Source organism: Ruegeria sp. CL5 (assembly GCF_056536485.1).
Map to the genome: position 1 here is coordinate 56776 of NZ_JBQFPS010000013.1, position 81176 is coordinate 137951.

The 81176-nt window shown below is 58.1% G+C and carries 104 protein-coding genes (1 of these 104 running past the window's edge); 56 read left to right on the plus strand and 48 right to left on the minus strand.

The genetic code is table 11. The features are described from left to right. From ACR0IU_RS18980 to ACR0IU_RS18995, 4 genes are all read left to right on the plus strand, one after another. A protein-coding gene (locus ACR0IU_RS18980; protein WP_480717331.1) for an AEC family transporter crosses the window boundary here: on the plus strand, positions 1–648 show its 3' portion. 240 nt of this gene lie to the left of the window's left edge; 648 of the gene's 888 nt are visible here — the last part of the coding sequence; the start codon falls outside the window, past its left edge; the stop codon is at positions 646–648. Positions 649–777: 129 nt separating this feature from the next. After that, a complete protein-coding gene (locus ACR0IU_RS18985; protein WP_480717332.1) occupies positions 778–2364 on the plus strand; it encodes an MFS transporter in 1587 nt (528 codons plus the stop codon). A 158-nt stretch (positions 2365–2522) separates the two neighbouring features. Then, on the plus strand, positions 2523–3650 hold the full coding sequence (locus tag ACR0IU_RS18990; protein ID WP_480717333.1) for a cellulase family glycosylhydrolase: 1128 nt from the start codon (positions 2523–2525) through the stop codon (positions 3648–3650). Beyond that, entirely contained in the window at positions 3568–4548 is a 981-nt protein-coding gene (locus ACR0IU_RS18995; protein ID WP_480717334.1) for a hypothetical protein, read from the plus strand. The genes ACR0IU_RS18990 and ACR0IU_RS18995 overlap by 83 nt, the downstream gene beginning before the upstream one ends. 48 nt (positions 4549–4596) lie before the next feature. Here ACR0IU_RS18995 and rpmE read toward each other — a convergent pair whose 3' ends face one another. The 3 genes from rpmE to ACR0IU_RS19010 form a co-directional block, all read right to left on the minus strand. Further along, complete coding sequence (rpmE, locus tag ACR0IU_RS19000) at positions 4597–4818, minus strand: 50S ribosomal protein L31 (RefSeq protein WP_039541571.1); 222 nt, start codon at positions 4816–4818, stop codon at positions 4597–4599. 11 nt (positions 4819–4829) lie between these two features. Next, a complete protein-coding gene (gene rplS / locus ACR0IU_RS19005) occupies positions 4830–5213 on the minus strand; it encodes a 50S ribosomal protein L19 (RefSeq protein ID WP_010437578.1) in 384 nt (127 codons plus the stop codon). A gap of 162 nt (positions 5214–5375) precedes the next feature. Next, positions 5376–5549: a hypothetical protein gene (locus tag ACR0IU_RS19010; RefSeq protein ID WP_480717335.1), complete on the minus strand. Its 174-nt coding sequence runs from the start codon at positions 5547–5549 to the stop codon at positions 5376–5378. A 45-nt stretch (positions 5550–5594) separates the two neighbouring features. Between ACR0IU_RS19010 and ACR0IU_RS19015 the strand changes: the two genes are divergently transcribed. Continuing rightward, positions 5595–6395: a glycoside hydrolase family 25 protein gene (locus ACR0IU_RS19015; protein WP_480717336.1), complete on the plus strand. Its 801-nt coding sequence runs from the start codon at positions 5595–5597 to the stop codon at positions 6393–6395. A gap of 2 nt (positions 6396–6397) precedes the next feature. Here ACR0IU_RS19015 and trmD read toward each other — a convergent pair whose 3' ends face one another. The 12 genes from trmD to ACR0IU_RS19075 all read right to left on the minus strand — a co-directional run bounded on the left by trmD (position 6398) and on the right by ACR0IU_RS19075 (position 13856). Beyond that, on the minus strand, positions 6398–7201 hold the full coding sequence (gene trmD, locus ACR0IU_RS19020; protein ID WP_480717337.1) for a tRNA (guanosine(37)-N1)-methyltransferase TrmD: 804 nt from the start codon (positions 7199–7201) through the stop codon (positions 6398–6400). Continuing rightward, positions 7198–8013 carry a hypothetical protein gene (locus tag ACR0IU_RS19025; protein ID WP_480717338.1) on the minus strand — a complete coding sequence of 272 codons (816 nt, stop codon included), beginning with the start codon at positions 8011–8013 and terminating at the stop codon, positions 7198–7200. The genes trmD and ACR0IU_RS19025 overlap by 4 nt, the downstream gene beginning before the upstream one ends. After that, positions 8013–8516: a ribosome maturation factor RimM gene (gene rimM / locus ACR0IU_RS19030; protein ID WP_480717339.1), complete on the minus strand. Its 504-nt coding sequence runs from the start codon at positions 8514–8516 to the stop codon at positions 8013–8015. The genes ACR0IU_RS19025 and rimM overlap by 1 nt, the downstream gene beginning before the upstream one ends. After that, complete coding sequence (locus ACR0IU_RS19035; protein WP_170425123.1) at positions 8509–8655, minus strand: hypothetical protein; 147 nt, start codon at positions 8653–8655, stop codon at positions 8509–8511. The genes rimM and ACR0IU_RS19035 overlap by 8 nt, the downstream gene beginning before the upstream one ends. A 2-nt stretch (positions 8656–8657) precedes the next feature. Further along, entirely contained in the window at positions 8658–9293 is a 636-nt protein-coding gene (gene bluB, locus ACR0IU_RS19040; RefSeq protein WP_480717340.1) for a 5,6-dimethylbenzimidazole synthase, read from the minus strand. Positions 9294–9305: 12 nt separating this feature from the next. After that, the gene (gene rpsP / locus ACR0IU_RS19045) at positions 9306–9695 is read right to left on the minus strand and encodes a 30S ribosomal protein S16 (RefSeq protein ID WP_171724826.1); all 390 of its coding nucleotides are present in this window, start codon (positions 9693–9695) and stop codon (positions 9306–9308) included. 42 nt (positions 9696–9737) lie between these two features. Then, the gene (locus tag ACR0IU_RS19050; RefSeq protein WP_170392662.1) at positions 9738–10034 is read right to left on the minus strand and encodes a chorismate mutase; all 297 of its coding nucleotides are present in this window, start codon (positions 10032–10034) and stop codon (positions 9738–9740) included. Further along, positions 10031–10570 carry a GNAT family N-acetyltransferase gene (locus tag ACR0IU_RS19055; protein ID WP_480717341.1) on the minus strand — a complete coding sequence of 180 codons (540 nt, stop codon included), beginning with the start codon at positions 10568–10570 and terminating at the stop codon, positions 10031–10033. Before ACR0IU_RS19055 ends, ACR0IU_RS19050 begins: the two co-directional genes overlap by 4 nt. After that, positions 10567–11118 carry a GNAT family N-acetyltransferase gene (locus ACR0IU_RS19060; protein ID WP_170475753.1) on the minus strand — a complete coding sequence of 184 codons (552 nt, stop codon included), beginning with the start codon at positions 11116–11118 and terminating at the stop codon, positions 10567–10569. Before ACR0IU_RS19060 ends, ACR0IU_RS19055 begins: the two co-directional genes overlap by 4 nt. Further along, complete coding sequence (locus ACR0IU_RS19065; RefSeq protein ID WP_480717342.1) at positions 11115–11672, minus strand: GNAT family N-acetyltransferase; 558 nt, start codon at positions 11670–11672, stop codon at positions 11115–11117. The genes ACR0IU_RS19060 and ACR0IU_RS19065 overlap by 4 nt, the downstream gene beginning before the upstream one ends. Beyond that, entirely contained in the window at positions 11669–13177 is a 1509-nt protein-coding gene (ffh, locus tag ACR0IU_RS19070; RefSeq protein WP_480717343.1) for a signal recognition particle protein, read from the minus strand. The genes ACR0IU_RS19065 and ffh overlap by 4 nt, the downstream gene beginning before the upstream one ends. A 160-nt stretch (positions 13178–13337) precedes the next feature. After that, positions 13338–13856, minus strand: coding sequence for a hypothetical protein (locus tag ACR0IU_RS19075; RefSeq protein ID WP_480717344.1), 519 nt, complete (start codon positions 13854–13856; stop codon positions 13338–13340). An 89-nt stretch (positions 13857–13945) separates the two neighbouring features. Here ACR0IU_RS19075 and ACR0IU_RS19080 point away from each other — a divergent pair, with 89 nt between their 5' ends. Beyond that, entirely contained in the window at positions 13946–14476 is a 531-nt protein-coding gene (locus tag ACR0IU_RS19080) for a prolyl-tRNA synthetase associated domain-containing protein (RefSeq protein ID WP_480717345.1), read from the plus strand. Here the strand turns inward: ACR0IU_RS19080 and ACR0IU_RS19085 are convergent, their stop codons facing one another. Continuing rightward, positions 14477–15217: an aspartate/glutamate racemase family protein gene (locus tag ACR0IU_RS19085; protein ID WP_480717346.1), complete on the minus strand. Its 741-nt coding sequence runs from the start codon at positions 15215–15217 to the stop codon at positions 14477–14479. A gap of 64 nt (positions 15218–15281) precedes the next feature. Further along, positions 15282–15863 (minus strand): NAD(P)H-dependent oxidoreductase, encoded by a 582-nt coding sequence (locus ACR0IU_RS19090; RefSeq protein WP_170542998.1) that lies wholly within the window; start codon positions 15861–15863, stop codon positions 15282–15284. A 119-nt stretch (positions 15864–15982) separates the two neighbouring features. On the opposite strand from ACR0IU_RS19090, the gene ACR0IU_RS19095 reads away from it, so the two are divergent. From ACR0IU_RS19095 to ACR0IU_RS19110, 4 genes are all read left to right on the plus strand, one after another. Next, positions 15983–16861 carry a LysR family transcriptional regulator gene (locus tag ACR0IU_RS19095; RefSeq protein ID WP_260024630.1) on the plus strand — a complete coding sequence of 293 codons (879 nt, stop codon included), beginning with the start codon at positions 15983–15985 and terminating at the stop codon, positions 16859–16861. Further along, positions 16858–17769: a DMT family transporter gene (locus tag ACR0IU_RS19100; protein ID WP_480717347.1), complete on the plus strand. Its 912-nt coding sequence runs from the start codon at positions 16858–16860 to the stop codon at positions 17767–17769. Before ACR0IU_RS19095 ends, ACR0IU_RS19100 begins: the two co-directional genes overlap by 4 nt. 69 nt (positions 17770–17838) lie before the next feature. Then, positions 17839–18117, plus strand: coding sequence for a hypothetical protein (locus ACR0IU_RS19105; protein ID WP_170475771.1), 279 nt, complete (start codon positions 17839–17841; stop codon positions 18115–18117). A gap of 84 nt (positions 18118–18201) precedes the next feature. Beyond that, the gene (locus tag ACR0IU_RS19110) at positions 18202–18615 is read left to right on the plus strand and encodes a universal stress protein (protein ID WP_480717348.1); all 414 of its coding nucleotides are present in this window, start codon (positions 18202–18204) and stop codon (positions 18613–18615) included. A 3-nt stretch (positions 18616–18618) separates the two neighbouring features. Here ACR0IU_RS19110 and ACR0IU_RS19115 read toward each other — a convergent pair whose 3' ends face one another. Continuing rightward, on the minus strand, positions 18619–18951 hold the full coding sequence (locus tag ACR0IU_RS19115; RefSeq protein WP_010437612.1) for an ArsR/SmtB family transcription factor: 333 nt from the start codon (positions 18949–18951) through the stop codon (positions 18619–18621). 81 nt (positions 18952–19032) lie between these two features. Between ACR0IU_RS19115 and ACR0IU_RS19120 the strand changes: the two genes are divergently transcribed. The 6 genes from ACR0IU_RS19120 to ACR0IU_RS19145 all read left to right on the plus strand — a co-directional run bounded on the left by ACR0IU_RS19120 (position 19033) and on the right by ACR0IU_RS19145 (position 22699). After that, positions 19033–19944: a DMT family transporter gene (locus ACR0IU_RS19120; RefSeq protein WP_480717349.1), complete on the plus strand. Its 912-nt coding sequence runs from the start codon at positions 19033–19035 to the stop codon at positions 19942–19944. Positions 19945–20128: 184 nt separating this feature from the next. After that, positions 20129–20461 (plus strand): AtpZ/AtpI family protein, encoded by a 333-nt coding sequence (locus ACR0IU_RS19125; protein ID WP_480717350.1) that lies wholly within the window; start codon positions 20129–20131, stop codon positions 20459–20461. A 2-nt stretch (positions 20462–20463) separates the two neighbouring features. After that, positions 20464–21222: a F0F1 ATP synthase subunit A gene (locus tag ACR0IU_RS19130; protein ID WP_010437618.1), complete on the plus strand. Its 759-nt coding sequence runs from the start codon at positions 20464–20466 to the stop codon at positions 21220–21222. A 48-nt stretch (positions 21223–21270) separates the two neighbouring features. Then, positions 21271–21495 carry a F0F1 ATP synthase subunit C gene (locus ACR0IU_RS19135; protein WP_005981269.1) on the plus strand — a complete coding sequence of 75 codons (225 nt, stop codon included), beginning with the start codon at positions 21271–21273 and terminating at the stop codon, positions 21493–21495. Positions 21496–21581: 86 nt separating this feature from the next. After that, complete coding sequence (locus tag ACR0IU_RS19140; protein WP_010437627.1) at positions 21582–22133, plus strand: F0F1 ATP synthase subunit B'; 552 nt, start codon at positions 21582–21584, stop codon at positions 22131–22133. Between the two features lie 5 nt (positions 22134–22138). Further along, entirely contained in the window at positions 22139–22699 is a 561-nt protein-coding gene (locus ACR0IU_RS19145) for a F0F1 ATP synthase subunit B (RefSeq protein WP_480717351.1), read from the plus strand. Between the two features lie 66 nt (positions 22700–22765). On the opposite strand, the gene ACR0IU_RS19150 is transcribed toward ACR0IU_RS19145, so the two are convergent. Together ACR0IU_RS19150 and ACR0IU_RS19155 are read right to left on the minus strand one after the other, a co-directional pair. Further along, entirely contained in the window at positions 22766–23254 is a 489-nt protein-coding gene (locus ACR0IU_RS19150; RefSeq protein ID WP_480717352.1) for a metal-dependent hydrolase, read from the minus strand. Continuing rightward, positions 23254–24024, minus strand: a complete 771-nt coding sequence (locus ACR0IU_RS19155) for an FCD domain-containing protein (protein WP_170771059.1) — start codon at positions 24022–24024, stop codon at positions 23254–23256. The genes ACR0IU_RS19150 and ACR0IU_RS19155 overlap by 1 nt, the downstream gene beginning before the upstream one ends. A 151-nt stretch (positions 24025–24175) precedes the next feature. On the opposite strand from ACR0IU_RS19155, the gene ACR0IU_RS19160 reads away from it, so the two are divergent. From ACR0IU_RS19160 to ACR0IU_RS19175, 4 genes are all read left to right on the plus strand, one after another. Next, positions 24176–25369: an aminotransferase-like domain-containing protein gene (locus ACR0IU_RS19160; protein WP_480717353.1), complete on the plus strand. Its 1194-nt coding sequence runs from the start codon at positions 24176–24178 to the stop codon at positions 25367–25369. 44 nt (positions 25370–25413) lie between these two features. Further along, on the plus strand, positions 25414–25809 hold the full coding sequence (locus tag ACR0IU_RS19165; RefSeq protein WP_170781062.1) for a hypothetical protein: 396 nt from the start codon (positions 25414–25416) through the stop codon (positions 25807–25809). Positions 25810–25950: 141 nt separating this feature from the next. After that, entirely contained in the window at positions 25951–29406 is a 3456-nt protein-coding gene (locus ACR0IU_RS19170; protein WP_480717354.1) for a chromosome segregation SMC family protein, read from the plus strand. A gap of 54 nt (positions 29407–29460) precedes the next feature. After that, complete coding sequence (locus tag ACR0IU_RS19175) at positions 29461–29811, plus strand: hypothetical protein (protein ID WP_480717355.1); 351 nt, start codon at positions 29461–29463, stop codon at positions 29809–29811. 208 nt (positions 29812–30019) lie between these two features. Here the strand turns inward: ACR0IU_RS19175 and ACR0IU_RS19180 are convergent, their stop codons facing one another. From ACR0IU_RS19180 to ACR0IU_RS19195, 4 genes are all read right to left on the minus strand, one after another. Next, the gene (locus ACR0IU_RS19180) at positions 30020–30760 is read right to left on the minus strand and encodes a class I SAM-dependent methyltransferase (RefSeq protein ID WP_480717356.1); all 741 of its coding nucleotides are present in this window, start codon (positions 30758–30760) and stop codon (positions 30020–30022) included. An 89-nt stretch (positions 30761–30849) separates the two neighbouring features. After that, complete coding sequence (locus ACR0IU_RS19185; RefSeq protein ID WP_480717357.1) at positions 30850–32013, minus strand: lytic murein transglycosylase; 1164 nt, start codon at positions 32011–32013, stop codon at positions 30850–30852. A gap of 12 nt (positions 32014–32025) precedes the next feature. Continuing rightward, positions 32026–32946, minus strand: coding sequence for an adenosylcobinamide-phosphate synthase CbiB (gene cbiB, locus ACR0IU_RS19190; RefSeq protein ID WP_480717358.1), 921 nt, complete (start codon positions 32944–32946; stop codon positions 32026–32028). Next, on the minus strand, positions 32943–33908 hold the full coding sequence (locus ACR0IU_RS19195) for a threonine-phosphate decarboxylase (protein ID WP_480717359.1): 966 nt from the start codon (positions 33906–33908) through the stop codon (positions 32943–32945). The genes cbiB and ACR0IU_RS19195 overlap by 4 nt, the downstream gene beginning before the upstream one ends. 181 nt (positions 33909–34089) lie before the next feature. Between ACR0IU_RS19195 and ACR0IU_RS19200 the strand changes: the two genes are divergently transcribed. Continuing rightward, the gene (locus ACR0IU_RS19200; protein ID WP_480717360.1) at positions 34090–34452 is read left to right on the plus strand and encodes a response regulator transcription factor; all 363 of its coding nucleotides are present in this window, start codon (positions 34090–34092) and stop codon (positions 34450–34452) included. On the opposite strand, the gene ACR0IU_RS19205 is transcribed toward ACR0IU_RS19200, so the two are convergent. Next, positions 34434–35423: a glutathione S-transferase family protein gene (locus tag ACR0IU_RS19205; protein ID WP_480717361.1), complete on the minus strand. Its 990-nt coding sequence runs from the start codon at positions 35421–35423 to the stop codon at positions 34434–34436. The genes ACR0IU_RS19200 and ACR0IU_RS19205 overlap by 19 nt on opposite strands. A 209-nt stretch (positions 35424–35632) precedes the next feature. On the opposite strand from ACR0IU_RS19205, the gene ACR0IU_RS19210 reads away from it, so the two are divergent. Next, entirely contained in the window at positions 35633–35986 is a 354-nt protein-coding gene (locus ACR0IU_RS19210) for a hypothetical protein (protein ID WP_010437652.1), read from the plus strand. 90 nt (positions 35987–36076) lie between these two features. On the opposite strand, the gene ACR0IU_RS19215 is transcribed toward ACR0IU_RS19210, so the two are convergent. Both ACR0IU_RS19215 and ACR0IU_RS19220 read right to left on the minus strand, forming a co-directional pair. Further along, positions 36077–36775 carry a fumarylacetoacetate hydrolase family protein gene (locus tag ACR0IU_RS19215; RefSeq protein WP_480717362.1) on the minus strand — a complete coding sequence of 233 codons (699 nt, stop codon included), beginning with the start codon at positions 36773–36775 and terminating at the stop codon, positions 36077–36079. Between the two features lie 29 nt (positions 36776–36804). Beyond that, complete coding sequence (locus tag ACR0IU_RS19220) at positions 36805–37977, minus strand: MalY/PatB family protein (RefSeq protein WP_480717363.1); 1173 nt, start codon at positions 37975–37977, stop codon at positions 36805–36807. Between the two features lie 94 nt (positions 37978–38071). Here ACR0IU_RS19220 and def (ACR0IU_RS19225) point away from each other — a divergent pair, with 94 nt between their 5' ends. From def (ACR0IU_RS19225) to speB, 6 genes are all read left to right on the plus strand, one after another. Then, complete coding sequence (def, locus tag ACR0IU_RS19225; protein WP_170392632.1) at positions 38072–38590, plus strand: peptide deformylase; 519 nt, start codon at positions 38072–38074, stop codon at positions 38588–38590. Then, positions 38587–39081, plus strand: a complete 495-nt coding sequence (def, locus tag ACR0IU_RS19230) for a peptide deformylase (protein ID WP_480717364.1) — start codon at positions 38587–38589, stop codon at positions 39079–39081. Before def (ACR0IU_RS19225) ends, def (ACR0IU_RS19230) begins: the two co-directional genes overlap by 4 nt. Positions 39082–39123: 42 nt before the next feature. Further along, the gene (fmt, locus tag ACR0IU_RS19235) at positions 39124–40038 is read left to right on the plus strand and encodes a methionyl-tRNA formyltransferase (protein WP_480717365.1); all 915 of its coding nucleotides are present in this window, start codon (positions 39124–39126) and stop codon (positions 40036–40038) included. 3 nt (positions 40039–40041) lie between these two features. Then, complete coding sequence (locus tag ACR0IU_RS19240; protein ID WP_039541692.1) at positions 40042–40278, plus strand: hypothetical protein; 237 nt, start codon at positions 40042–40044, stop codon at positions 40276–40278. 1 nt (position 40279) lies between these two features. Beyond that, positions 40280–40516, plus strand: a complete 237-nt coding sequence (locus ACR0IU_RS19245; protein WP_480717366.1) for a GlsB/YeaQ/YmgE family stress response membrane protein — start codon at positions 40280–40282, stop codon at positions 40514–40516. A gap of 62 nt (positions 40517–40578) precedes the next feature. Beyond that, positions 40579–41400: an agmatinase gene (gene speB, locus ACR0IU_RS19250; protein WP_480717367.1), complete on the plus strand. Its 822-nt coding sequence runs from the start codon at positions 40579–40581 to the stop codon at positions 41398–41400. Here speB and ACR0IU_RS19255 read toward each other — a convergent pair. The 6 genes from ACR0IU_RS19255 to ACR0IU_RS19280 all read right to left on the minus strand — a co-directional run bounded on the left by ACR0IU_RS19255 (position 41397) and on the right by ACR0IU_RS19280 (position 45414). Then, positions 41397–41996: a Clp protease/crotonase-like domain-containing protein gene (locus ACR0IU_RS19255; protein ID WP_170475818.1), complete on the minus strand. Its 600-nt coding sequence runs from the start codon at positions 41994–41996 to the stop codon at positions 41397–41399. The genes speB and ACR0IU_RS19255 overlap by 4 nt on opposite strands. A 24-nt stretch (positions 41997–42020) precedes the next feature. Further along, positions 42021–42644, minus strand: coding sequence for a trimeric intracellular cation channel family protein (locus tag ACR0IU_RS19260; protein ID WP_480717368.1), 624 nt, complete (start codon positions 42642–42644; stop codon positions 42021–42023). Further along, entirely contained in the window at positions 42641–43108 is a 468-nt protein-coding gene (gene rnhA, locus ACR0IU_RS19265) for a ribonuclease HI (RefSeq protein ID WP_480651981.1), read from the minus strand. Before rnhA ends, ACR0IU_RS19260 begins: the two co-directional genes overlap by 4 nt. Beyond that, positions 43101–43691 (minus strand): class I SAM-dependent methyltransferase, encoded by a 591-nt coding sequence (locus tag ACR0IU_RS19270; protein ID WP_480717369.1) that lies wholly within the window; start codon positions 43689–43691, stop codon positions 43101–43103. Before ACR0IU_RS19270 ends, rnhA begins: the two co-directional genes overlap by 8 nt. Then, a complete protein-coding gene (ispH, locus tag ACR0IU_RS19275; RefSeq protein WP_480717370.1) occupies positions 43688–44638 on the minus strand; it encodes a 4-hydroxy-3-methylbut-2-enyl diphosphate reductase in 951 nt (316 codons plus the stop codon). Before ispH ends, ACR0IU_RS19270 begins: the two co-directional genes overlap by 4 nt. A gap of 200 nt (positions 44639–44838) precedes the next feature. Further along, entirely contained in the window at positions 44839–45414 is a 576-nt protein-coding gene (locus ACR0IU_RS19280) for a LabA-like NYN domain-containing protein (RefSeq protein WP_480717371.1), read from the minus strand. Positions 45415–45539: 125 nt separating this feature from the next. On the opposite strand from ACR0IU_RS19280, the gene folK reads away from it, so the two are divergent. The 12 genes from folK to ACR0IU_RS19340 all read left to right on the plus strand — a co-directional run bounded on the left by folK (position 45540) and on the right by ACR0IU_RS19340 (position 54665). Beyond that, the gene (gene folK / locus ACR0IU_RS19285; RefSeq protein WP_480717397.1) at positions 45540–46121 is read left to right on the plus strand and encodes a 2-amino-4-hydroxy-6-hydroxymethyldihydropteridine diphosphokinase; all 582 of its coding nucleotides are present in this window, start codon (positions 45540–45542) and stop codon (positions 46119–46121) included. Between the two features lie 94 nt (positions 46122–46215). Next, complete coding sequence (gene rpoZ, locus ACR0IU_RS19290; protein WP_010437681.1) at positions 46216–46569, plus strand: DNA-directed RNA polymerase subunit omega; 354 nt, start codon at positions 46216–46218, stop codon at positions 46567–46569. Between the two features lie 26 nt (positions 46570–46595). Then, positions 46596–48728 carry a RelA/SpoT family protein gene (locus tag ACR0IU_RS19295; protein WP_480717372.1) on the plus strand — a complete coding sequence of 711 codons (2133 nt, stop codon included), beginning with the start codon at positions 46596–46598 and terminating at the stop codon, positions 48726–48728. 16 nt (positions 48729–48744) lie between these two features. Then, complete coding sequence (locus ACR0IU_RS19300) at positions 48745–49443, plus strand: DUF2062 domain-containing protein (RefSeq protein ID WP_010437684.1); 699 nt, start codon at positions 48745–48747, stop codon at positions 49441–49443. Next, the gene (locus ACR0IU_RS19305; protein WP_170543051.1) at positions 49436–50182 is read left to right on the plus strand and encodes a pyridoxine 5'-phosphate synthase; all 747 of its coding nucleotides are present in this window, start codon (positions 49436–49438) and stop codon (positions 50180–50182) included. The genes ACR0IU_RS19300 and ACR0IU_RS19305 overlap by 8 nt, the downstream gene beginning before the upstream one ends. Further along, positions 50179–50802, plus strand: coding sequence for a LysE family translocator (locus ACR0IU_RS19310; protein ID WP_170771017.1), 624 nt, complete (start codon positions 50179–50181; stop codon positions 50800–50802). The genes ACR0IU_RS19305 and ACR0IU_RS19310 overlap by 4 nt, the downstream gene beginning before the upstream one ends. 16 nt (positions 50803–50818) lie before the next feature. Beyond that, positions 50819–51145 (plus strand): Dabb family protein, encoded by a 327-nt coding sequence (locus tag ACR0IU_RS19315; RefSeq protein ID WP_480717373.1) that lies wholly within the window; start codon positions 50819–50821, stop codon positions 51143–51145. A gap of 16 nt (positions 51146–51161) precedes the next feature. Beyond that, entirely contained in the window at positions 51162–52139 is a 978-nt protein-coding gene (locus ACR0IU_RS19320; protein ID WP_480717374.1) for an NADPH:quinone reductase, read from the plus strand. Between the two features lies 1 nt (position 52140). Next, a complete protein-coding gene (gene acpS / locus ACR0IU_RS19325) occupies positions 52141–52560 on the plus strand; it encodes a holo-ACP synthase (protein ID WP_170771011.1) in 420 nt (139 codons plus the stop codon). 59 nt (positions 52561–52619) lie between these two features. After that, positions 52620–53459 (plus strand): signal peptidase I, encoded by an 840-nt coding sequence (gene lepB / locus ACR0IU_RS19330; protein ID WP_480717375.1) that lies wholly within the window; start codon positions 52620–52622, stop codon positions 53457–53459. Beyond that, positions 53456–54133, plus strand: coding sequence for a ribonuclease III (gene rnc / locus ACR0IU_RS19335; RefSeq protein WP_170771009.1), 678 nt, complete (start codon positions 53456–53458; stop codon positions 54131–54133). The genes lepB and rnc overlap by 4 nt, the downstream gene beginning before the upstream one ends. Positions 54134–54152: 19 nt before the next feature. Continuing rightward, positions 54153–54665, plus strand: a complete 513-nt coding sequence (locus ACR0IU_RS19340) for a GNAT family N-acetyltransferase (protein ID WP_480717376.1) — start codon at positions 54153–54155, stop codon at positions 54663–54665. A 2-nt stretch (positions 54666–54667) separates the two neighbouring features. On the opposite strand, the gene ACR0IU_RS19345 is transcribed toward ACR0IU_RS19340, so the two are convergent. Beyond that, the gene (locus ACR0IU_RS19345) at positions 54668–56044 is read right to left on the minus strand and encodes a multicopper oxidase family protein (protein ID WP_480717377.1); all 1377 of its coding nucleotides are present in this window, start codon (positions 56042–56044) and stop codon (positions 54668–54670) included. Positions 56045–56202: 158 nt separating this feature from the next. Here ACR0IU_RS19345 and era point away from each other — a divergent pair, with 158 nt between their 5' ends. The 3 genes from era to ACR0IU_RS19360 all read left to right on the plus strand — a co-directional run bounded on the left by era (position 56203) and on the right by ACR0IU_RS19360 (position 57872). Continuing rightward, positions 56203–57111 (plus strand): GTPase Era, encoded by a 909-nt coding sequence (era, locus tag ACR0IU_RS19350; RefSeq protein ID WP_480717378.1) that lies wholly within the window; start codon positions 56203–56205, stop codon positions 57109–57111. Beyond that, positions 57108–57437, plus strand: coding sequence for a DUF1491 family protein (locus tag ACR0IU_RS19355; protein WP_480717379.1), 330 nt, complete (start codon positions 57108–57110; stop codon positions 57435–57437). Before era ends, ACR0IU_RS19355 begins: the two co-directional genes overlap by 4 nt. Before the next feature lie 111 nt (positions 57438–57548). Continuing rightward, positions 57549–57872: a SemiSWEET transporter gene (locus tag ACR0IU_RS19360; protein ID WP_170475855.1), complete on the plus strand. Its 324-nt coding sequence runs from the start codon at positions 57549–57551 to the stop codon at positions 57870–57872. Positions 57873–57903: 31 nt separating this feature from the next. On the opposite strand, the gene ACR0IU_RS19365 is transcribed toward ACR0IU_RS19360, so the two are convergent. Further along, positions 57904–58293 carry a VOC family protein gene (locus tag ACR0IU_RS19365; RefSeq protein WP_010437704.1) on the minus strand — a complete coding sequence of 130 codons (390 nt, stop codon included), beginning with the start codon at positions 58291–58293 and terminating at the stop codon, positions 57904–57906. Positions 58294–58456: 163 nt separating this feature from the next. Here ACR0IU_RS19365 and recO point away from each other — a divergent pair, with 163 nt between their 5' ends. Further along, on the plus strand, positions 58457–59182 hold the full coding sequence (gene recO, locus ACR0IU_RS19370; RefSeq protein WP_480717380.1) for a DNA repair protein RecO: 726 nt from the start codon (positions 58457–58459) through the stop codon (positions 59180–59182). Here recO and ACR0IU_RS19375 read toward each other — a convergent pair. The 3 genes from ACR0IU_RS19375 to ACR0IU_RS19385 all read right to left on the minus strand — a co-directional run bounded on the left by ACR0IU_RS19375 (position 59166) and on the right by ACR0IU_RS19385 (position 62021). Continuing rightward, positions 59166–59555 carry an META domain-containing protein gene (locus ACR0IU_RS19375; RefSeq protein ID WP_480717381.1) on the minus strand — a complete coding sequence of 130 codons (390 nt, stop codon included), beginning with the start codon at positions 59553–59555 and terminating at the stop codon, positions 59166–59168. The two genes, recO and ACR0IU_RS19375, sit on opposite strands and share 17 nt — an antisense overlap. Before the next feature lie 12 nt (positions 59556–59567). Continuing rightward, the gene (locus ACR0IU_RS19380; protein WP_480717382.1) at positions 59568–60113 is read right to left on the minus strand and encodes a hypothetical protein; all 546 of its coding nucleotides are present in this window, start codon (positions 60111–60113) and stop codon (positions 59568–59570) included. 216 nt (positions 60114–60329) lie between these two features. After that, on the minus strand, positions 60330–62021 hold the full coding sequence (locus ACR0IU_RS19385) for an acyl-CoA dehydrogenase family protein (RefSeq protein ID WP_480717383.1): 1692 nt from the start codon (positions 62019–62021) through the stop codon (positions 60330–60332). Between the two features lie 144 nt (positions 62022–62165). Here ACR0IU_RS19385 and ACR0IU_RS19390 point away from each other — a divergent pair, with 144 nt between their 5' ends. Then, positions 62166–62930: a sulfite exporter TauE/SafE family protein gene (locus ACR0IU_RS19390; RefSeq protein ID WP_480717384.1), complete on the plus strand. Its 765-nt coding sequence runs from the start codon at positions 62166–62168 to the stop codon at positions 62928–62930. On the opposite strand, the gene ACR0IU_RS19395 is transcribed toward ACR0IU_RS19390, so the two are convergent. The 3 genes from ACR0IU_RS19395 to ACR0IU_RS19405 all read right to left on the minus strand — a co-directional run bounded on the left by ACR0IU_RS19395 (position 62927) and on the right by ACR0IU_RS19405 (position 65715). Continuing rightward, positions 62927–63469, minus strand: coding sequence for a hypothetical protein (locus tag ACR0IU_RS19395; protein WP_480717385.1), 543 nt, complete (start codon positions 63467–63469; stop codon positions 62927–62929). The two genes, ACR0IU_RS19390 and ACR0IU_RS19395, sit on opposite strands and share 4 nt — an antisense overlap. 32 nt (positions 63470–63501) lie before the next feature. Next, positions 63502–63792, minus strand: a complete 291-nt coding sequence (locus tag ACR0IU_RS19400; RefSeq protein ID WP_010437712.1) for a hypothetical protein — start codon at positions 63790–63792, stop codon at positions 63502–63504. A gap of 324 nt (positions 63793–64116) precedes the next feature. Then, the gene (locus tag ACR0IU_RS19405; protein WP_480717386.1) at positions 64117–65715 is read right to left on the minus strand and encodes a phosphoenolpyruvate carboxykinase; all 1599 of its coding nucleotides are present in this window, start codon (positions 65713–65715) and stop codon (positions 64117–64119) included. Positions 65716–66059: 344 nt separating this feature from the next. Here ACR0IU_RS19405 and ACR0IU_RS19410 point away from each other — a divergent pair, with 344 nt between their 5' ends. From ACR0IU_RS19410 to ACR0IU_RS19440, 7 genes are read left to right on the plus strand one after another with little or no spacing between them, the layout of a single operon-like run. Continuing rightward, on the plus strand, positions 66060–66764 hold the full coding sequence (locus tag ACR0IU_RS19410; protein ID WP_170475869.1) for a response regulator: 705 nt from the start codon (positions 66060–66062) through the stop codon (positions 66762–66764). A gap of 34 nt (positions 66765–66798) precedes the next feature. Next, positions 66799–68508 (plus strand): ATP-binding protein, encoded by a 1710-nt coding sequence (locus tag ACR0IU_RS19415; protein WP_480717387.1) that lies wholly within the window; start codon positions 66799–66801, stop codon positions 68506–68508. A 3-nt stretch (positions 68509–68511) separates the two neighbouring features. Next, positions 68512–68982, plus strand: a complete 471-nt coding sequence (locus tag ACR0IU_RS19420; RefSeq protein WP_480717388.1) for an HPr kinase/phosphorylase — start codon at positions 68512–68514, stop codon at positions 68980–68982. Then, positions 68979–69860, plus strand: coding sequence for an RNase adapter RapZ (gene rapZ / locus ACR0IU_RS19425; RefSeq protein WP_480717389.1), 882 nt, complete (start codon positions 68979–68981; stop codon positions 69858–69860). The genes ACR0IU_RS19420 and rapZ overlap by 4 nt, the downstream gene beginning before the upstream one ends. Then, complete coding sequence (locus ACR0IU_RS19430) at positions 69857–70249, plus strand: PTS sugar transporter subunit IIA (RefSeq protein WP_010437720.1); 393 nt, start codon at positions 69857–69859, stop codon at positions 70247–70249. The genes rapZ and ACR0IU_RS19430 overlap by 4 nt, the downstream gene beginning before the upstream one ends. 16 nt (positions 70250–70265) lie before the next feature. Beyond that, positions 70266–70535, plus strand: a complete 270-nt coding sequence (locus ACR0IU_RS19435) for an HPr family phosphocarrier protein (RefSeq protein WP_010437721.1) — start codon at positions 70266–70268, stop codon at positions 70533–70535. A gap of 42 nt (positions 70536–70577) precedes the next feature. Then, the gene (locus ACR0IU_RS19440; RefSeq protein ID WP_480717390.1) at positions 70578–71468 is read left to right on the plus strand and encodes a lysophospholipid acyltransferase family protein; all 891 of its coding nucleotides are present in this window, start codon (positions 70578–70580) and stop codon (positions 71466–71468) included. A gap of 79 nt (positions 71469–71547) precedes the next feature. On the opposite strand, the gene ACR0IU_RS19445 is transcribed toward ACR0IU_RS19440, so the two are convergent. Beyond that, positions 71548–72423 carry a 3-hydroxybutyryl-CoA dehydrogenase gene (locus tag ACR0IU_RS19445; protein WP_010437724.1) on the minus strand — a complete coding sequence of 292 codons (876 nt, stop codon included), beginning with the start codon at positions 72421–72423 and terminating at the stop codon, positions 71548–71550. 163 nt (positions 72424–72586) lie between these two features. Between ACR0IU_RS19445 and ACR0IU_RS19450 the strand changes: the two genes are divergently transcribed. Next, a complete protein-coding gene (locus ACR0IU_RS19450) occupies positions 72587–73405 on the plus strand; it encodes a DUF6473 family protein (RefSeq protein ID WP_480717391.1) in 819 nt (272 codons plus the stop codon). A 59-nt stretch (positions 73406–73464) separates the two neighbouring features. Here the strand turns inward: ACR0IU_RS19450 and ACR0IU_RS19455 are convergent, their stop codons facing one another. From ACR0IU_RS19455 to ACR0IU_RS19480, 6 genes are all read right to left on the minus strand, one after another. After that, on the minus strand, positions 73465–74394 hold the full coding sequence (locus tag ACR0IU_RS19455) for an electron transfer flavoprotein subunit alpha/FixB family protein (protein ID WP_480717392.1): 930 nt from the start codon (positions 74392–74394) through the stop codon (positions 73465–73467). Then, on the minus strand, positions 74394–75152 hold the full coding sequence (locus tag ACR0IU_RS19460) for an electron transfer flavoprotein subunit beta/FixA family protein (protein ID WP_010437730.1): 759 nt from the start codon (positions 75150–75152) through the stop codon (positions 74394–74396). Before ACR0IU_RS19460 ends, ACR0IU_RS19455 begins: the two co-directional genes overlap by 1 nt. Positions 75153–75336: 184 nt before the next feature. Then, positions 75337–75909, minus strand: coding sequence for a cob(I)yrinic acid a,c-diamide adenosyltransferase (locus ACR0IU_RS19465; RefSeq protein ID WP_170703668.1), 573 nt, complete (start codon positions 75907–75909; stop codon positions 75337–75339). A gap of 3 nt (positions 75910–75912) precedes the next feature. Beyond that, positions 75913–76113 carry a twin transmembrane helix small protein gene (locus tag ACR0IU_RS19470; protein WP_010437734.1) on the minus strand — a complete coding sequence of 67 codons (201 nt, stop codon included), beginning with the start codon at positions 76111–76113 and terminating at the stop codon, positions 75913–75915. A gap of 80 nt (positions 76114–76193) precedes the next feature. Continuing rightward, positions 76194–77021: an SDR family NAD(P)-dependent oxidoreductase gene (locus ACR0IU_RS19475; RefSeq protein WP_480717393.1), complete on the minus strand. Its 828-nt coding sequence runs from the start codon at positions 77019–77021 to the stop codon at positions 76194–76196. Between the two features lie 70 nt (positions 77022–77091). Continuing rightward, complete coding sequence (locus tag ACR0IU_RS19480) at positions 77092–77709, minus strand: SH3 domain-containing protein (protein ID WP_480717394.1); 618 nt, start codon at positions 77707–77709, stop codon at positions 77092–77094. 201 nt (positions 77710–77910) lie between these two features. Here ACR0IU_RS19480 and parC point away from each other — a divergent pair, with 201 nt between their 5' ends. The 3 genes from parC to ACR0IU_RS19495 all read left to right on the plus strand — a co-directional run. Then, entirely contained in the window at positions 77911–80259 is a 2349-nt protein-coding gene (gene parC / locus ACR0IU_RS19485) for a DNA topoisomerase IV subunit A (protein WP_480717395.1), read from the plus strand. A gap of 98 nt (positions 80260–80357) precedes the next feature. Beyond that, the gene (locus tag ACR0IU_RS19490; protein WP_480717396.1) at positions 80358–80951 is read left to right on the plus strand and encodes a hypothetical protein; all 594 of its coding nucleotides are present in this window, start codon (positions 80358–80360) and stop codon (positions 80949–80951) included. Between the two features lie 114 nt (positions 80952–81065). Beyond that, positions 81066–81176, plus strand: a 111-nt coding sequence (locus ACR0IU_RS19495; RefSeq protein WP_170611170.1) for a GTP-binding protein, incomplete at its 3' end; no start/stop codon positions are given.

An 81176-nucleotide genomic window follows, 5' to 3' on the forward strand; every position in this document is an offset into this window, starting at 1 on the left:
TTGGGGTTTGTCGCGCTCAAGCTGATGCGGTTGCCAGCGCGGGCGTTTTTAACGCCGCTTATGCACGGCAATGTCGGCAATATCGGTCTTCCCATAACCTTACTGGCGTTGGGGGATGCCGGCATGGCTTATACGATGGGATTTGTGGTTGTTGTGCTGATCAGTATTTTCACGATCGGTATGTGGATTCCGGCTGGGGAGTTCTCACCCAGAAAACTTGCCACATCTCCGATCATCTACGCGGTAGCGCTATCTCTGGTGCTGATGGCCACTGGCTATAGCCTTCCACAACCGGTCGCCAAATCCTTTGACATACTGGGTGGTCTCTCGATTCCGCTGATGCTGCTGACGTTGGGGCACACGCTTGCGACGCTGCGGATCATAAGCCTTGGGCGCGCTGTATTGCTGACTGCGTTGCACCTGGTGATGGCCATGGTGATTGCAAGCGCGCTAGTCTGGGCTTTCGACTTCACGGGGGCCGAGCGGGGGGCGGTGATCCTGTGCTGCCTGATGCCGTCTTCCGTCGCAACATATCTATTCATTGATCAACATGTACCGGAATACGGGCCCGACGTGGCCGGGTTCATTCTGGTTTCAACCCTGACCACGATTTTGGTGTTGCCGGTGGCACTGTCTTACTGGGTCTGAAGTGGGCAAAGCTCGCCTTGCGGAAAAACTATACGCACCAACGAAAAATCGTTTAATAATAGGAACAACACAGAGCTAGGCTATGCGCAATGAAGGCCAGCAGGCTATTCCTGAACGAGGAGTACACAGATGCCAGCAAGCGTAACTGATGACAATTCAGGCTCGCGTGGGGGGCGTCTGGTTCTCATAATGACGGCGCTGTGCATGATGGTAGTTGGATTCAATTCGACCGCCGTCGCGACGATCCTGCCCAACCTGAAAACCGAATTTGATCTGTCACCATCCAGCCTGCAATGGGTGATGGCAATCTATACGGTGGTGAGCGCCACACTTGTTACCATCGTTAGCCGGCTGGGTGATATTACCGGCAAGGTCGGCGTATTCTTTGCCGGGATGATTGTATTTGCCCTTGGCTCAGCCCTGGTGCTGTTTTCGCAGGATGCTGCCATGTTATTGATAGGCCGAGGGGCTCAGGGCGCAGGGGCTGCGGCGTTGTTTGGCACCTCTCTGTCATTGTTGACGGCGGCGACACCAGAAGATCAGCGGGCCAGCGTAACCGGCGCCTGGGGTGCGATCGTTGGGTTGGCGATCGGTGTGGGTCCGATCTTGGGCGGCGCGTTCGCGCATTACCTCAGTTGGCGGGGCGTGTTTGCCACCGATCTCGCGCTGCTGCTGGTTGCATTTTTGGTTGGGTTACGGGTGAGCAAGGAACATTATGTCCCTGACACGCGGCTTGCTGGTGCGAAGTTTGATCTGGCTGGTGCCGTTGCTTTGGTCCTGCTGCTCGGTCCGCTGTCCTTCGCTCTTAGCAATGGCGAAAGCCAGGGCTGGACCTCTAGTTCGACACTAATCCCGCTTTGCGTTTCAGCGATTGCGGTGATTGCGTTGATTATCACCTCGCGCCGAAGCGCAGACCCTCTGATAGAGCTGCGTTATTTCCGTCATCCCCGCTATTTCATGGCAGCGGCGGGGATGTTCATCACCGGCTTCGCGCTGTTTAGCTTCTTTGTCTATTTCAACGTGTTTGTGCAGTCGCCCGATGCATTTGGCTTATCGGCCGTCGGTGCAGGTGTGGCGATCCTGCCGTTGAGCCTCAGCATGTTCGTTGTGTCCGTGATCGCGCCGCGCTTTCTGGCACCCTATAGCTTCCAATGGCCCGTGATACTTGGCATGGGTTTCATGGCCTGTGGTTTCCTGCTGTTGACCATGACGACGAACACGACCGGCATGGGCGGGATCTGGTGGAAGCTGCTGATCATAGGGACCGGGCTTGGCATCGGGTTTTCATTGCTGCCTCGTCTCGGGCTGCGCTTGTTGCCAGAAGAGCACATGGGGCAGGGCTCGGGTGTGGTGAACGCGTTCCTCTATTTTGGTGCGACCCTTGGTGCCGTGGTCGGTGGGCTGGCCGAGGCGATCACCACCCGTCGGGGTCTGTCCGAAGTGATCGCCGCATTACCCGCTGGATCAGAGCAACGGGCCGATCTGGCTCATGCGTTGACCCATGGTAGAGCCAGTCAGGTACAGCAGCTTATCGCTGGGCTTGATCCGGATACTGGCGCGACACTGGCACGTGCTCTGCGTGATCTTCAGGATGATGCTTTTGACAGTGTGATGCTGATCGCTGCCGGTGTCGCACTGGCTGGGATGCTGCTGGCATTGCTGCTGCTCAGAGGGCCCGTTCCGCCTGTGCATAGCGCGGTGAACCTGACCCGATAGCGCACGGTTTCAAGTACGATTCTGGGTTAGGGGCTTACTTCATGCTCTGAGTTGAGCATAGCGAAAACATAACTGGTACGTCCGGAAGCACAACTTTTGTGAATAGCGGCTACCGGAACTGAGGTTATGATGTGGATGTATTGGTATTGGAAAAGTTAATGAGTCTACTTGGTATCACGAAACGGTTTCTGTATGTCCTTTTATCACTGTGTACCTTGCCCGTATGCACTTTGGCACAAGAATCCTCGGCTTCGGACAAATGGCCAATAGATAGGGTGCTGTCCTATGCACCGACTCCTGACCTGAGTTGGCTCAATCATAAACCTGCCGGGTTTCACGGAAAAATTCTAGCGCAAGACGGTGCATTGGTGTTTGAGGATGGGACGCCAGTCCGTTTTTGGGGCGTTAATCTACAGGCATATGCGTTATTTCACACCAACCTGAATTCAGTCGAACTGCATGCCCAAAGGATGGCACGGTTGGGGATTAACCTTGTCAGAATTCACCACCACGATTCTCATTGGGTGGGTCCTAACGTCTTCGGATCAGATCCCTCTGATACGCTTAACCTCGACCCAGCGTCGATGCAAAGGCTTGACGCTTGGATTGCAGCGCTCAAGAGGCAAGGAATTTACGTATGGCTTGATCTCCATGTAGGTCGAAGGTTTACGCCGCAGGACGGAATTTCCGGGTTCGATGAGATTGCTGGGGATGACGATATCGCCGATGTCAGAGGCTTTAACTACATCTCGCGCAGCATTGAGGCGCGAATGGTCGAATTCCAGAACGCCTATTTGCGTCACGAAAATTCTTTGACGGGTCTTACGTATGCCGAGGACCCGGCAGTCGTCGCTGTGATGTTGACGAACGAAAACGACCTTACACATCACTTCGGCAACGCTCTCCTCCCGAACAAGAATGTACCTATGCATAGTGAACTATTCATGGCTCTGGCAGATGAATTTGCGCGCGGCAACGGGCTTGATCCCGATGAAACCTGGCGGACATGGGAGCACGGCGACTCGAAGATTTTTCTGAACGATCTTGAACGCCGTTTTAACGAACAACTGATCCCCGCTGTTCGCGACACTGGATTTGAAGGTCTGATCTCGACAACGAGCCTTTGGGGCGGGATGACAATCGCGGGTCTGCCATCGCTGACCGTTGGGTCCATAATCGACGCGCATAGTTATGGAGCAGTTGGTGAAATTGGTTTTGACCCGCGCCAACAGAGTGGATTTTTTGGAATGGATCGCGATCGCGCAGGTCGAAGGTATGCCGCTTAGCGTTTCGGAGTGGAACATTGGGGAGTTTCCCGCAGAAGATAGGTTCATCACGCCGCTCCGTGTTGCGACGAGCGCAGCGCATCAAGGCTGGGATGCCATGATGATCTATGGCTACTCACAGCAATCTCTGAACCGATCAACTTCGCCAAACAATTGGAGTATGGCCGAAGATCCCGGGATGATATGGATGATGCCCGCCGCAGCCCTTCTGTTCCGGGAAGGCCATGTCAAGCAAGCCGAGAATACGTACGCGATTTGCTTGGATGAGGACACGTTCTTTGGCCGTCCCGTGTCTCCGGAAACATCAGTTGCCATACGGACAGTGTTTGAACAAAGCAGGTTGGTAACATGTATGCCCGAGACTCGTGCATTGCCGTGGCTCGCGGCGACCAAATTGAACCGCGACGAATACGGCCCGCTTGATCTCGACAGATCATATTTGGCAGAGGATGCCACTGTTGTTGCCGCAGATACGGGCGAGTTTCAGCGCGACTTTGGCAATGCCCGGTTCACGGTGGACACGGGAAAGAGTCAGATCGCGGCAGGCTTTTTCCATGACGAGGTAATTACGACCAGAAATGTTGTATTCGACATCACGACACCCATGGCGGCGGTGGCAGTTCAAAGTCTGGATGGCAATGACATTGCACAATCGCGTCAGATTTTGATTTCGATTTCAGGGCGAAGTGTTTCTGTCGAACCTCAATCAGCTGCCTTCCGGGTCGAACCGGTTACGGGCATTTTGCAGATTACCGCCTCCGCTGACCTCAAACTGAGGTCCGTTGATCCGGGCCGGGCCCTTCCTCCAATGGCGCATCAATATGAAAATGGCAGGCACATAGTTGACCTGACAGAACTTAATGGTGCGCGCTGGCTTTATCTTGATCTGTTGCAATAAAAAAAGACCGCCCCAAGGGGCGGTCTTTTGAATTCGAGCGGTTTGGGATTAGAAGCCCAGACCTTCGTATTTCTTCTTGAACTTCGACACGCGGCCACCAGCGTCCAACAGGCGCGACGAGCCACCGGTCCATGCCGGGTGCACGGAGGGGTCGATTTCCAAGGCCAGCTGGTCGCCTTCGGCACCCCAGGTGGATTTCATCTGAACCACGGTGCCATCGGTCATTTTGACGTCGATGAGGTGATAATCGGGATGGATGTCTTTTTTCATCTTTCCGCTCCTTACGCCTCGGCGCCAGCCTTGGGCTTGTAGTTGGTGACCTCTGCGATACGCGCGGATTTACCACGGCGCGAGCGCAGGTAGTACAGTTTGGCGCGACGAACGCGGCCACGGCGGACAACGGTGATGCTGTCGATGTTGGTCGAATGCAGCGGGAACACACGTTCCACACCTTCGCCAAACGAGATTTTGCGAACGGTGAACGAACCGGCGATGCCGTTGCCACCTTTACGTGCGATGCAGACGCCTTCGTAGTTCTGCACACGGGTACGTGACCCTTCGGTCACTTTAAAGCCGACACGGATGGTGTCACCGGCTTTGAAATCGGGGATGTCTTTCCCCAGGGCGGCAATCTGTTCCGCCTCAAGCTGTGCGATAAGGTCCATCGCAGTTACTCCTATCTGCTCGTGGTTGGTCCACGAAGTTTGGGCACGGGCTGAGAGCTCTTGGTCTTCACCGGGTCCTGCGTACAGCCCGCCAGAGGTCAGATCGAATGTTCCTTTTGGTCCGGTCCGCCCTGTCGCGCCGGGGCCGAAGAAAGCCGGGCGTCACGTCAGGATGCAAACCAAAACACCGGAGTCGCGTAATACGGCACCGGATTGCGCTGCTTTAAGGGCTTTGTGTGCAGGGATCAAGCCTAAACTGGCACGATTCACTGCGGATGCCGGTGTGTTTTCGCCATCGGTCAAATACATCGTTGCCTTGGCGGCCAGATCAGGCATTCTGGGTTCAATTATCAGAGCAGAAATTTGATACAGGACCAAAAGATGCGCAAAGCACTCCTGCTGGCCGTCATAGCGCTTGCACTCTTCTCATGTGGCCGCCGCGGCCCCCAGCCTCAGGCGGTTGAACCGCAGGCCTTTGCGGACACGACCCCGCCTTCGATCATCTATCCCGCGTTTGGTGACGCCGACCCGCATGAATGGGAGGGTCGCCACCCCGGCCATTACCCGGTGCACGGGCTTGATGTATCGCGCTGGCAGGGGCCGATTGACTGGCGCACCGCCCAGAAATCCGGTGTCAGTTTCGCGTTCATCAAGGCCACCGAGGGTGGGGATTTCTCCGATCCGATGTTTGAAGAACATCGGCGCGGTGCACAGGCTGCTGGTGTGCCTTGGGGTGCCTACCACTATTACTATTTCTGCCGCCCAGCTCATGAGCAGGCCCGTTGGTTCATCCAGAACGTGCCCAATGGGGCCGATCTGCCGCATGTGCTGGACATGGAATGGACGCCGCATTCCAAAACCTGCACCTTGCGCCCCGATGGGCGAACCGTCCGGGCCGAGGCAAAAAAATTCCTGGATATTCTGGAACGCCATTATGGGCGCCGCCCGATTGTCTATACAACGGTCGACTTTTACCGCGACACCGACATTGGCCGGCTGCCCAAGACAGAGTTCTGGCTGCGTTCGGTCGCCGGACATCCTCGCAATGTCTACCCACGCGCGATCTGGCGGTTCTGGCAGTATACCGGCACAGGTCTGGTACCGGGGGTTCAGGGCAAGGTCGACATCAACACCTTTAATGGTACGCCCGAGACTTGGGCGCTCTGGAAAGCGACCCGCTAGTCTTAGTCGTTGTCCTTGGATTTCTGATATGCGTCCCAAAGATCGGGCCGCCGTTCGCGGGTGATCTCTTCCGACATCTCATGACGCCAGTCCGCGATGCGACCGTGGTGGCCCGACATCAGAATGTCCGGGATCGGACGGCCTTTCCAGTCGGCAGGGCGGGTGTATTGCGGATGCTCCAACAGGCCGGAGGAGAAGCTTTCCTCCTCAGCCGAAGCCTGATTACCCAGAACGCCAGGGATCAGCCTCACCGTAGCGTCGATCAGGGCTTGCGCCGCGATCTCGCCTCCGGTCATGACGAAATCGCCCAAGGAAACTTCTTGCACGCCGTAATGCTCAAGCACCCGCTCATCGACGCCTTCGAACCGCCCGCACAGCAGGGTCATGCCATCGCAGCGCGCCAGATTCTGCATCATCTGCTGGTCCATCCGTCGCCCGCGTGGGCTTAGGTAGATCAGTGGCCAGTTGCCCCGGATGCCTGCCATTGTGTGTTCGATGGCATTGCCCAGCACATCGGCACGCAGGACCATGCCCGCACCGCCACCTGCAGGGGTGTCATCCACATTGCGATGCTTGCCAACCCCGAACTGGCGCAGGTCGACGGTTTCCAATTGCCACAGACCTTCCTGCAGGGCCTTGCCAGTTAGGCTTTCACCCAGCACTCCCGGAAAGGCCGAAGGGAAAAGGGTGATGATCTTGGCCTTCCACACCCCGTGCAGATCGGGGGTTGGCGTCATCAACTCGCGCGGCTTCAGCGTCGGGCGGATGGCTTTGCGGCCATGGGACTTTCCGGGTTTATCTGTCATTTCGAGCCGATCAGATTATTTTGGACGCGTTGAAACAGAGCTGCCTTTTGTTCGATCAGCGCAGCGTCGTCCAGCTCGGATCGGTTCATCTCTAACATCTGCTGCAAGATATCCTCGGGCAGGCGTGGGTTCGAGCGCGTCGGGCCCACCAGTTCGGCGGCCTTGTCCGGGGGCAAGTCAAGGAATTCGGCAAATGTATTTCCAAGCCCATAGCGCAGGCCCTGCAGGTCCTCCAGCCATTCGGTTCGGACCGAGACCGAAGGCAGGCGATCACGCACTGCTTCAGCTGCGATCTGGGGGGAGGGCACGGGTTCAAGCCGGGCACGAAACGTCTCAAAATCCTGGATCAGGCGCGAGCGCTGCAGATCATGTGCCCACAGGCTGCGCAGCCAGCTTCCACGCTGCCGCAGCGAGTAGTAGAGTGTGATATGCACATCTTCGCCCGCGAACCGGTCGCGGATCAGGCCAACAAGACAAGAGGCAAGCTCGGGCGCGGCTTCATATCCCACCGCGACATTGCGGCTGGGGCGCAGGCCCGAAAAGTTTTCTTCGCTCAAGACCAGCCCGCGTTTCTGGCCGAATTCCAGCGAATTCAGAAAGTGCCGCATCTGATCCTTGAAATCACTCATCGCGCCGGGTGTGCCATAGACAGAATAGCGTGTGGCTGCTTCGGACAGGCCGTTTTTGCGGGTCCGATAGGGCAGAACCAGCGCATGGTGCGGCCAGATCAGTGACCGGTTTTCGAACAGAAAGGACTGCGCCGCCGTTGTCCCGGTCTTGTGCAGACCCAGATGCAGCAGCACACGGCGCATTACAGCAGGCCCTCGGGCGGATCAGCAATGATGCGGCCCTTGTCCAGATCAACAGTCGGCACCGACTCCAGCGTGAACGGCAATAGAACAGTGGCCTTCAGCCCCGGCCCATGCAGTTCCAGCAGGTCCGCCGCGCCATGATTCTGAACCGACTTCACCCGGCCTAGAAGGGTGCCTCCGGTGTCATAAACCTCAAGCCCGATCAGATCGGTGTGGTAAAACTCATCATCCGGCAGCGACGGCAATTGATCACGTCGCGCATAAAGGCGCAGGCCGTTCAGCGCATCCGCTGCCTCCTTGGTCTCAACCCCACCCAGCCGGGCGGCGAAGCCGTTCTTGATTGCGCGGGTCAGAACCACCGGATAGCGGTCTTTGCCGCTTTCATCGGTCAGCGGTGAATAGCCCTCGATATCCTCGGGGACGGCGCAGAAGCTTTTCAGCCGCACCTCGCCGCGCACACCGTACGAACCCGCAATGCTGCCCACGCAGATCAGATCACTCATTTCGACCATCCGTCACACATAGCCCGTTCCGCCATTGCCCGATCACCTCGCATGCTTCGCGCTGGTTGGAGCGTTCGAAGAATACGCCCACAATAAAGGCGATCGCCAGCAGGATGGGAAGCCGTAACAATCCGAACATGTCTAGCGTACCCCGATGGGCAAAGTGTCATTGCGGTCTTCCCAGCCGACCTGCTCCAATTCAGGCGTATCCGAAAAACTTTCGGGCAGGCCTACACAGAAATAACCGATCAACCGCCAGTCCGCGGGCACATCCAGATCGCGCGCCATTTGGTCTGGGTCGAGGATCGAGACCCAACCCAGCCCCAGCCCTTCTGCCCGTAAGGCAAGCCAGAACAGGGTGATGGCAGAGACCACAGAATAGCGCCGCATCTCGGGCATAGTACCCGCGCCCAGACCTTGGCCTTTGTCGGTGGCATCGTCGCAAAACACGGCCAGCTGCACCGGGGCTTCTTTCATCCCGGTCAGTTTCAATTGGCTATACAGCTGCGCCTTTTCGCCGGAATATCCGTTCAACGCCTGTTCGTTTGCGGCTTGGAAATTCGTCAGCGCCGCGTCACGCGCGGCCTGAGTTTCGACGCGGATCACACGCCAGGGTTCGCTCAGCCCCACTGAAGGGGCCAGTCGAAACGCGTCGAGGCAGCGCGTCAGCACTGACTCGTCAATTGCATCAGTGCGGAACCGGCGCACATCACGCCGGAGCCGCATCAACAGATCGAACTGCGTGCGAAAATCGTCGGTAAAAGCCTGATCCCGCACGCGCCCGCCTGCTTATTCTTCTGCCGTAGCTTCTTCAGCCGGTGCAGCAGCAGCTTCAGCCGCCTCAGCAGCTTTGGCCGCTTTTTCTTCTGCGCGTTCCTGAGCTTTCTTGCCCGGAGTACCCTTGTTGGGGTTGTTGCGCTCGGCCTTGTCGCGTGCGCCAGCAGCTTCCAGCATGCGTGCGATACGGTCGGTGGGCTGTGCGCCCTGATCCAGCCAGTACTGGATGCGCTCCATGTTCATTTTCACGCGCTCTTCGCTGTCTTTCGGCAGCAGCGGGTTGTAGGTGCCCAGTTTCTCGATGAAACGGCCATCGCGCGGCATACGGCTGTCAGCCGCAACAATGCGATAGAAGGGACGTTTTTTCGAGCCGCCGCGGGCGAGACGAATTTTCATTGCCATGGTGGTATCTCCTTTGAATGGCGTATCCGGCGTAGGTGCCGGTTAGTTCTGATGTTTCTTGTGGTGTCGGATGACTTCCTGAATGATGAAATTCAGAAAAGCCTTGGCGAAATCGGGGTCCAGATCGGCCTCTTTCGCCAGGTCTTCTAACCGTGCGATCTGCGCTGCTTCGCGCGACGGATCGGACGGGGGAAGGTCGTGTGCGGCCTTGAGCTTGCCCACAGCCTGCGTGTGCTTGAACCGCTCACCCAGCGTGTAGACAAGGATCGCATCCAGCCGGTCAATGCTTTCGCGGTGATCCTTCAACAGTGCAGCAGCCTGTGTCACGGGGTTGTTCATTGGCCGGTCCTCTCGGTGGTCAAATCAATCTGCGGATGGCGCCAGACCTGGGCGTGCTTGCCCAAAAGCTCGGCTCTTTCAATCTCCAGAGTTGCACCCAGCCGTTCGGCCAGCGCGCGCGAGCGATCATTGGCATGGGCGATGTAGGAAATCACACCGTTCAGACCCTGATGCCGGGCGGCATAATCGCGTGCAGCCGCTGCGGCCTCAAAGCCCAGACCTTTGCCTTCGGCCTCGGCCATCAGCGTCCAGCCCAGCTCGGGTTCAGCCCAGCCGGGGACGTAGATCATACCGGCCCAGCCGACAAATGCGCCGCTGGCCTTTTCGGTCAGGTGCCACAGGCCATAACCGCGCAGCGCCCAATGACCCAATCTGTTCGAAAGAGAGCTCCAGCTTCCAAGCGCGTCCTTGGGACCACCAACCATATGGCTGCGCTCGGTCGCGAAGAATTCGGACATCGCGGGCAGATCGTCCAGATGCGGCGCGCGCAGGACCAGTCGTTCGGTCTCGACGGTGGGGATGGTAAACGTGGTCATGCGTATGCCTCCACGCCGCCATTGACCAAATCACCTGGCGAAGGATGCCGCCAGATTTCCGAAGTGCCATATTTAGGGTGCTCATAGTGATATTCGAACTGAGCACCCATCCGCTTGGCCACGGCCTTGCTGGCGGTATTGTCTAGATCGATCAGAGAGATCGCGGTTTCCCACCCCAGAACGTCATAGGCATAAGATCGGGCAGTCAAAGCGGCCTCGGTAGCAAATCCTTTGCCGGTGGCGTGGTTCAGCAGGGTCCAGCCGACCTCGGGCTCGGGCCAGCCTTCGGGGAACCACAGTCCGATACGGCCAACGTAGGTACCGGTGTCTTTTTCATCGACGCTCCAATAGCCATAGCCGCGCACGGCCCAATGGCCCAGAAGCGAGGCGAACACCCGCCACACTTCATCCCGGCGCAAAGGTCCGCCGACGAACCGCGCGGCGTCGGTGGCAAAGAACGCCGTATCCGCGTCCAGGTCAGCCTCGGACGGTGCGCGCATGATCAAGCGCTCGGTTTCGAGCGTCGGGATCGGCAGAGCGAACTTCATGCCTGCACCTCACCGTACCGCCAGACATGCTGTGTTGGACCAATGGCTCTTTCGGCAACAGTGTCGCGAGTCGCACCCAGACGCTGCGCCAATGCGTTCGAACGTGTGTTGGACTGCGAAACATAGCTTACGAACCGGCCGGTCCCCAGCAGATCGAAGCCAAAATCGCGAACAGCGCTGCACGCTTCTGTCGCGTAACCTTGCATGCGGAACGTGCTTCCGAACATATAGCCAAGCTCGGGCTCGTGGTCGTCCCATTCGAGGCCCAGAATGACGAAGCCAATCGCCTGATCGTCGTCCTTTAGCGTGACGGTGAACAGGCCATGTCCATGCAAAAGCCAGCCCGATGTGTAGTAAGAAAACTCCGTCCAGGCGTCCTGCTCGGTATCGCCAAAGCTGTCCTTGCAGATCGACGTCCATACCGGCAGGTCGTCCAGAGTGGGCGCACGCAGAACCAGCCGCCGGGTCTCAATGACCGGCAGGGCCGCGCGATACTGCGCTGCTGCCATCGCCGCCTTTCCGGACGGGGGCTGGGTGCAGCGTGCTGACGTCACTTTTTCTTTCCGAACCCGCTCAGACCCGGGGGCAGCCCCATACCGCCACCCAGGCCGAGCAGACCGCCGGGCATTTTGCCGCCCATCGCTTTAGCCGCTTGCTCCAGCGCCTTGGGGTCCATGCCTGCAGCCATTTCCTCGGGGCTGGGGCCACCTTTGCCGAACATGCCTTTCATGGCTTGTTTCAGCATCTTGCCTTTGCCCATCTTGCCCATCTTCTTCATCATGTCCGACATCTGCCGGTGCATCTTGAGCAGCTTGTTGAGGTCGCTGACCTCCATCCCCGAACCGGCGGCGATGCGTTTCTTGCGGCTTGCCTGCAGCAGTTGCGGGTTCGCGCGTTCGCGTTTGGTCATCGACTGGATCATGGCGATCTGCTGGCGCAGGATCTTGTCGTCGAGGCCCGCCTGATCCATCTGCTTGGCCATCTTGCCCATGCCCGGCATCATGCCCATCATGCCCTGCATGCCGCCCATCTGGATCATCTGTTCCAGCTGCATTTTCAGGTCGTTCATGTTGAACTGACCTTTGACCATGCGCTTCATCATGCGCTCGGTCTGTTCCATCTCCATCGTTTCCTGGGCCTTTTCGACCAGAGCAACAATGTCGCCCATGCCCAGAATACGACCTGCGATCCGGTCCGGCTCGAAGGTTTCGAGCGCGTCCATCTTCTCGCCCAGACCGACAAAGCGGATCGGCTTGCCAGTGACCGCGCGCATCGACAGAGCAGCACCGCCGCGGCCATCACCGTCCATCCGGGTCAAGACCACGCCTGAGATGCCGACCTTAGCGTCGAATTCCTCGGCTACCTCAACGGCGACCTGACCGGTCAGACCGTCAACCACCAGCAGGGTCTCGCGCGGGTCAACCGCGTTGCGGACCTGCTCGACCTCGTCCATCAGGACTTCGTCGATATGCAGACGGCCCGCGGTGTCCAACATGTAGACGTCGTAACCACCCAGCGTCGCCTGCTGTTTGGCGCGCTTGGCGATGTCGACCGGTTTCTGGCCAGGTACGATCGGCAGCGTATCGACGCCGACCTGCGTGCCCAGAACGGCCAACTGATCCATCGCCGCCGGGCGATAGACGTCGAGCGAGGCCATCAGGACCTTCTTGCCCTCTTTTTCTTTCAGGCGTTTCGCCAGTTTACCGGTCGTGGTCGTCTTACCCGAGCCTTGCAGGCCGACCATCAGGATCGGCGCGGGCGGGTTGTCGATCTTCAGCGCGCCGGGGTCTTCTTCGCCACGCAGTGTATCGACCAACGCGTCGTGCACGATCTTGACGACCTGCTGGCCGGGGGTGATCGACTTGGTTACCGCTTGACCGGTCGCTTGCTCTTGCACCTTTTTGACGAACTCACGCGCCACCGGCAGCGAAACGTCAGCCTCAAGCAGGGCAACGCGGACTTCGCGCAGGGCGGTTTTGACGTCTTCTTCGGACAGAGCGCCTTGTTTTGTCAGCCGGTCAAAGACGCCAGAGAGGCGTTCGGATAGATTTTCAAACATGCCTTCGGCCTCCTTAGCCGGTTATCTGGTGGCGTGCCCTAGATAGGACGCGTCGGTTAAATGCACAAACGCCCCCACGGGCGAAACTCGCTGGTGGGGGGCGATCCCTGAACGACTCAAGGGACCGGAAGATCAAACGCTTCCGGATGTTGGCGGCGATTTAGGCCGATTGGCTGGCAGAGTCAACCTTGCGTGCCGGAAGCCAGTCATTGACCGCATCCACCAACCGATGCGCACCGCGCCCGCTGGAATAGGCCTCAACAATGGGATGGCGTCCGGCGCTCATGCCTTCATCCAGTATCAGGACAGGGCGATAAAGGGTCGAGGTGCCATTGTCGCTACGTGAGGTCGTGCTTTCGGTTTCCGCGTGCGAAAGGTTTGAAAGAACGTGTTCCACTTGTTCGTACCCAAAGACCGACTGCCTGCGAATAGTGATGCTGTTCTTATCGCGGTCCAGAATGACCTGCACACGCCGGACGAAAGCGCAGAAGGCGCCAAACCCCAGTCCCCCGCCGAATAGTGCGAAGAAAATGCCGAACAAGATACCCTCGCCACCTTCACTGGCCATGAAGACGCCCGCGCCGACAAAGGCCAGAATGAAGAGAACCAGCGTGATGCCGATGAACCATGGGGTATTGGACAGGATCAACTGGTTTGGAGTGTTGCGAGTGACTTTCATGGCGGCACGCTAGCACCGAAAACAGCGCCTGTCGTGTCTTGTATTTACCCGTCTGTTGAGCGATGAGCGCGTCATACGAGGAGGTTTCCATGGACGCATCATCCGCATTTCAGGATACATTACCGCTCAGCTCGGATGCGCTATTGGCGCAGCTGGATGAATGGGGACTGTACTATCGTCTGCATTCCCATGTGCCGCTGCGCACGGTCGAGGATGCCAAAGGGGTCGAGGGCCAGTTCATAGTGCCGGGCGAAAACACGCTGCGGCTTAAGAACCTGTATCTGCGCGACAAGAAAAAGCGGAACTATCTGGTGACGCTGGAACAGAGCCGCGAGATCGACCTTAAGGCGCTGGGCGCGGAGTTGGGGATTGGCAACTTATCCTTCGGCTCGGCGGATCGGCTGTTTCAGAATCTGGGCATTCGCCCCGGCGCGGTCAGCCCGCTGGCGATGATAAACGGGGTTGAGAACAACGTTAAATTCTTCATGGACGAAGCCGCACAACAGGCCGATGTCATCAACATGCACCCTTTGGTCAACGACCGAACCGTTGTTTTGTCGCGCGAAGATCTGATGGCGTTCTTTGATAAGATCGGGTGCGAGGTGACCTGGCTGCCTTGATCACCCCTCAAGCGCTTCGTTCAAAGCGGCAGCGACATGGGCGGCAGACGGGTTGATGAACAAGTGGCCATCCGCCCCGAACACCGGATCGTCCAGATGATCAGGGAAGGCCAGAGGCAACTCGGTACACGCCAGCAAGATTGCCGTTCCGGGTGCGGCATGCTTGTTGCAGAACGCCAGCAGGCGCGCATGAGCAGTGTCGGATGCGCCACCGTAGAAATCACTGTCGATCATCGCCTGCATCTCGGCAACCTCGGGCTCGGGCAGGCGGGCGTTTGCGGTGATGTTTTCGGCGGCCAGTCGGTCGGCGTAGTTACGGGCCTGCATGGTGACTGTCGTGCCAAGGACCAAAGCTTTGGTCGCGCCGGTCGAGGCGGTCGCGTCGGCAGTTGCGTCAAAAATGCTGAGAATGGGCATCGAGACACCCTCGCGGATCGCATGAAGACGCGCATGGGGAGTATTTGAGGCGATGATGCCGAAATCACAGCCTGCGTTTTGCAACGTCAGCAGGGCCTCTCGGAACACCGCGTCGAAGGCGGCCCAGCTTTCCTCATCACCTGCCACGCCGCGCAAGGCGCGGGTTTTGGCTTGGGTGACGGATTCGATGGTCATGGGTGGGATGGGGAGCGGCGATCCGTGGCCGCGTTCAGCGAAATATCGACCCGCGCCTTCAGCAATCGCCCGGTAGTAGTCGACGGTTGAGGCCCAGCCAACACCGCCCAATATTCCAATCTTCTTCATGTGAAACGCCCAGTCTGCTGAATTGCCTCGGCGCAGACTGGACGGTTCAGGGGGGTCAGGTCAATCAGGCCGCCAGTTCAGTGACAGCTTTCTGCGCATTGGACAGGGTTGTTTCGGGGTCCAGTGCCATGCGATCAGCGGCGATGACCTCGACATCATGGATGCCGATGAAGCCCAGAACATGGCGCGCATAGGTGGTGGCAAAGTCAATCTCGGACCCGACAGCGGTACCACCCGAGGCTACGGCGAGGATGGCGCGTTTGCCTTCCAGCAGGCCTTTCGGGCCTTCCTCGGAATAGGCGAATGTCAGACCCGCGCGGGCCACAAGATCGATCCAGGCTTTGAATGCGGCCGGAACTGAGAAGTTGTAGATCGGTAGGCCGATGACAATGGTGTCTGCCTTTTGCAGTTCCGACACCAGCTCGTCCGACAACGACAGAACGTCCTGCTGGACAACGTCGCGCTGATCGGCGGGGGTGAAATTGGCAGCGATCCAGTCTTCGGTGATAAGGGGCAGGGGAGAGGCGAGATCGCGGCGGATAATACGCCCGGCGTTCAGGTGGCGAACCACGCGTTCGGACAGATCGCGGGTGGCTGAACCGGTGCGGCGGGCTGAGGCGTCGATGTGCAGGATGGTTTTGGTCATTTCGGAGGTCCTAAACTGTGGAATTAGCTTCTGCCGCCCCAATATGGCTGTTGCGAATGTGAACAAAACTCGGATATATCAACAAGCATTGTTAGAATTTGCACAGTGGAACAGATGCAATGGACAATTGGGATGAAGTAAGAACCGCCTATCAGGTGGCGCGCATGGGAACGGTCAGCGGCGCGGCGGATGTATTGGGCGTACACCACGCCACCGTGATCCGCCATATCGACGCGATCGAGGCACGGCTGGGCGTAAAATTGTTTCAGCGTCATGCGCGCGGCTATACCCCGACCGAAGCAGGTAAGGATCTGTTGCGCGTAGCGCAGGCGACCGAAGATCAGTTCAACCAGTTGGTTGGCCGCATGAAGGGGCGCGGAGATGATGTCTCGGGCGAACTGGTGGTGACCTCGCTGGCCTCGCTTGCGCCTTTGATCGTGCCGACCTTGAGCGAATTTCAGCAAGCCCATCCGGGTCTGATTGTGCGCTATCTGACCGGCGACCGCCTGTTTCGACTGGAATATGGCGAAGCGCATGTGGCTATTCGCGCAGGGGCCGCACCGGATCAGCCGGACAACGTGGTGCAGCCTTTCATCGCGCAAGAAGTCGGGCTGTTCGCGAGCAAAGGCTATATCGCACGACACGGTAAACCTTCGAGCGTCGAGGATTTCGCCAATCACCACTTCGTCGGCAATGACGACGAAAACAGCCGCGCGCCGTTTTCCCGCTGGCTGCGTGCCAATGCACCGGAACAGGCGATCACCTTCCGCTGCACCAACAATTTCTGTATGCGAGAGGCGGTTCTGGCCGGGGCCGGTATCGGTTTCATGGCCCGATGGGAGGCCATGCGCGACCCCGATCTGGTTGAGGTGATGGAGCCTCTGCCCGAATGGTCGGGCAAGCTGTGGTTGGTGACCCATGTGGATTTGCACCGCACAACTAAAGTCCAGGCGTTTTTGTCCTTCCTGAAAGAACAATCCAAAGGTTGGCTGCCGTGACACCACAAGCGCGCGGCCATCTTGCCATGCTGACATTTTCTGCCCTGGTTGCGGGCAGTTTTTCGCTGGGTTCAATGGCAGCGAATGAAATCGCGCCCTCGGCAATCACTGCGGCACGCTTTGCCATTGCGGCAGTGGTGATCGGCATCGCCGCCCTTGCCACAACAGGCATATCGCGCAGCGCAACACAGGCCCCCTGGCGCTATCTGGTCCTGGGCGGGTTGTTTGGGTCGTATTTCGTCTTGATGTTCTACGGCCTCAAAACCGCGCCACCGGTCAGTGCGGCTGCGGTATTTACCTTGACGCCGGTCATGTCGGCTCTGGCTGGCTGGGTGCTGCTGCGTCAGATCGCTACCGCGCGCATGGCGCTGGCCCTGACCGTTGGCGCGGTCGGCGCGCTTTGGGTAATCTTCCGGGCTGATTGGCAGGCCTTTCAAGCCTTCGAAATCGGAGGCGGAGAGATCATCTATTTCTGGGGATGCGCTGCCCACGCCGTCTATACCCCGATGGTGCGTCGCCTGAACCGGGGAGAGCCTGCGGTAGTGTTTACCTTTGGAACACTGGTGGCCGGGTGCCTTATCCTGACGCTGTGGGGCTGGTCCGATATCCGCGCGACCGATTGGGCGAACCTACCCAGGATTGTCTGGGTAACGCTGCTCTACATTTCGCTATTCGCGACGGCGGCCAGCTTTGTACTTGTTCAGTTTGCGGCGCTGTGTCTGCCTGCAGCCAAGGTCATGGCTTATACGTATCTGATTCCCAGCTGGGTCATCTTGTGGGAGATCGGGCTCGGGCGCCCTGCACCAACGGCCTTGGTATTGGTCGGAGCGGCTTTGACAGCCGTTGCGTTGCTGATGCTGCTGAAGGGAGAAGACACTTCTTCCAAACCTGTTCTGACAATGGATTGAATCTTGCCTTCTGAATCGGGTCTGGCAAGTTGGCCGGTACTAAGAGCTATTTGAGTGCGGAGTTTCGCTATGAAATCAACCCTCCTTGTTCCTGTGCTGTTTGCCTTGTCCGCTTGTGCAACCGGAGGAGCGAACGACGCCGCGCAGGCTGACCTGCAGGCAAGCTGCGAGGCTCTGGTAGGTGCTGAAACCGGGACCGGGCCAAGTGGTGTCAAAGCAATCTCGACGCAATCCGGACCGACTGGCTCGGTCACCAGTGTTTTCGTGGCAGGGGCAGAGGCGCCATGGCTTTGCCGGGCCGATGCGACCGGCGTCGTGACCGGGGTCGAATACAGCCGAGAAGGTTAGGCTAACAGCTCCCAGTGCCTTTGAGGCAGGTCAAAGTGGTTATATGCGAATTTCTCTATGCTTTTTGGCGAGGAGGAAGACGCAATGTTCAAACATATTATGGTCCCACTCGACCTGCACCTGCCACCCGAGGTCAAGAAGGCGACTGAAGTTACTGCACAATTGGCCAGTTGGCAAGCCGCCAAAGTGACCGTCGTAAGTGTCACGGGCACCCAGCTCGGGGATGCTAATCTGTCGAAAGACGCAATTGAGCAAAAGCTGAAGGACTGTGCTAGTGAGATTGCAGAACAAAGCGGCGCTCCGGTTGCTACACGCAACATACACTCGGTCGATGTCGCTGCCGAAGTCGATGGCGATCTGACCCGCGCGGCAGAAGATATTGGTGCTGATCTGATTGTGGTAGGAACTCACGCCCCAAGGATTACAGACTATATCTTTTCCAGTCATGCGGGTTATTTGGCCAAACACGCCAGCATGTCAGTTTTTGTGGTGCGTTGAAACTCAGGCCTCGTCCGAGGGCAGTTCGACCTCGAGGAACCGCTCGAACGCATCCAGATTGACCGGTTCGAACTGTCCGAAACCCTGCATCCAGACCGACGCCGCACGCAGGGCGTCAGGCTCTAGCTTGCACCACTTAACCCGCCCTCGTTTTTCCTGAGAAATCAGCCCGGCCTTGGTCAGGATCACCAAGTGTTTCGAGATCGCAGCCAATGACATGTCGAACGGTTCAGCCACGTCGGTGACGGCCATATCGTCCTCCAGCAGCATCGCAAGGATGGTGCGGCGGGTTGGGTCGCCGAGGGCCGCAAAAACAGTGTCGAGGTCGTTGGACATGGCTCATTCCTAAAGCGCAAGAACCGGTTTGACAATTTTCGCTGCAACGACAAGGTGCCAGCAAACAAAAAAGGTTTGGGAATGGCACTGAAATACTGGTTAGTGATTTGCATACTTGGCATCGGCTGGGGCATGTCATTCATGTTCAATGCCATTCTGCTGCGCGAGCTTGGGCCACTGTCGGTATCGATGGGGCGTGTGGGTTTTGGTGCGTTGGGGTGCTGGGTCTATGTGTTGGGCGCCCGTTTGCAAGTCAATCTGACCTTCGGTCGTGCAGCCGGGTTGCTGGGATTTGGCGTGCTCAGCTATGCTGCACCGTTTGCCTTTTATGCCCTGGGTCAACAGCATATTGGCGCGGGTGTCGCAGGGATCGTGAATGCCACGACGCCTGCTTTTGCGGTTGTTGTATCGCATTTCTGGCCCGGAGGAGAGCGGGCGACGCTATTGAAATCCCTGGGCGTGGTCTGTGGTTTTGCGGGTATCGTAGTATTGTCGTTGCCGGTGCTAAACTCAGGCGCAAAATCCGAGTTCTGGGCAATTCTTCTCACCTTGTGCGCCCCTGTCTGCTATGCCTTTTCGGTCAACATCGCGCGCGCCTTCCGGGAAATGCCGCCGGTTGTTCTGGTCGCGCTGGCCCTGACGGGCGCGACACTGGCAATAGCTCCGCTAGCCTTGTGGCGCGAAGGCGTGCCCCATATCACCCGGATCGAAACCTGGGCTTCGCTGGCCATGATCGGCTTTGTACTGACCTCCGCAGCCTTTATCGCATTCTACTGGCTTCTTCCCAAAGTGGGACCAACGAATATATCGACGGTCACCCTGATCGCTCCGGTCTCTGCGCTGGTGCTGGGAACATGGGTGCTGAATGAGACGCTTCGGCCCGAGCACCTGTTGGGCATGGGGGCAATTCTTGTCGGGCTTTTGCTTATCGACGGGCGGATCGTCAGGCGCAGGCAGCGGGATGCAGTTCGAAAAGATCAACCGAAAGGTTGAATATGCAGAATTCGCCCAATTCGCCCGTTTGGCCTGTTTTAACGAATGGGATGATTTGAGTGAAGGTAGATTAATATTATATAAATCAATTGGTTAACGATGCTCTGGGCGGGCGGTTAACAGCGTTGACTCTGCGCCCTCAGACCCTTAGCACCCTACCCAAGACTGTGCGAGGGAAACGCCCGTGACCGATGATGACCAAAAGCAGCGTATGGCGCAGCTGGAGGCCAAGATCGACGCGGCAAAAAAGGCCAAAGCGCCCAAGCCTCGCGCAGATGCTGAGGTGTCCGGGGGTGAGCTTGCCTGGAGGATGGTCATCGAAATGGTATCCGGTCTGGGGATCGGATTTGGCATCGGATACGGGCTTGATAGCCTGCTCGGGACGATCCCGATCTTTCTGGTGCTATTTACATTGCTGGGCCTTGTCGCGGGCGTGAAGGTTATGCTCCGCAGCGCGAAAGAGGTTCAAGAGAAACAAACGGCTGCAAATGCGGCCGAGAAGGACGAGAGGGACTGAACGTGGCGACCGAGACCACCGCAGCAGAAGGCAGCAGCCTGGTATTCCACCCGATGGACCAGTTCATCGTCAAGCCGTTGTTCGGCGACGGTGCGGTTGGCATGTTCACGGTCACCAATGTGACTCTGTGGCTGTTCTTTGCCGTATTGGCCGTGGTGGCTCTGTTGGTTCTGCCAACGTCCAAGCGCGCGATCGTCCCAAGCCGCATGCAGTCGATTGCAGAACTGGCCTATGGCTTCATCTACAAGATGCTTGAAGACATTTGCGGCAAGGAAGGCGTCAAGTTCTTCCCCTATGTCATGACCTTGTTCATGTTCATCGTAACCGCGAACTTCTTGGGCCTGATCCCGACCTCGTTCACCACCACATCGCATTTTGCAGTCACCATCCCGCTGGCTTTGGCCGTGTTCCTGACCGTGACCATTCTGGGTTTTGTCAAGAACGGTGCAGGGTTCCTGGGTCTGTTCTGGGTCTCCAGCGCGCCTTTGGCGCTGCGCCCGATCCTGGCGATCATCGAGCTGATTTCGTACTTTGTACGCCCCGTCAGCCACTCTATTCGTCTTGCTGGTAACGTCATGGCTGGCCACGCGGTTATCAAGGTTTTCGCAGGTTTCGCCGCGATTGCCGTGATCTCGCCCGTGTCGGTTCTTGCGATCACCGCAATGTATGGTCTTGAGGTCCTGGTGGCCTTCATTCAGGCCTACGTATTCACCATTCTGACCTGTGTTTATCTGAAAGATGCACTGCATCCGTCGCACTAAGGTCCGAACACCCAACATCGAAACTTCCAATTCGTAAGGAGACACATCATGGAAGGCGATCTCGCACACATCGGCGCAGGCCTGGCAGCAATCGGTTCCGGCGCAGCCGCAATCGGGGTGGGCAACGTTGCAGGCAACTTCCTGGCCGGCGCCCTGCGCAATCCTTCGGCAGCTGCATCGCAGACTGCAACCCTGTTCATCGGTATCGCGTTCGCAGAAGCCCTGGGGATCTTCGCATTCCTGGTCTCGCTGCTGCTGATGTTCGCCGTATAATCTGCGGAACCTGATCCTTACGCGCAGATGGGCCCAAGCCATAGCGGCCCATCTGTTGTAAAGACTACGTTCCGACGGAGGATATCATGGCGACAGAACCTATTGCCGAAGAAGTAGCCGGCTCGTGCGTCGACTCCTATGGCTCTGCCATCGGGATGCCGCAGCTCTGCTTCGATTGGTTCCCCAACCAGATTTTCTGGCTGGTCATTACGCTGGTCGTCATCTTTCTGGTCCTGTCCCGCGTGGCGCTGCCGCGCATCGCGGCAATCCTGGCGGAACGTCAGGGGACCATTACAAATGACCTGGCTGCGGCCGAAGATCTGAAGGCCAAGGCGGTCGAGGCCGAAGAGGCCTATAACAAGGCGCTGGCCGATGCCCGTTCTGAGGCACAGCGTATCGCAGCGGAAGCGCGTGCGGAAATCCAGTCTGGTCTGGATGATGCGATTGCCAAGGCGGACGCGGAAATCGCTGCAAAGGCGGCTGAATCGGAAAAGGCGATTGCCGAAATCCGTGCCGGTGCGCTGGAAAGCATTCAAGTGGTTGCCAAGGATACGGCGGCTGAACTGGTCACCGCACTGGGCGGCGAGGCGGATGCCAAAGCCATTAACGGTGCAGTAGACGCACAGACGAAAGGATAAGTGACATGCGTAACACTCTTGCCCTTATCCTGACCGTTGGTGCCGCCAGCCCTGCGCTGGCTGCAAGCGGCCCGTTCTTCTCGCTTGGTAACACCGACTTTGTAGTCCTGCTGGGCTTCATCGTTTTCATCGCGGTCCTGTTCTACTTCAAGGTTCCCGGCATGATCGGTGGTGCATTGGACAAACGTGCCGAAGGCATCCAGTCCGAACTGGACGAAGCACGTGCCCTGCATGAAGAAGCGCGTAGCCTGCTAGCCTCGTATGAGCGCAAGCAGCGCGAAGTGCAGACACAGGCCGACGCCATCGTCGAAGCGGCGAAGCAGGACGCGGCATTGGCCGCTGAGCAAGCCAAGGTCGATCTGGAGAAATCCATTACACGCCGTCTGGCGGCTGCACAGGATCAGATCGCATCGGCTGAGGCCTCAGCAGTCAAGGAAGTTCGCGATCAGGCCGTCACCGTTGCAGTTTCCGCAGCGAAAGCCGTTCTAGCCAAGCAAATGACCGCCACGCAGGCGAACAAGCTTATCGACGCATCCATCGCGGATGTGGGTGAAAAGCTCCACTGATCGCCCGGATCATATGAATTGAAAAACCCGAGGGCCGCGTAGCGCTCGGGTTTTTTTGTTTTGTTGCTAGGGACTGCGCTTTGATCTGCGCCAGGTCACGACAAAAACAATTAGAGCGATCACGGTAATCAGGATCTCAACCTTGAAAGTCCAATGGTTGAGAAAAGACAATATCCAATGAGAGTGCGTCGCTTGCACTACGACCAGCGGATGCGTTGCGTCGGAGAACGGCCAGAGCCACGCAACCTCACCCGTGATCGAATCCAATAACATGTGAACCAACCCGCCCGCGCCCAGGAAGGTCAGAAAGGTTCCGATTTGTAGACGCCATTGTCGGATCAGGAGACCTAAAAGCAGAATGCTCGCCCAGATGATTGGTCGGTGCGTCAGGTAGGAATGATGATGGTGCCCGCGATCATCGATAAGATAAAACCAGAATATGTCTATGTCTGGCGCCACGGCTCCGATCATCGCAGCTGTAAATGCAAGCTTGCCCAGGTTCGGTGCGGTCGTTCGGAAGATCAAGTAAGCGCCCGGTAAATGTCCTATAAACATTAGACCTCGCCGGTCTCGTGCTTCAGTCGCTGCTGCGCGATTTCTTCATTGTGCAGGGCCTTCTGCTGATCGGCCATGCAGCTTTTGACAAAATTCAGATGGTCCTCGACCGCCCGGCGCGCGCCCTTTGGGTCGCGGTCTTGTAGGGCGGCGTTGATGGCGCGGTGCTGGTCCAGAATGGCGTCGCGCGTGGTGCGCTGCTGAAACATGATCCGGCGATTGTAAAAAACACCCTGCCGCAGCAGATCGAACATCGACCGCATCATATGCAGCATCACCACATTATGGCTGGCCTCGATGATGGCCATGTGAAACTGGGCGTCCAGATGCGCCTCTTCTTCGGCAGCGTTACGCGCGTGGGCGGTTTCCATCTTGTCCAGTATGGTCTGCACCACTTTCAGATCGCTGTCAGATCCCATCCGCGCGGCGCGCTCGGCGGCCAGCCCCTCCATATCGCGCCGGAACGAGAGATAGTCGAACACCGCCTCGTCGTGATTGCCGAACAACCGGATCAAAGCGGGCGAGAAGGCCGAGCCCAGAACCTCGGCCACATAGATGCCTGACCCGGCCTTGGCGGTCAGCAATCCCTGATCCTGCAGATCAGCGATCGCCTCGCGCAGAGAGGGGCGCGACACGCCCATCCGCTCGGCCAGCTCCCTTTCCGAGGGTAGGCGCTCGCCGGGGCGCAGGATGCCGCGCAAGATCAACAACTCAATCTGGCGCACCACGGCCAGAGACAGTTTTTCGGTCTGAACTTTTTGAAAGGGCATGTGGCTAACATCTGAAATTGGTCAACTCACTTGACCATGATTGCGAGGCGCGTTCAAGCCGCTCACAGAGCTTGAAACATTGGGTCAGTATTATTGACATAAGAGGTGCATTGCCTAGTCTGCGACCTAAGGGCGGAGGAGGCCCGCAACGATGGATCAGCTCTACGCCACCCGCGCATCCCGAATGAAAGCATCCGAAATCCGCGAATTACTGAAGCTTCTGGGCGAGCCCGGTATCATTTCGTTCGCAGGCGGTATCCCTGACCCGAACCTGTTCCCGGCTGAGGCCTTTGCCGAGGCGTTCCAGAATGCGCTAAGCCCGGATCAACAGGCGCAGGCCCTGCAATACTCTGTCAGCGAGGGCTATGCGCCCCTACGCGAATGGCTGGCTGACCATATGCGCGGGATAGGTGTGGAGTGCGACATCGACAATATCCTGATCACCTCGGGCTCGCAGCAGGCACTAGACTATCTGGGTAAGCTGTTTCTATCGCCGGGCGATACCGCGCTCGTCGGCTGGCCCACTTATCTGGGCGCGCTGAATGCCTTTGACGCTTACGAGCCACGCTTTGATCAGCTCAGTGTCAACGGCAATCGTGGTGCGGCTGAGTACCGAGAAGTGCCGGATGGCAGTCCGATCAAGTTCGCCTATCTCTCCGCTGATTTCGCCAACCCGACAGGTGAGACCGTTGACCTGCGGGGCAGGGAAGCGCTGTTGGATCTGGCCGAGGAATTAGACTGCGCCGTGATCGAGGATGGGGCCTATCAGGCGCTGCGCTATGATGGCGACCCGATCCCCCCAATCATGGCGCTGGAACAGGCCCGCAAGGGATCAATCGAAAACTGCCGCACGATCTATTGTGGTAGTTTCTCGAAAACCCTGTCACCCGGTCTGCGTGTTGGCTGGGTGGTAGGTGCGAAACCTGTAATCTCGCAAATGGTGCTGCTCAAGCAGGCCGCAGACCTGCATTCCTCGACTATCAACCAGATGGCTGTGTATCAGGTGGCGCGGGATTGTTTCGAAAGCCACGTTCCGATGTTGCGCCGCACCTATGCCGCCCGCCGCGATGCGATGTTGGAGGCGTTGGCCCAGCATATGCCCGATGGTGTGGAATGGACCCGGCCCGAGGGCGGCATGTTCATATGGGTCACCTTGCCCAAAGGGGTGAACGGGGCTGACCTGCTGGCCCGGGCGCTTGAAACCGTCAAGTTGGCCTTTGTCCCGGGTCAGGCGTTCTACCCTGATGACACCGGGGCCAACACGATCCGGCTGAGCTTTTCCAATTCCGATGAGGATACGATCCGCGAAGGTATTCGCCGGTTGGGAGAGGTGCTGCGCGCCTGATCTGGGAAAGGATTCATTAACCATATTGCCGCAAGAACGGCGGTATGATCCGTCTGCTTGCCTTACTGCTGCTGGCTGCCTGTTCGGGCGGCACGCCTTATTTTCGCGAGTTGCCCGCGACGCGCATCTCGGTGAATGGCAGCGTGTTTGACGTCCGCGTCCGCAACGAACTGGCCGAAGCCGTCCGCATAAACCCGCAATACGCCCCGCGCCTTGGTCCAATCCGCGACCGGGCCGCGCTGGCGATGGCGCAGGTCTCGGGCTGTCCGCTTCTGGACGTTCTGGGCGACGCGGCCGTAACTGTGGGCGTGCTGGGCTGCGACAAGGAACTGGGGGAAAAGCTGATTTTCGGAGCGCTCCTACGCCGCCCTTATGAATGCGTCGATTATGGCTATTACGAAGACTATGGATATCAGGTCTTCGAATGTTCGCCGTATTAAGATACGCGAAACCCTGCGTAGTCTTGCCAAGATATTGTGGATAACTCGGCCAATCATCCCATATCCTGCGCAATCACGTTGACACCTCCCCCATCCGTTGCGCAGACTTCCTAACCATAGGAATCACACCAAGAGCAGCCATTGCGCTTTAGCAAACTCAAACTGACCGGCTTCAAAAGCTTCGTGGACCCGACCGATCTGATCATCGCGGACGGGTTGACCGGAGTCGTCGGTCCCAATGGCTGTGGCAAATCCAACCTTCTGGAAGCGTTGCGCTGGGTGATGGGTGAAAACCGTCCCAAATCCATGCGCGGTGGCGCGATGGAGGATGTGATCTTTGCGGGCGCTGCCACTCGGCCTGCGCGTAACTTTGCCGAGGTGGTCCTGACGATGGACAACTCGGAACGTTTGGCGCCATCCGGCTTCAACGACAGCGACCAGTTGGAGATCGTCCGCCGCATCACCCGCGATGTGGGCAGTGCCTACAAGACCAACGGCAAGGACGTGCGCGCCCGCGACGTGCAGATGCTGTTCGCCGACGCTTCGACCGGTGCGCATTCGCCTGCGCTGGTGGGGCAGAACCGCATTGCTGAGTTGATCAACGCCAAGCCCCGCGCGCGCCGCCGCATTCTGGAAGAGGCTGCGGGCATCTCAGGCCTCTATCAACGCCGCCACGAGGCCGAACTGAAACTGAAAGGCACCGAGGCCAACCTGACCCGCGTGGATGACGTGCTGGAACAATTGGGCGGGCAGTTGGCGCAACTCGCCCGTCAGGCCCGTCAGGCTGCGCGTTATCGTGAGATCGGCGAGCTGTTGCGTCAGGCCGAAGGGATGCTGCTCTATCGCCGTTGGAAAGAGGCCGACATGGCCCGTCAGGCGGCCGAGGAAAAGCTACGCGACCGGATCACCGAAGCCTCCCGCGCTGAGGCATCCGCGCGCGAATCCGCTGCCAAACGCGCTGAGATCGAGGAAACCCTGCCCCCCCTGCGCGAGGAAGAGGCCATCGCCGCCGCCGTCCTGCAACGTCAGCAAGTGCAGCGCGATCAGCTCTCGGATCAGGAAACCCGCGCGCGCCAGACGATCGAGACTCTGACCAACCGAATCCAGCAGTTGGGGAACGACATCGAACGCGAATCCGGCCTGAACCGGGATGCGGGTGAGATGATCGAACGGCTGGAATGGGAGGCCCGCGAGCTTGCCAAAGCCGCAGACGGCTATGACGAAAAGGTCGCCGATGCTGCAGAAGTTGCGCGCGAGGCCGCGTCAGTACTACAGGACCGCGAAGATCACCTGTCGCAGGAGACCGAGGATATGGCCCGCCTGGTCGCCCGCCATCAATCGGCGCAGCGTCTTGTCGAGGACAGCCGCAAAACCCTGGCCCGGTCCGAGGGCGAAGAGGAAAAAGCCCGCGCCGCCGTGGACGAAGCGCGCAATGCCCTGTCCCGCGCCAGCGAGGCCTTCGAGACGGCGCAGGAGGGCGAAGAAGAAGCTCGCGAAGCTGCTGAGGCCGCCGAAGAAGCGCTGGCTGCTGCCGACGAGCTGCGCAATGACACGCAGGCGCGTGAGGCCGAGGCGCGCGCGCAACGCTCCGAGGCCGAGGGTGAGCTGGGTGCGATCCGGGCCGAGACTACCGCTCTGGCGAAACTCGTCGAACGCGACACGGCTGAAGGTGGGCAGGTGCTGGATTTGTTGCGTGTGAAAACGGGATATGAAAAAGCGCTGGGGGCAGCACTGGCTGACGATCTGCGTGCTCCGTTGGTCGAAGGTGACGGGCCGTCAGGTTGGGTGCAGGTGGCGGGCTATGACAGCGATCAAGCCTTGCCGGACGGAGCAGAGCCTCTGGCCTTGCATGTGTCCGGTCCCGACCGGCTCAGCCGCCGGATCGCGCAGATCGGTCTGGTCGATGCTGATCAAGGCGCGCGGCTCCAGGCCTCGCTGAAGCCCGGGCAACGGCTGGTCTCGCGCTCGGGCGACCTGTGGCGCTGGGACGGGTTCCGCGCATGGGCCGAGGACGCGCCAAGCGCCGCCGCCCTGCGGCTGGAACAGCTCAACAAGCTGGAAGCGCTGAAACAGGAACTGACCCGCACCGAGGCGCAAGCCGATGGTGCACGTGCCGCGCACGAAGCCCTTTCGCAGCAACTGGCGGACGTCACCGAAGCTGATCGCCGTGCCCGCGAAGCCCGTCGATCCGCTGATCAGCGCATGGCCGAATCCGCACGTCAGCTCAGCCGAGCTGAGGCGGATCGCAATCTGGCACAGGGCAAGCTGGAAACACTAACACTGGCTGTTGACCGCCATAAGGAAGATGCAATGTCTGCCCGCGCGCAACTGCGCGAGGCTGAGGGCGCGCTGACCGGACTGGGTGACCTAGACAGCGCTCGCGCGCAGGTCGAGGACATCAAACAGACGGTCGAGGCGGCACGGATCACCATGCTGACCCACCGCTCGTCCCATGACGAGTTGCGTCGTGAAGGTGAGGCTCGGACCCGGCGTTCGCAGGAGGTCACCAAGGACCTCAGCGGTTGGCGGCACCGGTTGGAAACGGCTGAGAAGCGGATTTCCGAACTGGCCGAGCGCAAGGAAAGCTCGGAAGAGGAACTGACCGAGGCCATGGCCGCCCCCGGTGAAATCGCTGAGGCGCGGGAAGAACTGAACGAGTTGATCGAAACTGCCGAAGCCCGCCGGGCCGAGGCCGCTGATAAGCTGGCGGAAGCCGAGACAGCGCAGCGCGAGGTGGTTCTTGCCGAGCGCGAGGCCGAACGTCTGGCCTCCGAAGCGCGCGAGACCCGCGCGGCGGCAGAGGCGCGTTGTGATGCGGCCAAGGAGAGCGTGGTCGCAGCGGCGGAGCGGATTGCTGAGGATCAGCAACTGACACCAAACCAGTTGCTCAACCAACTGGACGTGAACCCCGACCAGATGCCCGCCGCCGACGCGCTTGAGGCCGAGGTCAATCGCCACAAACGCCAGCGCGACGCGATGGGCGCGGTGAACCTGCGCGCCGAAGAAGACAGCAAAGAGGTTCAGGAAGAATTCGATACGCTGAATGGCGAAAAAGGTGATCTGGAAGAGGCCATCAAAGCCCTGCGCAGCGGTATCGCCAGTCTCAACCGCGAAGGGCGCGAACGTCTGCTGACCGCATTTGAACAGGTGAACTCGAACTTCGCGATGCTGTTCAAGCACCTCTTCGGCGGCGGTGAGGCCAATCTGGTCATGGTCGAAAGCGACGATCCGCTGGATGCGGGTCTTGAGATCATGTGCCAGCCACCGGGCAAGAAACTCTCGACCCTCAGCCTGCTGTCGGGCGGGGAACAGACCCTGACGGCAACGGCGCTGATCTTTGGCGTCTTCCTCGCAAACCCGGCCCCGATCTGTGTGCTTGACGAGGTCGACGCGCCGCTGGATGACGCCAACGTCACCCGCTTCTGCGACTTGCTGGACGAAATGTGCCGTCAGACCGATACGCGCTTCCTGATCATCACCCACCACGCGGTGACCATGGCACGGATGGACCGGCTGTTCGGCGTGACGATGCAGGAACAGGGCGTCAGTCAGCTGGTCTCGGTCGATCTGAAAAAGGCCGAGCAGATGGTCGCCTGAACGATCACCGCAACGTTATGAGCCATCGCCCGCATATGAGGTTAGGCTGGCATCATGATCCGATACTTCATTCTCGCATTGCTGGCGGCCAATCCCCTCTGGGCTGCCGACTGGCCCACCAAGCCCGGCGACATCCCATTGTCGCCTCAGGAACTTGAGGCGCTGGCAGGTCGCACATTAACCTTCTACGATGACGGCCAATCCAAATTTTCGGCCGGAGGGGCCTATTCCTACACCTACGCCAGCGGAGATTCCGCCTTTGGCACGTATTCCATCGCCCAGGATGGCAGCGTCTGCATCGCCTATCGCAACGGATTCAGCCGGTGCGATCTGTATGTTCGCAGTGGGGAACGGTTGATCCTGATCGACGAGAAAGGTGACCGATATCCAGTGCGGTCAGAATAGCCCGGATACAAGGGGATTATGCGAACGTCGGCAGTGTTTTTCGTTTTGAATGACATGAGGGCGTCAGTGCTTCTAGTTTCGTCCTGTTGTTGTGGTGGTTAAGTCGGTTCGATTTCGTGGCTGCATCACGCCAATTTATTTGGAACTTAAAGAGGATATATCAGACCCATGCACATCAATAAGTTGAAAACTCAATGAGAACTCCAGTTCACCCGGGTTGATTCAACCATTCTACCGGCACATCGATCTCGGGCCGTTTGGAGTGATGGGGCACATCCAGAGGATGGGGCAAAGCAATTATTGGGCGGCGTGATTTTACCCGATCATTCCGAAGGAATGTGACTTCAATGACCCTGGGGAACTCGATTCCATCCACGATCATGGAACCTGACGCATTGTTAGTATGGAGATGTGCGCATGTAAATTTGGTGCCGATCATTTCATAAAGCGGTTTCGCTTTCTCGAAAAAACGTGGCTTGGTAATGATTGACGGAATCCGGTGCAGCTCGATCACGATGATCCGGAAACGGTCGAGCAGCACGGCGGGCAGGGCTCCAAAAACCGGGTATTCGGCTGCTTCGATATCCATCTGCAGCATCAAATCCCCGGTCTCGGGAGCATCTTGCGCCATCCAGTCCTCAAACGAAATTACGTCACCTTCGGTGCGGGCGCCGAGATGTTGTTTTGAGAACTTGGCGCCGGGGATCACTTCGGCTGGCCCTTCCACAGACGCATCCGCCATAATAGACGGGATACCCCATTTGGCCAGATCAAGCTCAAAGCTCGATTGCTGAGACACGCCGGGTGAAAAACAGGCTTCGATACCGATCAGATCATTGGGCACAAGATAGCCGCCATCGCCAAAGGCACCAATACGGATTAAAGGGTAACCCACGTCAAATGGGCGCAGAACATCGGCAAGCAGTTTACGGCGTTCGTCGATTGACATGGAGTGATCTCGGGGTTTTTGGCGTTCTTTGGCCAGCCTAGTGAAATGTCCAATTGGCCGCAAATGATAGATGATGCTGAGGGGTGAACTTATAGCTGACCAAGTAGTTCAGCCGTTGGCCATGCATCTGCGGACAATCCCAAACGCTGTTGCTCGGCCTGCACCGCTGCACGCGTCCCCGCACCAAGAATTCCGTCGATCTTGCCCACGTCATAACCCCGTGCCTGTAGCTTGGTCTGCAGTTGCTTCATCTGTGTTCCGGACAATCCAGGTGCAGGATTGCCTGCGTCATAGATCTGACCGCCTTCCAACCGAGTGCCGAAGTAGGCGGCGGTCAGGACGTAAACGAAGCTCTGGTTCCATTCGAAATAGACGTCGAAATTCGGGTAAGCCAGAAAGGCGGGCCCTTTGTGACCTTGTGGCAGGATCAGCGAGGCGGGCAAGTTAGTTAGCGTGCCGCTGCGCGCCTGCACGCCCATAGCCTGCCATTCGGACACCGGGCGGGGCTTGCCGGGGCCGGACAGCGACCAATCCATCTGCGCGGGCACGGTGACCTCCTGCAGCCATGGCTGACGCGGTTGCCAACCCAGATGTGACAGCATCTTGGCCCCGGACATCAGTGCATCTGGTGCCGAGGTTTTTAGCGAAACCTTGCCGTCTCCGTCCCCATCCACGCCGTTTTCCAGAATGTCGCGCGGCAGCATCTGCACCATGCCAATCTCGCCCGCCCATGCGCCGGTGGTGCGGGCCGGGTCGAAATTGCCTCGTTGATACAGCTCGATGGCAGCGAAGATTTGCGGCCGGAACAGCTCGGGGCGGCGGCAATCATGGGCCAGCGTCACCAGCGCGTTGCGGGTGTTAAAATCCCCTTGAAACGCGCCGTAATCGGTTTCGAACGCCCAGAACGCCAGCAGAACACCACGTGAGACACCGTATTCACGCTCGATACGGTCAAATATGGCATCGTACTTACCTGACATGGCCTTGCCCCGGTCGATCCGGTTTTGTGAAATCAGGCGGCGCGAGAAGTCGATGAACGGTTTTTGGAATACGCCCTGCGCGCGGTCGGCTTTCAGAACGGCCCCGTCCTGCTGCACGCCATTGAAAAAGCTGTTGACGGTGGATTTGTCAAAACCCTGCTGAATGGCTTCGGCTTTCAGCCCTTTGACGAAGGCATTGAACCCACCGCCGCATTGGGCAAGGGCGGGCGAGGCGAAGAGGGCGGCGGCAATAAGGCCGGAAAGGAAACGCATAAGGCTGATCCGTCAGAATATGAAGTTGAACCCAACCCACACTGACACGAGCCCAAGCGCAAGCCCCCAAACCTGCCAGAGCATGTTGGATGCGCGAAAAACCTCCGCCGCGTCGATTTCTTGCCGGGCATTCCCATTCACCCAGGTGAGATCCCGCATCTGCCCGTCATAGCTGCGCGGCCCGGCCAGCGCGATATCCAGCGCGCGCGCCATCGCGGCCTCGGGCCAGCCTGCGTTGGGTGAGATATGGCGGCGTGCGTCCTCAACCATCTCTCCCCAGCGCGACCTTTGGCCGGACAGCGCGACGATCATCACAAAGGTCAGGCGGGCCGGGATCAGGTTCAGCAGATCGTCCAGCCGCGCCGCTGCCCAGCCGAAGGCGCGGTATTTGTCGTTGCGATAACCGATCATACTGTCGGCGGTGTTGACGACCTTGTAGACCAGCAGCCCCGGCAGACCTGCGACCAAAAACCAGAAGGCTGGGGCAATTACCCCGTCGCTCAGGTTTTCGGCGGCGCTTTCGATGGCCGAGCGCGCCACCTGCGCCTCGGTCATATCTCGTGTATCGCGCGAGACGATCATGGCGACCTGCGCGCGTCCTTCGGCAAGCGTGGTCAACAGGCCTTCGCCAACTGCGCGAACATGAGTGATCAGGGATTTCTGTGCCAGAAGGATGGCGCAGATTACGATCTCGGCAATCGGACCAAGCAGTGCCAGTAATCGACCAAGGATGAGTGCCACCACAACCAGGATGAGCACCGTCGCAACCCCTTTGAGACGGCGATGCGCCCCATGGTTCAGCCGGTCGTCCAGCCAGCCAATTGCGTTGCCCATCAGTACGGCAGGGTGGCGCATTCGCGACCACAGCCAATCCGGCTCACCCAGTGTTGCGTCCAGACACATGGCGCAGACCAATAGAAACGCGGTGCTCACAGCGCTGCTTCCAGCCGGGCCCAGCCGTCTGCAGGCGGTAATCCAAGGCGCAGGTAGGTTCTGGAATAGGGGAATATACGGCTCCAGACATGCGCCCGTGCCAGCCGGTCCTGCCACGCGGCGGCATCGCCTGCGTCATAGAGGCGGAACAGGCTGGTCCCACCGATCAACCGCGCGCCTTTGGTCGTGACAAGCTGATCCAACCGGGCTGCGTCATTTGCCAGACGCTTGCAGGTTTCTTCTGCCCAATTCGTATCGCGCAGAGCTTGCGCACCGATCCGCAGCGCCGGGCCGGAAACCGCCCAGGGTCCGGTCAGGTCATTTAACCGTGCGATCAGATCGGGGTGACCGATCGCAAAACCCAGCCGCAACCCGGCCAGCCCCCAAAACTTGCCAAAACTCTTCAGCACAACGACGCCGGGCCGCGCTGCCAGATGGATCAGCGAGGCTTCGGGGGTCACGTCGCAGAAGCTTTCGTCGATCACCGTCAGCGGTGCGTCGACATCCGTCTCTTGCCAGATGCGCCCATCGGGATTGTTGGGGTGCACGATGACGCGCGCCTCGGCGGAGCCGGTCTCGTGCACCGTCCAGCCCTGTGCGGTGAACGCGGCGGCATGTTCGTTATAGGTTGGCATCGTGATCTGCACGCGGCCCGCTTTGGCCAGCGCGGGCAAGCGGGCAATCACCGCTGAAGCGCCGGGAGAGGGCAGAATCTCGGCCCCATCCGGCACGTTCCAAAACTCCCGCGCCGCGTCCGACAGGCGTTCGAACGCGCCATGATCGGGCAGTTCCATCCAGTCCGGCTGCTGCAGGCCCGAGACCAGATAAGCGTGCGGGTTGATCCCCGTTGACAGGTCGATCCAGTCCGTGCGAACGCCCCCGAACCGGGCCATCGCGCCATCCAGACCCCCGCCATGATCGCGCGCGGCCCGAGGGTTCAATCTGTCATTCTGTCCAACCATCAGCCCCAGCCGGAATCGCCTATTTCGTATGCTTCAAGCGGATTTTTGCCGCTCATACAAGCGAATCCGCCAGTTCATGGCCCTGTGCGGGCGCTGTTAACACTTTGTTAAGGAAATCGCGTGATCACGGACAACAGGGGTCGGCACCACTCACCCTTATCACGTGCCGAGGTTGTTGCAAATGAAAGTACTGATTGTTGAGAGTAACCCCGATCTAGGTCGGGTCTGGCAACGGCATCTGCAAAGGCAGGAGGCCGAGGTCACTTTGGTTGAGACGCAAGATGCTGCAATATTGGCGCTCTATGGCACAGCCTTCGATATCATCGTGTTGGATCTGGTTTTGGAAACCGGCAGCGCCTTGGCGGTTGCCGATTTTGCAAGCTATCGCAGGCCCGAGGCGCGGGTGATCTTTGTCACCAACACCACATTCTTCTCGGACGGGTCCATCTTTGCCCATAGTGCGAATGCCTGCGCCTATGTGCAAAGCTCGACCCCGCCCGAGGATCTGGCAGCAATGGTCGAGCACTACGCCGCCGGGCGCTGATCCCGTCCATGGGGTTCTAAATAATCCAGCTCTGGGTTCACCGGAATGATCCGATGCGGATTGATGCTATCGTGGCTGTAGTGATAGTGGCGCACAATGTGGTTCATGTTCACCGTCTCGGCCACGCCGGGCCACTGATACAGCTCGCGGGTAAAGGCCCAGAGGTTCGGGTAATCCACCAGCCGCCGTTTGTTGCATTTGAAATGCAGGTGATAAACCGGGTCGAACCGGATCAGCGTGGTGAACAAGCGCCAATCGGCCTCGGTCACGCGGTCACCCATCAGATAGCGGTTGCGTGACAGACGATCCTCAAGCCAATCCAGCGTGTCGAACAGAGGGTCAATGGCCGCGTCATACGCCTCTTGCGAGGTGGCGAAGCCGCATTTGTACACCCCATTATTTACATCGGAATAGATGCGCGCGTTGACCTCTTCGATCTCGTCCCGCATCGCCTCGGGCCAGTAGTCGTCGGTGTTGCCGGTGATCCCGTTGAAAGCCGAATTGAACATGCGGATTATTTCCGAGCTTTCGTTCGAGACGATGGTCTTTTCCACTTTGTCCCACAGGATCGGCACCGTCACGCGGCCTGAATAGTTGGGGTCGGCACGGGTATAGATCTGATGGGCAAAGTCATGTCCGAACAGTTTGTCTCCTGTCGCTCCATGGTCGTCTGTTTCAAAGGTCCAACCTTTATCCAGCATATCCGGATGTACCACCGAGACTGAGATGTGTTCTCGCAACCCCTTCAACTCGCGAAAGATCAGCGTGCGATGCGCCCAGGGGCAGGCGTGAGAGACATACAGATGATATCGCCCGCTCTCCGCCTCGAAACCGCCACGCCCCGAGGGACCAGGTGCCCCATCGGCGGTGATCCAGTTGCGAAACTGTGCGGCCGAACGTTTGAACGCCCCGCCAGTGGATTTGGTGTCATACCAGGTGTCATGCCAAACGCCGTCGACAAGCAGGCCCATCGTCATTCCTCCGCATTGCGTTTGAGACAAAGATAGGCTGTTGCGGCTCAGGTTCCTATTTCACCGCGCGCGCAACTGACCTGCATCCGCGCACAGTGTCATCGGGACACCTGCGCAACAGATCGTAAATCTCGGGTCCAAGTGAGACAGTTCACTGGATTTTTACACAAGCTGGTCCACAATAAAGAAAGTTCTGGGGGAAGTTTATTATGAGTACCTATGTTTCTAAGGAAATTCGCGCTGAATTGGATGCCGCCCGAATCGCTACATTGAAGAAATCCAGCCGTTTGCGGGTGGAGTTTGGCGACAATAGCTTCAAGATTCTCACATTGTGGAAGGATGGTTTCACCGTCGAGGCCGAAACCACGCCACGCCTGCGTGGGCTCGTCGATATCTATGACGGTGCCAATCACATGTATCAGTGCCTGATCATCGCAGATGAAGAAGCGGTGGGTGAGATGCGCTATGAGTTCAAGCGCAGCACTGTGGCAGCCGACAAGGCCCCGCTGGATTTCTACCGCGCGCCGGATGCTCCGATCGCGTTGCTTGAAAACCGCGACTGACACGCTCAACAATTGACCTGAGGCACCGAAGCGCCGTCGGCGCTCGGGCGGCAATGGTGCCACAAGATTCTCAGTTATCGGGCCGGACGATTAGTCGTGGGCCGTCAGGGTCAGGTGCACAGGGGACAGGCCATCGATACCGCCTTCGATTCGGTCTCCGGCGACCACGGGCCCGACCCCAGCGGGTGTGCCGGTCAGGATCAGATCGCCGGGGCGTAAATGATAGAAACCCGAGAGATGGCAGATCAGTTCATCAATCTTCCAGACCAGCTCGGACAATGTTGCGTCCTGTTTCACCTGCCCATTGACGCTGAGATAGATGCGCTTGTCATCCGATGGGCTCCAGTCATCGGCGCGGGTCAGCGGGGCGAAGACCGCGCTGTTTTCCACATCCTTTCCCAGATCCCAAGGGCGCTGTTTGTTGCGCTCTCGGATCTGCAGGTCGCGGCGCGTCATGTCCAGGGCACACCCATAGGCAAAGATCGCCGCCCGGGCCTGCGCTGCCGTGGCCTGGAAGACCGGTTTCCCGATCGCAACGGCCAGTTCCATTTCGTGATGATAATCCTCGGTACCAGCCGGATATGGCACTTGTGCCCCGGTCAGAACTGCGTTGGGCGCGGATTTGGTGAAATAGAACGGCGCCTGACGATCCACCTCATGCCCCATCTCGGCAGCGTGGGCGGCATAGTTGCGGCCCACACAGAAAATCCGCCCTATCGGATAGGTCAACTGTTCCCCCTGGACCGGGATGCTCGGGACGTCCGGAAGCGCAAAGAGTTGGTTGGGCATGATTTGCCTCCAATTGTTTTCAGACAGGGTTATTGCAAATCGCCAAAGGCGCGTTTGAGACGGGCGCAAGCCTCTTCCACCCGCGCGCGTTGCGTGGCCAGATTGAACCGCTCGAAGGTTTCTCCTCCGGTGCCGAAGCCGGGACCTGAAGATGTCGCGATCCGCGCATCTTCGCGCAGGCGGCGGACAAATTCATCATGGCTCATCCCGGTGCCAGAGAAATCAACCCAGGCCAGATAGGTCGCCTGCAGCGGCATCGACCACAGGCCCGGAACCTCGGCGATGGTTGCGTCGAACAGTTTTCTGTTGGCATCCAGATGGGCGACCTGTTCATCGACCCATTTCGCCCCTTCCGGAGAATAAGCGGCGGTGATCATCGCCACCCCCAGCGCACTTGGATCATAGTCCAGAGTGGTGATCCGGTGTCGCATCTCGGCCCGCAGCTTGGCGTCGGGAATGATCATGTTACCGGTGCGCTGGCCCGCGATATTGAATGTCTTCGACGCCGCGGTCAGAGTCACGGTCCAGGGACGCGCATCCGGGGCGGCGACATCCATCGGCACGAAGGTATTGCCCGGATAAACCAGATCGTGGTGAATCTCATCCGAAACCAGGATCAGTCCGTTACGTTCTGCAAAAGCTGCTACCGCACGCAGCTCATCCGGCGTCCAAACCCGACCCGAAGGGTTCTGCGGCGAGCACCACAACAGCAGCTTTTCCGACCCGTCCAGCCGCGACTGCGCATCATCCAGATCAAGCGCGTAGGTCTCCCCATCCCGCACCAACGGGCACTCGACCACGCTGCGGCCGGATTTGTTCACCTTATGCGCAAACTCATGGTAGACGGGCGTGAAGATCACGACGCCATCGCCCGGTTCGCTCCAGACATCCAGACACAGGGCGATCGCATTGCCCAGACCCTGCGAAGTTAGAACCCAATCGGTGTCGATCTCCCAATTGTGGCAGGTCTTCATCCACCACTGGATTGCGTTCAGATACTCCGGGTGCATCCACGAATACCCAAACGCGCCATGATCGGCGGCCTTGCGCACGGCCTCGATCACACATGGGGCGGTGGCATAGTCGGAATCAGCCGTCCACATGGCCAGCCCGTCCTCGGGCGAGACGCCATAGAGCTGCTCCATCTTGTCCCATTTTGAAGAGCTGGTGCCCCGGCGGTCGATCAGGTCGTTGAAAGTCATGTCATCTCCATCTGTCGAGGCGAAAGCTAACCACAAATCCATCAGGTGCAAGGGGGCCGTTGCGGAGGCGGGCACGATGGCCTAAATCAGCCCCATGAAACGCAATATCCTGATCCATCCCGATCCCCGACTGAAAAAGGTCTGCGCGCCGGTGGCCGACATCACCGACGACCTGCGCAAACTGGCCGATGACATGCTGGAGACGATGTATGACGCGCCCGGCATTGGCCTTGCTGCGCCGCAGATCGGTGTGCTCGACCGGCTGATCGTGGTGGACTGTGTCAAAGAAGAAGGTGAGGCCCCGCGTCCACTGGTGATGTTCAACCCCGAGGTCATCGCCTCCTCGGACGAGACCAACGTCTACGAAGAAGGCTGCCTGTCGATCCCTGAGCAATATGCCGAAGTCACGCGCCCGAAGACGGTTGATGTCACCTGGCTGGACCGCGACGGCAATCTGCAACAGGAAACCTTTGATGATCTCTGGGCGACCTGTGTTCAGCACGAGATCGACCATCTGAACGGCAAGCTGTTCATCGATTATCTCAAGCCGCTCAAACGCCAGATGATCACGCGCAAAATGCAGAAGCTCAAGCGCGAAAAGGCCCGCACATGACGGTGCGGACCTGCCTGCCATGGCCCGACAAGCGCCTGCGCACCAAGGCCGAGGACGTCCCCGAGATCACCGATGATATCCGTGCCATCTGGAACGACATGATCGACACGATGGAGGCGATGCCGGGTGTCGGTCTCGCCGCGACACAGATCGGGGTGATGCTGCGTCTGGCAGTCGTGGATGGCTCGACCCAGCGGGGCAAAGCCGTGCGGCTGGCCAATCCCGAGATTCTGCACAGCTCGGTCGAGCTGCGCGAGCATGACGAGGCCAGCCCGAACCTTCCTGGCGTGTCCGCCAAGGTGAAACGTCCCCGCGCGGTAACGGTGAAATTCATCAACGAACAGGGCCAGATCGACCGCCGCGATTTTGTGGGCATCGAGGCCACCAGCGTGCAGCATCAGATCGATCATCTGAACGGGCGGATGTATTTCGACCGGCTCAGCAAGGTCAAACGCGACATGCTGCTGCGCAAGGCGCGCAAATCCACATAGGCTGGGCTTCAGCCCGGCACCCCAACACCTTCGGAGCCGACGATGCGCATAATCTTCATGGGAACCCCCGATTTCTCGGTCCCCGTCCTAAACGCACTCGTCAATGCAGGGCACGAAATCGCCGCCGTCTATTGCCAACCGCCACGCCCCGCTGGTCGCGGTAAGAAAGACCGCCCGACTCCGGTCCATGCAAGGGCCGAGGCGCTGGGACTGGAGGTGCGCCATCCGACCTCGCTGAAAACGCCCGAAGAACAGGATAGATTTGCAGCGTTGAACGCTGATGTGGCGGTAGTCGTGGCTTATGGCCTGATCCTGCCACAGCCGATCCTTGATGCACCCACCCACGGCTGCTTGAACATCCACGCCAGCCTGCTGCCGCGCTGGCGCGGTGCCGCCCCGATCCATCGCGCGATCATGGCGGGTGACGCGCAAACCGGCATCTGCATCATGCAGATGGAGGCCGGGCTCGACACCGGGCCTGTACTGCTGCGCGAGGCCACCGACATCGGTCCCGATGAAACCACCGCGCAACTCCATGATCGCCTGTCGGATATGGGCGCAGCGCTGATCGTTGAAGCACTGAACAAGCTGCCCAGCCTGACCCCTGAACCACAGCCCGAAGAGGGCGTCACCTACGCCACCAAGATCGACAAATCCGAGGCGCGGATCGATTGGTCCGCCCCCGCCACCGAGGTTGACCGAAAAATCCGCGGCCTCTCGCCGTTCCCCGGCGCATGGACCGAGATCGAGGGAGACCGGATCAAACTGCTGGCCTCACGTCTGGCCGAAGGGCAGGGCACACCGGGCGAGGTGCTCGATAGCGACCTGACCGTGGCCTGTGGCGAGGGCGCGATCGAACTGCTGCGCTTGCAAAGGGCGGGCAAAGGCGCGCAGGATAGGGAAACCTTTCTGCGGGGCTGGCCCATCCCGGTCGGCACCCACCTGTCATCGGAGTAGACCATGTTCATGATCCTGATGGGCACCGTCGTGATCGCCGGGATCGTGGGCTATTTGTCTGAAAAGACCGGCTTTACCCATAACGGCTATCTGCAATCGATTATCATCTGCGTGGGCGGGGCATTCCTGTTCTATTTCGTCCGCATAATGTTCGGCATCAGCTTTGGCCCGCCGGGGCTGGACGCGGTGCTGTCCTCCATCGGGGCGCTGATCATCGTGCCCACGCATTGGAGAAAATGAGATGCCCATCGTCGCCCTGATCATCATAGGTGCCGCCGCAGGTTTCCTTGCCACCCGCCTGATGCGGATCGAGGCTGACATTCCAACCACCATGCTGATCGGCGTCGTCGGCGCTTTGGTGGGCGGCTTGGTCCTACGCACGCTCATCACCGTGATGGGATGGCTCTCAGGGTTTATCGGGGCCATTCTGGGGGCGCTTTTGGTGATCTGGATCTGGCAGACATACATACGGCGCTGAGCGCTTGACCCGACCGTGATCTGCGACCAATGTCCGGGCAATTCTTTGTTGAAAGGCCTCTCATGTCGCATGATCTGACCACCGGTGACGTCGCCCTGATGGGCGTGCCGCTGGACCTGCATTCCTCGTTCCTGCAAGGCCCCGCCTTTGCGCCGGGTCGCATCCGCGAGGCGCTGCATTCCGGTGCGGCCAACTTGACCGCCGAAGACGGAACCGATCTGGGCGCAACCGACCGCTTCAAAGACACCGGCGATCTGGATGTGTTCGAGATGATGGGGCAGGAGCCTATCGACAGGATCGAGGCAGACGCGGCCGCCCGGATCGAAACCGGCGCGCGGCTGCTGTCACTGGGCGGTGATCACTCGGTGGCCTATCCGCTGATCAAGGCGCATGCAGACCGGTATGAGGGGCTGAATATCCTGCATATCGACTCACATCCCGACCTCTATGACAATCAGCAGGTCGGACCATTAGGCCATGGCTGCCCCTTTGCGCGCGTGATGGAGACCGGCAAGATCAATCGCCTCGTTCAGGTCGGCATCCGCACCATGAACAAGCACCAACAGGAACAGGCCGACAAGTTCGGGGTCGAGGTGATCGACATGCGCAACTGGAGCCCCGATCTGGAGATCAGCTTTGATGGCCCGGTCTACCTGTCACTGGACCTTGACGCGCTGGACCCCGCCTTTGCCCCCGGGGTGTCGCATCACGAACCCGGCGGGCTCAGCACGCGTGAGGTGATCGACCTGATCCATCGGTTCAAAGGTCAACTGGTCGGCGCGGATATTGTCGAGTTAAACCCGCATCGCGACCCCTATGGAATGACCGCCATGGTGGCGGCGAAATTCGTCAAGGAACTCGGCGCGCGGCTGCTGACGCGCTAGCGTTCGTCGCAGATCGCGGCGGTCCCAAGTCTTGGGGCCGCGCTCGTTGTCATGTCGTACCGGTTCGCCTCGGAAGCGGTCATCCAGTGCATTTCATCCTCGGATGCGGCATCCAGTGTGAACCAGTAGAAGTCCGGGTCGACGCCGATATCTGCGAAATAATCAAGATATCGGTCATGTTCAGGATGACCTTCGGGCAATTCCGCGGCCACGTAACCTCCACCACCCCAACTGTGAACTCCCACGCAGGCGCCGGGTTCCAGCACCCGACGGTTACCGGCCAGAAACAGGTCAGTTCCGCCAGAGGCGACCAAACCGTTTGATGGTACGACCGTATTGAACCCTTCCTCGCGTACTACGCGGCTGAAGACCACATTTGAGTCATCATCGACCGAGCCTTCGATATTTTGCAGCACCAGTGTCTTGATCCCGGGGTTTTCGTCCATCACCTCTTCAAATGCGCTGAGCGTTGTGTGGTCGATCGTGCCAGACGCCACGATCTGATCCCCTTCGGTCCTGAATGTGACCGGGGTGTAGTGATCTGCACAAGCCGCCAGCAGCAGCGTTGCCGCAAGAAATGAAAGTCGGGGGGTCATAGCGTTCTCGTGTCTGTTTGTACCCTATTGCCGAGGCGGTCGGGCCTTGTAAACCGGCAACTGCCAACCGAACAGCAGCGATCCGGCCCGCAGCGACCAGCAGACCAAGGCGCATAGCCCCAATGCAGGCAGGCCGGTTAACCCAAGCTGAGCCGCCAATACCGCTGTCAGGGCACCGGCAAAGGCGCAGGAAACATAAAGCTGACCTTGTTTCAGCACCAGCGGCACCTCATTGCAGACCACATCGCGCATCAGCCCGCCGAGGCAACCGGTGGTCACACCCATCAGCACCACAATGACGCCGGCCTGTCCCAGCGACAGCGCCACACCCGTTCCTGCAGCCACCGCGATGGACAGTGCAAAACTGTCCAGCCAAATCAGCCAATTATACCGGCTTTCAACCAGATGTGCAGTGAAGAACACCAGCACTGCGGCGCCGCAGGCAATCAGGATATAGTCGGGTTGCCCGATCCAAAACACGGGATGTCGATCCAGCAGCAGGTCGCGCACCGTGCCGCCGCCCACCGCTGTCAGGCAGGCGATGAAGGCAAACCCCACCAGATCGAGCTGCGCCCGGCTGGCGACCAAGGCCCCGGTCAGCGCAAAGACCAGAACCGAGGCATAATCCAGCAGGGCAAGCCCGCTCACGCCTGCGCCTTTTTGGGCTTAAACGGTGCCATGCCCGCACGCGCCAGTTCATCCGCGCGCTCATTCTCGGGGTGGCCTGCGTGGCCCTTGACCCATTCCCAAGTCACCTGATGCCGCTCTTGCGCCTCATCCAGCCGCTGCCACAGATCAACATTCTTGACCGGCTTCTTGTTCGAGGTCTTCCAGCCGTTTCGCTTCCAACCGAAAATCCAGCCGGTGACGCCATTTTTTACATAGGCGCTGTCGGTGACGATGGTGATCACAGATGCTCGCTCTAGCGTTTCCAGCGCGCTGATCGCAGCCAACAGTTCCATCCGGTTGTTGGTGGTCTCGGCCTCTCCGCCATTCAATTCGCGCTCTTTCAGAACGTTATCACCATCCATCGCGCGTAGCAGCACGCCCCAGCCACCGGGGCCGGGATTGCCGGAACAGGCACCATCGGTATAGGCAAACAAATCAGGCATGGGCAAACACCAGAATGAACCCGTCATAGGACCCGGCGAGACCTTTGCCGATCCCCTGCACGGTGCGGTCGATGGTGAAGCCGGCCGTGGTCAGAGCCTCTTCTATCTCGGGCTGAGTATAATATGTATAATAGCGGTTAATATCGTCGCGATGCTCACCCGTTCCAAGCTTCATGCCCAGAAACAACTGACCGCTGGATTTCAGTGCCTTGTGGATTGCGCTTAGATGACGCGGGAAATCGGAACGGGACGCGTGCAGTAGCGAAAAGCTGGCATAAACGCCGTCATATTCCTCGGCCTCGGTGACGTCATCGAAAGTGCCCAGATAGGCATCAACGCCATTGTCGCGTGCGTGTTCGACAAAGGCGGGCGTGGCATCCAGCGCCCGCACCTTTAGCCCTTGGCGCATCAAAAACGCGCTGTCCGATCCGGGCCCCGAGCCCAGATCCAATACATATCCGCCCGCCTCGACCGCATCCGCAAAGGCCTGCCGGGCCTCAAGCTGTTCGGGGGGCAGGGGGATTTTCAGATAATCGGCGACCCGCGCAGTGTAGGCGTCAATCGTGCGTTTGTCCTGAGTCATGCAGGCACCCGCAGAACACGCGGCACTTTGAACTCTACGTTTTCTGTCGCGGTTTCGACTAGCTCGACCGTCACGTTATAATGGTCGCGGAAGGCTTCGATAACCTCGTTCACTAGTACTTCGGGGGCCGAGGCCCCTGCAGTAACCGCAACGCTCGCGATACCCTCCAGCGCCCGCCAATCGATTTCGGTCGCGCGTTGGACAAGCTGTGCATAGTTGCAGCCCGCACGTGAGGCGACCTCGACCAGACGACGCGAGTTTGACGAATTCGGCGCTCCGACCACCAGCAGCGCATCAGATTTCGGCGCAACCGCTTTTACCGCTTCCTGCCGGTTGGTTGTTGCATAGCAGATGTCTTCTTTATGCGGCCCAACGATTGCGGGGAACCGGGCCTCTAACGCTGAAATGATATCCTTTGTGTCATCCACCGACAGAGTGGTTTGGGTGACAAAAGCCAGTTTATCGGGATCCCGCACAGCAACCTGCGACACGTCCTCAACCGTTTCAACCAGCAGCACCTCGCCTTCAGGCAGTTGTCCCATGGTGCCGATAGTTTCGGGATGGCCTTTGTGACCGATCATGATCATCTGCAGCCCGGCATCGGCGTGGCGCTGCGCCTCGACATGCACCTTAGACACTAGCGGACAGGTGGCGTCGACATAGATCATCTCGCGCTGGGCGGCAGTGGCAGGTACGGATTTTGGTACACCGTGGGCGGAAAAGATCACCGGGCGGTCGTTTGGACATTCGTCCAGTTCTTCGACGAACACCGCGCCCTTGGCGCGCAGCCCATCTACAACGAATTTGTTATGCACGATCTCGTGACGCACATAGACCGGCGCGCCCCATTTCTGCAGAGCCATTTCAACGATCTTGATTGCCCGATCCACTCCGGCGCAAAACCCGCGTGGGGCGGCAAGATACAATATCAGTGGTGGCTTGGTCATGGGCGGTCTCCTTGCCTGAGACACCTAGGTCTTTTCATTGCCATGGTCCAGACAGCAGTACGTCATTTACCTGACATGAATCGCTGTTAGCAAAGGGATGTTTTTAGCACCTATCCCTTTAAAATTAGCGCGGCCAGGGCTTTTAGCCCTGGCCGTACATTTCATCGCCCCACATCGTGAGTGGGTAATCGGGCTTGGTGTTACTGACCGCCCGCAGCGGCGACGCTGCGCGGTTCAAGCGGCATCTCGCGCGGAGGTCTTCCGATCACGTCGCGCAGGTCCTCCAGATCGATAAAGTTGTCGGCCTGACGGCGCAGCTCGTCCGAAATCATCGGGGGCTGGCTGCGAATGGTCGAGACAACCGAAACGCGCACGCCCTGACGCTGCAGGCTGGCAATCAGCGGGCGGAAATCCCCATCGCCCGAGAACAGCACGATATGATCTACACGTGGTGCCAATTCCATGGCATCAACGGTCAACTCGATGTCCATGTTTCCTTTGACTTTCCGACGCCCCATGCTGTCGGTGTATTCTTTGGCCGGCTTGGTTACCATGGTGAAGCCGTTGTAATGCAGCCAGTCCACCAAAGGTCTAATCGGCGAATACTCGTCATTTTCCAGTAGCGCTGTGTAGTAGAAAGCTCTAAGCAGTTTGCCTCTGCGCATGAATTCTTGGCGCAGCAACTTGTAGTCGATGTCAAACCCCAGTGCTTTGGCGGCTGCATAAAGATTCGAGCCGTCGATGAACAGCGCTAGCCGTTCGTCCTTGTAAAACATAAAATGGTCCTTCCGGTATAAGCCACCGCACCGTGAGCTCCGTGAGTGAAAATGAATTGGTCAGTGCAATGGTGCCTCTAAAATAGGCCTTTTTGCCTACATCGCAAGCATTCTCTGTTCCGAATATGGGGTTCGAAGTGGACAAATCTTTGTCAAAAGCGGTCGTTGCCCTTGGCGCAAATCTCAGTCTGAGAGGTAATGGGCCCAAGGTGACACTTGAGCAATCATTGGTCGCAATGGCCGAGGCTGGCTTGGTGATTCGCGCAAAAAGTCGGTTTTTTGCCACGCCCTGCTTTCCTGCTGGGGCCGGGCCAGACTACGTTAATGCGGCGGTTTCGATTGAAACGGATCAGAGCCCGCACGAGGTTCTGGCGCTGCTGCACCGTATCGAACATGATTTCGAGCGCGCCCGCGAACAACGTTGGGGGATGCGCACGCTGGACCTTGATCTGGTCTGTTGGGGCGATTTGGTGCTACCGGATGATGTGGAGTATCACCGCTGGCTAACCCTGCCGCATGAAGTACAGGCCATATCCGCTCCGGAACACTTGATCCTGCCGCATCCACGTCTGCAGGACCGCGCATTTGTGTTGGTGCCGATGGCAGATGTTGCCCCCGATTGGCGCCATCCAGTACTGGACAGGACAGTCACACAGATGGTTGCCGCACTGCCACGCGAGGACGTGGCAGAGGTTAAGTCTCTGTGATCCTCGCATTTGCGGCATTTCCTGCTTGTCAAGGCGGGGATTCGCGCTTAGATAAACCCCTTCCTGCCACGGATTCATTTACGGAGAGCGCCCCATGGCCCGCGTTACGGTCGAAGATTGTGTAGACAAGGTCCCGAACCGGTTCGAACTGGTGATGCTTGCAGCCCACCGGGCGCGCGAGATTTCCGCCGGTGGCCCGATCACTGTTGATCGCGACAACGACAAGAACCCCGTTGTCTCGCTGCGCGAAATCGCCGATGAAACTCAAAGCGCTGATGAACTGCGCGAGCGTCTGATCGAGGCCAACCAGACCCAGATCGAGGTTGATGAGCCCGAAGAAGATCAGATGGCGCTGCTGATGGGTGCGGAATCCGACAAGCCTGCGGATGACGACATGTCGGAAGAAAAGCTCCTGCGCGCTCTGATGGAGGCTCAGGGCCAGGGGTAATTCCCAGCGACAAAGGTGCGGACCGGATGATTTCAGCAGAAGACCTGATTGCGCTGGTCCGCAATTACAACCCCAAGACAAATGCCGAGCGCATCGAAAGGGCCTACGAATTTGGCCTTCAGATGCATGAAGGACAGTTCCGCCACTCGGGCGAGCCCTATTTCTCGCACCCTGTTGCCGTTGCCGCCATCCTGACCGAACAGCGTCTGGATGATGCGACCATCATAACGGCCCTGCTGCACGACACGATCGAAGACACCAAGGCCAGCTATGGCAAGGTTTCCGAACTGTTCGGCGATGAGGTCGCCAAGCTGGTCGATGGCGTCACCAAGCTGACCAACCTACAGCTTTCCAGCCGCGAGACCAAGCAGGCCGAAAACTTCCGCAAATTGTTCATGGCCATGTCCAAGGACCTGAGGGTCATTCTGGTCAAGCTCGCCGACCGTCTGCACAATATGCGCACCATCAAGGCGATGCGCCCCGAAAAGCAGGTGCAAAAAGCGCGCGAGACGATGGATATCTACGCACCGCTTGCGGGTCGCATGGGGATGCAATGGATGCGCGAGGAACTGGAAGATCTCGCCTTTCGTGTCCTGAATCCCGAAGGCCGCCAGTCGATCATCCGCCGCTTCATCACCTTGCAGCGTGAAACCGGCGACGTGATCCACCGCATCACCGGCGACATGCGGCACGAGCTGGAAAAAGCCGGGATCGAGGCCGAAGTCTTTGGCCGTGCCAAGAAACCCTATTCGATCTGGCGCAAGATGCAGGAGAAAGACCAAGGCTTCTCGCGCCTGTCCGACATCTATGGGTTCCGTATCATTACCGGGTCTGAGGAAGACTGCTATCGCACCCTCGGCGCGATCCACCAGCGTTGGCGCGCGGTGCCGGGACGGTTCAAGGACTATATCAGCCAGCCGAAATCGAACGGTTATCGCTCGATCCACACGACTGTGTCCGGGCGCGACGGTAAACGGGTCGAGGTTCAGATCCGCACCCGCCAGATGCACGACGTTGCCGAAACCGGCGTGGCAGCGCACTGGTCCTATCGCGATGGTGTCCGGTCCGAAAACCCTTTTGCCGTGGACCCAGCAAAATGGATCGCAAACCTGACTGAACAGTTCGACAGCGAGGATGATCACGAAGACTTCCTCGAAGCGGTCAAGCTCGAAATGTATTCGGACCAGGTGTTCTGTTTCACCCCTAAGGGCGACGTGGTGAAATTGCCGCGCGGGGCAACACCGATCGATTTTGCTTATGCGATCCACACCCGTATCGGCCATGCATGTGTTGGGGCCAAGGTGGATGGAATTCGTGTGCCGCTTTGGACCCGACTCAAGAACGGACAATCGGTGGATATCATCACCGCTGATGGTCAGAGCCCACAGGTCACATGGCTTGAGATCGCCGTCACCGGTAAGGCCCGCACCTCGATCCGCCGCGCCTTGCGTGAGGTTGACCGGGAACGCTTTATCAAGCTGGGTAAAGAACTGGCTCGCGCAGGGTTTGAAAACGTCGGCCGTAAGGCCACCGACAAGGCACTGGATACGGCTGCAAAACACCTGCGGTTGAAAGACCGACACGAATTGTTGGCCCGTTTGGGCAGCGCCGAGTTGACCGCGCACGAGGTGGTCGAAGCCGTTTACCCCGAACTCACCAAGGACGATGGCGACGCCATCTCGCCCCGCCGCGCTGTGATCGGGCTTGAGCCCGGCCAGAAATTCGACCGTGCGCCTTGTTGCCAGCCATTGCCGGGTGAACGCATCGTTGGCATCACATATCGCGGCAGGGGCGTTGAGGTGCACGCCATCGACTGCGACCGTCTGACCGAGTTCGAAAATGAACCCGAGCGCTGGGTCGATCTGCACTGGCATGCGGGCACACACCCGGCTGTCTATGGAGCGACGCTTGATCTGACTATCGGTAACGATGCCGGGGTACTGGGGCGTATTTGCACATTGATCGGAGAGAAAAAGGCCAATATCTCGAACCTCGAATTTGTCGACCGAAAACCGGATTTTTACCGTCTGATGATCAACGTTGAACTGCGCGATCTTGAACAACTGCATTCGCTGATGCTTATGCTTGAGGCGGAAAGCGATGTCGCCGCGGTCGAACGGTATCGGGAAAGCAAGAAAACCGTCGTCGCGGCTGGCTAAGAAGGGGTGATCACGAGTGGTTTTCAAGCGCCGAGATCGCCGCTCGCCTGTCCAAGTCGCGTCAGAGTTTGTCTATCCGCGCGGTGGTTGGACCCGTGCCTTTCACTATGTCAAACATCGGGTGCGCCGCCTGCCTGACACCCCTGAACGCATCGCGCGTGGCATCGGGGCAGGGGTTTTTGCCTCGTTTACACCATTTTATGGTTTGCATTTTCTTGTCGCCGCTGTGCTGGCTCGATTGCTCAATGGCAACATATTGGCTGCCCTCAGCGGAACATTCTTCGGCAATCCTCTGACCTATGTGCCGATCGGGGTGGTGAGCTTGCAAACCGGGCATTTCCTGTTGGGTACCCGATATCGTGAGCACGACACGCACGGGTTGATGGGGAAGTTCGCCGATGCAATGGGTGATCTCAAAGACAATTGCATTGCGATGTTCACCGGTCGCGAAGCTGACTGGCATGGGCTCAGCCGCTTCTATGACGATGTGTTCTTTCCATACATGGTTGGCGGTGTCATTCCGGGCATTGTGGCCGGTGTTGTCTGCGGCTATCTCAGCCTGCCGCTGATCCGCACATACCAGCAGCGCCGCCGCTCCCGGATCAAAGCAAAGTTTGAACAAATCAAACGTTTGGCACAGGCAGAGGCTGACGTTTCAGTGACAAACCCACTAGGCTCGTCTTCAGGGACAATGAAGGATTCGAAAGATGTCTGACAACCGTTTGCGTCTGGGCGTGAATATCGACCACGTAGCCACCGTGCGGAATGCGCGCGGCGGGGCCTATCCCGACCCACTACGCGCCGCCCGGATCGCGGAAGAGGCCGGGGCCGATGGCATCACAGCACATCTGCGAGAAGATCGCCGCCACATCTCGGATGCCGATATCGACGGGTTGATGGACATCTTGTCGGTACCGCTGAACTTCGAGATGGCCGCGACGGACGAGATGCAGAAAATCGCCCTGCGCCATAAGCCACACGCTGTCTGCATCGTTCCAGAAAAGCGCGAGGAACGCACAACCGAAGGCGGGCTCGAAGTTGCGCGCGAAGAAAACAAGCTGGCCCATTTCATTGCGCCGCTGCGCGATGCCGGTTGCCGCGTGTCAATTTTCATCGCCGCAGATCAGCGCCAGATCGACGCCGCCCATCGCATCGGGGCCGAGGTGATCGAGCTGCACACCGGCGCCTATTGCGATTTCCATGCCGAGGGCAAACCGGACGAATCCGCGCGCGAGCTCGAAGCCCTGCGCGAAATGTCCGCCTATGCCCATTCACTAGGCCTTGAGGTCCACGCAGGCCACGGCCTGACCTATGAAACCGTGCAACCCGTCGCCGCCTTCCCCGAAGTGCGCGAGCTGAATATCGGCCACTTCCTGATCGGCGAGTCCATCTTCCGCGGCCTTACACCAGCGGTCCACGAAATGCGCCGCCTGATGGACGAGGCGCGGGCATGATCACCCCTGGTTTTGTGGCGATCTGGATTGCCTGGCTGATGGCTGGGGGCTCTCCGGGCCCTGCCACGATGGGCATCGCGGGTACTGCGATGAATGAGGGCCGCACCGCAGGTCTGACCTTTGCGCTGGGTATCTGTGCGGGTTCTGCTGCGTGGGGGATTGCCGCAGCTTTGGGGTTGTCTGCGATCATGCTGGCCAATGTCTGGGTGTTTGAGGTGATCCGCTATATCGGCGTCGCTTATCTGGGCTGGCTGGCGTTCAAGGCCCTGCGCCGCGCGCTGTCCTCGGATGAGGTTGCTTTGGGCAACCCGGTCACCGGCACTCTGTCCACCATCTTCGCCAAAGGGGCGGCGATCCACTTGACCAATCCAAAGGCGATCCTGAGCTGGGGCTCGATCTACGCCATCGTCGCGCCCAACGATGCGAGCCTTGCTATGCTGCTGGGCTATTTCGCCATGCTCTATGCAGGGTCGCTGCTGATCTTCATCGGCTACGCTTTCCTGTTCTCCTCTGCACGCATGGTCAACGCCTATCGCCGCGCCCGCCGTTGGTTTGATTTCGCCTTCGCGGGCTTCTTTGGCGTCGCCAGCTACAAGATCCTCACGGTGCGCTTGTCATGACCTCTGGGGTGCAAGGATGATCCGACATTGCGTGATGCTGCGCCTCAGGCCCGATCATGACGCGGTAGAGCTTGCCGCAGTGATGGATGGGCTGAGCGCGGTCGCAGACCGCTTGCCGGGCTGCGGTGGCTTCATCCACGGCCCAAATCGCGACTTTGAGGCAAAATCCCCGGGCTATCCCTACGGCTTCACGCTGGATTTCGCGGCTGAGGTCGACCTGCGGCGTTATGCCAGTGACGAAACTCACCAGCAACTTGGCGCACGGCTTGTCGCGCTGTGCGTGGACGGGGCCGAGGGCGTCTTGGTGTTCGATCTGGAAATGCCTGACACGGTTGACCAATAGGAGACGAGGGACTGTCATGAAAGCAATCACCTATCGCAGATTCGGTGCGGCGGCGGATGTCCTTGAGTTGGTCGAGCTGCCCACGCCTGAGCCGGGCGCAGGCGACGTTCTGGTCCGAGTCCACGCCAGCGGCATCAACCCCTCAGATGTCAAGCTGCGCAGCGGCGCGCGTCCGGGCGCGGTGATGCAATACCCGCTGGTCGTCCCCCACTCGGACGGAGCCGGCGTGATTGAGGCCGTAGGCGAAGGGGTCGATCCCGCGCGCGTCGGCGAACGTGTCTGGATCTGGAACGGCCAATGGCAACGCGCCTTGGGCACCGGGGCCGAATACATCGCGCTGCCTGCCGATCAGGCTGTGTTTCTGCCCGACACCACCAGCTTTGCCGAAGGCGCGTGTTTTGGCATCCCTGCCATGACTGCGTGGTACGCGCTCTATTGCGACGGCTCCATCACCGACAAAACCGTGCTTGTCACCGGCGGAGCTGGCACGGTCGGGCGCTACGCCTGCCAGATGGCAGCGCTGGGCGGCGCGCGCGTTATCACCACCGTCAGTTCAGATGAAAAAGCGGCCCACTCCGGCGCGGCAGAGTGGGTCAACTACCGCACGCAGGATGTGGTTGAGGCGGTGATGGACATGACCAGCGGTGCAGGCGTAGACCGCATCGTCGAGGTCGATTTCGCCGCCAACCAGCCCGCTTCCCTTTCGATGATCCGCCCCGGCGGCACCATCGCCAGTTATGCCTCTGCCTCGCAAATGAAGCCGGAACTGGATTTCTACGGCTTCATGTTCAAGAACATCCGCCTGCATATGCTGATCGTCTACCAACTCGACCCCGCCGCCCGCCGTCGTGGCGAGACGCAGCTAGGCCAGTGGCTGGACCAAGGCGCACTGTCCCATGCCGTAGTCCGCGGTGGAGGCCTCAGCGAGGCCGCAAAATCACATGCTATGGTCGAGGCCGGGCAGAAGCTGGGTACTGTGGTGTTGGAGGTTTGACATGATCCTCGGAATCGGAACCGACCTCGCCAATATCGACCGTATCCAAGGCACACTTGACCGGTTCGGCGACCGATTCCGCAACCGCGTTTTCACTGAGACCGAGCAGCGCAAGGCCGAACGCCGCGCTGACACCGCTGGAACCTATGCCAAGCGCTGGGCCGCGAAAGAGGCGTGCTCGAAAGCCTTGGGCACCGGTCTACGCATGGGCATCGCGTGGAAGGACATGGCGGTGACCAACCTGCGCACAGGCCAACCCGTCATGCATGTCACCGGCTGGGCCGCCGAGCGCCTGAAAGAACTAACCCCCGAAGGGCATGAGGCCATCATTCACGTCACCCTTACCGATGATCACCCCTGGGCGCAGGCCTTTGTGGTGATCGAGGCTCGCCCGCTTCAAGAAGCGCCCGCGCAGCCTTGACTTGCCCCCACCTGACACGCATGTAGCACCCCAACCACGCATAGACTGGAGAGAGCAGTATGGCCGAGGAAGCCAAATCCGGAAACGCCGTTTGGGAGACGATCAAAACCATCGTCTACGCCCTGCTGATCGCGGGCGTTTTCCGCACGCTTTTCTTTCAGCCGTTCTGGATTCCCTCCGGTTCGATGAAGCAGACGTTGTTGATCGGAGACTTCCTCTTCGTCAACAAGATGGCTTACGGATACTCCTACGCTTCCTGCCCCAGCCTGATCATCCCCAGCGTCGGTCTAAACATTGATGCCGAAGATATCTGTGGCTGGATGCAGGGCGATGAAAACACTCGCATTCTGGGCAGTGAACCTGAGCGGGGTGATGTCATCGTCTTCCGCCATCCCATCACTGGCCGTGACTATATCAAACGCCTGATCGGCTTGCCGGGCGACCGCATCCAAATTCGTCAGGGCCAGATCATTCTGAATGACACGCCGGTGCCTCAGCAGCCTGACGGCGTGTTCACCGAGATCGCCGAACCGCAGGGCCCGCAAGGTCTGCGCCCGCGCTGTGAAAACGGCCCCGTGGGTATCGGTGGTTTGTGCGAAAAGTCTCGCCTGATCGAAACCCTGCCGAACGGCGTCTCCTATGATGTGCTGAATATCGGTAGTCAGGGTTCGGACAACACTGGCATCTACATTGTGCCTGAAGGCCACCTTTTCTTCATGGGCGACAACCGCGACAACTCGGCTGACAGCCGCCTGCCACAATCCGCAGGCGGCGTGGGTTTTGTACCTTTCGAAAACCTGATCGGACGCGCCGACCGGATCATGTTCTCGTCCGCAGGTCGCTCGATGCTGTTCTTCTGGACATGGCGCGGTGATCGCTTCTTCAAGGCGGTCAATTGAAGCTATCGGCCGAGATAAAGGCGTTCCAGAAACGCTTGGGGTATGAGTTTTCCGACCCCGAACTGTTGGTGCGCGCGTTGACCCACGGCTCAGTGTCTTCTGCCACGCGCCCCGACAACCAAAGGCTGGAATTTCTGGGCGACCGGGTGCTGGGTCTCGTCATGGCCACAGCACTGCTTGAGGCGGACAGAAAAGCCTCCGAAGGCCAGCTGGCTCCCCGGTTCAATGCGCTCGTGCGCAAAGAGGCCTGTGCTGATGTGGCCCGCCAGATCGATCTGGGGGCAGTCCTGAAATTGGGCCGGTCCGAGATGCTCTCCGGGGGCCGTCGCAAACAGGCCCTTCTGGGCGACGCGATGGAGGCGGTCATAGCTGCCATCTATCGCGACGCAGGGTTCGAGGCCGCCCGAGACGTGATCCTCGCCCTCTGGGGCGACCGCATCCACAAGGTCGAGGCTGACGCGCGCGACGCCAAAACCTCGTTGCAGGAATGGGCGCAGGCCCGCGGTCAGAAGCCGCCAGCTTACGTCGAAGTCAAACGCACTGGCCCCGACCACGCCCCGATCTTCACCATCGCCGCGCGACTGCAGGACGGGACCGAGGCACAAGCTACCGCTGGCTCCAAACGGCAGGCAGAACAGGCAGCGGCAAAGGCTCTGTTGGAACATTTGTCTTGATCCTCTGCGCGGCCAGATCATGAAGATCAGACCCGCCCAGAAAGCGGATGCTGCCAGCCTCGCGGCCCTGTCGATTGAGGTCTGGGTCGGAACCTACCTAAAGCGCGGCGTGAATTCCTTCTTTGCCGAATTCGCACTGTCCGAGTTCACGACCGCGCGGTTCGAAGCCTTGTTGCAGGACGGCCAAGACCTTTTGATGGTCTCTGAAAACGAAGAGGGGATCGACGGATACATTCGGCTGGCGGAAGATCGCATCGCACCTGTGGACGGGCTGTCCGACCTTGAGATAGTGACGTTTTACGTCCAGCCCCGCCATCAAGGAAAAGGCGTCGGCTCAGCGCTGCTGAACATCGCGATCGACTACACCCGTGAAAAAGGGCGTCAGTCGATTTGGCTGACGACCAATTCTGAGAACACGACCGCAATCGATTTCTATCTAGCCAAAGGGTTCCAGCAGGTCGGTGTCACGGATTTCCGTATCGGGGACCAAGCCTACCCGAACCATGTACTGGCGTTGAACACTTCGCCGTAAGATCAAACCACGCGAATGAACCCGGTCAGACCGGTTTTCTGATGTTCGATCACATGGCAATGAAACGCCCAATCGCCCGGATTATCCGCGACCAGGGCGATCTCGACCACCTCATCCTTTAACAGCAACATCGTGTCCGTCATCAACGGTGGCAGCTTGCGCAGGTTCGATTTGATAGGCATGAATGTCAGACCGTGCAGATGGATCGGATGCAGGTTGGGGGATTCATTCCGCAACCGCAGAACATAGCTTTTGCCCATCTGCAAAGTGGCCAGAGGCCCCAAATCCAGCGCCGCGTCGCCCGGCCACGGCATCCGGTTAATCGACCAGAAGTTATAACCCAAAGAGCCACAAAAGCCATTATTGGGTTCTCCGCCTTCTGGCGTCCAACCAAAGACAAACTCGTGCAACTCGGCCTTGCTCAGATCGGGCCGTGCAATGGGGTTCTTAGCCAGCGGTTTCAGTTCACGCATATCCCGCGCGACAGATACCCCAACCGCGCGTAACCCGGCCATCGCCCGCAAAGGCTGCCCCGGCAGCTTGGCCATCAGGTTCACGGTCTGCCCTTCAGCCCCGGGCATCTTCAACGCGAAATCGACACGCTGGCCGGGGCCAAGCAGCAACGGCTCCTCAACGCTGGGCAGCGGCACGTCTGCATCCACCGGATGCCCGTCCCATGCGATGATCCGGGCTTCGGCAGTATCGAGGTTCAGTTTGTAAATCCGGGTCGTATCGGTGTTGACCACGCGCAACCGCACCAGCCCTCCGGCGGCGTGATCATAGACCGGCGCTTGCAGCCAGTTCGCCGTGTGCTCATTGCCGAATGTGCCTGCGCGCGCGGCTCCGCGCTGCGTATAAGCGGGTAGGAACGCACCCGTGTCATCCAGCCTAAAATCGCGCAGATTGATCACCTGCTCGCTGTCGAAACCGGGGTCTTCAGCCTCGGCAATCACCATAATACCGGTCAACCCGTGGGCCATCTGCTCCATTGTCATGCAATGGGGATGGTACCAATAGGTCCCCGCATCCGGAGGTGTGAATTCATAGTCGAATGCCTCACCTTCCCCGATCGGCATCTGGGTCAGGTAAGGCACCCCATCCATCCCATTGGGAATGCGCAGCCCGTGCCAATGCATCGCTGTGTAATCGGACAGGGTATTGCGCACCTTCAGCCGCATCACCTCGCCTTGCTTGCCATACAGTACCGGAGGCGGCGCGTTTGGGGACAGGCTGACCATACCGTCCGTCACCTGATCGCGCAGGGCAAAACTTGCGGGCTGGATCACCAGCTCTTGCGGGTTTGATGCCAAAGCGAACCCACCTAGACCCAACGCACCTGCAGCAGCCCCGCTGCCTAAAAGAAACTCGCGACGTCTCATATCTTGCCTCACTGAAAGGATGAGCGCCTGGCTGGATTTGGCGTGGCACAGCGCATTGGTGCCACCCCAGACGCATGACCGCAATGCGACAAATCCCTCTGGCCCAGGCAAGCGTTCTGCTATAGGGGTGCGCACTTGCAAACAGGATCGCAGGACACATGAGCACACGCGCCGGATTTATCGCCCTGATCGGAGAGCCCAACGCAGGCAAATCCACCCTTCTGAACCGCATGGTCGGGGCCAAGGTCTCGATCGTGACGCATAAGGTGCAGACCACCCGCGCCCGCATTCGCGGCGTCGCGATGGAGGGCGATGCGCAACTGGTCTTTGTCGATACGCCGGGTTTGTTCAAGCCCCGCCGCCGCCTGGACCGCGCCATGGTCGCCGCCGCGTGGGGTGGTGCCGCCGATGCCGATGTGGTCGTGCTGATGGTCGAAGCACATCGTGGCATCACCGAAGGCGTCGAACGCATTCTCGAAGGGCTGGAAGAGATCGGGCAGGGCCGCACCATCGCACTGGCGATCAACAAGATCGACAAGGTGCCCTCCGAAAAGCTGTTGGCCCTGACCAGTGATCTGAACGCGCGCTATCCCTTTACCGAGACCTTCATGATCTCGGCCGAGAAAGGCCACGGTGTTGACGATCTGCGCAAATGGCTGGCCTCGAAACTGCCCGAAGGCCCGTGGCTCTACCCCGAAGACCAGATCGCTGATTTGCCCCTGCGCATGATCGCCGCTGAGATGACGCGCGAGAAACTGACCCTGCGCCTGCATCAGGAACTGCCCTATCAGCTGACCGTCGAGACCGAGAACTGGGAAGAGCGAAAGGATGGCTCGGCCAAGATTGATCAGGTCATCTATGTCATGCGCGACGGTCACAAAGGCATTGTGCTGGGCAAACGCGGTGAGACGATCAAGGCTGTCAGTCAGGCCGCACGGGCGGAACTAGAAGAATTCCTCGACCGAAAGATCCACCTGTTCCTACAGGTGAAGGTCCGGCCCAACTGGCTGGAAGAATCCGAGCGTTATTCGGAAATGGGTCTGGATTTCAAAGACGGTAACGGATGACCCGACTGACGGCGGAATTCTGGGTGCATGCCTATCTGGCGCGGCTGCGGTTTCAGGAAATACCAGCCTTTGTCGTGGCCCATGGTGACGACACCGCCGGCGCGGTGCTGGTCAAGCTGAATACGCTTGACGGGCAGGCCAACGCGTTTCAGCGCAGTTTTGATCTGATGAGCGGTGAGCGTAAATGGGTGGAACTCTCTTCCGGCCCCGAGGGCGACGTGGACAACGTCATCACCCGCCAACGCAGTTTTGACCCTGATCTCTGGGTAATCGAGGTTGAAGACCGGCAAGGCAGGCACTTACTGGGTGAAGAAGGTTTGGACTAGCGCGCCCAGCAATTGATCTTGGATGCCCGGCACAAAGCGACTATTTTGCTCTGAAACAGGCTGAACGAACGACCCGCCTATCGGGTGCCGCAGGAACAGGAGGGGAATCGAGTGGCTGAAACACTTGCCCAGAAACTGGAAAAGTCAAATCTCGGCCATTGGATGCAGCGGTTCGAGGGCTTTATGGTCTTCATCGGTGTGGTCGGCCCCTTCGCTACATTACCGCAACTGATCAAGCTTTATTTTACCCATTCCGAACACGCCACCGGCCAGTCGCTGCTCTCGTGGTCGCTTTATGCGGGGCTGTCGTTTTTGTGGTTCGCTTACGGGCTGGTGGTCGGCAAGCTGCCCATCTATGTGGGCAACGGCCTTTCCATGATCTTGAACCTGATGATGGTCATCGGCATCCTAATCCATGCCGGGGTCACATTCTAGCAACCCCGCCATGCAGTTGGCGACAACTTGATTAGTCTGCCTCACTAAAATAGACGAAGCTCATTTTGTTCCCATCCGGGTCGCGGGCATAGGCGCCGTAGAAGTTCGGTCCATATTGCGGGCGTTCACCCGGATCGCCCTCGTTAGTACCGCCATTGGCAATAGCGGCGGCGTGCACCTCACGTACTTCCGCTTCGCTTTGACATAACAGGCCAACCATGTTGCCGTTTCCCACAGTTGCAACCTCTTTGTCGAAGGGCGTTGCGACCCACATGCTGCCGCCACCGCGCAGCTCATAGCAAACTGCATGTGGCATGTATTCGGCGATTACTTTCCCACCTAACTGAGGGACAACCGCGTCGTAGTAGCTGCGTGCTTTGGCAACATCATTTGAGCCGATCATGACATAGTTCAGAGACATTTCTTAAATCCCAGTAATTAGAACATATAGCGAACATTAGTCTCTGAACCCACCTCACGCAACCGGTTTTTCCTACTGATCCGACCAGACTTATTTGTACTTTGAACCTGCAACGGCCATAAGATTTCCTGCAGGCATATCTGGTGACCTAACGAGGCCGAAATTGGATTGGCGTGATCACGGCATACTTCTGACCTCTCGCCGCCATGGTGAGACGGCGGCCATTATCGAGGTTTTTACCGAAACTCATGGCCGCCATGCAGGTATTGTGCGCGGGGGCACTAGCCGCAAGATCGCGCCGATCTTGCAACCGGGGGCGCAGTTGGACGTACTTTGGCGTGCGCGGCTTGAAGAGCATCTGGGCACTTTTCAGATCGAACCCCTGCGTTCCCGTGCCGCCGCTGCATTTTCAGGTCGGTTGGCACTGGCCGGACTGAACGCGGTGGTGGCGTTATTGTCCTTCTGCCTTCCCGAGCGCGAGCCACACCCCTCGATTTATAAGCAAACCGAACAGTTGATGGATTTGTTGGGACAGGATGAGGTTTGGCCACTTGCTTATTTGCGCTGGGAACTGGCGCTGCTGGAAGAGCTGGGCTTTGGCCTCGATCTGTCGACCTGTGCTGTGACCGGCGTGCATGAGGGGCTGATTTATGTCTCGCCCAAAACCGGTCGCGCGGTCAGTGCAGCGGGGGCAGGGGAGTGGGCCGATAAGCTGCTGCCGTTACCTCCCTGCCTGCGCGGCGAAGGCACGGCCTCGGATGCCGAGATTGCTGATGCCCTGCGCACAACAGGGTATTTTCTGGAGAACCATCTCGCCCCGTCGCTGGGCCACACCCCTCTGCCGGACGCACGAGCGCGGTTTGTGGGGCAGTTTACTCGGCGGCTTTGAATACCATCTCGTGCCCGTCCTCGTTGCGCAGGATCAGCACATCGCCGGATACCTCGGATTGTGTCATCGCCATCAGTGCAGCGAAGTAAAACCCTTCGGCCTCAAGCCCGGCACAGGCTGCGCGGGTGGCAGCCAGATCGGCGATCTCGAACCAAGGGTAGGGGGCATTCAGCTTGCCCGAATAAGTGTTGCAGGGGGCATTGCCTTCGATACGCCCCTCTTCGGGAAAGCGCAGCAATGCGCTGGCTTCGAACGGCTCTCCGTCAATTTCCTGCAGTGCCCATGTCTGATCCGCCGCGCCATAGGCGGCAACGGTTTCATCCTCGTCGCATTGAAACAAGGCCAGAGGCAGAAGCAGGGCCAGACGTAACATTGCAATATCCTATCAGTAGGGGTTCACGCCGCTGATTAATTCTTCGCGCACTTCAAGACGGGGCCGCCAGTTGTACTTGGTATCCTCGCGCACGGGCGCCCAGAACAACACCCCGCTGTTGCGCCACGGGTCGAGGATGATGCCCTCGTCCATGGGATTACCCTTGGCGCTGATCAGGGCCGAATGATGAATGATCCGAAACGCCGTCGGCGGGGAGGTAACCCAGTGCAAATCCAGCGTGCGGAAACTCTCTTGTTTTAGTCGCGTGGTCATGGCTTGCGCCCAGTCATTACATAGGCCCTTCTCACGAAACCCATTTATGACCTTTGCGTTGTGGATGATCGCCGGATCGGTGACGTTCCAGTCCTGCTTCAATTGGCTGGAATAGGCATAGGATATCTCGGCGGCGCGGCGGGCTTCGCGTGGATCAACCTCGGGACCAAGCTGCTGAATGGCCAGCGTCAGTTTGTCGACGTCATTCGAGCCCGTCGTTGTCGGGGCCGAGGCGCACCCGGCAAGGGCCAGGCAGGTGGCCAAAATTGAAATGATGATCTTCACGCTCGAGTCTCCTCTGGCCGACATAGGTGCCGGTTCCGTTCACCGCCCTTTAACTGATTCCGGCCCCCGATCCGAGGGGGAAGTTTTGCCCAGACGATCACAAAGCCAGGTAGTACAACTCGGAACATTTGCGCCTTGGCGCCTGTACAACACGGAAGATAAAGAAAACCCGGCACAAGGCCGGGTTAAGTTGGGGAAACCGCATCAAACCGGGCGTCAGCCCAGCAATCGACGCGCGATGACTTGCGCCTGTATTTCTGCGGCGCCTTCAAAGATATTTAGGATGCGTGCGTCACAAAGCACGCGGCTAATTTTATATTCCAGCGCGAAGCCGTTACCGCCGTGAATCTGCAACCCGTTATCCGCCGCAGCCCAGGCAACCCGGGCCCCCAGCAGTTTGGCCATCCCCGCCTCAAGGTCGCAGCGCTGACCGTGGTCTTTTTCCCATGCAGAGAAATAAGTGAGCTGCCGTGCGATCATGATCTCAACCGCCATCATCGCCAGCTTGCCCGAGACGCGGGGGAAGTTGATCAGCGCCTTGCCGAACTGCTTTCTATCTTGTGCGTATTGCATGGCGATGTCCAAAGCGCTCTGAGCGACGCCGATGGCGCGGGCGGCGGTCTGGATGCGGGCGCTCTCGAAGGTCTCCATCAACTGTTTGAAACCTTTGCCTTCTTCGCCACCTAACAGGTTCTCCCCCTTCACTTCAAAGCCGTCGAAGCCCAGCTCGTATTCTTTCATGCCACGATAGCCCAGCACTTCGATCTCGCCGCCTGTCATACCGGGTGTGGGGAAGGGGTTCTCATCGGTTCCGGGGGTCTTTTCAGCCAGAAACATGGACAGACCACGGTGATCGGAGCTATCAGGGTTGGTACGCGCCAGTAGGGTCATCACATGCGTGCGGGCGGCGTGGGTGATCCATGTTTTATTGCCTGTTATTTTATAGTTGCCATCTTCACCCTTAACGGCACGCGTGCGCAGGCTGCCCAGATCCGATCCTGTGTTGGGCTCAGTGAAAACGGCGGTCGGCAGGATCTCAGCACTGGCAAGTTTCGGCAGCCAGTTAGCTTTTTGCTCATCTGTGCCGCCCGCGATGATCAGTTCAGCCGCTATCTCGGACCGCGTGCCCAATGAGCCCACGCCGATATAACCGCGCGAAAGCTCTTCCGAGACCACGCACATCGACGCTTTGGACAGGCCGAAGCCGCCGAATTTCTCGGGGATGGTCAGGCCGAACACGCCCATTTCGGCCAGTTCTTCGATGATTTCAATTGGGATCAATTCGTCTTTCAGGTGCCATTCATGGGCGTTGGGCTCGACCTTTTCCTGCGCATAACGGCGGAACTGATCACGGATCATCTCCAACTCTTCGTCCAGACCCGAAGCGCCAAACATGGTTGCACCGGATTGATCCTGCATAAGCTCAACCAGACGCGTGCGCGCGGCCTGAGAATTGGCCTGCGCCATCAGGGTTTGCACTTCATGGCACTGGAACCCGGACAAGGCTTCCCAGCCAAGACCAAGGTCCTGCAAACGCACTACCTCACCCTGATTCATCGGAATGCCACCCGCGATCTGATGCAGGTATTCGCCAAAGGCGATCTGGTGCAGCAACTGCTCCATCTCGCTGAACTTACCTTCAGCTTGAAGTGCCTCGGCCCAGCGTTGCATCTGCTGCAAAGATTGCCGGTAAGTTGCCAGCCATGCCAAACCATGAGCGGCTGTCTGGTTTGCTTCGATCAACGCGCCCGAGATGCGGTCATCGCTAGTGACCATGGCACGCACCGATGCACGGGCCTCGTCGAACACAGTTTCGACCGCCGGTAAGGCCGCTGCAGTCAATGTCAGAAGATCAGGTAATACCGCTTGCTGCATCATGTTCGTCAAGTCCTGTCCATCATGGGCCATGAATCACGTCCTTTACTGGGTCGTCTGGTCATATCATGCTGCACATGCAGCGCAACAAAAATACGCAAATAGCACATAAAAAGTTCAATTATTACCATATCACTTTTGCAATGCAGAAAAATCTCGGCCTGATATGAAGGGCAGATGGATCTGTTTTCGCTCATTTCACCGCAGGAAATGTACCTAGCGTTGATCGTCGCTTTTGTGGCGGGGTGGGTCAAAGGCATGGTGGGATTTGCTATGCCAATGGTGCTGATATCCGGGCTGAGTATGATGCTGCCCCCCGAATTTGCGTTGGCAGGCCTAATCCTGCCGACCCTTGTTACTAATGGTGTACAGGCCTTGCGGGAAGGCGTGGCCGCCGCAGCGGTATCGGTTCGTAAATTCCGTGTATTTCTGGCAGTTGGGTTAGTCTGCCTGCTGGCGAGTGCTCAATTGATAAATATTTTGACACCTCAGGATTTCCTACTGGTGCTCGGCGTGCCGATAACCTTCTTTGCCCTGATTCAGATACTTGGGCTCAGACTAACGTTGAAGGCACCCTCTGTCGGGATCGAGGCGATGGTGGGCGCTGTAGCAGGGGCGGTCGGGGGTATCTCTGGCGTATGGGGGCCACCAACTGTGGCCTATTTGACGGCGTTGAATACACCCAAGAAAGATCAGATGCGTGTTCAGGGCGTGATTTATGGCCTAGGGGCAGTGGCCCTGGTGGCCGCGCATTTGGGCTCAGGTGTTCTGAGGGGTGAAACGGCATTGTTCTCTGCCATGCTGGTTCTTCCGGCCCTTGTAGGCATGCGAGGAGGTCTGTTCCTTCAGGACCGGATTGATCAGACCCAGTTTCGCAAACTTACACTGTTGGTTCTGTTGATCGCCGGATTGAATTTGCTCAGGCGCGGACTGTTGGGTTAACCACGCCTTTCAGCAAAACGGAACGCGAAATAGAGACCCAACATCAAAAAGAACAAGCCTGAGATGTCGCCAATCAGAAACGCGACGTATTCGGCAGTTGTACTGCCAAAGGCCGTGTTGGTCAGGATTGAAACCAAAACCGAAGTGACAATCCCAACTCCCATCACGCAGGGCCAGCAGGGATTGCGATCAGCGCGTGGAAAAAGATCCCATCCTACCGCTTTGCACGCGTAAAACACGGCGGGCACGATTGTTACAGCTATGGCAATTGCCAGCAATCTGCTGGGCAGGAAAACGTCCCACCCACCCACCATTGCAAAGACAACAAAGACGCCGGGCAAAAGTGCAAAAATTGCCCGCCACCCCAGTAACCATGCGGCCAGAACCCGCACGCCATGCGGCAGGAACAACAGGCTGGCGTGGCTGGGGTATGCGGGAAAAAATTCGTTCTGAAGCGGCATCAGAATCTCGAATGTAACGAGTGATGCGGCAACATAGGCCAAAGAGGCAAAGAAGGTGTTAGAGGCCCATCTGTTCACGGGATTAGCCGTTTTCAGATTTCAGGCAGCAATCACCTGGGTGCATGAACCAAATACCGTCCACGATTGGCACTTCCGCTTTGCGAAAGATAGCCCTTTTGAACCAAAGACTTGAGGGCGCGGAAAAAGGTCGGACGAGAAACGCTTTTGACCAGCGTATGCTCGATCAGGCCGAAGGTGCGCACTTCGGTATTGCTTTTCGACAACTCTTCCGCGGCATAATAGATGTCCCGCTCGACCGGGGACAATTCTTCTAGCCCCAAGGTGCGTTCCATGCTCTGCATCAGTTTGCGCAGTTCGGTGAGTTTTGAAATTTCAGTCATAACTTGCCTATTATCTACTACCGTGTCAGACCGAGGCACGTCGAAAGGCTAGGACCTTTGAAACACATCTATCCGACACCATCCCCATGTGGAAGTAATCGCCACTTTCAAGTGCGGCCCGAAGCGTGTTGAGAGTGGAATCGCCCGGGTCGCCCAACTGTCCAATTTCAATGGTCGCCGCTGCAGAAAACATCGGTACCATCTCTTCATCGGTATTTTGCGATAGCGCAGATGACGCGTTCTCGCAATGAACTTGTTTGTTAGATTGGGCTGCCGCTGCGTAATCCAAAGTGAAATGGGGGCGGCTAGGGCCCCCATTTCTAATCAGCCGATTGCAACGGCTTTGATATCTTCATCAATGAAGGGCAGATATTGTTCGAAATTTTCGGCAAACATCTGCACCAGCTTTTCCGCTTGCTTGTCGAACGCTTTCTGATCGTCCCAGGTGCGACGCGGGTCCAGTAGCACTTCGGGCACTCCCGGTACCGAGACAGGCACGTCAAATCCGAAATTGGCGTCTTTGCGGAACTCGGCGTCAGTCAGTGATCCTTCAAGTGCTGCCGTCAGCAGGGCGCGAGTGGCCTTGATCGGCATCCGACTGCCAACGCCATAGGCACCACCTGTCCAACCGGTGTTGACCAACCAGCAGGTTGCCCCGTGCTGGGCAATCTTGTCGCGCAGCAAGTTGCCATAGGCTTCGGGGCGGCGCGGCATGAAGGGCGCACCAAAGCAGGTAGAGAAGGTCGGCTGAGGCTCGGTGATGCCGCGCTCTGTTCCGGCCACCTTCGAGGTAAAGCCAGAAAGGAAGTGGTACATTGCCTGCGCAGGGGTCAGCCGAGCGATCGGTGGCAGAACACCAAACGCATCGCAGGTCAGCATGATGATGTTTTTGGGATGTCCACCTAGGGCGTTGCTGGAGGCGTTCGAAATGTACTCCAACGGATAAGCGCAGCGCATGTTTGCGGTCAAAGAATCGTCATTGAAATCGAGTTCTTTGGTCTCAGCATCGAAGACCATATTCTCGATCACGGTGCCGAATTTCGAGGTGGTCGCGTAGATTTCCGGCTCGGCCTCGGCGTTCAGGTTGATCGTCTTGGCATAGCAACCGCCTTCGAAGTTGAAAGTGCCTCGATCCGACCAGCCGTGTTCGTCATCGCCGATCAATGTGCGCGACGGGTCGGCGGAGAGGGTGGTTTTGCCGGTGCCGGACAGGCCGAAGAACACGGCGGTGTCGACCGGGTTGCCGACCGCATGGTTGGCCGAGCAGTGCATCGGCATCACGCCTTTTTCGGGCAGCATGTAGTTCAGTAGGGTGAAGACCGACTTCTTGTTCTCGCCAGCATATTCGGTGCCGCCGATCAGGATCAGCTTGCGATCGAAGTTCATCGCAATCACCGTCTCGCTGCGGCAGCTGTGCTTCGCCGGGTCGGCCTGAAAGCTGGGGCAATTGATGACAGTGAAATCGGCAATGAACTCATCCAGATCCTCGCGATCCGGGCGGCGCAGCAGGTGGCGGATGAACAGATTGTGCCAAGCCAACTCAGTGACCATACGCACATTGATCGAATAGCTGGGATCGGCACCGCCCACGAGGTCCTGCACAAAGTAATCGCGGCCTTTCATATGGGCCAGCATATCATCGTACAGCGCATCAAAGCCTTCGGGGCTCATCGCGGCATTGTTTTCCCACCAGATGCTGTCGGCGACGCTGTCGGTCTTGACGACGTGCTTGTCCTTTGGCGAGCGGCCAGTGAACTTGCCGGTGGTGACCAGAAATGCGCCGCCATTGCCAAGGGTGCCTTCGCCGCGCTTGAGCGCTTCTTCGATCAGCGCCGGTTCCATGAAGTTGTAATAGACATTGCCCAGACCCTCGATGCCCTGATCTTCGAGGCGGAATTGCGGGTTAACCCGTCCAGATGTCATGTGTGTCTTCTCCTTTGGCGGCGCGAGGGCCTAGGGCCGGGTGCGCCATTGGGGCGGATACCGGAAAAAGCCGGCGGTCAAGCGCCTCTTATCACGGTATTTTGGGACATGAACAGGAGGGTTGGCAGGAGTTAGCGCAACCAAGTTGAGGTTTAGCGCCATCACGATTTGTCTGCTGTAAATCAAGGCAGCTATTTGGGCGCAGCAAGGCAAATTTGCCGCATACCTGCCGCAAGAATGGCATGATTCGAGGTTACGAGTTGATTCGGTTGCTCAAAACCGCCAACAATGTCTTACAAAAAAGCGTATTATTGCGCGAGTGAGCAGGAATAGGGGTGAACCCGATGTCAAAGATTGCACTTGTGGATGACGACAGAAATATCCTGACGTCAGTATCCATGACCCTCGAAGCCGAAGGTTTTGAGGTCGAAACATATAATGATGGGCAGGCAGCGCTGGATGCGTTCAATAAGAAACTTCCGGATATGGCCGTTTTGGATATCAAGATGCCGCGGATGGACGGCATGGATCTGCTACAGAGGCTCAGGCAGAAAACGCAGATGCCGGTTATCTTCCTGACCTCAAAAGATGATGAAATCGACGAGGTTCTGGGCCTTCGGATGGGCGCAGATGACTATGTAAAGAAACCGTTCTCGCAACGCCTTCTGGTCGAGCGCATCCGGGCGCTGCTGCGTCGTCAGGAAGCGGTAGAAGGGGATGCAACCAGCGCTGCGACCGGGGACACAAAGGTAATGGAACGCGGTGAGCTGCGGATGGACCCGCTGCGCCATGCGGTAAGCTGGAAAGGCAATGATGTCTCTCTGACTGTAACCGAATTCCTGTTGCTGCAGGCACTGGCACAACGTCCGGGATTTGTAAAAAGCCGTGATCAGTTGATGGATGTCGCTTATGATGATCAGGTCTATGTGGATGACAGGACCATCGACAGCCATATCAAACGCCTGCGCAAGAAGATGCGGGCCGCTGATCCGGATTTTTCGGCGATCGAAACGCTGTATGGTATCGGATATCGTTACAACGAAGAATAGGCGCGGCCGTTTGTGAAGAAGGCGAAGGGGTCTCGTGCGCGATACTGAACAAGCCAACCAAGAACGCGACGCGGATGTCGTATTGGGGGATGACTGGGTCATTCCCCAAGATTCCGAGTCTGCGGAACTGCAAGCCAAGCGATCGCGGCGAAACCTGCTTACGTTGCGCTATTCGCCTCTGGCACGCAGGATCATTACGTTCAACCTGATCGCCCTGGTCATTCTGGTGGCGGGTTTGCTGTATCTGGACGACACGCGCAAAGAGCGTGTTCAGCAGACGGCGGTCGATTTGGTTGGGGATGCACAGCTCGTCAGCAACGTATTTGAAACCCAACTGCGACAACCTTCGGTAAATGGTGCCGCAACGCTGGACGTGCGAGATACCCTGTCCGGGCTTAGCCTTCCCGAGGGTGGTGAAGTTTTTGTATATGATAATACAGGGACTCTGATCGGTTGGACACGCGGGGTGTCGCCAGGTTCAGAACTGCCAAGCCTGCTGCAACAGGAAGCTGACACCGTCTCGGGCAGCACTTTGATCAGCGATGCGCTCAATGCGGTTTGGAATGGTTTGTCTGCCATTTTTAGCAGCAGGACAGATGTTGAAGCGCCAACACTGGCGCAACGTGTGCAACAATTGATCCCGCAGGCGTTGGATGGTCGCCTGCAAGTACAGGCCGTTCAGGACGACATGGGCAAGACGGTTATTGTGGCCGTGGCGCCAATTCTTGTCGAAGACGTACCGGTTGGTGCTGTCGCCATGGCAGGCCCTGCAGGTGAGATCGATGCGCTGGCCCGAAAAGAGCAAGAGCGCATCCTTCAGATGTTTGTCGTTGCATTGCTGGTCTCAATCGGTCTGAGCCTTGTTCTGGCGTCAACCATTGCGAACCCGCTGGCAGATCTGGCCGCCGCTGCTGAGATGGGCAAGGATCGGGGTGCGGGGGTAAATCCGGGCCGTATCCGTATCCCCGATCTCAGCGCCCGACCGGATGAGATTGGTCGCCTAAGCAAAGCTTTGCGCGGGATGGTCACCGCGCTTTACAACCGCATCGACGCAAATGAACAGTTTGCGGCGGATGTTGCTCATGAAATCAAAAACCCTCTCGCCAGTTTGCAATCTGCCGTCGGAACCATGCGCATGGTAAAACGTGATGACCAGCGCGAAAAATTGCTAGGTGTTATCGAACATGACGTGCGGCGACTGGACCGTCTTGTCAGTGACATCTCGAACGCGTCCCGGCTGGATGCGGAGCTAGTAAAAGAAGAAGAGCAGCCCTTTGATCTGCTCAATCTACTTGGCAATATCAGCCAATTTCTGGGTGAAGACGCACGTTCGAAGGGGATCGACTACATCACTGATTTTCCGGCAGGGCCCATCGTGGTCAACGGGCTCGAGGCGCGATTGGCACAGGTTTTTGTCAATCTGATCACCAACGCGATTTCCTTCTGCGAAGACAATGACGCCATTCGCGTCTGGGTCCGCCGTCGCGACAATCGTGTGCTGGTTGTCGTTGAAGATACCGGCCCGGGCATCCCTGATCAGGCTCTGACCAAGATATTCAAACGCTTTTATTCACAACGCCCCGAAGAGCATTTCGGCAACAACTCGGGCCTCGGCTTGGCAATTTCGAAGCAGATCGTCGAGGCGCATGGTGGAGTAATCTGGGCCGAAAACATTCGCCCGACCGAAGCCGATATCACTTCGGACCCGCTGGGCGCACGGTTTGTGGTCGGGCTTCCTGTCTAGACCATGAACGCGATCCCGCTCCAGGATATCGCAGATCAAAAGACGGCTTGCATTCACGCCACTTGCGTGGCGGTGCAAGGCGCTGGGGTGTTGATCGTTGGTGCTTCGGGTGCAGGAAAATCTGGGCTGGCGTTGCAGATGATGGCGCTGGGTGCTCAGCTGGTTGGAGATGACCGGGTCGATATGTTTGTGCAGAACGATCAGGTTGTGGCAAATGCAGTCGCGCCAATCAAAGGTTTGATTGAGGCGCGTGGTATTGGGTTGTTACGGGCCGCTAGCGTGGGCCCCGTCCCGTTGGCGTATATCGTGGATCTGGATCAAACAGTTTCGGTGCGTTTGCCCGAGCCTTTTGACGTTTGCGTGCTGAAGCGAACTGTTCCCTTGCTTCGGGGCGCTGGGGTGCCCAATTTGGCCGCAGGACTAATGCAACTTGTGAGAATGGGGCGCGTGGCCCCGGAATGGCCGAATTCATGACAGCACAAACGCGCGTCGTATTGGTTACGGGCCCCTCTGGGGCCGGGCGTTCGACCGCGATTCACGTACTAGAAGATCTTGGATTTGAGGCGATTGATAATCTACCAATGGGTTTGCTGGTTCGTCTGGTGGACAGCTCAGAGCCGACGCGCCCAATGGCCTTGGGTATCGATACGCGCAATCGTGATTTTTCGACCATCGGGTTCATCGAACTTGCCGCCAAACTGGGCAGGATGGAAGATGTCGACCTCACGATTCTCTATCTGGATTGCAGCGACGAAGTGCTGCTGCGCCGGTTCTCGGAAACACGCCGCCGCCACCCGGTCGCTGCGGATGCCAGTCCGGAAACGGGCATCCGGCAGGAAAAAGAACTGCTGGCCCCCATTCGCGAGGTTGCCGATACGCTGATCGATACCCGAACGCTGAATGTTCACCAGTTGCGCGAGGAAGTCGAGCGCTGGTTCGCCCCTAAGGGGGGGCGTCATCTGGCGGTTTCGATCGAATCCTTCTCGTACAAACGGGGTTTGCCGCGTGGTTTGGATATGGTGTTTGATTGCAGGTTTTTGACCAATCCCTATTGGCGGCCTGAACTGCGTGATGCCGATGGGCGAAATTCGGATGTGGCAGCCTATGTTCGGTCAGATCCGAACTTTGAGGCATTCTTTGATCGGGTTGTTGATCTGTTGATCGAATTGCTTCCCGCGTTCCGTGAAGAAGGTAAGGCGCACCTCTCGATCGCCTTCGGGTGCACCGGAGGGCAACATCGCTCGGTCGCTGTGGCCGAAGCGGTTGCAAAGGCCCTTGCGGAAGGGGGCCAGCAGGTGGCAATTAGGCACCGCGAAATGGAACGACGCGCATTGAATGTGAGGCCGAAGTGATCGGGATCGTAATTGTTGCACATGGCGGTTTGGCGCGCGAATATCTTGCGGCCACACAACATGTAGTTGGAAAACAGCCCGGGTTGGTGGCTATCCCGATCGAAGCTGATCATGATCGCGAGGCAAAACAAGCTGAGATATGTCGTGCTGCTGACAAGGTCGATATGGGCGATGGCGTTGTCGTTGTGACCGACCTGTATGGCGGCAGCCCCTCGAATCTCAGCTTACGTGCGTGTGCACCGCAGGATCGGCGAATCCTTTACGGAGCTAACCTACCGATGCTCATTAAACTGGCCAAAAGTCGCCATCTGCCGCTGGCCGAAGCCGTGCGTTTAGCACTGGAAGCTGGTCGAAAATACATCAATGCGCAAAATGTGACGCTGGATTGATACCGGATACAATCATATGACGACCAAGAGTTTGAAAATAATAAATGAAAAAGGCCTACATGCCCGCGCCTCAGCCAAGCTGGTTGAGGTGGTCGAAGGCTTTGACGCACGTGCCGAGGTGTCGCGCGACGGGCTTTCTGCCTCGGGTGACAGTATCATGGGCCTTTTGATGTTGGCAGCGTCGCGCGGAACTACTATTGACGTCGAGACGTCCGGCCCGGATGCTGAGGCGTTGGCAGAAGCGTTGGAAACCCTGGTGAACGACAAGTTCGGCGAAGGGTTCTGATAGCGTAACTGCGACGATATCAAGGACGGAAAGACCAGGCAATTGGCGGAAACCACGCACGAAACAAAGACCGGCCCAGTCGCAGATCAAGACACCGACCAGGGTGAAATCTACGACCGCAGAACGCTGACCTACGCCAACTCGTTTGACGATGCCTGGACGTCCACCGCCATTCGCGCGATCGAATGGTGTACCGGCAAGCTGACCATTCTGCGTATGGTCAACAAGTTCGAAAAGCAGAACGAACATTACCGGGGCCAGAAATTCTGGGGCGGTGCGCTCAAAATTATGGGCATCAACCTCACGACCCCCGCCGAACAGATCGCCCGTATCCCAAAAGGGGGTCCGGTTGTGGTTGTCGCCAACCACCCGCACGGCATGGTTGATGGCATGATCCTTGCCGAACTCATAGGTCAGGTTCGTAGTGATTATCGTATTCTGACCCGTTCGGTTCTGACCGGTTTGGATGAGGCAGCAACCTCGTTCATGATCCCGGTGCCGTTCCCGCACGACCCCGATGCGCAGGCCAAGATGCTTGAAATGCGCAGCAAGACGATGAAGCACCTGGCCGATGGCGGCGTAGTCGCTCTGTTCCCTTCAGGTGTTGTGATGTCATCGGATGATTGGTTCGGCCCTGCGATCGAGCGGGAGTGGAACGTCTTTACTGCCAAGATGATCCGCCGCTCGGGCGCAAAAGTGGTGCCGATCTTCTTCCCCGGCAGCAACTCTCGTTGGTACCAGATCGCCAATCGGCTTTCGCCTATACTTCGCCAAGGTCTTTTACTGCACGAAATTGTTCGCTCCTGTAACAAGCCGCAGTCTCCAGTTATAGGCGACCCGATTTCAGAAGAAGATATGGCGCTTTTGGAACGCGACCCGCGTGGTTTCATGGCTTGGCTCCGCGATCACACGCTTGCACTGGGCAAACACTGATCCGTCTCTTCATCTGGCCATAAATATCTCGGGAGTGAATTGAGCCGCAGGCTCAAGAGTTGGCTGGCCCTCTTATGCACTATCGCGTCGGAACCGGAACTTCACCGCGGTAATCGTAGAACCCTCGTTCGGTCTTGCGCCCCAGCCAACCAGCCTCGACATATTTCGTCAGCAGCGGGCATGGACGATACTTGGTATCAGCCAGACCATCGTGCAGCACATTCATGATCGCAAGACACGTATCTAGGCCAATGAAATCCGCGAGCTCCAGCGGCCCCATAGGGTGATTGGCGCCCAGCTTCATGGATTGGTCGATGGACTGAACGCTGCCGACGCCTTCATAAAGCGTGTAGACCGCCTCATTGATCATCGGCATCAGGATCCGATTGACGATAAAGGCCGGAAAATCCTCGGCGCTGGCTGAGGTCTTTCCCAATCGGTCCACAACAGCCTTGCAGGCGTTGAACGTTGCCTCATCCGTGGCAATACCCCGGATCAATTCGACCAATTGCATCACTGGCACCGGGTTCATGAAATGAAACCCCATGAAGCGTTCAGGCCGATCCGTACGGCTGGCCAACCGGGTGATGGAAATCGAAGATGTATTCGAGGTCAGTATTGTGTGAGGCTGCAAATGAGGCAGCAGATCCTCAAAGATCGCCTGCTTCACCGTTTCCCGCTCGGTTGCAGCTTCGATCACAAGGTCGGTCTGCCCCAGATCCGGTAGGTTTAGGGTCGTGGTGATCCGCCCCAAGGCGGCTTTTACCGCCTCGTCTGATATCTTGCCGCGCGACGCTTGCCGCACCAGATTAGTTTCGATTGTCGAGATTGCACCATCTAGGGCATCCTGGCTGATATCGTTCAGAAGAACATCATACTCTGCCAGCGCCATCACATGAGCGATCCCATTGCCCATTTGTCCAGCGCCGATCACTCCGACTGATTTTACGTCCATATTCTGATGTCCTTGTTCGCAGGATACGGGCGACATTATCGGCACTTCGGCGCGGGCGGCAAGGGGATCGGCCCGATCAAATTCGCTTCAAATGCGCGCATTAGGATTTTCGCAAGACTTGCGGCGGCAAAATGGCAGTTGGGTGAAAATTTGGGTGAGTGTGATGAGCTATCAATCAATCAACGCGGATGGTTCCGTTGAAACATCGTGCACCTATGGGACCTCGAAATTGCGATATAGAGGTCCGCAAAGAGCTTTGGAGAGGCCTTACGTGGCGTGCTTCGGGGGCGAGGAGACATTTGGTCGTTTTGTTGAGGCACCGTATCCCTCAATACTCGATCACCGCCTACAGCGCCGGTGTCTCAACTTTGGTAGTCTGTTTTGTGGCCTCGATTCGTTAACACGAGATGCCGGGCTGCTCGAACTCGCGAACCGGTCAGAGCTTTGTGTTTTGCAGTTGCCTGGTTTGCTGGGCCAGACCAACCGGTTCTATCGAGTTCATCCTCGTCGTAATGACCGTTTCGTTGCACCAACATCGGTATTGGTGGGGTTGTATCCCGAAATGGACTTCACCAATGTCCACTTTGTTCGTCATCTGTTGAGCCGTTTGAAGGCGCATACAGATGCGCGCTTTGAGATGGTTGAGCAAGAGCTGCGTAAAGGTTGGGTTGAAAGGCTCGGTACTTTTCTGCGCAAAGTTAAGCCTCCGGTTATGTTGCTCGAATTGAGAGCAGATCATCACGCGCTGGGCTCGGTATCGGATGATCCGGTTACGTTGGATAGATCGAGTGTCGAAGTGTTGGTGCCTCAAAGCGCAGGCCTCATTACTCTGCATGTGCAGGTATCAGGCGCATCCGATGAGCTTGAGGATATGTTATTTGGCACTCTGCAGCAGCCAATTGCTGAACATATGATCGGCCCTGCCACACATCGCAGAATCGCAGACGCTTTGACCCGTGCGATCAGAGACTTGGGTGTTTAGAGAAAAGGCCCGCCAATGGCGGGCCTCATAGAAATTTCGAAGAAAATCTTCGCCTGGTATCAGCCGAGTTTCTCGGTCAGCTCCGGCACGGCCTGGAACAGGTCGGCAACCAGTCCGAAATCGGCGACCTGGAAGATTGGCGCCTCTTCGTCCTTGTTGATCGCAACAATGACCTTGGAGTCCTTCATGCCAGCTAGGTGCTGAATCGCACCAGAAATACCGACGGCGACGTAAAGATCGGGGGCAACAACCTTACCGGTTTGACCCACCTGCCAGTCGTTCGGCGCATAGCCCGAGTCGACCGCTGCGCGCGACGCGCCAACAGCAGCGCCCAGCTTGTCCGCCAGCGCCTCGATCAGCTTGAAATCTTCTTCCGAGCCGACACCACGGCCGCCCGAAACTACAACGCCTGCCGAGGTCAATTCCGGACGGTCGCTTTCAGCAACCTTATCCTCAACCCATTCGGAAAGACCTGGGTTATCGCCAACTGAGATGGTCTCGACAGAAGCCGCGCCGCCTTCGCCCGCAGCATCGAAGCTGGCGGTCCTGATGGTGACAACTTTCTTGGCGTCGTTCGATTTCACGGTCTGGATAGCGTTGCCCGCGTAGATTGGGCGCTCGAAGGTCGAACCGTCAACCACACCAGACACATCCGAGATCACCATCACGTCCAGCAGGGCGGCAACGCGCGGCATGACGTTTTTGGCGTCGGTGGTGGCGGGTGCAACGATGTGCTCATAGCCATCAGCCAGCGACACGATCAGCGCTGCGGTTGATTCCGCCAGGCGATGGCCCAGCGAGGCATCTTCGGCGACCAGAACCTTAGAGACACCATCGATCTTGGCAGCAGCTTCACCAGCGGCAGCGGCCGAGCCACCTGCGGCCAGAACGGTGATTTCGCCCAGCGACTTGGTGGCTGCGACGGTTTTGGCGGTCGCGTCAAAGCTCAGTTCGCCGTTGTTGACTTCGGCAAGCAGAAGTACAGCCATTACACAGCCCCCGCTTCTTTGAGTTTCTCAACCAGCTCGTCGACCGAGCCCACGACGATACCAGCGGCGCGCGCCGGCGGCTCGTCGGTTTTGACGATTTCAAGACGCGGAGTGACATCGACGCCGTAGTCGGCGGCGGTTTTCTCATCCAGCGGCTTTTTCTTCGCCTTCATGATGTTCGGCAGCGACGCATATCGCGGCTCGTTCAGACGCAGGTCAACGGTGACGATGGTTGGCATCTTGACGCTGATAGTCTGCAGACCACCATCCACTTCGCGGGTGATCTTGGCGCTGTCGCCTTCGATATCCAGCTCGGATGCGAAAGTGCCTTGCGACCAGCCCAGCAGGGCCGACAGCATTTGGCCGGTGGCGTTCATGTCATTGTCGATCGCCTGCTTGCCCGCCAGAACGATGCCCGGCTGCTCTTCCTCGACCACTTTGGCGAGTATTTTCGCCACGGCCAGAGGCTCGATGTCGGTGTGTACGTCATCAGCTGCAACAACCAGGATCGCACGGTCTGCACCCATGGCCAGGGCGGTTCGCAGAGTTTCCTGCGACTGTTTCACTCCGATTGAAACGGCAACAACTTCGTCAGCCTTGCCCGCTTCTTTCAGGCGAATTGCCTCTTCCACTGCGATCTCGTCGAAGGGGTTCATCGACATTTTTACATTGGCGAGATCAACTCCGCTCCCGTCCGCCTTAACACGAACTTTCACGTTGTAGTCGATCACGCGCTTGACAGGCACAAGTACCTTCATTTTTGCGTATGCTCCTTACAAAAACGGCAAGCCGCGCAGCGACTCCACCAATGCTCTCGCGGTTTAGATAGCGGGTCGTGATGCGCTGCAACAGAGCAAAATCGTCACGTCATGCTTTCGAGACGTCGCGTTTTGTCATTTTTTCGACAAGAAACGAATTTTTATTTCTCCATGACGCTCGCGATCAGCGGTTCGCACCCGGAACCCAGAGCACATCATTGCGTCCGCCATTATTGGCGCAGCGCGCGGCGACAAAGAACCAGTCGCTAAGACGGTTGAGATATTTCACCGCCGTTTCATTGACCGGTTCCATATTTGTCAGCTCAACCGCCAGACGTTCTGCCCGGCGCGAGACCGTCCGACAGACATGCAGATGTGCCGCCAGACGTGAACCGCCCGGCAGGATGAAGCTGCGCAGCGGCTGGAGCGTTTCGTTCATCGCGTCGATCTCTGCCTCAAGCCGATCAATCTGGGCGGGGACGATGCGGAGAGGCGGGTAGTCGGCTTCGGCATCCTTGTCCATATCGGGGCGGCAGAAATCAGCCCCTAGATCAAACAGGTCGTTCTGGATGCGGGACAGGGCGGCTTCGACCTCTCCTTCAGCCTCGGTTCGGGCGACGCCGACAAAGGAATTCAATTCGTCCACTGTGCCATAGGCTGCAACGCGCCCGGAGTATTTCGCGACGCGCTCACCATTGCCCAGGGCGGTTTTGCCGTCATCGCCTGTGCGCGTGTAAATCTTGTTGAGAACAACCATGCCTTAAACTCCCTGTCCGCGCAGGTAGACGTAGAGCACGATTAGCACCACTGCAATGAACTGAAACAGGATACGCAAGCGCATCATCTTGTTGCTTTTCATGGCTGCGTCTTTGCCGGGTTTTCCAAAGTTGGCAATGCCCATCACCAGCACGGCGACCACCGCCGCCATGGCCAGAAGCAACACGACCATCAACAGGTCCATAAGATCACCATCCTTGTTTGTTCTCGCGATGAACCCTCATCTAGCGTTGATAGAGGCAAAAGCGAACGGGTAATTTCGCCTCAGATGTCCGAGAGAATGCGGTCGATGGTTCGGGTCGGCAGAATGCGTCGCAGATATCCAGCGATGTAAGTCGGCGTTGTCACATAGTAGCGAGCGCGTGGGCGTTTGGATTCGACCGCATGAGCCAGTTTGGCCGTAACGGCAGAAGCAGGCAGTTCGAACCTGTCGTTTCCGGATGATTCGTAGAGGCGTTTCAGCAACGAATCCTCGTATTTCTGGCGCAGGGCAGAGTTTTTCCAATCTATGAAGCGTTCGAACACCGGGATTGAGTTCACTCGGATTTTCGAGGTCACCGGACCCGGCTCGATCAGGATGACCTTGATATCAGTATCCCGAAGCTCCAACCGCAAAGTGTCGGTCAGGCCTTCTATGGCATATTTGGTGGCAACATATGCGCCACGCCATGGAAACGCGACCAACCCCAGTACAGATGAATTCTGCACGATCCGTCCATGGCCTTGTGCCCGCATCACCGGAATCACCTGTCTAGTCAACTCGTGCCAGCCAAATACGTTGGTCTCGAAAATCAGGCGCATACCTTCGATCGGGACATCTTCGACTGCTCCGGGAAGGCCGTGCGCGCCATTATTGAACAGTGCATCCAGGGTGCCTCCGGTTGTTTCAAGCACCTGGTTCAGACCGGATGTTATGCTGTCGGTGTCGGTATAGTCGATCAGCGGGCTGTCGAAACCTTGCGCCCGCAACCGATCACAGTCGCGCTGCTGCCGACAGGATGCAAAGACATGCCAGCCACGTGCGCGCATGCCGTGCGCCGCATCCAGTCCGATGCCCGAAGAGCACCCAGTAATAAGAATGGTCTTTTGCATGTCACTTCCGAAACTGAACCTCGCCCCCTTGGTATTGCGAGCTTCAGGTCAGGACAATGACCCAGTTGCGTCAGTTTGTTGGCTTCCGGACCAGTGATGCAGAAATCCAACCCACGCTTTGCCCGGGAAGCAGCCTCAGGCGCAGCCATCCCGTGCCTGAATCGCTTAGGACTTCAACCCGTTGGCCAATATTGGCCTTTGCTATGATGGGGTAGATTGTACCTGGCCCGTCGCGCATGTTTACGCGTGTGCCTGATATCTCCCGAATGTCCTTTTCGGGTTCGATAATCTGAGAGGTAGGCGTGATATCGTCCTGAACCTCGGTTTCAACCTGCACCAGCCCGGCGGCACCGTCCTCAAGCGAAGCGAGCGTGAAGCTGGCACCATCTCCGTCAAATGCGGAAAACTGAGGTAATGTATTGGCCGCGACTTGTGAAAGAACAACAGCTGTCTCCTCCTCGGCCAAAGGTTCAGGTTCGGCTCGCACGGCAACAGGGCGGGTTGCGACATTGGTCACAAGTTCTTCCGCACGCGGCGTTGGCGCAGAAGTGGGTTTGGGCGCTGGGGCTGAGGCTATAGGCACAGGTTGTTCGGCCCGTGTCCCGCGCGGCTCGAAATCAGGGCCTCCACTCATGACGTAGAAGCTCCAACCGAGCATGGCGAAAGTGATAACAATAACGCGCGTCATAGCGCACCCCCTGGCAATCGTAACATCTATATAAAGGCAGCAATCTTAATATTCGAAAGCATACCATAGAACCGGGTTTGAGTCGAAAGATGGGGGAAATCCGGGACTTGTCTCCCCCTGTTGCAAAAAGCGCGACTTGTCCCCAGCAAAATATGCGCCGATTGCTTTACCCGCGCGCGCTTGCGTCGTATCACATCATGTATGAACGATACGATTGACGACCCCAATATGGAGGCCCCTGACAACGGGGGCGAGATAGCCGAACCGCTGCGCCGCGCAATTGGTGAACGCTATCTGACCTACGCGCTTTCAACGATCATGCACCGGGCACTGCCGGATGCACGGGATGGATTGAAGCCGGTTCATCGGCGAATCCTCTATGCAATGCGCGAGTTGCGACTCAGCGCGACGGGTGGTTTCCGTAAGTCTGCGAAAATCTCGGGCGACGTGATGGGTAACTATCACCCACACGGGGATGCTGCGATTTACGACGCGATGGCGCGTTTGGCGCAGGATTTCAACGTCCGTTATCCGCTGGTCGACGGGCAGGGGAATTTCGGCAATATCGACGGCGATAATCCGGCGGCCTCGCGATACACCGAGGCGCGGATGACCATAGTCGCGGAGGCATTGCTTGAGGGTCTGAACGAGGATGCTGTTGATTTCCGCGACAACTATGATGGCACGCTGACCGAGCCGGTCGTGTTGCCCGCGCAGTTCCCGAACTTGCTGGCCAATGGCGCAAGCGGTATCGCGGTTGGGATGGCGACGAATATCCCGCCGCATAATATCTCGGAGTTGTGCGACGCCTGTCTGCATCTGATCAAAACACCGGATGCGCGCGACGACACGTTGTTGAATTACGTCCCCGGTCCGGATTTCCCGACCGGTGGCGTGATCGTCGAGCCACCAGAAAATATCGCGCAGGCCTATCGCACCGGGCGTGGTTCCTTCCGTCTTCGCTGCAAGTTCGAAGTCGAAGATCTGGGCCGTGGTCAGTGGCAGATCGTTGTCACCGAGATCCCCTATCAGGTTCAGAAATCCAAGCTGATCGAAAAGATCGCCGAACTGATCCAGACCAAGAAAATCCCGATCCTTGCCGATGTGCGCGACGAATCTGCTGACGATATCCGCCTGATTCTTGAGCCGCGCTCCAAGAACGTGGACCCGGAGGTGCTGATGGGCATGCTCTACCGCAACTCGGACCTTGAGGTGCGGTTCAGCCTGAACATGAACGTGCTGATTGACGGCGTGACGCCCAAGGTCTGCTCGATGAAGGAAGTGCTGCGCGCTTTCCTCGATCACAGGCAAGAGGTGCTGCTGCGTCGCTCACGCCACCGACTAGGCAAGATTGACCATCGTTTGGAGGTCTTGGAGGGCTTTATTGTCGCCTTCCTGAACCTCGACCGCGTGATCGACATCATTCGTTACGACGACGACCCCAAGGCCGCGCTGATGCGCGAAGATTGGGGCATTGATCATGTTCGCGCGACTGATGAGACCGATTATGTCTCGCCCAAACCAGGCGAAGGCGAGTTGTCCGAAGTTCAGGTCGACGCAATCCTCAACATGCGCTTGCGCAGCTTGCGCCGTCTGGAAGAGATGGAGTTGGTCCGCGAACGCGATGAGCTGATGTTGGAACGCGCCAACCTCGAAGACTTGCTTGCCGATCCCGCCTTGCAATGGGCCAAGATCGCCGAGCAGCTCAAAGAGACCAAGAAGACCTTTGGCAAAGACTACGAAGGTGGTGCGCGCCGGACTCAATTTGCCGAAGCTGGGCAGGTCGAGGAAGTGCCGCTTGAGGCGATGATCGACAAGGAGCCGATCACGGTCGTCTGTTCGCAGATGGGCTGGATACGCGCCATGACCGGCCACATCGATCTGAAGCGCGAATTGAAATTCAAGGACGGTGACGGCCCGCGGTTCATCTTCCACGCGGAAACAACGGACCGGTTGCTGGTCTTTGCCTCTAACGGCCGTTTCTACACTGTCAGCGCTGCCAACCTGCCCGGCGGTCGCGGCATGGGTGAGCCGCTCCGTCTGATGGTCGACCTGCCAAACGAGGCGCAGATCATCGACATCCTGATCCACAATCCAGGGCGCAAACTGCTGGTGGCTTCGGATGCGGGTAATGGCTTTATGGTGCCCGAAGATGATGTGCTGGCGCAGACACGTAACGGCAAACAGGTGCTGAACGTCAAAGGCGACGAAACCGCCATGATCTGTAAGCCGGTCGCTGGCGATCACGTCGCCGTGGTGTCTCAGAACGGCAAGTTCTTGGTGTTCCCGACGGAAGAACTGCCCGAGATGACCCGGGGCAAAGGTGTGCGCCTGCAAAAGTACAATATGGCCCGTGGGCGACAGGGAACCTTGGAACTGGACGGCGGCTTGTCCGACGTAACGACTTTCAACTGGGACGACGGCTTGAAATGGTCCATGGGTGGCGACAAGACCCGGCATGAGGCGGATATGTCCCAATGGCTGGCTAAGCGCGCAGGTGTTGGGAAAAAAGCGCCCTATGGCTTCCCGCGCGACTATAAATTCTCGTGACCAGACCAACAGTTTGGTGAATTTCTGCCGATACCGCTTGGCACAAGCAGTATCGGTGCGCTACATCCAATAAAAACAGGCCTATCGAGACGAGAGACATGTTGCGCATCCTGACACTGATCACCGGGTTGGCCCTGATGGGCGCCTGCACCCAGACACAAGTTTACGAAGAGCCCGAGTCGCTGGGTGAATTCAAAATGCGCGTTAACTATGCCTTTGCCGACAAAGCGGTGCAGGGGCCGGTTTCGCGGGATGCAACACCCGATGAATGGACTGCTGCAATTCAGAATGCAGTAGATATTCGATTGGGCCGCTACGAAGGCGCTCAGGAATACGACATTGGCATCAGCCTTGAAGGCTACATGCTTGCCCCGCCCGGTATCCCGGTGATCTACAACCCCAAGAGCACGGCTATCGTTCTGGTGAATGTGTATGACGTAAAAAACAAAGAGTTTCTGGCCAAAGGCAAGCAGTTTCAGGTTTTGGAAGACACGACCGGAGGTAGCGCCCTCAAAGGGTCCGGTCACGAACGCACAAAAGAAGAGCAAATGAGCGGGCTTTCCCTGAAGGTTGCCGACCGGGTCGAAGAGTGGCTGGCCGAAGAACATAAAGAAAATGGCTGGTTTGATCGCCGCCCCGACCTTATCCAGCCGCTGGAGACCGAGGTTGTGACGCAAAATCCGGCGTCCTGAGTGGCTTTTCCATCAGGATGTGCTTGATTTTCCCCCCTGAACCAAATATCTCGCGCGCGCAGATGTAACCGCGGGACCACGGGTCCCCCAAAATTGCAAAAGGGCGCCTGAGGAATGGCAAAGGAAAAGTTTGAGCGTAATAAGCCGCACGTCAACATTGGTACGATTGGCCACGTTGACCACGGCAAGACCACGCTGACGGCAGCAATCACCAAGTATTTCGGT

Excerpts from the sequence above, each read along its gene's own strand:
- ACR0IU_RS19435 (WP_010437721.1), top strand. The coding sequence starts at position 70,266 with ATGACGACCAAGAGTTTGAAAATAATAAATGAAAAAGGCCTACATGCC.
- ACR0IU_RS19420 (WP_480717388.1), top strand. The coding sequence starts at position 68,512 with ATGAACGCGATCCCGCTCCAGGATATCGCAGATCAAAAGACGGCTTGC.
- fmt (WP_480717365.1), top strand. The coding sequence starts at position 39,124 with ATGCGCATAATCTTCATGGGAACCCCCGATTTCTCGGTCCCCGTCCTA.
- ACR0IU_RS19385 (WP_480717383.1), bottom strand. The coding sequence starts at position 62,021 with ATGGCCCATGATGGACAGGACTTGACGAACATGATGCAGCAAGCGGTA.
- ACR0IU_RS19355 (WP_480717379.1), top strand. The coding sequence starts at position 57,108 with ATGACCCGACTGACGGCGGAATTCTGGGTGCATGCCTATCTGGCGCGG.
- ACR0IU_RS19035 (WP_170425123.1), bottom strand. The coding sequence starts at position 8,655 with ATGTTCGGATTGTTACGGCTTCCCATCCTGCTGGCGATCGCCTTTATT.
- ACR0IU_RS19055 (WP_480717341.1), bottom strand. The coding sequence starts at position 10,570 with ATGACCACGTTTACCATCCCCACCGTCGAGACCGAACGACTGGTCCTG.
- ACR0IU_RS19270 (WP_480717369.1), bottom strand. The coding sequence starts at position 43,691 with ATGACTCAGGACAAACGCACGATTGACGCCTACACTGCGCGGGTCGCC.
- ACR0IU_RS19345 (WP_480717377.1), bottom strand. The coding sequence starts at position 56,044 with ATGAGACGTCGCGAGTTTCTTTTAGGCAGCGGGGCTGCTGCAGGTGCG.
- ACR0IU_RS19410 (WP_170475869.1), top strand. The coding sequence starts at position 66,060 with ATGTCAAAGATTGCACTTGTGGATGACGACAGAAATATCCTGACGTCA.
- ACR0IU_RS19445 (WP_010437724.1), bottom strand. The coding sequence starts at position 72,423 with ATGGACGTAAAATCAGTCGGAGTGATCGGCGCTGGACAAATGGGCAAT.
- ACR0IU_RS19075 (WP_480717344.1), bottom strand. The coding sequence starts at position 13,856 with ATGAAAGTCACTCGCAACACTCCAAACCAGTTGATCCTGTCCAATACC.
- ACR0IU_RS19145 (WP_480717351.1), top strand. The coding sequence starts at position 22,139 with ATGCGTAACACTCTTGCCCTTATCCTGACCGTTGGTGCCGCCAGCCCT.
- acpS (WP_170771011.1), top strand. The coding sequence starts at position 52,141 with ATGATCCTCGGAATCGGAACCGACCTCGCCAATATCGACCGTATCCAA.
- ACR0IU_RS19165 (WP_170781062.1), top strand. The coding sequence starts at position 25,414 with ATGATCCGTCTGCTTGCCTTACTGCTGCTGGCTGCCTGTTCGGGCGGC.
- ACR0IU_RS19305 (WP_170543051.1), top strand. The coding sequence starts at position 49,436 with ATGTCTGACAACCGTTTGCGTCTGGGCGTGAATATCGACCACGTAGCC.
- ACR0IU_RS19185 (WP_480717357.1), bottom strand. The coding sequence starts at position 32,013 with ATGCGTTTCCTTTCCGGCCTTATTGCCGCCGCCCTCTTCGCCTCGCCC.
- ACR0IU_RS19095 (WP_260024630.1), top strand. The coding sequence starts at position 15,983 with ATGGACAATTGGGATGAAGTAAGAACCGCCTATCAGGTGGCGCGCATG.
- ACR0IU_RS19295 (WP_480717372.1), top strand. The coding sequence starts at position 46,596 with ATGATTTCAGCAGAAGACCTGATTGCGCTGGTCCGCAATTACAACCCC.
- ACR0IU_RS19105 (WP_170475771.1), top strand. The coding sequence starts at position 17,839 with ATGAAATCAACCCTCCTTGTTCCTGTGCTGTTTGCCTTGTCCGCTTGT.
- ACR0IU_RS19205 (WP_480717361.1), bottom strand. The coding sequence starts at position 35,423 with ATGGGCCTGCTTGTCGACGGCGTTTGGCATGACACCTGGTATGACACC.
- ACR0IU_RS18990 (WP_480717333.1), top strand. The coding sequence starts at position 2,523 with ATGAGTCTACTTGGTATCACGAAACGGTTTCTGTATGTCCTTTTATCA.
- ACR0IU_RS19450 (WP_480717391.1), top strand. The coding sequence starts at position 72,587 with ATGAGCTATCAATCAATCAACGCGGATGGTTCCGTTGAAACATCGTGC.
- ACR0IU_RS19120 (WP_480717349.1), top strand. The coding sequence starts at position 19,033 with ATGGCACTGAAATACTGGTTAGTGATTTGCATACTTGGCATCGGCTGG.
- ACR0IU_RS19280 (WP_480717371.1), bottom strand. The coding sequence starts at position 45,414 with ATGTTTTACAAGGACGAACGGCTAGCGCTGTTCATCGACGGCTCGAAT.
- ACR0IU_RS19405 (WP_480717386.1), bottom strand. The coding sequence starts at position 65,715 with ATGACATCTGGACGGGTTAACCCGCAATTCCGCCTCGAAGATCAGGGC.
- ACR0IU_RS19010 (WP_480717335.1), bottom strand. The coding sequence starts at position 5,549 with ATGCCTGATCTGGCCGCCAAGGCAACGATGTATTTGACCGATGGCGAA.
- ACR0IU_RS19150 (WP_480717352.1), bottom strand. The coding sequence starts at position 23,254 with ATGTTTATAGGACATTTACCGGGCGCTTACTTGATCTTCCGAACGACC.
- ACR0IU_RS19085 (WP_480717346.1), bottom strand. The coding sequence starts at position 15,217 with ATGAAGAAGATTGGAATATTGGGCGGTGTTGGCTGGGCCTCAACCGTC.
- ACR0IU_RS19080 (WP_480717345.1), top strand. The coding sequence starts at position 13,946 with ATGGACGCATCATCCGCATTTCAGGATACATTACCGCTCAGCTCGGAT.
- rpoZ (WP_010437681.1), top strand. The coding sequence starts at position 46,216 with ATGGCCCGCGTTACGGTCGAAGATTGTGTAGACAAGGTCCCGAACCGG.
- speB (WP_480717367.1), top strand. The coding sequence starts at position 40,579 with ATGTCGCATGATCTGACCACCGGTGACGTCGCCCTGATGGGCGTGCCG.
- ACR0IU_RS19160 (WP_480717353.1), top strand. The coding sequence starts at position 24,176 with ATGGATCAGCTCTACGCCACCCGCGCATCCCGAATGAAAGCATCCGAA.
- ACR0IU_RS19390 (WP_480717384.1), top strand. The coding sequence starts at position 62,166 with ATGGATCTGTTTTCGCTCATTTCACCGCAGGAAATGTACCTAGCGTTG.
- ACR0IU_RS19110 (WP_480717348.1), top strand. The coding sequence starts at position 18,202 with ATGTTCAAACATATTATGGTCCCACTCGACCTGCACCTGCCACCCGAG.
- ACR0IU_RS19240 (WP_039541692.1), top strand. The coding sequence starts at position 40,042 with ATGTTCATGATCCTGATGGGCACCGTCGTGATCGCCGGGATCGTGGGC.
- ACR0IU_RS19220 (WP_480717363.1), bottom strand. The coding sequence starts at position 37,977 with ATGACTTTCAACGACCTGATCGACCGCCGGGGCACCAGCTCTTCAAAA.
- ACR0IU_RS19115 (WP_010437612.1), bottom strand. The coding sequence starts at position 18,951 with ATGTCCAACGACCTCGACACTGTTTTTGCGGCCCTCGGCGACCCAACC.
- def (WP_480717364.1), top strand. The coding sequence starts at position 38,587 with ATGACGGTGCGGACCTGCCTGCCATGGCCCGACAAGCGCCTGCGCACC.
- trmD (WP_480717337.1), bottom strand. The coding sequence starts at position 7,201 with ATGACAGATAAACCCGGAAAGTCCCATGGCCGCAAAGCCATCCGCCCG.
- parC (WP_480717395.1), top strand. The coding sequence starts at position 77,911 with ATGAACGATACGATTGACGACCCCAATATGGAGGCCCCTGACAACGGG.
- ACR0IU_RS19365 (WP_010437704.1), bottom strand. The coding sequence starts at position 58,293 with ATGTCTCTGAACTATGTCATGATCGGCTCAAATGATGTTGCCAAAGCA.
- ACR0IU_RS19135 (WP_005981269.1), top strand. The coding sequence starts at position 21,271 with ATGGAAGGCGATCTCGCACACATCGGCGCAGGCCTGGCAGCAATCGGT.
- ACR0IU_RS19210 (WP_010437652.1), top strand. The coding sequence starts at position 35,633 with ATGAGTACCTATGTTTCTAAGGAAATTCGCGCTGAATTGGATGCCGCC.
- folK (WP_480717397.1), top strand. The coding sequence starts at position 45,540 with ATGGGGTTCGAAGTGGACAAATCTTTGTCAAAAGCGGTCGTTGCCCTT.
- era (WP_480717378.1), top strand. The coding sequence starts at position 56,203 with ATGAGCACACGCGCCGGATTTATCGCCCTGATCGGAGAGCCCAACGCA.
- rpmE (WP_039541571.1), bottom strand. The coding sequence starts at position 4,818 with ATGAAAAAAGACATCCATCCCGATTATCACCTCATCGACGTCAAAATG.
- lepB (WP_480717375.1), top strand. The coding sequence starts at position 52,620 with ATGGCCGAGGAAGCCAAATCCGGAAACGCCGTTTGGGAGACGATCAAA.
- ACR0IU_RS19475 (WP_480717393.1), bottom strand. The coding sequence starts at position 77,021 with ATGCAAAAGACCATTCTTATTACTGGGTGCTCTTCGGGCATCGGACTG.
- ACR0IU_RS19090 (WP_170542998.1), bottom strand. The coding sequence starts at position 15,863 with ATGACCAAAACCATCCTGCACATCGACGCCTCAGCCCGCCGCACCGGT.
- ACR0IU_RS19025 (WP_480717338.1), bottom strand. The coding sequence starts at position 8,013 with ATGCGCCGTGTGCTGCTGCATCTGGGTCTGCACAAGACCGGGACAACG.
- ACR0IU_RS19465 (WP_170703668.1), bottom strand. The coding sequence starts at position 75,909 with ATGGTTGTTCTCAACAAGATTTACACGCGCACAGGCGATGACGGCAAA.
- rplS (WP_010437578.1), bottom strand. The coding sequence starts at position 5,213 with ATGGACCTTATCGCACAGCTTGAGGCGGAACAGATTGCCGCCCTGGGG.
- ACR0IU_RS19320 (WP_480717374.1), top strand. The coding sequence starts at position 51,162 with ATGAAAGCAATCACCTATCGCAGATTCGGTGCGGCGGCGGATGTCCTT.
- rapZ (WP_480717389.1), top strand. The coding sequence starts at position 68,979 with ATGACAGCACAAACGCGCGTCGTATTGGTTACGGGCCCCTCTGGGGCC.
- ACR0IU_RS19245 (WP_480717366.1), top strand. The coding sequence starts at position 40,280 with ATGCCCATCGTCGCCCTGATCATCATAGGTGCCGCCGCAGGTTTCCTT.
- rimM (WP_480717339.1), bottom strand. The coding sequence starts at position 8,516 with ATGAGTGATCTGATCTGCGTGGGCAGCATTGCGGGTTCGTACGGTGTG.
- ACR0IU_RS19315 (WP_480717373.1), top strand. The coding sequence starts at position 50,819 with ATGATCCGACATTGCGTGATGCTGCGCCTCAGGCCCGATCATGACGCG.
- rnhA (WP_480651981.1), bottom strand. The coding sequence starts at position 43,108 with ATGCCTGATTTGTTTGCCTATACCGATGGTGCCTGTTCCGGCAATCCC.
- ACR0IU_RS19050 (WP_170392662.1), bottom strand. The coding sequence starts at position 10,034 with ATGAACAACCCCGTGACACAGGCTGCTGCACTGTTGAAGGATCACCGC.
- ACR0IU_RS19015 (WP_480717336.1), top strand. The coding sequence starts at position 5,595 with ATGCGCAAAGCACTCCTGCTGGCCGTCATAGCGCTTGCACTCTTCTCA.
- ACR0IU_RS19175 (WP_480717355.1), top strand. The coding sequence starts at position 29,461 with ATGATCCGATACTTCATTCTCGCATTGCTGGCGGCCAATCCCCTCTGG.
- ACR0IU_RS19375 (WP_480717381.1), bottom strand. The coding sequence starts at position 59,555 with ATGTTACGTCTGGCCCTGCTTCTGCCTCTGGCCTTGTTTCAATGCGAC.
- ACR0IU_RS19180 (WP_480717356.1), bottom strand. The coding sequence starts at position 30,760 with ATGTCAATCGACGAACGCCGTAAACTGCTTGCCGATGTTCTGCGCCCA.
- ACR0IU_RS19340 (WP_480717376.1), top strand. The coding sequence starts at position 54,153 with ATGAAGATCAGACCCGCCCAGAAAGCGGATGCTGCCAGCCTCGCGGCC.
- ACR0IU_RS19470 (WP_010437734.1), bottom strand. The coding sequence starts at position 76,113 with ATGGACCTGTTGATGGTCGTGTTGCTTCTGGCCATGGCGGCGGTGGTC.
- ACR0IU_RS19155 (WP_170771059.1), bottom strand. The coding sequence starts at position 24,024 with ATGCCCTTTCAAAAAGTTCAGACCGAAAAACTGTCTCTGGCCGTGGTG.
- ACR0IU_RS19460 (WP_010437730.1), bottom strand. The coding sequence starts at position 75,152 with ATGAAGGTACTTGTGCCTGTCAAGCGCGTGATCGACTACAACGTGAAA.
- ACR0IU_RS19195 (WP_480717359.1), bottom strand. The coding sequence starts at position 33,908 with ATGGTTGGACAGAATGACAGATTGAACCCTCGGGCCGCGCGCGATCAT.
- ACR0IU_RS19200 (WP_480717360.1), top strand. The coding sequence starts at position 34,090 with ATGAAAGTACTGATTGTTGAGAGTAACCCCGATCTAGGTCGGGTCTGG.
- ACR0IU_RS19215 (WP_480717362.1), bottom strand. The coding sequence starts at position 36,775 with ATGCCCAACCAACTCTTTGCGCTTCCGGACGTCCCGAGCATCCCGGTC.
- ACR0IU_RS18985 (WP_480717332.1), top strand. The coding sequence starts at position 778 with ATGCCAGCAAGCGTAACTGATGACAATTCAGGCTCGCGTGGGGGGCGT.
- ACR0IU_RS19310 (WP_170771017.1), top strand. The coding sequence starts at position 50,179 with ATGATCACCCCTGGTTTTGTGGCGATCTGGATTGCCTGGCTGATGGCT.
- ispH (WP_480717370.1), bottom strand. The coding sequence starts at position 44,638 with ATGACCAAGCCACCACTGATATTGTATCTTGCCGCCCCACGCGGGTTT.
- def (WP_170392632.1), top strand. The coding sequence starts at position 38,072 with ATGAAACGCAATATCCTGATCCATCCCGATCCCCGACTGAAAAAGGTC.
- ffh (WP_480717343.1), bottom strand. The coding sequence starts at position 13,177 with ATGTTTGAAAATCTATCCGAACGCCTCTCTGGCGTCTTTGACCGGCTG.
- ACR0IU_RS19140 (WP_010437627.1), top strand. The coding sequence starts at position 21,582 with ATGGCGACAGAACCTATTGCCGAAGAAGTAGCCGGCTCGTGCGTCGAC.
- ACR0IU_RS19400 (WP_010437712.1), bottom strand. The coding sequence starts at position 63,792 with ATGACTGAAATTTCAAAACTCACCGAACTGCGCAAACTGATGCAGAGC.
- ACR0IU_RS19060 (WP_170475753.1), bottom strand. The coding sequence starts at position 11,118 with ATGAAGTTCGCTCTGCCGATCCCGACGCTCGAAACCGAGCGCTTGATC.
- ACR0IU_RS19490 (WP_480717396.1), top strand. The coding sequence starts at position 80,358 with ATGTTGCGCATCCTGACACTGATCACCGGGTTGGCCCTGATGGGCGCC.
- ACR0IU_RS19255 (WP_170475818.1), bottom strand. The coding sequence starts at position 41,996 with ATGACCCCCCGACTTTCATTTCTTGCGGCAACGCTGCTGCTGGCGGCT.
- ACR0IU_RS19455 (WP_480717392.1), bottom strand. The coding sequence starts at position 74,394 with ATGGCTGTACTTCTGCTTGCCGAAGTCAACAACGGCGAACTGAGCTTT.
- ACR0IU_RS19480 (WP_480717394.1), bottom strand. The coding sequence starts at position 77,709 with ATGACGCGCGTTATTGTTATCACTTTCGCCATGCTCGGTTGGAGCTTC.
- rpsP (WP_171724826.1), bottom strand. The coding sequence starts at position 9,695 with ATGGCAATGAAAATTCGTCTCGCCCGCGGCGGCTCGAAAAAACGTCCC.